Here is a 108,173-nt window from a genome sequence, read left to right as displayed (position 1 = left end):
CCGTGGTGGGCCGCGCCGCCGTCGTCGTTGGTCCTGTCTGTCGACGCAGCCGAGGCGGGAACATCCGCAGAAGCGAGGAATGCGGCGGTAACGAACCGATTGGCAGTAACGAACGGCGCGGGCGGGCCGCGGCGCGATAGATTTGCAGACATGACTGAAGCCACCTCCGCCACCGCTGCCGGCCGCGGCACCATCCTGGTTCTCAACGGACCCAATTTGAACCTGCTTGGCACCCGCGAGCCCGAGAAATACGGGACGGCGACGCTGGCCGACGTCGAACAGCTCGCCAAAGATGCCGGTGCCGCGCACGGCCTGGACGTCGAGTGCTTCCAGTCCAACCATGAAGGCGCCCTCGTGGACGCCATCCACGCCGCCCGCGGGAAGGCGGTGGGAATCGTGCTCAACGCCGGCGCCTACACGCACACGTCCGTGGCCATCCGGGACGCCATTTCCGCTGTTGCCCTGCCGACGGTCGAGGTGCACATCACCAATGTTCACGCCCGCGAGCCTTTCCGGCACCATTCCTACCTTTCGGACATCAGCAAGGCCGTGATCGCCGGCGCCGGGATTCTGGGCTACCGCTTCGCGGTGGAATACCTCGCCGGGCTGCACGCGGCCGGGGACTGAGCATGTCCCCCGCGGAACCCGCGGCGGCGGAAGCATCCGGGGAACCGTCCGCAGTTCCGGACCCGGCCACGGGCACTGCCTCGGACCCGGCCACGGGCACTGCTTCGGACACAGCACCGGGCGCGGCTACGGCTACAGACACAGCGCAGTGGTACCGGCACTTCGGCACGGTCGACGCCCCCGGTTCCTCCCCCTGCTATGCCGCGTGGTCCGTGGGGATCGCCGGGGACGCCGAGGTGATTCGGCGGATTGATCAGTGGCCGCACAACAAGCGCCAGCCGCTGCTGATACTCGCCGCGGCCCGGTTCCTCGGCGCGCAGATCAGCCCTTACCGCGGTTTCCGGAGGTTCCTGGACCATCACTGGGACGCGGTCGCGGAAATCGTGCTGTCCCGGTCCACGCAGACGAACGAGGCCGGACGCTGCGCCACCCTGCTGCCCTCACTCGCGCAGATATCCGCGGCAGAGGGCCGGCCGCTGGCCCTCATCGAGGTGGGCGCCTCGGCGGGGCTGGCACTGTTCCCTGACCGCTACGGTTACGAGTTTGTCGACACCGGGGCGGGGGCACCGGATGAGTCGGCGGCGGACCCGGCGGCGGAAGCAAGGACGACGCGGCTGGTTCCGGATGGCGCCCAGCCTGGCACGTTTCCGGCCCTGCGCTGCGTCACCTCGGGCCCGGTGCCGCTGCCGGCGGAAATTCCCCGGGTGGCTTGGCGTGCCGGGATCGACATCAACCCTCTGGACGTGCGCGACCCCGGACGACGTCGCCTGGCTCGAAGCCCTCGTCTGGCCGGAGCAGGAGTTCCGGCTTGAACGGCTGCGCCAGGCGATCGCCATTGCCAGGGAACGGCCGCCGCTGCTGGTGGCCGGCGACCTCAATGAACAGCTTGTGGAACTCGCCGGCCGCGCCCCGGCCGACGCCGCGCTGGTGGTATTCCACAGCGCCGTCATGGCGTACCTGGATGCCGGCGGCCGCTCCCGGTTCCGGCGCACCATGGCGGATCTAGCCGCGGAGCGGGGCCGCCACTGGCTCTCGAACGAAGGGCACACCGTCGTTGTGCAGGCAGACGGGTCCAGTGTGGTCCCGGAAATGGATGACGCCCGGCTCCGCGGCCGGTTCCTGCTGCTGCAGGACGGCCAGCCGGCAGCCATCACGGGCCCGCACGGGCAGAACCTGGAGTGGCTCTAGCCTGCGTGCGGCTCGAGCCTGACTGTGGCTAGGGCCTGCGTGGCAGTCCGGTTATTTCTTGATGCACTGTCCGGACGAAACGGCACTGCCCAGACCCGGCGCCTGAGCCGCCACGAGGCTCAGGTCATTCATGGTGATCGCAAATCCGAGCGAGGACTCGGTTGTGGCCTTGGCAAAAACCACCCCCGCCACCTGCCCGTCCATGGTCAGGAGCGGACCCCCGGAGTTGCCCGGCTGCACGTCGCCGGCCAGCCGGTAGACGTCCTCGGGCGACGCATTCTTACCGTAGATGTCCGGGACCAACACGGTGGCGATGTCCTGCACGGTGGCCGGTTTGGACTGGAAAGGCCCGCCGTGCGGATAGCCGGCAAAGGCCGCGGCGCTGCCGGACGGCAGGTCGGCGGCCAGCGCCAGGGGTTCCGAGCGCAGACCGTCAACGGCCACGACGGCGAGGTCGTGCTGGGAATCAAAGTACACGACGCGCCCAGGCAGTGCGCGGCCACCGGGCGTTTCCACCACCGGTTCGTCGACCCCGGCGACCACATGGGCGTTGGTCACCACGCGCCCGGGGGCGACCACGAAGCCTGTTCCGGTCTGGTTTTGACCGCACTGGTAGGCGGTTCCGGCGATCTTGAGCACGGACGCGGCGGCCTTGTTCAGCGCCGGAGTGTCCGTGCTGGTGTCCGGAACGGCAACGGTCTGGCTCTGGCCGAAGCCGTCCAGCAGGGTGGGGATTCCCTCGCCGATCACGGCGGAACGCAGCTGCGCCATTGATGCCTTGACCGGCATCGGCGTCACACCGTCGATGAACCTGATGACTTTGGATTCCGCGAGCTGCTGGGACACGAACGGCACACCCAGGGCCCCGATGCTGAACGCCAGCATCGACATCACAAGGGCGGACACCACCACGTTCACGCCGCCGCCCACGAGGCGGTCCGCCGCCCGCAGGGGGCTGAACGGGACCACGCTGCGGATTCGCCGCCCGATCATGGTACCGAGGCCGTTGCCTACGATCATCAGAAGGACCGCCGTGGCAACGATCGCCGTCAGGCGCCAGCCGCTGTCCTCCACTAGGCCGCTGACGATGGGCACGGAGACGAAGGCGGCGACGGCGCCTGCCGCGAATCCCGCGATGCCTCCGAGCGTCACAAGGAAGCCGTTGCGAAGACCGTGGATCAGGTAGGACAAGAGCGCCACAACCAACACCAGGTCCAAAATGGTCAAGCCAAACACCGGGGCTCCTCACAGACAGTTCAGCGACGATTCTACCGGTGTAAGCTGAACGTTTGCCGACCGGCCGCCAGCCTGCACAGGGATCTGCGCGGGCTTCCCGAGCCGTTCGCTTTCGGCCCCTTCGGGCGTTTCCGTGCCAACTACGTCACAGAAGCTCCAAAATTCTGAAAGAATGGCTGAAGCGCCCCAGCCGACACAGCTAATCAGGAGATTTCATGGATATCGAGGTATTGCGCCGCGCACCCCTTTTCGCCACGCTCGACGACGAGGCGTTCCGTCTGCTGACGGACGAACTTACCGAGGTGGACCTTTCACGCGGTGCCTCGGTATTCCGGGAAGGCGACCAGGGTGACCAGCTTTACTTCATCGTCTCCGGCAAGGTGAAGCTCGGCCGCACGTCGCCGGACGGTCGCGAATCACTGCTGGCCATCCTCGGCCCGGGCGAACTTTTCGGCGAAATGGCGCTGTTCGACCCCAGCCCGCGCACGGCCACGGCAACTGCCGTTTCCGAGACGCGTCTCGCCGGCCTGAAGAACGAGAGCCTCAACGCGCTGCTGCGCACCCGCCCCGAGGTCTCGGCCCAGCTGCTGCAGGCCTTGGCACGCCGCCTGCGCCGCACCAACGATTCCCTTTCCGACCTCGTCTTCTCCGACGTGCCGGGCCGTGTGGCCAAGGCGCTGCTGGATTTGGCCGACCGCTTCGGCCGCCCGGCAACCGACGGCGTCCTGGTCGCCCACGAACTGACGCAGGAGGAGCTCGCCCAGCTGGTCGGCGCCTCCCGTGAAACGGTCAACAAGGCCCTCGCGGAATTCGTGCAGCGCGGCTGGCTGCGCCTGGAAGCGCGCGCCGTCGTCATCCTTGACATGCAGCGCCTGCGCCAGCGTTCCCGCTAGGGACCCCCGCAGCAAACACGAAGGCCGGCCCCGGAAACGGGACCGGCCTTCCGCCGTTAAACTTCTGCCGCTAATTCTCGGAGGAGGTCCCCGGCTGGTTGTCCGCCGGACATGTCCCGGGCCGGCTCGCAGCACGAAGGGACATGTCCAGTGCTCAGGAGCAGGGCGGGGCATGTCCCCGGGCTCGCACCGGGCATCAAGGGACATGTCCAGCCCCGGCTGCGAGGACTGGACATAACGCCACTATGTCCACCGGACAGGCCGACCGGAGGACATGTCCCGGGCCGGCACGCAACACGAAGGAACATGTCCAGCGCTCAGGAGCAGTGCGGGACATGCCCCGGGCCGGCACGCAGCACGAAGGGACATGTCCAGTCCTCAGGAGCAGTGCGGGGCATGTCCGGGGAACCGCCCGGGCTCCCCGCCCAAGCCAAGCCCTAACAGGCCGCCCGCAGGAAGTCGGGTGGCGTCGGCGCTCTCCGGGCCTAGCGTTCGCGCTGCGGTTCGCCGGCGATCGTTTTGGCTGCTTCGACTTCGAGCATGAGACGGCCCTCTTCCTCGACCAGCTTCGGCTGGTAGACGTGGGCCTTGCGCTTGTAGCTGAGGTAGGCAATGCAGCCGTTGGCCTTGGCCATCTTCTCAAGCATGATCTCCGAGCCAGGAACCAGGAGTTCGCCCAAGGTCCGGCCGACGGTGTTCTCCTGCCCCACCTCGTCACCCAGCACGGTGCTGTCCCGCTCGCTCACGACTTTCCGGACGCACACCCAGCGGCCCCAGACGCCCTTGCTGGCCAGCAGCGAGGGCTGCTGGTTCACGGGCACCGTCGCGGCGAAATACCGGGTGTTGAACCGGCGGTGCGCGAAGTCGGGGCTCAGCCAGTTCACCAAGGGTTTGAGCAGGTCAGTGCGCAGCGAGAGCCCGCGCTTGGCAAGCAGGTCTGTGAAGGATTTCTCCTGCTCGGCCACGGCTTCGCGGGCGCGCATCCAGTCGGCTCTGGAGGTCAGTTCCACCGTGGTGGACAGGTCGGGGCCGGCCAGCAGGATGCCGGTCTCCTCAAACAGTTCACGGATGGCACCGACAACGTGTCGGCGCGCCAGCCCGACGTCGGACGTCCCCATCTGCTCGGCCCAGTGCTGGGGTGAGGGGCCCAGCCAGCCGACGGCGTCGTCGTCGGTGGCTTCCAGCGATCCGCCAGGGAAGGCGAGGACACCGAGCGGGGAGGACCCCGTCCGGTAGCCGAGCCAGGTCTCCAGGCCCGTGGGCGAATCCCGCAAGAGGATCACCGAGGAGGCCAAACGGGGCGCGCGGGGCGTCCGCTCACCGTGTTCAATCCAGCTGCGGGCTGCTCCCTCAAGATCCGGGGGCAGGACGAACAGGCGGCGTTCTAACTGAGGCAACGAAGTAACCGGTCTACTAGGCGAATTCAGCGATCAGTTCGACTTCGACAGGCGAGTCGAGCGGCAGAACGGATACGCCGACGGCGGAACGCGCGTGCTGGCCGGCGTCGCCGAGGACCTGGCCCAGCAGCTCCGAGGCGCCGTTGATGACACCGGGCTGGCCGGTGAAAGAAGGGTCGGAGGATACAAATCCGACAACCTTGACGATCCGCGTGATGCGGTCGAGGTCGCCGATCACACTCTTGACGGCGGCCAGGGCGTTAACGGCGCAGACGGCAGCGTAGGCCTTCGCGTCCTCCGGGGACACCGTGGACTCGTCGGAGGCGCCCGCCGAACCGGTGGAAACCTTTCCGGTGGCCTCGAGCTTGCCGTTGATGAACGGCAGTTGCCCGGAGGTGTAGACGTGGTTGCCGGAAATCACGGCCGGAACATACGCCGCGACCGGAGCCGCGACGTCGGGGAGCGTCAGGCCCAGCTCCGCGAGGCGCTGTTCGACGGCGGACGACGCGCCCGCGCCGGCCGTGGGGCTCGCTGCCCCGGCCGTGTTTTCGGAGATGTTTTCCGCGCCCGCCGGCGTGGCCGGAACGGCTTCTGAGGGGGTGCTCATGGCTACTGCTTCTCCCGCTTCAGGTAGGCAACCAGGCCGTTTCCATCGGGTCCCGGAACAACCTGGACGAGCTCCCAGCCGTCGTCACCCCACTGGTCCAGGATCTGCTTTGTGGCGTGAATAATGAGCGGAATCGTGGCGTACTCCCATTTGGTCATGACATAAAGCCTAGTCGTTGCCGGTAAAGTGGAAAACATGGCGACTGGCAAGAACCCTTTATTCGACACGGCCACCACCCTCGGAAAGATCTTTCTTTTCCTGGGCGTGAGCGCTATTTGCGGCGTCCTGGTGGCGGGCCTCCTGGTCCCCGCGGCAGCCGTCTCGGGCAGCGCGGCGAGCGGTTCGATCCAGTTTTTTGACACGCTCCCCGCTGAGCTGAAGGTCGATCCGCCGAGCCAGTCGACCACGATCCTGGCGTCCGACGGCAGCCCGATCGCGAACCTCTACGCGGAAAACCGCACCCGTGTTTCGCTGGACCAGATGTCACCGCACATCAAGGACGCGATCATCGCCATCGAGGACAGCCGCTTCTACGAGCACGGCGGGGTGGACACCACCGGCATCCTGCGCGCCCTCGTGAGCACCGCCCGCGGCAACAAGCAGGGCGCGTCCACGATCACGCAGCAGTACGTCAACAACGTCATCAACTCCTCGCTCGAGGCCGAAGGCAAGGGCGACGAGGTCCTGCTCAACGGCGTCAACAAGGGCGTCGGGGACAAGCTCCGTGAAATGAAGCTGGCCATCGCGCTGGAGAAGAAGTTCACCAAGGAGCAGATCCTCGAGGGCTACCTGAACATCGTGTTCTTCAACCGCGACGCCTACGGCATCGAAGCCGCGTCCAAGTTCTTCTTCAGCAGCACGGCCAAGGACCTGACCCTGCCCCAGGCGGCCCTGCTGGCCGGCGTCGTGAACAGCCCCTCCTACTACGACCCGATCACCAATCCGGAGAATGCCAAGGTCCGTCGCGACCTCGTGCTCCACGCGATGCTGACGCAGGGCAAGATCAAGCAGGCCGACTACGATGCCGCGGTGGCGACGCCGGTGCAGACCAAGGTCACCCAGCCCCGCCAGGGCTGTGCGTATTCGCAGACGGCGCCGTACTTCTGCGACTACGTGCTCCACCTGCTCCTGAACAATCCGGCGTACGGGGCCGACGCTGCCGAGCGTGAGCGGAAGATCTTCCGCGGCGGCCTGACCATCAAGACCACGCTGGATCCGAAGGCCCAGGCCGTGGCCCAGGCCCAGGTGGACGGGTCGGCCGGCGCGAACCCGGACAAGTGGGGGGCCTCGCTGGTGTCCGTGCAGCCGGGCTCGGGCAAGATCGTCTCCATGGCCCAGAACACCGTCTGGTTCCCGGCCGACGGCAAGTTCGACGCGGAACAGAACTTCAACGTGGACGTGCAGGACGCCAAGGGCAATGACCTCAACGGCCTCGGCGGCTTCCAGCCCGGCTCCACAATGAAGCCGTTCACCTTCGCGGAGTGGCTCAATGAGGGCAAGTCGATGAGCACCCAGCTCAACGGCGCCGTGCGGCGATATCCACAGAATTTCCCTTGGAAGAACACCTGCCCGGCACCGACCACCGGCTGGTATGACGCGTCCAACGGAAGCTACGACCTACAGAACGCCGACGAGACCCACTACAAGTACATGTCCGTCCTTGACGGCCTGGCGAACTCCATCAACACCATCACGTTCGCCTCCGCCGCGCAGGTCGACCTCTGCGGGATCCAGAAGGTCGTGGACGCAGTGGGCATCCACGGCGGGCTGCCGAGCGGGGACAACCCCAACCCCCCGGTGCCGATGACCACCCTCGGCAACCTCATCGGGTCCACCCAGACGGCGCCGCTGACCATGGCCAGCGCATTCGCCACCTTCGCCAACAACGGCAAGTATTGTGAACCAATGGCCATCGAGTCGGTAACAGACGCGACCGGCGCCCAGCTGCCGGCCCAATCACCGAACTGCAGGGACGCGATCAAGCCCGAGGTGGCCCACGGCGTCGCGTACGCTATGCAGGAAGTGCTCAACCGCGGCTCGGGCTCGCTCATTGTGCCCCGGATTTCGACCCGGACCACTTTCCCCATTGCGGCGAAGACGGGCACCAACGACAACAACAGCTCTACCTGGGTGGCGGGCTACACCAGCGGCCTCGCGACGGCCACGTGGTTTGGCGATCCCCTGGGCGACCAGAAGCGTGCCGGGCAGAATGTCACGATCAACGGCAACTTCTACAAGGGCATCGACGGTTACATGATCGCCGGGCCGCAGTTCTCGAACTACATGGCCCAGGTGGCACCGGCCTACGGCACCGATCCGTTCCCGGCCCCGCCGTCGGACATGCTGTACTCCCCGGCCCCGGTCCCGGACCCGGTAACGGTGCCGCGGCCCTTCATTCCGACCGGCAAAAGCACCGAACCGGCCACGCAACCGTCCGCCGACCCGACACCGGCACCCACGAAGTCTTCCGGCAAGAAGTAGCCGATGACTCTGGGCAATGATCTGGCGAGCCGCGTTCGAAGCATCGGACGCGGCTTTGCCGTGACCGCCGCGATCGGGACGGCGGCGGGGGCGGCCGCTACCGGCTACGGGCTATGGGAGAAGAACCAGTTCGTAATCAGGGAGGAAACCCTCCCCATCCTGCCGGCCGGGTTCGGCCCGTTCCGGATACTGCACCTGTCCGATATCCACTTCGTTCCGGGCCAGCACCGGAAGGCGCAGTGGCTTTCCTCCCTGGCGCAGTTGCAGCCGGACCTCGTGGTGAACACGGGCGACAACCTCAGCCATGCCAAGGGCGTGGACCCCCTCGTAGCGGCTCTGCGACCCCTGCTGGAATTTCCCGGCGTGTTCGTCCCCGGCTCGAACGACTACTTCGGCCCGAGCCTGAAGAACCCGGCGTCATATTTGCTCGGGCCCTCGGGCGAGCGCAAGCACCCGGAAAGGCTCGACTGGCCCCGGCTGCGTTCCGAGTTCGGCATGTCCGGCTGGGTGGACCTGACCAACCGCTGCCAGTCGCTCGTGCTCAAGGGCATGCGCTTCGACTTCTCCGGCGTCGACGATCCGCACCTGCGCCTCGAACGGTACGCTGGCTGGCCACGCGGGACCAAGGGCAGGGACGCCGACCCGCACCTGCGCATCGCCGTCGCGCACGCACCCTACCAGCGCGTCCTCGACCACTTCACCGAAGCCGGCGCCCACCTCCTCCTGGCCGGCCATACCCACGGCGGCCAGATCTGCGTCCCGGGCTACGGGGCCCTGGTCACCAACTGCGACCTGCCCACCTGGCGGGCCCGGGGGCTGCACACCTGGGAGAGCAACGGGAGGACGACGCCGGTGAACGTCTCGGGCGGCATCGGCACTTCCCGCTTCGCCCCTGTCCGCATTGCCTGCCGGCCCGAAGCCGTTCTGCTGACGCTGACCTCCCGCGCCTAGGCCTGGCCGCGGCCAGTCCTGCCCGCCCTCCGGCCTGACCGGTGGACATGCCCTCCCCTCGCGCCCGAGCCCACGGGACATGCCCTCCCCTGGTCGCGGGCACTGGGCATAGGCCCACAATGCCCACCCGCCGCGGCCACCACTGGACATGTACCACCGGGCCCGGCACCAACACTGGACATGTCCCACCGGGCCCGGCACCACCACTGGACATGTCCCGCGGCCACCCGCCGCCCGCACCTATTGCGGATCGCAATGACTGGGCGAGATGCTGGGAGCGCTGAACAACGTGTGAATCCCGTCACCCGATGGCCTAGGGTAGTTGCTACAGGAAACTACATTCAACGGTGCGATCTATGCACGGGCGTCTTAAGAAGCAGGCATGGCCAAGCAGAGCTCATTCTTCACCTCCATCAGCCGTCTCTACCCGCACGTCAGGCCAATCCTGCCCCGGCTGGTCATGGGCCTGCTCTGCGCACTGCTGGCCAGCGTCATGGCACTGGCCATCCCGCAGGTGCTGCGAGTGCTGGTCAACGAGTCCCTGACCCCCGGCGGCAGCGCCGAGGCCGTCTGGACCGCCTCGCTCCTCATCCTGGTCCTGGGCATCGCCGAGGCGGGCCTCGTGGCCCTGCGCCGGCAGTTCGTCATCAATCCCGCCACCACCGTCGAGACCCGGATGCGGGTCTCGCTCTACGGGCATCTGCAGGACCTCACGGTTTCCTTCCATGACCGCTGGGGCTCCGGTCAGCTGCTGTCCCGGGCCATGACGGACCTGAACTTCCTGCGCCGCTGGATGGCCTTCGGCGCCATCATGCTGGTGGTCACGACGCTCACCGTGGTGATCGGCGTCGCGGTGATGTTTGCCATGAGCTGGCAGCTGGCCCTGATCTTCCTGGCCGCCGCCGTGCCGATCATGATCTACGGATTCCGCTTCCGCACCCGGTTCAGCAAGGTGGCCCGGCGAAGCCAGGACCAGGCCGGGGACCTCGCCACCACGGTCGAGGAATCCGTGCACGGCATCCGCGTCCTGAAGGCCTTCGGCCGCAGCCGGGAGGCGCTGGAGAACTTCAACGAACAGGCCGAGGAACTCCGGCAGACCGAGATCGCCAAGGCCAAGCACCTGGCCACGTTCAGCCTGGTGGTGACGCTCCTGCCCGAACTCGCGCTCGGGGCCGGCCTCGTCGTCGGCATCCTGCTGGCCTCCACGGACCAGCTCTCCATCGGGTCCCTCGTGGCCTTCTTCGCCACCGCCGCCGTGGTTGCCGCGCCGGTCGAGTTCTGCGGCATGCTGCTGGCGATGGCTCTGACCGCGAAGTCCACGGTGGACCGGCACTTCGAGGTCATGGACGCGCAGAACACGATCACCAGCCCGGACCAGCCCCGCCGCCCGGCCGGCCTCAAGGGTGCCCTCAGCTTCCGCAATGCCTCGTTCGCGTTCGAGGACGCCCCGGACAAGCCGATCCTCAAGGACATCACCCTGGACATCCGCCCCGGCGAAACCATGGCCCTCGTGGGCATCACGGGCGGCGGCAAGAGCGCCCTGCTCCAGCTGGTCCCCCGCCTCTATGACGTCACCGGCGGTGCCATCACCATCGACGGGGTGGACCTGCGCGAGTTCGCGGTGGAGGACCTGCGCACCGTGGTTTCCGTGGCGTTTGAGGACACCACGCTGTTCTCCAGCTCCGTCCGGGACAACGTCCTGCTCGGCGCGCCCGACGCCGGATCGGCGGAGGGCCGCGACGCGGCCCTGGAGGAAGCCCTCGACGTCGCCCAGGCCCACTTCGCCTATTCCCTGCCTGACGGGGTGGATACCCTGATCGGCGAGGAGGGCCTCAGCCTTTCCGGCGGCCAGCGCCAGCGCATCGCCCTGGCCCGGGCCATCGCCGCGAAACCGGCCGTGCTGGTCCTGGACGACCCGCTCTCGGCGCTGGATGTGAACACCGAGGTCCTCGTCGAGGCCCGGCTGCGCAAGGTCCTCGCGGACACCACAACGCTGATCGTGGCCCACCGGCCTTCCACGGTGGCGCTGGCCGACCGGGTGGCCCTGCTCGAGGACGGCCGGATCGCCGCCGTCGGAACCCATGCGGAACTGCTCGCCAGGAACAGCCATTACCGCTACGTGATCGCCAGCCTGGACCCGGAACCGCGGGACCTGGATTCAGAATTGTCCGCCCTCGAGGACCAGTCCGAGGAGATTTCCCGATGAGCAGCGCAACGTTCGGCACCGCCAATGAGGACAACGCGCACCTCAGCAGGAACGAAAGCAAGGCCGTCCGGCGGCGCTCCCTGACCCTCCTGGGCTCCCTGATCCGCCCCGTCCGGGCCCGGTTCTGGCTGACGATCGGCGCCGTCGTCCTGTCCCAGGCCGCCCGCGTGGCCGGGCCGGCGCTGATCGCCTTCGGCATCGACCACGCCCTGCCCGCCGTGCGCGCCGGCGACAACCTTCCCCTCGTGCTGACCGGGGCCGCCTACCTTGCCGCGGCCGCCGTGGCGGCCGGCCTGACCGCCCTGTACGTGACCTCCACGGCGCGGCTCAGCCAGGCGATGCTGCTGGACCTCCGCGTCCGGGTTTTCCGGCACACGCAGCGGCTGAGCCTGGAATTCCACGAGAAATACACCTCGGGGCGCATCATCGCCCGACAAACCTCGGACCTGGAGGCCCTGCGCGAACTCCTGGATTCCGGCGTGAGCTCGCTGGCCTCGGGAATGCTGTTCATGGCGTTTACCGCCGTGACGGTGTTCGCCCTGGACTGGCGCAGCGGCGTGCTGGTGCTGGCCGCCGGCGTGCCGATGTATTTCCTGGCCCGCTGGTACCAGAAGCACTCCCAGATCGCCTTCCGCGAATCCCGGGTGGTCTCGGCCCGGCTGATCGTGCACTTCGTGGAGACCATGACCGGAATCCGCGCCGTGAAGGCCTTCCGGAAGGAACGCGAGAATGCCGCGGGCTACTCCGAACTGTCGGAGGACTACCGGCGCGCGACCGTCCGCTCCATCAACCTCAACGGCATCTTCCAGCCGGGGCTGGTGCTGATCGGGAATGTGTGCGTGGCCCTCGTGCTGCTCACCGGCGGCTTCCGGGTCCTCAGCGGCGACCTGGAGGTCGGCGTGCTCCTGGCCCTGATCCTGTCCGCCAAGCGCTTCTTCCAGCCGGTGGACCAGATGGCCATGTTTTACAACTCCTTCCAAAGCGCCCAGGCCGCCCTGGAAAAGGTCTCGGGCCTGCTCGAGGAGGTCCCCACCGTGCGGCCGCCGAAAACACCCGCGGCCCTGCACGACGCGCGGGGCAGCATCGATTTCAACGGCGTCGAATTCCGCTACGGCGACGGCCCGGTGGTCATCCCGCAACTGGACCTGCACATCCCCGCCGGGCAGACGGTCGCGCTGGTCGGGCAGACCGGCGCCGGCAAATCCACCCTCGCGAAGCTGATTGCCCGCTTCTACGACGTCTCCGCCGGGTCCCTGACCCTCGACGGCGTGGACCTGCGCCAGCTCAGCACCGAGGACCTGCGCCGGAACGTCGTCATGGTCACCCAGGAGGCCTTCCTGTTCAGCGGCTCCGTGGCGGACAACATCGCCCTGGGCCGGCCCGAAGCCTCGCGAGCGGAGATCGAAGACGCGGCCCGGGCAGTGGGGGCGCACGCCTTCATCATGGAACTGCCGGACGGCTACGACACCGACGTCAACAAGCGCGGCGGCCGCGTCTCCGCCGGGCAGCGCCAGCTAATCAGCTTCGCCCGCGCGTTCCTGGCCCGCCCGGCCGTGCTGATCCTGGACGAGGCAACTTCCTCGCTGGACATCCCGTCGGAGCGCATGGTCCAGCAGGGCCTCGCGGGGCTTCTGCGCGGGACGCGGGAGGGCGGCACCCGGGAGGCCGGCCAGCGGCAGTCCGGTGGACAGACGGGCGGCCGACAGCCCGTTGCAGACCCGGCCCCCCGCCGGGACCCGGTCCCCGGCGCCGGGCGGACAGCGCTGATCATTGCCCACCGGCTCTCCACCGTGGAGACGGCAGACCGGGTGCTGGTGGTCCACGACGGACGCGTCGTGGAGGACGGCACCCCGGAGCAGCTGATCGGCGACGGCGGCGCCTTCGCCCGGCTCCACGGCGCCTGGAAAGACTCGCTGGTCTGAACAGCGCCTGCCGAGACCGGGCGGCGTCCGGGCCGGAACGACGGCGGGACACGTCCCTGCCGACGCCCGATTTCACATCCGGGGCCATGATCGGATACTCTTGTGAAGTTGCTTTTGAAGCAACGGATCGGGATGTGGCGCAGCTTGGTAGCGCGCGTCGTTCGGGACGACGAGGTCGCAGGTTCAAATCCTGTCATCCCGACCAAACACAAAGAGGGCCCTCCACACGGAGGGTCCTCTTTTGTATGTCCGACTGTAGGTCCGGCTGTAGGTTCGGCGCGATTTCATGACCCCGGCACCGGACATCGGCCCGGCCCAGCGCCCTGCCCCCGCCTCCGGACACAACGCAGCCCCGGGAGGGAATCTCCCGGGGCTGTGCCGGATATCCGTGCCACAGGCAGCCGGCCGCTGCTGCGCCGGGCCTGTCACATCGGGCTTGTTACATCGGGTCGGGCCAGTTGCCGACATTCAGCGAGTGGGTCATGGGGTCGGGCCAGTTGCCCACCGCCTGGGCGGTGCGCATGGGGTCGGGCCAGTTGCCGACTGCGGCAACGTCTGAGACATCGGTAAGTGAAGCAGCGGACAGCACGGCCGGAGCCGCGGCGGAGAATGCCAGTGCGCCCGCCAAAACGGCGCCGGCTGCAATCTTCTTCAACATAAGTTTCCTCAATATGGGTTGGGGTTCCTTAACCAAGTCAGCACTACCCTTGTTGACACACATTGTAAAATGGTTTCTACAGAGACTGTCAAGCATTTAGTACAAAGAATGTCCGGAATTAGGAGGTATCCGTGGGGAACGGATTTGGGGAGAAGCTCCGCGCGGAACGGCTCGAACGGGGCCTGACGCAGGCGGAGTTGGGCCGTGACCTGTACTCCCCCAGCTACATTTCTCTGCTGGAAACCGGACGCCGCGAGCCGACCGCCGATGTCATCGAGGAGCTTGCCCGCCGGCTTGAACTGGCCCCCAAGGCGCTCGAGGCCTGGAGCCAGCCGGTGTCCGTCAGCGACGCCGAATACGTGCTCGCGGGACTATATGCCCGGCAGGCCTGGGACCTCCGGGACTACCCCGTGGCCGCCACCCACGCCGCCGCCGCCGCCAAGATCGCCCTGGAGGCCAAGAACACCAGCGCGTGGTGGAACATGACCTATATGCAGGCCGAGTGCCTGATCAAGCAGGGACTCTGGCAGGAGTGCAAGGACGTGGTCCAGAATCTCCTGGAGCACCCGATGGCCGCGGAGTCGGCCGGGCTCGGCGTCCGGGCCCAGCAGATGCTCGCCGCAGCCTCGCAGGGCCAGGGGCAGCTGACCGCCGCCGTCGAGCATGCGCAGGAAGCGGTGCGGCTCTGCGCACAGCTGCCCAAGGGCTCCACCATGATCATCGGAGCCCTCCGCGCCCTGATTGGTGCCCTGGCCGAGAGCGGCCGGCTCGATGAGGCGTGGGAGTACTGCCAGGCCATGAACGACCAGATGGACGACCACTCGATGTCCCAGCTCGCCGGCGAGGTGGCCTGGGTGATCGGCAACGTGGCCTTTATGCGCCACGACTACCCCGAGGGGATCAAGTACCACGAGCGGGCCGGCCGGCTGCTCTCCCCGGCCAACGACATCGACCTGTGGGCCCGGTTCAACAAGGCCTCCGCCGCCGTCCGCCTGTCCTCGGGAATCGTCGAACCCGAGACGCTCTCATCGATCGAGCGCGCCGAACTGGCCCTGTCGATTGTCGGCGGCAACAAGACCGACCAGCTGGAGGTCGCCTTCATCCGGGCGCGCTGGCTCTACCTCACGGGCGACATCGTGGCCGCCGTCCAGAAGCTGCGCGAGATCCATGCCGAGCGGGAGGCTCTGGCCCGGCACACGGCCGGCGAGGTCTCCCTGCTGCTGGGGAAGGCGCTCAAGGCTGCCGGGGAGGCCGCGGAGGCGCTGGTGTACCTCGAGGAAGCCCAGAAGGAGTTCAGCGCGGCGGGCGCCTCGGACCGGGTCCAGCAGGCGCTGGACGCCGTGCTCGAGATCAAGCTCGCCCAGCGCCGGGCCGAGGCCGCTTCCGCGGAAGCCTAGCCCCGGCCTTGCCAGGCGAACGTCCGGGCTAGGCGAACGGCCCGGCTAGGCGAACGGCCCGGCTAGGCGAACGTCCGGCTAGGCGAACGTCCGGCCGGTGAGCTTCTCGTAGGCCTCCACGTAGCGGCTGCGGGTGCGCGCTACGACGTCGGCCGGAAGGACGGGCGGAGGCGTGTCCGAGGCCTTGTCCCAGCCCGACTCCGGCGAGGTCAGCCAGTCGCGCACATACTGCTTGTCATAGGACGGCTGCGCCTGCCCGGGCTGGTACGTGGCCGCATCCCAAAACCGTGAGGAATCCGGGGTCAGCACTTCGTCGCCCAGGGTGATGACACCGGTCGCCGTGTCGAGGCCGAACTCCACCTTGGTGTCCGCCAGGATGATGCCGCGTCCGCGCGCGATTTCCTCGGCCTTGGTATAGATCTTCAGGGTCAGCCTGCTCAGATCCGCCGCGACGTCCGCACCCACGAGGCCCACGACGGCGTCATAAGTGATGTTCTCGTCGTGCTCGCCCACCTCGGCCTTGGCCGACGGCGTGAAGATCGCCTCCTGCAGCCGTGACCCGTCAACCAGGCCGGCTGGCAGCGGGATGCTGCACACTGTGCCCGACGCGCGGTACTCCGCGAGCCCGGTGCCGGTGAGGTAGCCGCGGGCGATGCATTCGACCGGGAACATGTCCAGCTTTTTGCAGATCATTGCCCGGCCCTCGACGGCGGCGGGGACACCGTCGTCGGCCGTGGAGGCGAGGACGTGGTGGGCGACGTCGAGCTGGTCGAACCACCACAGGCTCAGCTGGGTCAGGATGCGGCCCTTGTCCGGGATCTCGCTGGCCAGGACGTGGTCGAACGCACTGATCCGGTCGCTGGCCACCACCAGGACACAGTCCTGGCCGAAGCGTTCCGCGACGGCCGGATCCGCGGGGACGTAGAGGTCGCGGACCTTGCCGGAGTAGACGTGCCGCCAGCCGGGCAGGTCCTGCGTGGCGGTGTCGAGCCCGCCCTTGGGCACGGTCTCAGGCACGGTCTCAGGCACGGTCTCAGGCAGGGTCTCAGGCATGGTCTCGGGCTGGGTGCCGGGCGTCGGCGCTGCGGATTCGGTCACGTTTATGCCTTCGCTTTCGACGCGGCCGCGGTTCCCGGCCCGGCGACCCGGATCTGGCCGCGGGCGGCCTTGCCGCCGATGTCGGTGCGGAACTGGCTGCCGTCCAGCTGGACGAGCTCGACGCCGTCGTACGCCCGCTCCCGGGCCTCCACGAGGTCCGTGCCCAGCGCCACCACAGCCAGGACGCGGCCGCCGGCGGAGACGACCTTGCCTTCGCCATCGAGCTTGGTACCGGCATGGATCACGTGGACGCCGTCCAGGGCGTCGACCTTCTTCAGGCCCCGGATTCGGTCGCCCGTCCGCGGAGTGTCGGGGTAATTTTCGGCGGCCACGACGACGGCGACGGCCGTGTCCTTGGACCAGCGCAGCGGCTGCACCTTGTCCAGCTCTCCCTTGGCCGCTGCCATGAGCAGCCCGCCGAGGGGCGTCTTAAGCCGGGCGAGGACGGCCTGGGTTTCGGGATCGCCGAACCGGACGTTGAATTCGATGACCCGCGTGCCGCGCGAGGTCAGGGCGAGGCCGACGAAGAGGACGCCGACAAACGAGGTACCGCGGTGCGCCATCTGGTTGACCGTGGGCTGGGCGACGCGGTCGATCACTTCCTGCACGAGGCCTTCGGGGGCCCATTCCAGCGGTGTGTACGCGCCCATGCCGCCGGTGTTGGGGCCCTCGTCGTTGTCGAAGATGCGTTTGAAGTCCTGCGCCGGGGACAGGGCCACGGTGTTGGTGCCGTCGCAAAGGACGAACACGGAGACCTCGGGTCCGTCCAGGAACTCCTCGATCACCACGGTGCCGCCCGCGTCGAAACAGGTCTGGGCATGCGCGAGGGCCTCGTCGCGGTTGGAGGTGACCACGACGCCCTTGCCGGCCGCGAGCCCGTCGTCCTTGACGACGTACGGGGCGCCGAAGGTATCGAGGGCGTCGGCGGCTTCCCCGGCGTTGGAGGCTACGCGGGCCATTGCGGTGGGCACGCCGGCCTCGGCCATGACTTCCTTGGCGAAGGCCTTGGACGCTTCCAGCTGGGCCGCGGCCTTGCTGGGGCCGAAGACCGGGACGCCGGCGGCGCGGACGGCGTCGGACACGCCGGCGGCGAGGGGCGCCTCCGGACCGACCACCACCAGGTCAACGGTGAGCTTGACGGCCAGCGCGGCGACGGCGTCGGGATCGTTCGCGTCGATCGCATATGTGGGGACCAGCGCGCTGATGCCGGCGTTGCCCGGGGCCGCGTGGACCTCGGAAACGTTCGGGTCTGCAAGCAAGGATCGGACAATGGCGTGTTCGCGGCCGCCGGGGCCGATGACAAGTACCTTCACAGTCTCCAAGGGTACGTGGTGCACCCCGCAGGCTCCTAAGCTGTGTCGGCCGCTGGACATGCTCAATTTTCGCCGCGGCGCCTCGCGGGGCGCCGGGCAATCCGCAGCTCAGCGCTCCCGGCGCAGGGCGGCAATCCTGAGTCCGGCAGCCCGGGCACCGGGCAATCCTGAGCTCAGCAGCGCCGGGGACCGGGGCCAACCCGCGGGACATGCCCACGCCCGGCCGCGGCCAGTGGGCACAATGCCATCATGCCCATGCCCGGGTCCCAGGACTGGACATGTCCCGTGGTGCCGAAAATCAGGCCCACGCCCGGGTCCCAAGACTGGACATGTCCCGGGGACCGCGGGACATGTCCACGCCAGGGTCCGGCAGGAGGGCATGCCCACTCGCCGGAGCCAGGCCCGGCGCCGGACAATCCGCGGAGCGGGCGGCTACGAATGGCATGTATGAACAAACCCAGCATGAAGCCCAGCAAACGGTCCCGCGGCGCCACAGCCCTGGCCGCGGTGGCCGGAGTGGCTGCGGCCGCCGTCGTCCTGTCCGTCGCGGAACTGATCGGGGCGTTCTTCACCACACGGGCGACACCCCTGATTGCGCTGGGATCGACGTTCATCGACTTCACGCCGCTGTGGATGAAGAACTTCGCCGTTGAAACGTTCGGCACCAACGACAAGGCCGCATTGTTCGTCGGCATGGCGGTCACGATCCTGCTTTTGGCGTGCGTGCTCGGCATCGTGGCATACCGTAAGTGGGCCCTGGGTGTGGCCGGGGTGGTGCTGATGGGCGCCGTGATCGTCGGCAGCGTGGTGACGCGGGCCAGCGTCAAGCCGATCGATGCCATTCCCTCCCTGATCGGCACCGTCGCCGGGCTGGTTGTGCTGCGGCTCCTGATCACCCGGCTCTGGCGGATGCAGGAATGGCCGGACCGGGCCGCCGATCTCGCCGCGAAGGAACCCGAGCGCCCGGCGACCACGCGGCGCGGGTTCTTCGCCGCCGCCGGCATCACCGCGGCCGCCTCGGCTGTTGCCGCCACCGGCGGACGCCTGCTGAGCGCGGCCCGCAGCAACGTGGCCGCGGCCCGCGAGTCGCTGCAGCTGCCCGCGCCCGCCAAGGCCGCCGCCGCGGTCCCGGCCGGAGTCCAGTCCAAGGCGCCCGGCGTCACGCCGTGGCTGACCCCGAACAAGGACTTCTACCGGATCGACACGGCGCTGAGTGTGCCGGAGATCAACGTCCAGGACTGGGAGCTGCGCATCCACGGCCTTGTGGAACAGGAGGTCCGGCTCACTTTCCAGGATCTGCTCGACGCCCAGCTCATCGAATCCCATGTGTCCCTGACCTGTGTGTCCAACCCGGTCGGTGGCAACCTGGCCGGCAACGCCAAATGGCTGGGCATGCCCATCCGCGACGCCCTGAAGCTGGCCCGCCCCACACAGGGCGCGGACATGGTGCTCTCCACCTCGGCTGACGGCTTCAGCGCCTCCACGCCCCTGGAGGTCCTCCAGGACGACCGCGACGCGATGCTGGCGATCGGCATGAACGGCGAGGCGCTCCCGCTCGAGCACGGCTACCCGGTGCGGATGGTGGTTCCCGGCCTGTACGGCTTCGTCTCCGCGACCAAGTGGGTGGTGGACCTGGAGGTGACCCGGTTCGCGGACAGCAAGGCGTACTGGACCCAGCGCGGCTGGTCCGAACGCGGCCCGATCAAGACCATGGCGCGGGTCGAGGTGCCCAAGTCCTTCGCCAAGGTCCCCGCCGGCAAGATCGCCATCGGCGGCACCGCGTGGGCCCAGACCCGCGGGATCACCAAGGTCGAGGTGCAGATCGACAGCGAGCCCTGGACCGAGGCGGTACTCTCCGACGAGGCCTCCCTCATCACGTGGCGGCAGTGGTCCCTGGACTGGGATGCCACGCCGGGCCCGCACTACATCAAGGTGCGCGCCACGGACGGCAAGGGCGAGGTCCAGACGGACAAGCGGGCGGATCCGGTCCCGGACGGCGCCTCCGGCTGGCAGTCGGTGATGGTGACCGTGGAATAACCGGGGTATCAGCACCGGGCACCATAGACTTGCAGCATGGCTTTGAACCCGCATGCAACCTTCACAGTCGACTCCGCCGTCGAACTGGCAGTCATCGAACGCAGCGGCTTCGTGGAGTCCCGCCACATCGGCTCGGCCGTGGTGCTGGCCGCGGACGGGACGGTAGTGATCGAGCTCGGCGATGTGAACGCCCCGATCTTTGCCCGGTCCACGCTCAAACCGTTGCAGGCCCTGGCCTCGATGCAGTCCGGCGTGCCCCTGCGCGGCGCCCAGGTGGCCATCGCGTGCGGCAGCCACGTCGGATCCCTGGACCACATGGACGTGGTCGAAGGCATGCTCAAGGCGGCCGGGGCCAAGGAAGACCAGCTGCAGTGCCCGGCCGACTGGCCCCAGGATGAGACCGCCCGGAACTGGCTCGTGCAGACCGAACGGGGCAAGTCCCGGCTGGCCTTCAACTGTTCGGGCAAGCACGCCGCGTTCCTTTGGGCGTGCACGGAGAACGGCTGGGACAAGAACAGCTACCTCGAACCCAACCACCCGCTGCAGCAGCGCATCCGCTCCGTGATCGAGGAGTACTGCGGCGAACGCATCACCCACTTGGGCATCGACGGCTGCGGCGCGCCGGTTGCCGCCGTCTCCCTGATCGGCCTGGCCCGGGCCTACTCGAAGCTGGCCAAGGCCCCGGGCGACAAGAACTCGAACGCGCGGGCAGCCACCATTGCCACGTCCATGCTGGACTACCCGTGGGCCGTCCAGGGGCGCGGGCAGGCCAACACGATCGTCATGGACGAACTCGGCATCCTGGCCAAGATTGGCGCCGAGGGCGTCCTGGTCATGGCCACCCGCCAGGGCGTCTCGGTTGCCATCAAGATGCTCGACGGCAACATCCGGGCCACCACGCTGGTCGGGCTGACGCTCCTCGCAGCCTCAGGCGCCGTCGAAATCCCTGAAGTGTCCAGCGTCCTGGACAAAGTGGTGGACCCGGTACTGGGCGGGGGACGCCCGGTGGGCAAGATCCGGCTCGGGCGGGCCGTCGCGGCTCTACTTGACTGACCCGACTGACCGGCACCGCCCGCCAGCGGGGCGCCCCACGGCGGGACAGTCTGAACTTCCGAACGCGCGTCCGGGAGGGAAGGTCGTCACTCCGTGTAGGCCTGGAGTTCGGCGAGTCCGACGTTTTTGGTGGTGCCGGTGACGGTGGTGACTGTCATGCGCAGGCTGGTCGTGGCGCGGGCCGGGAAGGAGACGGTGATCGCTTTGCCCGCGTTGTCCAGGGCTGGCACCGGGACGGTGGTGCCGTCGGAGAAGGTCAGGGTGCCGCCGGTGATCTGGTCACCGGGATTGGGTCGGTCGTAGAGCACGACCCGGTTCAGGGTGACGGCGGTCCGGAAGGCGAGGTGGAGATAGCTTCCAGCCCTACCGCCGACCGTGGCCCATTCCCGGGTCGGGGCCGTGGGGTAGCCGGCGGTGACGCCGTCAACGGCTTTCGGGGCGGTCTGGCCCGACGTCGCGTTCTGGGTGCTGGCTGTGACTGTGGCGTAGGCCGCGACGTTGGTGCTGGTGTAGGCCTGGAGTTCGGCGAGTCCGACGTTTCTGGTGGTGCCGCTGACGGTGGTAACGGTCAGCCGCAGGCTGGTGGTGGGGCGGGCGGGGAAGCTAACGGCGGTTGCCTTGCCCGCGTTGTCCAGGGCTGGCACCGGGACGGTCGTGCCGTCGGAGAAGGTCAGAGTGCCGCCGGTGATCTGGTCACCGGGGTTGGGCCGGTCGTAGAGCACGACCTTGCTGAGGTTCACGGCGGAGGGGAAGGCGAAGTGGAGATAGCTTCCAGCCCTGCCACCGACCGTGGCCCATTCCCGGGTTGGGGCCGTGGGATAGCCGGCGGCGACGCCGTCGTTGGCCTTCATGGCGGTCTGGCCGCTGGTGGCGTTCTGGGAACTGGCGGTGACCGTCGCCGGTGCCGCGACGTTGGTGCCGGTGACGGTGGTGCCGGCCTCGGTGACGGCCGTGGCGGCGGCGTTGGTGCCGCTCGCCGGCGGTGAGGTAGGCACAGGAACGGTGTATGACCGGGAGAATCGGGCGCCCATCGCCCAGGTAGAACAAACTTCGGCCGTATTGCACGTCCTGTAGTCGTATTGGGCGTAGGTCAGGAAGGCGTTGGTCTTGGTCGTCAGATCGGGTTCGAACACGTTGGACGGACGTTGGGTGATGCCGTATCCCTGGTAGCCGGTGATCGTGTGAGTCAGTTTGTACTGCTGCTGTGCGGCCAGCACCAGGTAGGCGACGGTGTGGTGGTCGCTGTGGTCGCCGTCTCCGTAGCTGCCGGCGAAGTCCAGCGTGGCGATCTGGTCCGGCTGGTAACTGTTCATCAACGCCAGCAAGGTGCCTTGAAGCGTCGAGAGAGTGTAAGAGGAGGAGGCGTCCACCGTGGTCATGGTGCTGATTACACCGCCGTACAATTTCTGGAGGCTCTGGTATCCGCTATTTGATGCACCTGCCCCAGTTGGGAATCCGTCAGGCAACCGCATGAATGCCAGCGAAATGTTCGTCGCACCGTCGAGCGTCGCCACCGGAATCGGGTGGCCGTCAATTCCGGCATCCGTCGTCGTCCAGGTGTTGGCGACGCCGGCGAGCTCGGCGTAGGCAGCCTTTACTCCACTCTCTCGCGATGTCCAATAGGCGGCGTTTTGATTTGCATCGCCGGCGGTGACGTAGACGGTGCGCACGCACAGTCCTCCACGGATCATGGAGATGAGCGCGAGGCTCTGGAACAGCAGGTCGTCGTCCTGGTGGGCGACGATGTTCATTGCAGTTCCGGCCGGGCACCCGGGGGCCGCGGAGGCGCGGGGGGCGGTCGCCATGCAGCCCGCAAGCGCAACGACTACCGCGGACGCAAGCACGGCGAAGGACCATCTACGAAACCGGGGAAAAAACATCTGGCTCATCCTTTGGTCATTTTGACGGCTGCTCCTGGTGACCGCCCGCCGGCTCGTGAAGGAGACCTAACTGTCGAGGATCGTGAGCCCGCGGCACGTCACACCACGAAATCGGCTACCCGATCGGGACGGCGCAGCACACCACTTCTTGAAGCGGCTGTTTGCCTTCTCGGTCACGACCACCGGCAAGGGTTCCTGGAGGGGAACCCGCAAAGTAAAACTACATCCGTTTTACTTAATATTCAAGCTACATGGTTTTCGATGTATCCCTGGTGCGGGCGGCGGCCGCCGGGACCGCCGAGCTCTCGCTGAAAAGGGTTGGGAGTAAGGTGGATCCCGATGCGGCCGGACAAGGGCTTGCCGCTGACGGTTTTGATCGGCTGGGAGGCAAGTTAGTGGTGGTTCCGCGACGTCGCATCGCCCTCGATGAGGGCCGCGCAGCCCTCACCGCGTGGCAGGCAGCCAACGCTCCTATGCCGGACGCCGCGCATCCCGCCAGCCGCACAGCTGCCGGCACTCCAGTCCCCCGCAACACGGTTGCGATGGCCGTGCGCTACTCTCTGGAGGAGGTCACCGCCCGGGCACCCGGAAATTCTGTGGAGGTGCGCGTCCCGCCGTTCGGGGTCACGCAGTGTGTGGAGGGCCCGCGCCATACCCGCGGCACTCCCCCGAACGTCATTGAGTGCGACGCCGCCACGTGGCTGGCGATGGTCAGCGGGCAGTTGAGCTGGGCGGACGCCGTCGCCGCCGGCCGGGTAGCCGCCTCCGGGCTGCGCGCCGACCTGTCCGGATTGCTTCCGCTCTAAGCGGGCTGCGCCTGGCTACCCGCGCCCGATGAACGGCATGCCCGCGGCCGTGACCACGAGGGAACCCACGTTGGCCGACGCCGGCATCCCGGCCATCAGCAGCACGGCCCGGGCGGCGTCCTGCACCGCAAATGTCGGCTCGGCCCGCAGGCTGCCGTCCGCCTGAGTTGCCCCGGAGCCGACGCCGATCTCCTCCATGAGATCCGTGGCCGCATTGCCGATGTCGATTTGTCCGCAGGTGATGCCGAACCCGCGACCGTCCAGGTCAATGCTCTTGGTCAGCCCCGTGATCGCGTGCTTAGTCACCGTATAGGCCACCGTCCGCGGCCGGGGCGAATGCGCCGCGATCGAACCGTTGTTGATAATTCTTCCGCCCTGGGGCGACTGCGCCTTCATGGCCCGGACGGCGGCAGCGGCGCAGAGGAGGGACCCTGTGAGGTTCACGGCGAGGGTCGCGTCCCAGTCCTCCACGGTGATCTCGTCCACCGATGCGGCGGGGCCAAACACGCCGGCGTTGTTGAAGAGCACGTCCACGCGTTCCCACTGCCCCAGCGCGGCGGCGAAAAGCCGTTCGACGTCGGCGGGGACGGTGACATCGCACGGGACCGCGAGTGCCTGGCGGTGGCCGGCCGCGGTCTCGCGGAGCGTTTCTTCCCGCCGCCCCGCCAGGACCACCCGGTATCCCTCGGCCAGCATGAGCCTGGCCACTGCGCGGCCGATGCCGGAACCGGCTCCGGTGACGACGGCGACCCTTCCGGGGGTGTGGTGCTGGCTCATGAGGTCCTCCTCGAAGGTTAGGCGCTGCCCGGCCAGCGTACCGCCGAGACGGCACTTCACGGCAGTGTTTCGCGCCCGGACTGCCGCGAACTGTGTTGTCGGCGGCGGCGGGAGAGCGGCTGAAGGCGCTTCAGCCCGGCTGCGGGGCGGACGGCCGAGCGGCGGCCGCCTAGCGGGAGTCGTCCCCGCGGTCCCGGGCCTGCCGGCCCGTGCGGTAGCCGGACCAGAACGCCAGCAGGAGCAACCCGATGCTGATCAGCGCGACCCCTGCCCAGATCCACGGGCCCATGATCATGAGCCCCTGCAGCACGACGGGCCCCGTGGCCAGCGGAGCATACGCGACCCAGCCAAAGTCCTCCTGCGTCACCGGCCGGGCAAGAAGGGCCAGCCCGGCGAGCAGCATGGCCGCGGCAGTGAGCGGCACCGCCACACGGCCCAGCAGATTCTTCCGGGCACGGCCGGAGTTCCGATTCCCCCGCTGCTCCATGGCCATACTGTAACCGTTCGGCGCGGCGAACCGGCTGGAAAAACGGCCTACTCGATGATCAGGTCAGGTACGGGCCTGCGCCCTCTTGCCCGCCAGCGAGCCCCCCAGGGTGGAGTTTGAGCGCCCGGCACCGCCGCGCCGCCCCCTGATCACCCGGGCGGACGATCCGGGCACGGCGGCCCGGCCATCGGCGCTGCGGTCCCTGATCAGGCCGGTTCCGGCGATTTCCCTTGCCTGGGCGACGCCGGCAACGGCGGCTTTCTTGGTGGGAAACGTCACTGAGACTGCCATCAGTTGCCCTGCCCCGTCCATCATGCGAATGCGGTAGCCGCCTTCGGGCGCGTCCACGAGCTCAAAATATCCCGCCATTTGCAACACTCCTATGTTCCCTCGTATCCCCCGCCGGGATATTAGTAAGTGTACTTATTTTACGGTGCGGGGAAAGTGCTGAAGGTCCCGCCCTTCGTCCGCCGGCGGTCGCGGCGGCGGGGCCGCGGGGGCGGGGCGGGGCGGGGCCGCGGGTCACGGAAGCGGGGTGTCGCTGCGGCGGACGCCGTCTTCATGCAGTTCCAGCGCGCTCATGACGAGGGCGAAGTGGCTGAAGGCCTGCGGCGTGTTGCCCAGCTGCCGGCCGGTGTCGACGCCCCACTCCTCGCTGAGGAGCCCGACGTCGTTGCGCAGCGCCAGCAGGCGCTCGAACAGCTCCCGGGCCTCGTGGCGCCGGCCAGCCCCGATCAGGGCCTCGACGAGCCAGAAGGAGCATGCCAGGAACACCCCCTCCTCGCCGGGCAGCCCGTCATCGCTCTGTGCCGGCAGGTAGCGGCGCAGGAAGCCGTCGTGCGTCAACTCGCGCTGGACCGCGTCGATGGTGCCGATGATGCGCGGATCATCCGGCGGGAGGAACCCCACCCGGGGCAGCAGCAGGAGGCTTGCATCCAGCTCCGGCCGCCCGTAGGACTGCACGAACGTGTTGCGGTCGGCGTCGAACCCGTTGGCCATGACTTCGGCGTGGATGGCGTCACGCAGCTCCTCCCAACGGTCCGCCGGGCCGGTCAGGCCGAAGTCGCGGACGCCTTTGACCATGCGGTCCGCCGCCACCCAGGCCATCACCTTGGAGTGCGTGAAATGGCGTTGCGGGCCGCGCATTTCCCACAGCCCGTTGTCCGGCTGGCGCCAGGCCGTCTCCAGGTGTTCCATGAGGGCCACCTGGACGTCCCAGGCGTCGTCGGTGTGTTTGAGCAGGGAGTTCCGGGTCAGGGACAGGCAATCGAGGACCTCGCCCCAGACGTCGAGCTGCAGCTGGCCGGCCGCACCGTTACCGGTCCGCACCGGAGCGGAGTTTTCGTAGCCCTTCAGCCACGGCAGTTCGAGCTCCGGCATCCGGCGTTCGCCGTGGAGCCCGTACATGATCTGCAGATCCGCCGGGTCCCCGGCGATGGCGCGGAGCAGCCAGTCGCGCCACGCGCCGGCCTCCTCCGTGTAGCCCGCGGCCAGCAGCGCCTGCAGCGTGAGCGTGGCGTCGCGGAGCCAGCAGAAGCGGTAGTCCCAGTTCCGGGTGCCGCCGATCTCCTCCGGCAGCGACGTCGTGACGGCGGCCACGATCCCGCCGGTGGGGGCAAACGTCAGGGCCTTGAGCGTGATCAGCGAGCGCTGGACGGCGTCGCGGTAGCGTCCGGTGACCGTGCACTTCGCCGACCAGCGAAGCCAGAACTCCTCGGTGGAGGCCAGGACCGTTTCCGGGTTCACCGACCGCGGCCGGCGGAGGTGGCTGGGGCTCCAGGTCAGCACGAAGGGCACACGCTCCCCGGCCTTGACCGTGAAGTCGCTGACGGTATGCATCCGCTCACCGCGCAGCGGCGCCTCGGTCACCAGATAGGCGGCATCGGGTCCGGCGACGGCGTGGATCCCGAGCTCGTCGTGGCGGACCCACGGCACAATATGGCCGTAGTCGAACCGGAGCGCCAGTTCGCCGCGCATCCGCACCGTGCCGCGGACACCGACCACGATCCGCACGATATCCGCCACCTCGTCGCGGGGCGGCATGAAGTCAATGATCCTGACCTTGCCCTCGGGCAAATCCCACTCGGTTTCCAGGATCAGCGTGCCCTTCCGGTAGCGGCGGCGCGTGCATTCCCCGCCGCCCGCCGGTGCCAGGAGCCACCGGCCGGCCGCGGGGGAATCGAGGAGGGCGCTGAAACAGGCCGGCGAGTCGAAGCGCGGCAGGCACAGCCAGTCGATGGAGCCTTCGGTGCTGATCAGGGCAGCGGTGTGCAGATCGCCGACCATTGCATAATCCTCGATGCGTACCATGACACTTACAGTGCCACACCGCCGCCCCCGGCACGGCGGAGGGCGCACGGCGGAGGGCACACCGGGTCGGCGCACCGGGCCGGCCGGAAGGACGAGGATTCATCGTCGGGCGGAAGGGGAAGGGGCATGACAGGGCACGTGGCCGCTGTGCGGATCGGCACATCCGGCTGGAGCTATGACCACTGGGACGGAGTCCTCTATCCGCCGGGCCTGCCGGCCCGGGACAGGCTGGCATATTACGCGGCCCGCTTCGACACCGTGGAATTGAACGCCAGCTTCTACCGCTGGCCGAAAGAGGACTCGTTCGCCAGCTGGCGCCGCCGCCTGCCCGACGGTTTCGCCCTCTCCGTCAAGGCGCCCCGCGGCCTGACGCATGCCAAGAAGCTTTACGCCCCCGAGGTCTGGGCGGACCGGATCACCCGGTGCTGGCACGAACTCGGCGACAAGCGGGCCGTGCTGCTCGTCCAGCTGCCCCCGGGTTTGGCGCGCGACGACGCCCGGCTGGACTACTTCCTGTCGGCTCTGCCCGGCTGGATCCGCGTCTGCGTGGAGTTCCGCCACCCCAGCTGGGACGACGACGCCGTATACGACCTGCTGGAACGTCACGGCGCGGCCTACTGCATCATGAGCGGCGCCGGGCTCCCGTGCGTCCTGCGCGCCACCGCGGCGTTCGTCTATATCCGGCTGCACGGCCCCGACCACGACGTCCTGTACGGCGGGTCCTATTCCGATGACGACCTGCGCTGGTGGGCGGACCGGATCCGCGAGTGGCAGGCCGGCGGCAAAGACGTCTACGCGTATTTCAACAACGACGGCGGCGGCAACGCCGTCCGCAACGCCGCCAAACTGCGCGGGCTGCTAGGTGAGCCGCCACGCTGGTAATCCGGCGTGGCGGGGGGCCCGGGTCCGGGGACCCCGCCGGCACGGCCGGAGCCCGGCACTGTGGGAGAGTGGAGGCATGGAATTGGCCTCGCAACCAGCGCAGCAGCTGCCCGTGTCCGGCAACAGGGCCTTCCGGCTCGCCCACTGGGTGTCGGACACCGTCAACGGGTTCCGGCTCAAGACGGCCCGGCGCTGGAAGTTCAGCCCGCAGACAGTCGCCTATCAGGGCTACGGCTCGACCGAGTGGGTCAGGGTACTGGGCCGCGTGGTCCTCACCAGCCGGCCGGTGCCCGGCGGCAAGGCGGAGCGGCTGGCCCTGAACGGCAACCAGAACTTCCGCGGCTGGCGGGCGTTCACGAGTGTCCCGGTCCAGTTCACCGAGGTGGAGATCCAGATCGGCGGCGTCACCACCCGCGTGCATGCGGACCGCGGCGGCCTGGTGGACACCCTGGTTCACGTGGCGTTGACCCCGGGCTGGCATACGGCCGTGCTGCGCGCCGAGGGAACGGAACCGGTCGAGGCCAGGATTTTCGTGATCTCGCCGGACACCAGGCTCGGCATCGTCTCGGATATTGACGACACCATCATGGTCACCGCCCTCCCCCGGCCCTTCCTGGCGCTGTGGAACACCTTCGTCCTGAACGAACGGGCCCGGATGGCGACACCCGGCATGGCCGTCCTGCTGGATCGGCTCAAGGTGGAGCACCCGGAGGCGCCGGTGATCTACCTGTCGACGGGGCCGTGGAACGCAGCTCCCACCCTGGCCCGTTTCATTGCCCGGAACCTCTACCCCTCCGGCGCGCTGCTGCTCACGGACTGGGGGCTGACGCACGACCGCTGGTTCCGCAGCGGCCAGGAACACAAACGGCGGAACCTTGAGCTGCTGGCCCAGGAGTTCCCGAACATGCGCTGGCTGCTGTTCGGCGACAACGGCCAGCACGATGAAGAGATTTACTCCGGCTTCGCGCAGAAGCACCCGGACCAGGTGGCCGCGATCGGCATCCGGCAGCTCTCGGCCAGCGAGGCCGTCTTCGCCGGCGGCCACTCCGACACCGGGGACCACTCGGAGTCCTCCGTCCCGTGGTTCTATTCGCCCGACGGCGCCGGGCTCGCCAAGGGCCTGCAGGACCTGGATCTGCTCTAGGTTGTCCCGGTTTGAGGGGCGTCAGCCCGCCGGGTGTGGCTCTCCGACGTCGTCGGTTTCGTCCTGCCCGCCGGCGCCGCCGGGCTGCGCGGCGCTGCCGGGCTCTCCGGCGGACGCCGCGCTTCGGGCCGCAATGACCTCCTGGAGCCAGTAGTAGGAGGCCTTCGGCGTGCGGACCTGGGTATCGAAATCGACGTGCACCAGACCGAACGGCTGTTTGTAGCCGGCGGACCACTCGAAGTTGTCCATGAAGGACCACACATAGTAGCCCCGAAGGTCGATGGCCTCGGCGGCGCCGCCGGGACGTGTCGCTTCCAGGGCCGTGCCGATGTGGTCTGCGAGGTAACGCAGGCGCCGTTCGTCCGGGATTATCCGGCGGTCCGTCCCGGCAGGCTGGACCACGACGTCCTCGAAACTGGCTCCGCCTTCGGTGATGAAGACCGGGGGCAGATCCGGGTAGCGCTCAGCCATCTCGGCCAGGGCGACGGACATGTATTCGGGCTTGACCGGCCAGCCGTAGGCCGTGGTCTCGGTGTCCGGGAACGGTGCGATGTGGAAGGGCGCACCGGGTGTCCCGCTGAGGTCGTCCCCCATGGCCTCCGCCATGCCGGGCGGCACGGCCCCCTCACCCGGACCCGCCCCGACAAGGGTGGGCATGTAGTAGTTCAGGCCATAGAAATCCAGGGGCTGGGAAATCAGCTCCATGTCTTCGCTGGACGGGCTGAAGGACGACGAAAAGAAGGTGGCGGCCCGGATGACATCCGGGTATCTGCCGAGCAGCACCGGATCGGCGTAGAGCCGGTTTTGCGCCACATCCATGAGTCCGGCACTGACCTTGTCCAGCGGGTTCGCGGTGGCCGGGACCATCGGTGAGTGGACGTTGGTGATGCCGATGTCGCCCGGCACCTTGGCGGCACGCAGCGCCTGGAGCGCCAGGCCGTGGCCCAGCAGCTGGTGGTGCACGCTGGGGAGGGCCTTGAGCATGAGGGCCTCTCCGGGCGCGTGCATGCCCAGGGCGTAGCCGTTGGTGGTGACTGTGGCGGGCTCGTTGACAGTCACCCAGCGCCTCACGCGGTCCCCGAAAGCAGCCGCGGCGATGGCGGCGAAGTCCCCCAGCCGGTAGGCCGTGTCACGGTTCATCCAGCCGCCCGCTTCGTCCAGGGGCAATGGGGTGTCCCAGTGATAGAGCGTTGCCATGGGGGAAATGCCGTTGGCGAGCAGCAGGTCGATCAGCCGGTCGTAGAAGTCCAGCCCGGCAGGGTTCGCGGGTCCGCTCCCGCCGGGCTGGATCCTGGACCAGGACAGCGAAAACCGGTACGAGTCGATCCCCAACTCCTTCATCAGAGCCACGTCCTCGGGCATCCGGTGGTAGTGGTCGCAGGAAACGGCCGGGCTCTGGTCCTCCACGATCGACCCCGGCTTCGCGGCGAAGACATCCCATCCGGAAGGGCCGCGGCCATCTTCATCGAGTGCACCCTCGATCTGGAAGGCGGAGGTCGCCACACCCAGGGTGAAGCCGGGAGGAAGAAGGAAAGCCAGACCCTTGGCGGAAGCGTTCATCGACGGGGACCTCTATGTAGTTTCGGTGGTTGGTTGACTGATCTTAGGCTCCCCCGGGGGTGAGCGCCACGACCCTGGCCGTTTGACGGACGCGATGCCAACGGCCACTGTTGATCGGTGCACGTGAAAATTGAACAAGGCGTCAACCGCCGGCCGCCGTCGGCGCCGCCCAGCCCCGGCCGGCAGGCGGCAGCCCTCCTTTGCTTCCTGGCGGTTTCCCATGGGGTGTCCTTCGTAGCGTCGCTGGTCATTATCGGCAACGCCGACGGCTGGTACGCGGCGGCAGAGAAAGCTCCTTGGACTCCGCCGGGCTGGGCCTTCGGAGCGGTCTGGACGGCGCTCTACACGACCATGGCTGTGGCGGCGTGGCTCGTCTGGCGCCGGGGAACAGGACTTCGCTCCGGGCGCGGCCGGGGGGCCATGACCGTCTACGCCATCCTGCTGCTCGTCAACCTCGCCTGGGCGCCCCTGTTCTTCGGCATGTACCCCATGGCCGGCGGGGCCGCGCTCTGGCTGGCCCTGCTGCTCATCGCCGTCCATGCCGTGGCTGCCGCCGTCACGGTGGTCCGGTTCGGCCTGATCAGCCGGGCGGCGGGCCTGCTCATGCTGCCGTACCTCTCCTGGATCGTGTTCTCGCTGAGCCTGAACGCCTATGCCGCCGCCAGCAATTGATCCCAAGTGTTTCCCCGTCACGGCCCGGGTTCCCAGCGGACGGGGAGCACGCGCACAAGGGGATCCCGACGCCGGATGATGCGCACCGGGATGTCGCGGCTGCCTTGGCCTTCATGGTCGTTCCGGTGCTGGAAGGTGTCGTCCTCGACGGCGGGACGCCAGCCGCCGGCGTCGTACTCCGCCCGGCTCCTGGCGTCCCGCAGCACGGCGAAAGCGTGCAGAATGGCGCTGACATCGGCCGGGTCGAGGCCTGCCTGGCCGACGTCGGGATGGTGCCGGCGCATCAGCGCCCGGAAGGCGCGGCCAATCTCCTGCCGGCCCGCCTCCGGCGAGACGTGCAATAGCGCATAGTAGCCTCGGGGATCAGTGTTCCTGCCGGGCATGATCGGCCTCCGTTGCATGCAGCCGGTGCCGGAGCGACGCTGCGGGCGCCGCGCCGGCCCGGGGCTACTTCCCGATCTCCTGCATCTTGTCCTGCGAACGGGTGACTTCAATCTTCCGCGGCTTGGCCGCCTCCGCCACCGGGATGCGGAGCGTCAGGACGCCGTCGGCGTAGTTCGCCTTGACGTTCTCCGTGTCCAGGGTGTCGCCGAGGATCAGCTGGCGGCTGAACACTCCACGGGGACGCTCCGAGACCGTCAGTTCAACGTCGGGCCGCGCCGGGTCGCGCCGTTCCGCCCGGACCGTCAGGACGTTGCGCTCAATGTCGAGCCCGATCGAGTCGGCATTGACCCCCGGAAGATCGAACGCGACGACGAAGACGCCGTCTTCCTGCCACGCGTCCATGGGCATGGGCGCTGGGCGCGCCACGGTCCCAAACACCTGCTGCGCGAGCCGGTCGAAGTCACGGAACGGGTCCGTCCGAATCAACATCATTTCCCACTCCTTCAGCGAGCCTTGATCTGCATTCCTTCCACAACCCACCATAATTTTCCTGTGGTATCGGGTATAGATTTTTTATAGCACCGGTGAAACACTGATGCAAGGTAATTTTCGGAACGGGAGGAAGACCATGGCGGACCGGGGCGCGAATTCAGGCCTGTACGCCATCTCGGTAGTGGCGCAGCTGGTGGGCACGGGGCAACAGAATATCCGGCTCTACGAGCGCCGGGGGCTCCTCGCGCCGGACCGCACTGCGGGTGGCACCCGGCAATACAGCGACGCAGACCTTGTGGTGCTGCGGCGGATCGGCCAACTCCTGGCGGAGGGGCTCAACCTGGCCGGCGTGGCCAAGGTGATGGAACTCGAGGCCGCCAACGCCCGGCTGCGGGCCGAACTCAAGCGGGCGCGCAGCCGCTGACGGTGCTCAGTCCTGGCTGGTGTCGGCGGTGGAGAGCGTCCCGGTGACCTGTTCGCCCGGAATCCGCGCCGTCCGCCAGGTGTCCAGCGCAATGACGCCGCCCAGGATCACGAGCGAGATCGAGAAGGCGCCCAGGGCATCGGTCATCCAGTGGTAGCCGAGGTAGAGGCGGCTGACGGCGGCGAAGAAGATGCCGATCCCCGCCACAATGAAGGCGATGACAGCGGACATGGGGTTCTTCCGGCGCGAAAAGACCAGATACGTGGTCACCAGCAGGAAGTCGCACGCGCCAAGGACGTGGCCGGACGGAAACGAGAACGTGGAGTCGGCGCCGAAGAGCATGAGGTCGATCGGAGGCCGGTGGCGTTCGACGATGTGGCCGATGACCTGCGCCAGAATGACGCCGGTCAGCATGGCGCCGGCCAGGAGCATCGGCCGCCAGGCGTGCTTGGCGAGCAGGCCCCAGGCCACCGTCACGATCAGGACGATGATTGGCAGGCCGATGGGGCCGAAGATGATCGCCAGGATGATCATGATGATGGTGGTGGGTTCCGCGCGCAGGGTCAGGAGCCAGGTCCGCACGGGCTCATCCGCCGCCGAGATGCCGCCGTGCTGCAGGACTCCGGCGAGGATTACCACGAACAGCACGGCGCCCGCGATCATCAGGACGACGGCGGTCCGGTAGAGATTCCGGCGCGCCGTCACGCTCATGAAGCGCTCCTCCACGACGAACTTTTCGTGGAAGGTCCGCCACCGTCCCTGGGGTTTGCCTGCTTGAGCCTGTGCCATGTCGCTGTGCCGCCTTTGCGCCGTGTTGTGGATGGTCCCCGTTGAAGATTATCCCTGTTATTCACCGGGCGGCGGGCACATCGGCCGCCCGGGCTTCCCGCGGCAGGGTCCCGGTCCGGCGGCCGGTTGCGTAAACCGCCGGCCGGACAGGGCAGGGCCTTGCTGTGAGCCGCTTCACAGTGTAGCCTCCAACACAACTTGTGATGCTTATAAAGCAACTCTTAGGAATCAATGATGAGCTGGATGGAGAACAACATGGTCGAGGAAAAGCCTGACGGCGCCGGCGCAGGGCGGAACCGCGGCAAGGTCACCGACGTGGAGACCTACGGCATTGAGCGGATCCCCGAAAAGGACCGCAATGCCAGCGCCTTTGACTTGTTCAGGGTTTCGTTCGGCGGGGCCAACACCTTTGCCACCGCCTTCCTGGGCGCATTTCCGATCCTGTTCGGCCTGTCGTTCTGGCAGGGGCTCGCCGCGACGGTGACGGGCCTGGTTGTCGGCGCCCTACTTCTGGCGCCCATGGCCGTCTTCGGCCCCACGAACGGAACCAACAACGCGGTGTCCTCCTCCGCCCACCTGGGCGTGCACGGCCGGGTGGTCGGATCATTCCTGTCACTGCTGACCGCGCTGGCATTTTTCTCCATCTCGGTCTGGAGCTCCGGCGATGCCCTGGTCGGCGGGCTGAACCGGCTGGTTGGCCTGCCGCAGGACATGGGATCGTTCGCCGTCGCCTACGGCCTCTTCGGTGGACTCGTTCTGGTGGTCTGCGTCTACGGGTTCAAGTTCATGCTGCTCGTGAACAAGATTGCCGTCACCGCGGCCACCCTGCTGTTCGTCGTCGGCTTCATCGCCTTCGCGGGCGACCTCAACCTGAACTTCGAGGGCGCCTTCGGAACCGGATTCGACGGCGTCGGCGTCGCAGGGTTCATCCCGGCGTTCATCGGCGCGGCCCTGATCGTCATGTCCAACCCCATCTCCTTCGGCGCGTTCCTGGGCGACTGGGCGCGCTACATCCCCACCGGCACCCCGAAGCGCAATGTCATGGGCGCGGCGCTGCTGGCCCAGCTGGCCACCCTTATTCCGTTCGTCTTTGGCCTGGCCACGGCTTCCATCATCGCCACCAAGGCGCCGGAATTCATGGACCCGGCGGCGCCGAACTACGTCGGCGGCCTGCTGGCAGTCTCCCCCGCCTGGTACTTCATCCCGCTCTGCGCCATCGCCCTGATCGGCGGCATGTCCACCGGGGCGTCCTCGCTGTACGGGACCGGCCTTGACTTCAGCAGCGTCTTCCCGAGGTTCAACCGGGTCCAGGCCACCCTGTTCATCGGGGTCCTGGCGATCGCCTTCATCTTCGCCGGCCGCTTCGCCTTCAACCTCGTCCAGAGCATTTCCACGTTCGCCACCCTGATCGTGACCTGCACCGCGCCCTGGATGGTGGTGATGATCATCGGTTTCATCACCCGCCGCGGCTGGTACGACGCCGATGCCCTCCAGGTGTTCAACCGGCGCCAGACCGGCGGACGGTATTGGTTCAACCACGGCTGGAACCTGCGCGGCATGGCGGCCTGGCTGGTCAGCGCCGCCGCCGGGTTGAGCATGGTGAACATGCCCGGCCAGTTCCAGGGGCCCCTGGGCAACCTGGCCGGCGGTGTGGACATCAGTCTGCCGGCATCGCTGGGGCTTGCAGCCGTCCTCTACCTCGGGCTGCTGTGGATCTTCCCGGAGCCGCGCGGAGTGTTCCCGGCCGCCGGGCCGCGCTGGATCCCCTCGAAGGACACCCCGGTGCCGCCAGTCATCGATGCGGCTGGAAACACGGTCGCTGCCGGAACACCGGAGGCAGCCGCGCCGGACTTGCACGGCGACTTCGACACGGAACTGGTGGGCCAGCGGTGACGTGGTTCGATCTCAGCGTCCCGCTGCGCACGGGAATGCCTGTCTATCCCGGCGACCCGGAGGTCCGGATCGCATCGGCACTGACCGTGGAGGCCGACGGCGCCAACGTGCTCTCGCTCGGGCTGGGCTCCCATTCGGGTACCCACGCCGACGCACCCCTGCATGTGGGCGACGGCTGGGCAGCTTTGGACGAATTGCCGCTGTCCCTTTTCGGCGGCGTCGCCGAAATCGTGGACGTCCGGGACGTGGCCCGCGGCGGCGCCATCACCGCCGCGCACTTGGCGGGAATCGCCCCGGCGGGCTCGGCCGGGGAGCCTGGGAAACCCGGATATCCGGGCAGTCCAGAGAAGATCCTCCTGCTGCACACCGGCTGCGCTGCGGCGTGGGGAACGGAGGAGTACCTCAAGCACCCGTGGCTGGAGGCTGCGGCGGCGCAACTGATCGTGGACCGCGGCTACCGCGCCGTAGGCCTGGATGCCCTCAGCGTGGATCCCACCTCCCCCGGCGCCACGCACGGCGACCAGCAGGGCAACCAGGACGGCGGCCCGGCCGGCGGCGGCTTTCCCGCCCACGCCATCCTGGCGGGAAACGGCTGCATCATCGTGGAAAACCTCACCGGGCTGGAGCAGGTCCAGCGGGCCACTGACGCAGGATCCGGCGTCGAGCTCTTCCTCTTTCCCCTCAATATCCCCGGGGCCGACGGCGCTCCGATCCGGGCCGTGGGCCGGCCGCTGCCGGCGGCGCTGCAGCCGGCAGCGCCCCGCGCCCTCAGCCGCGAAGAGGTCCAGGAGGCAGCCGACCGCCTGGTCGCCGCCTTCGCCGCCACGGACACCGAGGCCTACTTTGCGGCCTTCAGCCCGCAGGCGACCTTCATCTTCCATCCGGAAGCCCAGCGCCTTGGGTCCCGCGGCGCCTACCGCACCCTTTGGGACAGCTGGCTCGCCGGTGGTTGGCGTGTGCTCGAATGCCGGAGCAGGGAGCAGGATATCCAGCTCCTCGGGGCTACCGCGGTGTTTTCACACCGCGTGGCCACGACGGTCCGGGTTGACCGCAACGGTGGCCGCGATACGAGCGATGAACGGGAGACCATCATCTTCTCCCGCGCCCCCGACGGCGGCATTGTTTGCGTCCACGAGCATCTTTCGGCCTGCCCGCAGTGATGCCGGGTGATTAGACTCACTGGGACCACCCGGGCCTGGGTGGATCTGCAGGTCAGCCGCCCGGGCCGCAATGTGCGGGCATTTGGCGTCCGCACGGGCCACGCGCACACGCGGCGTGGTGATTTGACGGGCCAATAAATATGACGTTACTGTTCCTGAATCCATTGGGGCCGACTAGAAGTACTCCAAGAAAGACAGAGCGATGACCACCATTACCGAGCCCATTGAGATCCAGGTCGACAACCGGCGCGTGCTCGACGACCGACTCAACGACGCCGTCCGCGGGCTGCAGCAGCTCGCCATGACAACCGGGACGCACGGCATTTTGCTCACGCGGCACAAGCCGGGCCACTACACCGCGGCCCTCTCCGACCAGGTTCCCTTCGGCATGACCCGGGAACAGGTTCACTAAGCAACCAGCACACCGGACGCTGAGAACCGGACTCAAAAGAGCCAGGTCCCGGGCGGCTGAGCATCGACTCGCCGCCCGGGACCTTTTTGGTGCTTAATGCACTGCCACCCGTCAGTGCCAGTTACCCGTCGTGGACGGTTTGCCGGTCGTGGTCGGGTTACCAGTCATGAACGGTTCCATCCACGAGGCGGTTGTAGGGCAGGTAGGCCTGCTGGTAGGGGAACGCGGCGGCGGCTTCCTCGTTGAATTCGACGCCGATGCCGGGCTTGTCGCCCGGGTGCAGGTAGCCGTCGACGAAGGTCATGGATTGTTCGAAGACCTCGTTGGTCTTGTCCGAGTGCTGCATGTATTCCTGGATGCCGTAGTTGTGGATCGCCAGGCCCACGTGCAGCTGCGCGGCGAACCCGACCGGGGAGATGTCGGTGGGGCCGTGGAAGCCGGACTTGATCTGGTACTGCGCGGCGTAGTCCATCACCTTCTTCAGCGGGCTGATCCCGCCGAAGTGGGTGGAGGCTGCCCTCACGTAGTCGATCAGCTGTTCCTTGATCAGGGCCTGGTAGTCGTAGACGGTGTTGAAGATTTCCCCGATCGCCAGCGGGGTGGTGGTGTGCGCCCGGACCAGGCGGAGGGCTTCCTGGTTTTCGGCCGGGGTGCAGTCCTCGAGCCAGAACAGGTCGTAGGGTTCGAGCGCCTTGCCCAGCTTCGCGGCCTGGATCGGGGTCATCCGGTGGTGCCCGTCGTGCAGCAGCGGGAGGTCCGGGCCGAACTCGTTGCGCACCGCCTCGAACACGGTGGGCAGGTGGCGGAGGTAGGCGCGGGTGTCCCAGTCCTCTTCCTGCGGGAACGCGCCGCGCCCGGCCGGTTCGTAGTCATAGCGCTCCCCGGAGGCCTGGGCCTGCGCCGCGACGCCGTAGACGGCCTTGATCCCGGGCACCGCGGTCTGGATCCGGATCGACTTGTAGCCGAGCTCCAGGTGCTCACGGACCGAATCGAACAGGGACGGCAGGTCCGCGCCGGAGGCGTGCCCGTAGGCGCGCAGCCCGTTCCGGGACGCCCCGCCCAGGAGCTGGTAGACCGGCATTCCGGCGAGCTTGCCCTTGATGTCCCACAGCGCCATGTCCACGGCGGCGATCGCGGCCATCGTGACCGGGCCACGGCGCCAGTACGAGGACCGGTACAGGAACTGCCAGGTGTCCTCGATCCGGTGCGGGTCCTTGCCGATCAGCAGCTGCGCGACGTGCTCCTTCAAATAGGCGGCCACGGCGAGCTCGCGCCCGTTCAGGGTCGCGTCCCCGATCCCGGTCACGCCGTCCTCGGTGGTGATCCGCAGGGTCACGAAGTTCCGGGAGGGGCTGGTGACGAACACTTCAGCGGCAATGATTTTCACAACAGGTCCTTTTCTGCTCTAACGGGGGGTGTCTTAGTTGCCCGGCGCCAGCGGCCCGGCGCCGGCCGGAACGGTGGGGGCGCCGTCGGCGGTCCCGGACGGCCGGACGACGGCCGAAGAACCGTCGCCGCGAGGCGGCGGGCTTAAAACGGGGGCTTAGCGCTGGGTGGTTCCGCCCGGCGTCCCGAGCAGTGCCAGCTCCGCACGGCCGGGCAGGCCTTCCCAGTCCCCCGCGGTGCTGACGGCAAAGGCTCCCGCCAGGGCGCCGCGCTGCAGGCGGCCGGCGACGTCGGCGCCGTCGAGCAGGGCGGACAGGTAGCCGGCGGTGAAGGCATCCCCGGCGCCCACGGTATCGATGCTGGTCACAGGCACGGCGGGCACTTCCCATCGCCCGTCGGCGGTGTGGACACCGGCGCCGGCGGCGCCGCGCTTGACCACGACTTCACGGACGCCGCGCTCCAGCAGTTCGGCGGCCATGGCTGTTTCGGCGCCATCTGCATCTGTATCGGCATCGCCGGGGTGCGGTGATCCCTCCGGGCCAGCACCCACCGGGGCCGCGACCAGCCCGAGCTCATCGTCGGAGGCGATCACGATGCTGGCGTGCCGGGCAAGCGGCGTGAGCGCGGCGCTGGCCTCCTCCCGGGTCCAGAGCTTGCTGCGGTAATTGACGTCGAGAGAGACCTCCATGCCCTCGGCGGCGGCGCGCTCGGCCGCATACTCCACGGCCTTGCGGGCGTCGGGGCTGAGGGCGGCGGTGATGCCGGTCAGATGCAGGATCCGTGCCCCGGCCGCCAGGGCACGGTCCAGGTCCTCCCGGCCGAGGGTGGACCCGGCGGATCCGGCACGGTAGTAGAAGGCCCGGGTGACATCCGCGGTGCGCTGTTCAAGGAACATCACCCCGGTATTCCTTGCCGCGTCAATCCGGTGCCGCAGCCCGATCCCCTCGGCGCGCAGCTGCCGCAAAATGTACTCCCCGTGCGGGTCGGCGCCGACAACCCCGGCCCAGGTAACGCTGTGCCCGAGCCGGGCGACCCCGACGGCCACGTTCGATTCGGCCCCGGCCACGTGCATGCCGAGGCTGCCGCCGGCGGACAGCGGGCCGGTGGACCGCAGCGAGACCATGGACTCGCCAAACGTCAGCAGTTCGACTCTCTCTTCGGCCAAAGCCGGGCCGACGGCGGCCATCACCGGAGGCTCTCCGCGCGCGGGCGGCCGAACCCGGCGGCCAGGGTCACGAAACCGCGGGCCCGCTCCCGCATCGGGGCGAGGTCGCCGCCGGAGCCGGCATCGCCGAAGAGCGGTCCACCGAGCCCCACGGCAATGGCACCGGCTTCCCAGTAGCCCTCGGCTTCATCCAGCCCGACGCCGCCGACGGCGATGAACGGGATCCCGGGGAACGGGTCGCGGAGCGCCTTGAGGTAGCCCGGACCGCCGATGGAAGCGGGGAAGAGCTTGACAGCCGTGGCGCCGCGGTTCATGGCTTCGTGGGCCTCGCTGGGTGTCAGCGCACCGGCGAGCACAGGCAGTGCCAGCCGGGCCGACTCGGCAATCGACTCTGCCAGCGACGGGGTCACCATGAACTGGCCGCCCGCCTCGGCGACGCGGGCAACGTCCTGGGCCGTCAGCACCGTTCCGGCACCGACGAAGCAGCCCGCGGGGGCGGCCGCGCGGACTTCCCGGATGGCTTCAAGGGCCCGGGGCGTGGTGAGCGCTATTTCGACATACCGGAAGCCCTCCTCCATCGCCGCGAGGGCTGCCTTCGCGGCGGCCGCGCCGTCCGTGCCGCGCACAATGGCCACCAGCCGGCTTTCCTGGATCCCGGCCAGCAGCAGTTCGGGCGTCAGGGTGTTCTCCATGTCAGGCTTCTCCTTCGAGGCAAATACGTCGGGGCAAATACGTCGGGGCAAATACGCCGGGGCAACAGGTCCGGTCCCAGCGTTCCGGCGTTCACCACTCGGCGAAGGCGCCGTCGGGGTGCCGCCAGACGGGACCGCGCCAGGCATGCCCGCGCTTGTCCGCGGCCCGGACCACGGCCTCGTCGATCTCGATGCCCAGGCCCGGGCCGATGAGCCGTTCGATGTGTCCGTCCACGAACTTCAGCGGGGACTTGTCCACGACGTAGTCCAGGACTTCGGCGCCCTGGTTGTAGTGGATGCCGATGCTTTGCTCCTGGATCAGGAAGTTGGGCGTCGCGAAGCCCACCTGCAGGCAGGCGGCGAGCGCCAGCGGGCCCAGCGGGCAGTGCGGGGCGAGCTGGACCTCGTAGATTTCGGCGAGCGAGGCGATTTTGCGGACCTCGGTGATGCCGCCGGCGTGGGAGAGGTCCGGCTGGGCCACGGCGATGCCGGCCTGCAGCGCGGGCAGGAATTCCTGCCGGCTGTAGAGCCGCTCACCGGTGGAGACCGGCGTCGCCGTGGAGGACGTGAACTCGCGCAGCAGGTGCGTGTTTTCCGGGACCACCGGCTCTTCGAGGAAGAACGGCCGGTACGGTTCCAGCAGCGGCGCCACCCGGCGGGCGTTGGCGAGGCTGAAGCGGCCGTGGAAGTCCACGGCGACGTCGCGGTGGTCGCCGAGGACCTCGCGGGCGGCGGCGACGCGGCGGACGACGCCGTCGAGCTCGGCCACGGAGGCGATGGGGCTCATCCGGCCGCTGGCGTTCATCTTGACCGCCGTCAGGCCGACCTCCAGCTGCGCGCTGATCTGGTCCGCCACCTCATTGGGCTCATCCCCGCCCACCCAGCCGTACATCCGGATCCGGTCCCGGACATGGCCGCCGAGAAGCTGGTGCACGGGCGTGTTGAAGTGCTTGCCCGCGATGTCCCAGAGCGCCTGGTCCAGGCCGGACACGGCGCTGGCCAGGATCGGCCCGCCGCGGTAGAAGGACCCCTTCGTCATGACCTGCCAGTGGTCCTCGATCCGCAGCGCATCGTTGCCGATGAGCAGTTCCGAGAGCTGGTCGACGGCGGTGCGTACGGTTTCGCTGCGGCCTTCGCAGCTCGCCTCGCCCCAGCCGACGATCCCGCTCTCGGTCTCGACCCGGACGAAGAGCCAGCGCGGTGCGACGAGGAACGTTTCAATCCTGCTGATGAGTGTCATCTGTTGCCTAGCCCTTGGTCGCGCCGGCGGTCATGCCGGAGACGATGTACTTCTGCGTGAAGAGCGCAATGATCATGATCGGAATGGTGACCACGGTGGCGGCCGCCATGAGTCCGCCCCAGTCGATGCTCGCGTAGGAGACGAAGTCGAAGATCGCGACCGGCAGGGTCTTGGTCTTGGAGCCGGAGAGCACCAGGGCGAACATGAAGTTGTTCCACGAGAAGATGAAGGACAGGATGCCGGCGGTGGCCATGCCGGCGACGGAGAGCGGCAGGGTGATGCGGCGGAAGGCGCCGATCGGGGTGAGGCCGTCCACTTGGGCCGACTCCTCCAGCTCCAGCGGCAGGGAATCGAAGTAGCTCATCATGATGTACACGATCAGCGGCAGCGCGACGAACATGTGGCTGAGGATCAACACCTCGAAGCCGCCCACCATCTTCAGGTTGGAGAAGACGTAGTACCAAGGCACCAGCAGGGAGACGCCGGGGATGACGCGGGCCATCAGGACCACAAGGGCCGAGCGGTGCATCGTGAACCGGCTCATGGCGTAGGCGGCGGGCACGCCCAGGACCAGCGACAGGGCAGTGGAGACGAAGGCCACCCAGAAGCTGTTGAAGATGAAGACGAAGTAGTTGTTCCGCTGCAGCACATTGGCGTAGTTCTCGAACGTGGGGGTGAACAGGAACGACTTGCCGGTGTCGTAGATGTCCACGTTGGTCTTGAGGGATGCCAGCAGCATCCAGAACAGCGGGGCGATCAGGAACAGCACCACGGCCACCAGTGCCGCCACGCGGAACACCTTGTACGCGCGGGTGCCCAGCGGCTTCCGGGGGCGCGGCGCGATCTTGGCCGGCACGGCGGCGACCGTTTGGGGTTCGGTGTTTTCGGACACTACGGTCATTTGCTTACCGCTTTCTTGCGCATGGTCAGCAGCCACATGGAGCCGATGATGATCATGAAGAACAGGATCAGCACCGCGGAGGAGAGCCCGTACTGGTTGTAGTCGAAGCTCAGCCCGTAGGCGTAGACGTTGAGCGTTTCCACTTCGTGGAAGGACCCGCCGCCCTTGCCCTTGGTGGCGTAGAGGATGTCGAAGGTCTTCAGGGCGTCGATGCCCCGGAGCAGGATGGCGACGATCACGGTCGGCATCATGAGGGGCAGCGTGATGAAGAAAAACCGCTGGAAGGCGTTGGCGCCGTCCATCCGGGCCGCCTCGTCGGGTTCCTCGGAGAGCGAGGTCAGTCCGGCCAGGAGGATCAGGACCACCATGGGGGTCCACTGCCAGACGTCCATGAAGATGGTGGTGCCGAGCGCCGTGTCCTGGCCGGAGAGCCAGGGCTGGGCGGGAATCCCGACCATGCCGAGCAGCTGGTTGACGAAGCCGATGTTGGGATCGAAGATCAGCCGCCACATCATGCCGACGGCCACGGGGGTGGCGACGAGCGGGAGCAGGATGGCCACGCGGACCCATTTTTCGCCGCGGAACGGGCGCCACAGCAGCAGCGCAATGCACATGCCGAGGACCACTTCGCAGACAAGGGCAACGCCGGTGAAGCTCAGCGTGCGGCCGACGGCGGGCCAGAAGCGTTCGACGTCGGAGAGGACCGTGAGGTAGTTCTGCACGCCGACAAACTCGGAGGCCGCCCGGACGGAGCCCTGCGAATCGGTCAGGCTCAGGTACAGGGTCCAGCCGAGGGGGAAGACGATCAGGACGCCGACGAAGATCATGGCGGGGGCGGCGAAGAGCCATTTGCGGTGCCGGTTGGCCCAGCCGGAGAAGTTCTCGCGTGCACCGGGGGTGCGGGCGCCCTTTCGGCCGGACGGCGGCTGGGTCTGGGCGCTGCGGGGAGTGGTCAATACAGACATGGTTCACCTAAGGAGTTGGGGGTGAAGTGAAAAGCTGGCCGCGGCGGGACGGCATCGGACCGCCGTCCCGCCGGGCTGTTTGGTGCTCAGGCGCAGTGCTCAGGCGCGAAGCCTGGCAGGGGCGCCTGGGGCGTTACTTCTTTTCGCTGTCCAGGAACTTCTGGAAGGCGTCGTGCGCCGTGTCGGCTGCGGCGGACGAGTCAGAGCCGGTGATGGTGGCGACGATCGGGCCGCCCACGATTTCGCGGGCCTTGCCTACGGTGACAACCTGGGGACGGTCGTGCCCGACGCCGTTCTTGGCGCTGGCGGAGATGGCCTCGGCGAGGTCCTTCGGGTAGGTGGAGGTGCCGGCCTGGTCAGCCCAGACCGACGCGCGGGGTCCGGGGACTCCGGCCTTCTGTGCGTCGAGGGTGCGTTCCTTGCTGGTGGCCCACTGGATGAACTTCCAGGCGTTGTCCTGGTTGCTGGATGCCTGGTTGATGGCGAGGCCCCAGGACGGGATGTTGTACGGCTTGGAGCCGGCGGGGCCGGCGGGCAGTGCGGCGAAACCGACGGTGTCGGCAACCTTGGACTTGGCCGGGTCGGTGGCGTTCTTGTAGAGCGAGTCGGCCTCCGTGTAGAAGGCGGCCTTGCCCTGGGTGAAGATCGCCATTGCCTCGGGCCAGCTCATGTCGGTGCTGACGTTGGCGGGGCCGTAGTTCTTGATCAGGCCGCCGTAGAACGCGTAGGCCTTCTTCGCGGCGTCGGAGTTGACGGCCGACTTGCCGCTGGCGTCGGTGAAGTCGCCGCCGAAGCTGTACAGGAAGCTGGAGAACTGGGTGACGGCGGCGGACTTGCCGGTGCGGGCCACGAAGCCGGCCGTGCCCGGGGAGGCAGCCTTGATGGCCTTGGCCGCGGCCTCGAGCTCGTCCATGGTCTTGGGAACCTCCAGGCCGGCGGCCTTCAGCAGGTCCTTGCGGTAGTAGAGGACTTCGCGTTCGGTGATGATCGGCACGCCGACCACCTTGCCGTCAGCGGTGGTGGCCTTGACCGGGCCCTCCTGGTAGTCCTTCCAGTCCCACGCGGCGTCCGAGGAGACCTTGGACGTCAGGTCCGCAAGGTAGCCGTTCTTCGCGAACGCCTTTCCTTCCTGGAGCGGGCGGTACATCATGACGTCGATCTCGTCGCTGCCGGCGTTGAGCTTGACGTTGTACTGGTCCGAGAGCTGGTCTTCGCCCAGCTGGGTCAGTTCGACCTTGAGTCCGCTGGACTTCTCGAATTCCGGAATGGCTGCCTTGATGCCCTCGGTCCAGACGTGGTTGGCGAGGGTGACCCGGACGGTGCCGGAGGTCTTGGCGTCGGCGCTGCCGCTGGCCCCGCCGCAGGCAGTCAGGCCCAGGGACAGGACGGCGGCGACGGCCGCGTACTTCGCAATTGAACGTCGCTTCATTACGACTTCCTTTGGTTTTCAGGGCTGGGCGTCTCTGTCCAGCCGGCTGCAAATGCATCTTTACATCTGCTCTGGAAGTGATCTTAGGTAAATAAAGCAGATTTATACAAGACCTTGTGGGCCGCCAGTATGATTTATTTATGAAAACTCCAAAGGCGGAGCCAACAGCAGACCTGCATGCCGTGCTGCTCCAGAACCTGGGGCTTGCCATCGCCGAAGGGACGCTGGCACCGCACTCGATCCTGCGCCTGGACGAGATCGAGGCCCGGCACAACGTCTCCCGGTCCGTGGTGCGGGAAGCCACCCGCGTGCTGTCCTCCAAGGGGATGCTGGAGTCGCGGCGGCGGCTGGGGACGGTGGTGCAGCCGGAGGAATCGTGGAACGCGTACGACCCGCAGGTAATCCGCTGGCGGCTGGCCTCGTCAAAGCGGCTGGAGCAGCTGCAGGCCCTGAACGAGCTCCGCGGGGCAATCGAACCGGCGGCCGCCCGGCTCGCTGCCGGGAGGGCTTCCTGGGATGCCGGCAGCGACCTCGTCTCGCTGGCCGCACGGCTGTGGGCATCCGGCCAGCGCGGAGACCGGGACGAGTTCCTCCGCCTCGACATCGAATTCCACGCGTCGGTACTCCGGGCCTCCGGCAACGCCATGTTCGCCCAGCTGCATAACCTGGTGACGGAGGTGCTGACCGGGCGCACCCAGCACGGACTCATGCCGCACTTGCCACACCACGAGGCCCTGCAGCTGCACGTCGATGTGGCCAGCGCTATTCAGCGCGGCGAGGCGGACGCCGCGCACGCCGCCATGAGCAGGATCGTGGAGCAGTCCACGGAGGAAATGGGCGACATCTGGTCCAGCTATCATGCCGGCGGCCCCGCCTCCCCCGAAGGGCAGCGCTTCCCCGAATGACAACGCGGGGACACTTCCCATCCCCACCCCCCGGACCGGCGCTAAGGGGCCCCGCGTTGCCTTGTCAGCCCGTTGCCTGGTTAGCGGCCGCCCTCGAGCTTCCGGCTGCGCTGTTCCTGGGCCATCGGCCCGTACGGATAGACGCCGACGCGCGGCCGGCTGGCCTCGGTCAGCCGCTCCGTCTCCTCCGCGGTGAGCCGCAGATCCGCGGCCGCGAGATTGTCCGCCAGCTGCGCGGTGGTACGGGCGCCCAGGATCACCGAGGTGACCGCCGGCCGGTCCGCCAGCCAGGCCAGCGCCACTTGGGAAGGGCTCACGCCGTGGCGCCCGGCGGTCTGCTCCACCTCGGCAATCACGTCCCAGGTGCGCGGATCGGCGTTGCGGGCCTCCCAGGCTTCCATCCCCCGCTTCGGGTTTTCGCCCAGACGGGTGGCCCCGGCCGGCGGCTGGTCGCGCTTGTACTTGCCGGACAGCCACCCGCCGCCCAGCGGCGACCATGGCAGCAGCCCGATCCCGGCGTCGAGTGCGGCCGGCACAATTTCCGACTCGATCTCACGGACCAGCAGGCTGTACTGCGGCTGCAGCGTCACCGGGGCACTCCAGCCATGGGCCTTCGCCACCTGGACGGCCTTGGTCAACTGCCAGCCCAGGAAGTTGGAGAAGCCGTAGTAGGCGATTTTGCCGCTGGTGACGGCGTCGTGCAGGAACCGGAGGGTCTCCTCGAGGGGCGTGACAGGATCCCACGCGTGCAGCTGGTAGAGATCAATCTGTTCTACGCCGAGCCGGCGCAGCGAGTCATCGAGTGCCCGGACCAGGTGCCGGCGGGAGGTTCCGACGTCGTTGGGGGCCTGGCCCATCGGGAAGCGGCCCTTCGTGGCCACCACCGCCCGGTCCCGGACCTCGGCCCGGTCCGCCAGCCACCGGCCGATGATTTCCTCCGACACCCCCGAGCTGTAGACGTCGGCGGTGTCGATGAAGTTGCCGCCCGCCGCGAAGTAGTCATCCAGGATCGCGCGGGATTGCTCCTCGGTGGCCTCGGCGCCAAAAGTCATGGTGCCCAGCGCATAGTTGGAGACGACGGCGCCGCTGTTGCCCAGGGTGCGGTATTGCATGGAGCTCCTCAAGTTGGGGTCAGTCTTCCGTGGGGGTGGTGCGCAGCGGGTGGTAGTTCCGCCAGGTGTGCTTCGGCGCGTAGCCCAGCAGCCGCCTGGCCTTGTCGATCGAGAGCATGGTCTCGTGCTCGGCCAGGTCCTTGACCACTTTGACGTTCGGGAACACCTCGGCGGCGAGGCTGGCGCTGGAGCGGCTCATCACCGTGTCCTCGTTGGCGATGATGAACGCCTCGAACCCGGTCTGGCCGTGCTCCAGGGCTCGCGCCACGGCCTGGGCGCCGTCCCGGCCGTCAATGTAGCCCCAGAGATTCCATTTACGCGCCCGCGCGTCGTGGTCGAAGGAGGGGAATTCCTCATAGTCCTCCGGGTCCATCACATTGGAGAACCGCAGGCCGGTGATGCTCAGGTCCGGGTCCCAGCGGGTCAGCTGGATGGCCATCTGCTCCTCAAGGTGTTTGACCAGGGAGTACGTGCTTTCCGGCCGGGCAGGGTACTCCTCGTCCACCGGGATGTAGGGAGGGTCGACGTCGAAAGGCAGCCCCAGCACCGTCTCACTGGACGCGTAGACGATTTTCTTGATCCCGGCCCGGCGGGCAGCCTGGAACACGTTGTACGTGGACTGCATGTTGTTCTCGAAGGTGGCGGCATCAGGGGCGTGGCCCGGTGCAGGAATCGCGGCCAGGTGCACCACAGCGTCAAAGCCGGCATGGCGGTCCTCCAGGCCGAGGAACACATCCACCACCTGGCCGTAGTTGCGCAGGTCCACCTCCGTGAACCCCGGGCCGCGCACGCCGGTGCGGTCCAGGTTGGTCACCTCGTGCCCGTCATCGCTGAGCCGCCGCACGACGTTTCGGCCCAGCTTTCCGCTTCCTCCGGTAACAGCAACTCTCATCAGGAACTCCTCGGGTGGCAGGCTCGGCTGGACGTCATGGTCCGGCCAATGGGCCGGCACCTGCTCCGGTGCCGGCAATCACCGTTCCACCCTAAGCGGAGGCGGCCGCGGTGCCCAGCCCCGCGTGACTTTCGGCCCTAGGCAGTCCCGGGGGCAGGGGCAAGGCTGGGGACCATGAACGGTGATCAGCGCATTGTCGTGGGTGTGGACGGTTCGGAGTTTTCGACGACGGCGCTCCGCCTCGCCGGGCGCATGTCCACCGCTCTGAACATCCCGTTGGACGTCATCACGTGCCTGGGAACTTCCGATTTCTTCCTGGCCTCCCACCTGCCCGAGGACAGAACGCCCACCCTCGATGAGCTGGAGGAGACCGCCGAACGCCTCGTGGACCAGTCACTGGAGCGGGCCTTCGGCGAATCGCGTCCGGAAGGACTTACCCGCTCGGTCAAGTTCGGGGCGCCCGCCAAGGTCCTCGTCGAGGAAAGCCAGCACGCCGAAATGCTCGTGGTGGGCCGGCGCGGCAAGGGCGGCTTCCTCCATCAGGTCATGGGCTCGGTGAGCGCGGCCGTCGCGGCCCACTCCCACTGCCCGGTGGTGGTGGTCGGGCCGGAATCGGACGACGCCAGGGGCCGGACCAGCGCATGAGGTCCCTCGCGTGAGCGGTCAGCACGTCCCCGGCCGGTTGCGCGGACCGCTCGCGGCGCTGGCTGCGGCATCGGCGGGCGCAGCCTACGTCCTGGCTGTCCGGCCGCGGCTCCTGCGCTGGGGGGCCACCACCCAGGAGGCCGCCGGCCCGCTCGCCGGGGACGAGATCGTGCCCGCCCCGCGCATGCAAAGCACCCGCGCGATCACCATTGCGGCCCCGGTGGCAGAGGTCTGGCCGTGGCTTGTCCAGATGGGCGCCGGGCGCGGCGGCTTCTACTCCTACGACTGGCTCGAACGCGGCGCGGGTCTGGGCATCCGGAGTGCGGACCGGATTCTCCCGGAGCTGCAGCGCCTGAAAGTTGGCGACGTCGTTCCGCTGTCCCCCGACGGCGGGATTCCGGTCCGGCTCATCCGGTCCGGGGCGGCGCTGGGGCTGGGCGGAACCATCGATCTGCGCACGGGGAGGATGTCGCCGGCAGGGGTCCGTCCCACCGGGCGCCGGCTGGACATCGGCTGGACGTTCGTGTTGCGACCTGCCGGGCCCCAGGCCACCAGGCTTTTGTCCCGCACCCGGTACGACTTTTCGCCCCTGGCGGAGGGTCTGGCCCTGCGTGCACTGCTGGAACCGGTGCAGTTCCTGATGGAACGGCGGATGCTCCTGGGGATCCGGTCCAGGGCAGAGGGCCGCCGGAGCTAGGGTCCGCGGAATTCGTGGTCCCGGCCCTCCCCGGCTGTGGTCACCTCAGACGCCCGCGGCCCCTCAGACGCCCGCGCCCCGCGCGCCGGCACCGTTCGGGGGCAGCAGGTAGTCGATAAACCAGTCCCGCGCCAGGATGGCCGCCGCCGCGAGCGTGCCCGGTTCTTCAAACAAGTGCGTTGCCCCCTGCACGACGGCGAGCTGGCTGGGACCGCGCATCATCGCCTTCGCCCGGCGGTTCAGTTCCAGGACCTCGTGGTCCAGGCTCCCCACAATCAGGAGCGTGGGCGCCTTGACGGCGGACAACCGCGGGCCGGCGAGGTCGGGGCGGCCACCACGGGACACGACAGCCGCGATCCGCGCCGACGGCTCCGACGCCGCCCACAGTGCAGCCCCGGCTCCCGTGCTCGCACCGAAGTACCCCACAGCGCAGGAGGCCGTGTCCGCCCGGGTGGACAGCCAGTCCGTGGCCGAGGACAGCCTGCGGGCCAGGAGTTCGATGTCAAAGACGTTGGCGCGGTGGCGCTCCTCCGCCGGCGTCAGCAGGTCCAGCAGCAGCGTGCCGAGACCGGCCTGCTGCAGGACACCGGCCACGTACCGGTTCCGGGGGCTGTGGCGGCCGCTGCCGCTGCCGTGGGCGAACAGCACCACGGCGCTGGCCGGCACCGGAAGGTGCAGCTGGGCCTGGAGCCGCACCCCGCGGGACGGGATTTCCACTTCCTCGTTGACGTCGGCGGCAGTGTCGGCGCGGGTCGCGGTCGAGGTCCAGAAGGGCGGCGGTGCGGCCTCGACGCGTTTGGCCGCAAGATCGAGCAGGCGCAGCACCTCGTCGTCGTCAGTCGGCGAGAAGTCCCGGTAGTGGTATCCGACGGCGGTGAACTGGCGCGGCGTCGCCAGGCAGACCACTTCGTCCGGTTCCGTCAGGTCGGCGAGGGTTTCGGCTGGGGCAACCGGAACCGCCAGGATCACGCGGGCCGCACCCTGTTTACGGGCGACCCGGCAGGCCACCCGGGCAGTGGAGCCGGTGGCGATCCCGTCGTCGACGATCACCGCGATGCGTCCGGTCAGGTCGTGCCGGGTCCGGCCCTTCCGGAACAGGACCACCCGGTTTTCCAGCACGCCCCGTTCGCGTTCTTCAACAGACTGGAGTTCCGCACCGCTGACCCGCGCATGGGCCAGGACCTCCTCGTCCAGGACTTTGGCGCCGCCTTCACCGATTGCCCCCATAGCGAGCTCGGGCTGGTAGGGAAGCCCAAGCTTCCGCACCACAATCACATCCAGGGGAGCATCCAGGGCGGCGGCGACTTCGAAGGCCACGGGCACGCCGCCTCGCGGCAGGCCCAACACCACAATGTCCTGGCCACGCAATTCCGCCAGACGCCTGCCGAGCTGCCTGCCGGCGTCGACCCTGTCTTCAAAGATGCTCATGGGCTATGGCTTTCAAGTCGAAGCGTGGGCCATCGGCCATCAGTCGTGTGCTGCTGAAACTGGTGCGCTCCTACGGGTTCCCCAAACCCGAACAGGACCAGGTGGCCGCTGCCTCCAACTATCCGCCCGCGCCCGAAACCCTGTGAGGGCCTTTATGCCCGAGTTTGCGTCGACGGCGCCAGCCCGGGCCCCGGTGGACGAGCAGCGGCCTGGCCGCCGGGATGCTGAAACGGGCGGCCCGGCGGGCAATGCGGTGGGTCTCGCCGCGGTGCCGGAGCACCGCCGGTCCGCGTGAAACAGGCTGCTGGGCGGCCCGGGCGTAGAACCAGACTTTCGCCACTTCCACCAGCACCAAATACACCACTGCCATCCCGAGCAAGGCGAGGAAGAACGGCACGGGCAGCGGATCGAAGCCCAGCACGCCGGCCAGGGGCGAGAACGGCAGGTACACCCCGAGGGCCACCACGCCCAGGGAGGCACCGACCAGGCCCAGCGACGGCCTGCTCCGGAAGAAGGGCACGCGCCGGGTCCGGATGACGAAGATGATCAGCGTCTGCGTCACGATGGACTCGATGAACCAGCCGGCCCGGAATTCGCCCGGAACCGCGTCGAAGACGAAAAGCATGAGGGCGAAAGTCGCGAAGTCGAAGATGGAGCTGATGGGGCCAAACAGGAACATGAAACGCCGGATGAAGCCGATGTCCCAGTGCGATGGGGCCACCAGCTGTTCCTTGTCCACCCGGTCGCCCGGAATGGCCAGCTGGCCGGCATCGTAGAGCAGGTTGTTGAGCAGAATCTGGCCCGGCAGCATGGGCAGGAAACTCAACACCACGGAGGCCGTTGCCGCGCTGAACATGTTGCCGAAGTTACTGGACGTGCCCATGAGAACGTATTTGATGGTGTTGGCGAAGATCCGCCGGCCTTCCATGACACCCTCGGCCAACACCCCCAGGTCCTTGTCGAGCAGCACGACGTCGGCGGCGTCCTTGGCGACGTCGGTGGCGCTGTCGACCGAAATGCCGATGTCCGCGGCATGCAGTGCAAGGGCGTCGTTGACGCCGTCGCCCATGAACCCGACGGCGCCGCCACTTAGCCGCAGCAGCCGGATGATCCGAGCCTTCTGCTCCGGCGACACGCGGGCGAAGATGCTCGCCTCCCGTGCGGCGGCGGCCAGCTCCGGATCGGACATGGCCTCGACGGCAGCGCCGCTGAGCGTCCCGCCGGAGAGCACGCCGAGTTCGTCACAGACCTTTTCGGCGACCCTGGCGTTGTCGCCGGTGGCGATCTTGACCGTAATGCCGAGCGCCTCGAGCTGGTCAAGGGAGGCCCGTGCATTGGCTTTGGGGCGGTCGAGGAAGATGAGGAACCCGGCAAGGACCAGATCCTTCTCCTCGGGCGGCGTCAGGTCCTCCAGGCCGCCTGCAGGTCGCGTTCCGACAGCCACCACCCGGGACCCGGCGTCGAACTGCTTGTCCAGCATCGCCTGCACGTCCGCCGGCGTGCCCACGCAGAGCGCCAGGACATCTTCCGGCGAGCCTTTTGTGATGATGCGGGCAGGTCCGTTCGCTTCGCGCACCAGCACGCTGGTCCGGCGGCGCTGGTGGTCGAAGTCTATGACGTCCAGGCGTTCGTAGAGCTCCGGCCGGAAGCCCGCCGCGTCGGGTGATTCCCAGAGGGCGGCATCCAAGGGGTTCAGGCCGACCGTAGAGAGCCTCGCCTCGGCGTATTCGGCCTCTGTCGCCAACAATCCGAGCGTGAGCAGCTCAGCGGGCTCGATGCCCGCGCCGACGGGCAGCGCGGCGGTGAAACTGATCCGGCCCTCGGTCAGCGTCCCGGTCTTGTCCGTGACCAGGATGTCCATGTCGCCCAGGTCCTCGATGCAGACCAGGCGCTTCACCAGGACCTTGCGCCGGGCCAGTTGCCGGGTGCCCGTGGCCAGGCTGGTGCTGACCACCGCGGGCAGCAGCTGCGGAGTGATGCCGACCGCGATCGCCAGGGAGAACAGCAGGGATTCGATCACGGGCCGGTGCAGCATCAGGTTTGCGACGAAGATGAGCGAGCTCAGTCCGATGGCCACCTGCAGCAGCAGGAAGGAGAACCGTTTGAGGCCCAGCTGGAACTCGGTCTGCGGCTGCCGTTCGCCCAGGCCCAGTGCAATCCGGCCGAATTCCGCCCGGCCCCCGGTGGCGACCACCACTGCCGTGCAGCTGCCGGACTGGAGCACGGTCCCCATGAAGAGGCAGCTGGTCAGGTCCGCCAGCGGGGCATCCTGCGGCACTGGCGCAGGATCCTTGGCGACCGGCAGCGATTCCCCGGTCAGGATGCTTTCGTCACACAGGAGGTCCTTGGCCGTCAGCACCCGCATGTCCGCCGGAATGATCGCGCCGATCCCCAGGTGGACGACGTCGCCAGGCACCAGCGCGGTGACGTCGATTTCGCCCGGACTTCCGTCGCGGACGACGACGGCGCGGTGCGTGACGCGGGAATGCAAGGCCTCCGCAGCGCGTTCGGCCCGGTATTCGTTGCTGAACCCCAGCCCGACGCTGACCAGCAGGATCACGCCGATGACGATCGCGTTCGTGGCGTCCCCGAGAAACAGTGAAAGCCCGGCGGTGATGAGCAGGAGGAGCAGGATGGGGCTGGCCAGCTGCCGGCCCAGCACCGACCACCCGCTCGCCATGTGGGTCCGCACGGCGTTCGGCCCGATTTCCGTCAGGCGCCTGCCCGCTTCGGCACCCGTCAGTCCGTTCCCGCCCGAGCCCAGCTCGTCCAACACGGCGGCAACGGGCCGGCCCGCGGCGCGGGCGATCGCCAGCGGGGCGGAGGGTGAGTCCTTGACGTCCAGGTCTGGCATGGGGAATCCGTTCGCGACATTTCGCCTAAGGCACAGCTTATGCCCGGACGAACGGTTCAGGAGCCGTCGGGTCCGGAGCCCGTGTGGAACCTGCGTTTCGCGGATGTATATACTCTCCCGGTACGGTTTTGCAGCGAGCCGTTGGATTGTTCTTCGATCCGGCCGCTGCCGTATCCGCCCCTTGCCGCGGTGGGAAGCACAGCCGGGTCGTCTTGACCTGAGTGAAACGGCACAACAGACAAGTGGTCAGCGAGTCAACCGCAAATTCAATAAACCAGCAGCTGCATGAACTGGTGCTCAGCAGCTCCGACGTCGAGGACTTCCTCTGGGAGCTGGCCCGTGTATCCGCGCGCAGCCTGTCCGAGCCCGGGGATGAGATCCTGTGCGGCATCACGCTCCTTCGGGAAAAGAAGGCGGCCACCGTCGCGAGCAGCAGCCCCGCCGCGCAGGCCATGGACGAAATCCAGTACACCTTCGGTGACGGCCCTTGCATGACGGCTTCCCGGGAACAGGAAACCGTCCACGTTGAGGACCTTGAACTCGATGGCCGTTGGCCGCAGTACGCCGCGGCGGTGCGGGGGCACGGCTTCCGGTCGATCCTGGCGCTGCCGTTCCTCCTGGAAGGCGAGACCCGGGCCGCCCTGAACCTCTATTCGCACCGTCCTTGCCGGTTCGATGACCGCGCCACGGAGCTGGCCCGTGACTTCGTCCACCAGACCTCCATGGCCCTGCGCCTTGCCGTCCGGTTCGCGCACAGCAGCGATACAGCCGCCAACCTCAAGGCCACCCTGGAGACGCGGACCGTGATCGACGTCGCCGTCGGCATCATCATGGCGCAGAACCGCTGCAGTCAGGACGAGGCGTTCGAGCTCCTGAAGTCGGCCTCCAGCGCCCGGAACATCAAACTCCACGCCGTCGCGGCCGGGGTGGTCGATTCACTCGGGCAGGGCCCCACCCGGACCCACTTCGACGTCTAACCCTGCCCCGGTCAGGCAGTGCGGTCAGGCCGGGCTTCCGGGCAGCGGCTCGCCCGCCGCCGCGCCAAGGCCCGTGAACGCCAGAATGCCGTCCCGCACCTCGAGGGCCCGGTTGTGCTGGACGACGTGCCCGGTTCCCTGCACCTCCAGCAGCCGCCCGCGGCTGGCGAGCCCGGCCAGCCGGCGGCACCAGCCTGCATCCGCGATGGGGTCGTTGGCGCCGCGCACCACGAGGACCGGTGCGCTGACGCCGGCGATCTTCTGTTCCATCGGGTACTCCATCATGACCTGCAGGGTCTTGAAGTACCAGGAAGGGCCGCAACGCAGGTAGTCGGTAAAAACCAAGGCATTCGAGGAGGGGCTCTCGTAGAACAGGCAGTCACGGCCCAGCGCCAGGGCCATCTGTGCCACGGATCCGTGCCTGGGGTCCACCACGGGACCCATCAGCACCACATTCGAGATCTGTTCCGGCTGCTGAAGGGCCGCCTCCAGGGCCATCTGTGTTCCCATTGAGTGCCCCACCAGCACTATTTCCGCGACGCCAAGCTGCTCCATGGCGCCGAGGATGTAACGGGCGTGGTCGGCAATGGACAGCTGGTACGCAGGCTTGGGTGTGGCACCGAATCCCGGCAGGTCGATGGAGTAGGTCTCCATCGACCCGGCCAGGAGCCGGTGCAGCCGGCGCAGGTAGCGGTGTGACGCGCCGATTCCGTGGATGAGCACGACGGCGGGCGCGGACCCGCCGGCCATTTCGCGCGAGGCGAAGATGAGGCCGGCATGGCCCGCGGCTGAAATCTCCAGGCGAACCGGACCTGTCATGCTGTGAACGACCGCGGCGGGGAGCACGGGTACAGGAGGGACCACGTGGCAACTGCCGGGGTCATGAAGGGCTCGTTTCGTCGCCGGGTGGTCAGCCCAGTCTAGTAAGCCTGCTGGCCTGGGCCCCGACGCCGTGCGGGGCGGGCGGCCCTTTCAGGATGAGCCCGCGGATCAGTTGTCCCGCTTGTCCCGCTCCTCGAACTCCTCATCGAGGTCAAAGTGCCGGAATTCCGTCTCCGGATTCGGCTCCCCCTCCACCACGTACTCATAATCCAGTTGGCGCTCGACTTGGCTGTCGAGGACCTGAAGGTCCTTGTCCGGCAACTTGCTGAGATCTTCCGGGAAGTCATCTTCCGGGCTGAGGTGCAGCTTCTCGGTCATTGCATGGCTCCCTTGGCCAGGGGATGGACTCGTGCTTGCACTGTCCTGGCTGCATTCAGGATAGCCCTTACTGCCGGCGCGGCCGAGGGCCCGTCCTAGGCGGGCTCGGAGCCGACGTTCACCAGCCAGTCCACGCCAAACCTGTCCTTGCACATGCCGAAGATGTCGCCCCAAGGTGCCTTCTCCAGCGGCATGGCGATTGTGCCGCCATCGGCCAGCTTGTCGAAGTAGCCGCGGAGCTCAGCTTCGTTGGATCCGCTCAGGGACACGGAAAAGTTGTTGCCCGGGGTGAAGTCCATGCTGTTGGGCGTGTCCGCGCCCATCAGCACCATGCCGGCGTCCGTCCTGAGCTGGGCATGCATGATTTTCTCCTGCTCCGCCGGGTCTTCGCTGGCGTGGTATTCGGCGAAGGTACTCATGGTCAGTTCCCCGCCGAACACCGACTGGTAGAAGGTCATGGCGTCTTTCGCGTTGTCGCGGAAGCCGAGGTAGGGATTGAGCGTAGTCATGTCCGAAACTCCTTGCTGTTGGGGCGCCGGCCGGGCGGCAACGACGACGGTGCACGGTCCGCCCCCCCCCCGCTGCGGCGGGAGTACGGCTACGGCGTCTGGCCTGCGTGCTCGCCTTCGGCGATTTCCTCAAGGAGTTTGGCGTTGAAGGCCGGAAGGTCACGCGGGCTGCGGCTGGTCACCAGGCCCTGGTCCACCACGACCTCCTCGTCAGTCCAGATCGCGCCGGCATTCCTCAGGTCCGTCTGCAGCGTGTGGTACGAGGTCAGGTTCCTGCCGCTGACCACGCCGGCGTCAATGAGCAGCCACGGGCCGTGGCAGATGGCGGCGACGGGCTTGTGCTGCTCGAAGAAGGCACGCGTGAACGCCTGGGCCTCCTTGTCGACTCTGAGGTGATCGGCGTTGACCACGCCGCCAGGGATGACCAGGGCGTGGAAATCGGCGGCATCGGCCCGCCCCACGGCGAGGTCGACGGCGAACCGCTGCCCCTTGTCGGTGCCGTCGTAACCCTGCAGCTCTCCGCTCTTCGGCGAGACCAGGGTTGGCACACCGCCGGCTTCCTTGACGGCATCCCACGGGCTGGTCAGCTCCACTTGCTCCACACCGTCCGTCAGCAGGAACGCGACCTTCTTGCCGGAAAGATTGTGCTCTGACATATGTCCTCCTCGTGCCGGGCGCGGGCCGGGCAACATTCGTTCAGTGCCGGCGCCAGCGCAGTGTCCCACTTGGTTTGCAGACTTAACTCTAGAAAACCACCAAGTCGTAAGCAAGCTGATGATGCATTGCAGGGACCCCGCCGGCACAGGACGGGAAGCTGAGAGAATAGGCCAATGGAAGTCGCTTTCGGGCTGCTGGCCCTCGTAGCCATCATCTGTGCCTGCAGCGCACTGGGCCAAAGGATCAACCTCTCCGTCCCCCTGCTGCTGGTGCTGGTCGGCGTGGTGTGCTCGTTCCTGCCGTTCGTACCGACCATCGAGCTGAACCCCGAAATCGTTCTGGTCGGGCTGTTGCCGCCGTTGCTCTATGCGGCGGCGCTGCAGACCTCGCTGTTCGATTTCCGTTCCAACCGCCGCTCCATCGGCCTGTTGTCGGTGGGCTACGTCATTTTCGGCACCGTCAGCATCGGGCTGGCGGTCGCCTGGCTGTTTCCCGAGATCCCGCTGGCGGCCGCCATGGCCCTGGGCGCCGTCGTCGCGCCCCCGGACGCCGTGGCTGCGACGGCGATTGCGCGAAAGGTGGGCATGCCCCGCCGGGTTGTCACCATCCTGGAGGGCGAATCGCTGGTCAACGACGCCACGGCGCTGGTCTGCCTGCGTGCTGCCATCGCCGCGATCGCCGGGGCTGTCTCCGCCGCGGAGATTGCCGGCGGCTTCGTCCTGGCCGCCGGCGGGGGCGTGGCGGTGGGCGTTGCCGCGGCCTTCGTACTCACCGCGCTCCGCAAGCGGATCCGCAACGTGGCCATCAACACTTCCACCTCCCTGATCGCCCCGCTTGTGGCCTATCTCCCGGCGGAAGCGATCCACGCCTCCGGCGTCCTGGCCGTCGTCGTCACCGGGCTGATCATGGGGACCAAGGCGCCGTCCATGCCAAACGGGGCGGCACGGCTGAGCCAGCGCAGCAATTGGCACACGGTCCAGTTCCTGCTGGAGAACTCCGTTTTCCTGCTGATCGGGCTGCAGGTCCGGACCATCATTGAGGGCGTCCGGGATGACTCGCTGGGGCCGGAACGGATTTGGTTCGGCTGTGCCGCCGTGCTGCTGGCCGTGCTGGTCCTGCGCCCGGTTTGGGTCTTCCCCGCAACGTACCTGCCGCGGCTCATTCCCGCGGTCCGGCGCAAGGATCCCGCGCCGCCCTGGCAATTTCCGGCGATCGTCTCCTGGGCCGGCATGCGCGGCGTGGTGACGCTTGCCGCCGTCCTGGTCCTGCCAGCGGAGCTGGAGCACCGGTCGGTCCTGATCCTGATGGCCCTCGTGGTGGTGGCCGGCACGCTGACCCTGCAGGGTTTCACGCTCCCGGCCCTGGTCCGGCTGCTGCACGTGAAGGGACCGGACCAGCGCGAGGACGCGCTCAACGAGGCGTCGCTGATGCAGATGGCTACGGCGGCGGGCGTGCAGCGGCTCCAGGAACTGCGTTCGGACGCCGATCCCCCCGAAGTCGTGGCGATGCTGAAACGGCGCACCCAGGAGCGCGGGCTGGCCGCATGGGAGCGGCTGGGCCGGCCGTCCGCCGAAGCCGCCACCCCCAGCCAGCGGTACGCCCAACTCCGGCTGGCGATGCTGGACGCGGAGCGCACCAAGGTCCTCGAGCTTCGGCGCGGCGGCGGATACGCGCACGAGGTCCTGGTCAACGTCCTTGACCGCCTCGACGTCGAAGAGTCCATGCTGGACGCCGCACTGGAGGAACCGGACGCGGACGGCGGCAGCGGCGGCGAGGGAATCGCCCGGCCCCGCGGCGTTTGTCCGCACCTGGAGTCCGCCCCGGATCTCACCGTCCCGTCTGGTCCCTCCTGTGAGGCGTGCGAACGGGAGGGGACGACGACGGTGCATCTGCGGATGTGCCTGCAGTGCGGCAACGTGGCCTGCTGCGATTCCTCGCCGGGAACCCACGCGTACAAACACTTCCAGCTCAGCGGCCACCCCGTCATGCGCAGCGTCGAGCCGGGCGAGGACTGGCGCTGGTGCTACCCGGACGAACTCCTTGGCTAGGCCGCAGACGCCAGACAGCGCCGTCCGGCGCCGGGCCCGGGCGCCCCTGTTCACCGCACCATCCCCTCCGTAGGCTGGAAGGGGACCTGCTGGAAGTGGACCCTGCGAAGAGAAGGCGGCCCGCCGCCGTCGGACGAAAGAGGACACCATGGACAACCAAGACATCCTGGAGCGCATCAAGGCCCTGGTGGAGGAGGAACACGGCCTCCGCGAAGGCTCAACCCAGTCTGGCGGGACCGGAGGCCCGGACGTCCTCCGGCTGCAGCAGGTGGAAGAACAACTGGATCAGTGCTGGGACCTGCTCCGCCAGCGGCGCGCGAAAAAAGACTATGGCGAGAACCCCGACGAGGCGGAAGTGCGGCCGGTCAGCGAGGTCGAAGGCTACCAAAGCTAGCCCCCGGCCCTGACAGGCAGGCAGGCAGGCAGTCCATGCTGATCGCGCTGCTGGGAGACGTCATGCTGGGCCGGCTGGTGAACCGGCACCTGGCAGCGGCCAGGCCTGCCTACCCGTGGGGCGACACACTGGCGGTCCTGGAGCAGGCCGATGTCCGCGTCGCCAACCTCGAGTGTGTCCTGGCGGCCGGCGGCGAGCCCGAGCCCGGCAAGATCTTCCATTTCCGCTCGGACCCGAAGAATGTGGCCAGCCTCCTCGCGGCCGGGATCGACGTCGTCTCGCTCGCCAACAACCACGTCCTGGATTTCGGCCAGGACGCGTTCGGGGAGATGCTGCCGGCGCTGGACGGCTGCGGCATCCTCCATGCCGGGGCCGGCCCCGACCTGGAGACCGCCCGCCGCCCGGCCGTGTGGCGCGKGGGCGCCGKCGCCGTCGGATTCATTGCCTTCACAGACAACGAGCCCGGCTGGGAGGCGGGCACCGCGGCTCCCGGGGTCTACTATGTCCCGGTGGACGACGTTTCCGTTCATGACGTTCCCGTGACCGACGATCCCGTGACAGGCGGCGGCGGCCGGCGCCGGGCACGGCGGGACGGACTCTTGGAACTGGTCGCCAGGACCAAGGCCCGCGTCCAGGTCCTCATCGTGTCAGCCCATTGGGGCGGCAACTGGGGCTACGACGTCCCGGCCGGGCACCAGGACCTTGCCCGGGACCTCATCGAGGCCGGGGCCGACGTCGTGTTCGGCCACTCGCCGCACATATTTCGCGGCGTCGGCATCCACCGGAACCGTCCCATCATCTTCAGCGCCGGGGACTTCATTGACGACTACGCTATGGACCCGGTCGAGCGCAATGACCAGTCTTTCGTGTTCATGCTCGACACCGACGCCGGCGCACCCCGAACGCTTCGGCTGCATCCGACCATCATCGCCGGATTCCAGGTGCGCCTGGCCCGCGGATCGGCACCCGGCATTGCCGCCCGGATGCAGCGGCTGAGCGGTCAGCTGGGCACGCGCGGCCACTGGAACGCCTCCGGCCGCTGCCTTGAGATTCCGCTGGACAGGCCGGCGTTTTAAATCACAGGTTCTGGAATGCAGACCAAGGTTGGTCAAAGGTCCCCCTGTTACCGTTCCGTCAGGCCGTGTCATCCCGCAGGCCGGATTTGGAAGGGGACAGCATCATGGGCGAACACGCCATGACGCCTCGGCAAGCACGGATGGCACCGTTATACTGGCCGCGATGGATCGTGCTCATCATGGTTGTGGGGATGGTGGCGGTCTTGGCCCCAATTATCGTCATCTCCGGATCAGCCACCGCAACGGCGCCTGCCAAGGGGAACTACGTGCCGCAGACGCGCACGTACTTCATCGGCGCGGATGAGGTCGACTGGAACTACGCGCCGACCGGCAGTGACCAGATCACGGGTAAGTCGTTCGACGAAACCGCCGCCGTCTTCACTCAGCAGGGACCGCAACGCATCGGCAGCACCTACATCAAGTCCCTGTACCGGGAGTACACCAATTCCTCCTTCCGGACGCTCAAGCCAAGGACCGCTGCCGACGGGCATCTAGGCATGCTGGGGCCGGTCATCCGCGCCGTCGTCGGAGACACCATCAAGGTGGTCTTCAAAAACAACCTGGACCGCCCCGTCTCCGTGCATACCCACGGCGTCTTCTATGACAAGGGCAGTGAAGGTGCCCCGTACAACGACGGGACCAGCCCGGCAGATCATCGGGACGACGCTGTCGCCCCGGGGATCGTCTACACCTATAGCTACAAAGTTCCGGACCGTGCCGGCCCCGGCCCGATGGACGGCAGTTCCGTAATGTGGATGTACCACTCGCACACGGATGAAGTTGGCGATGACTACGCCGGCCTGGTTGGTCCCATGGTCATAACGAAGGCCAGCGCCGCGCGCACGGACGGCACCCCGTTGGATGTGGACCGCGAATTTTTCGTGCAGTTCAAGGTCAGCGACGAGAACGCCAGCCCATACCTGCAACGCAACATCACCAGGTTCGCCGGGGACCCGGCTTCGGTGGACCCGGGCAATGAAGAGTTCGAGGAGAGCAACTTGATGCACTCCGTCAATGGCTACGTCTTCGGCAACCTGCCACTGGACGCCATGACCATGAAAAAGGGCGAACGGGTCCGCTGGTACCTTATGGGCATGGGCACTGAGGTGGACCTGCACACCCCTCACTGGCATGGCAACACCGTGACGGCTTTGGGAATGCGCACCGATGTAGTGAGCTTGCTCCCGGCGACCATGGTGACGGCCGACATGGTCCCTGACGACCCCGGCACGTGGCTGTTCCACTGCCACGTCAACGATCACATCAGCGCCGGAATGCTGGTCCGCTACCGGATAACCAACGCAACGGCCCCCCGCAACGGCAACAGCGTCCACTCCGGCCACACGTCGTAACCGGAAATTCGTCGCGCCGGTGGCCCGCGGAGCGCCGGCAGTGGATCAGCGACGCGCCGTCCGCCGCCCCGGCCCTCCGGCGCCGCAGAACGGCATGCGTCCGGCGGCCACATGAGGTCCCGTTTACATTCCTGAAACATGCCGGTCACGCGAACTTCACGCCGTCGCGATTCCCGTAACGTGCCCGCAACTTTTCGCCTCACTCCCGGAAACATGGCTCCGCGAGGATTAAATCCGGATCGGGGGGCCGGCGGCGACGTGTCCCGGTACGGAAGACTGACGAGAAGGGACCCGCCGGTGGAGCTCACTGCTGGAAGCGTCTGGATGATTGTGTCGGCAGCGATGGTTCTGCTGATGACCCCGGCCCTGGGCCTGTTTTACGGCGGGATGACCCGGGCCAAGGCCTCGCTCAACATGATGATGATGAGCTTCGTCGCGGTGGGGATCGTCGGCGTGGTGTGGGTCCTCTGGGGCTACTCGATGAGCACCGGGCAAGGCGTCCTCGGCGTGGTCGGAAACCCGTTCGCCAGCTTCGGCCTGAGCGGCCTCATTGGTTCGCCGGACCTGATCAAGGCCGGCTACAGCGCCACTTTTGCCATCCTCACCGTGGCCCTCATCAGCGGCGCCATCGCGGACCGCGCGAAGTTCACCTCCTGGGCCCTCTTCGTCCCCATCTGGATCACCCTCGTGTACTGCCCCCTGGCCTTCATGGTCTGGGGCGGAGGCCTCATGAGTGCCGGCGGCGCCGTAAGTGCCGTCTTCGGCCAGGTCATCGATTTCGCCGGCGGCACCGTAGTGGAAATCGCGTCCGGAACCGCGGCGCTGGTCCTGGTCCTGATCCTGGGCAACCGGCACGGCTTCGGCAAGGACCCCGGTCACCGCCCCCACAACATCCCCTTCATCATGCTCGGCGCGGGCATCCTGTGGTTCGGCTGGTTCGGCTTCAACGCCGGCGCCGCCACCACCGTGGAGCAGGCCGGCCTGATCTGGGTGAACACCCTCGCCGCCCCTGCCGCAGCCATGATCAGCTGGCTGGTGACCGAGAAGGTCCGCCATGGCCACCACACCTCCTTGGGCGCGGCGTCCGGCGCCGTCGCCGGCCTCGTGGCGATCACGCCGTCGTGCGCCAACATCAGCCCGCTCGCCGCGCTGGGCCTTGGCTTCGTGGCCGGTGCGGCCTGTGCCGTGTTCGTGGACCTGAAGTTCACGTTTGGCTTCGATGACTCGCTCGACGTCGTCGGCGTCCACCTCGGCGGCGGCCTGATCGGCACGCTCGCCCTCGGTTTCATTGCGCTCCCGGTGGACGGTGCCGGCGGCGGGCTGTTCTACGGTGGCGGGCTCCACCAGGTCATCGCACAGACCGTGGCCGTCCTCATCACGGTGGCCGTGTCCGGCCTCGGGACCGCGGTGATCGGACTCGCCATCCACAAGACGCTGGGTTTCCGGGTCAGCCGCGAGGACGAACTCGCCGGAGTCGACCGGTCCGAACACGCCGAGACCGCGTATGCCTTTGCCGAGCTCGGTTTCAGCCGGTTCAACCCGTTCGGCCACCACACCGGCGCGGCCTACACCGGCGCGGCCCACGCCGCGACGTCGGCCCACGCGGCTGGCCGGGCACAGGAAAACGCCTCCGCACGCGCAAAGGAAGACAGCCTCGTCTGAGCCGGCCGCCGGGGCCGGCTGAAGTTTTTCCAAAGGGCCCGGGTGTAAGACGCGGTCGGAGGCTTAAGATATGGGCGGGGGGCACTCGAATTAGCGAACTCGCTTAATGGGAGGCCACGATGTTCAGCCAAGCCAGCCGCAAGGCATCAAAACCGAAGCTAACATCGGTGGCGCGGACCCCGCGCAGACACCGGCGCAGGTCCCTTCCCAGACCGGACACATTTTGGTTCGGGCGCGGGCTGGCCTCACTGGCGGCCTTTGCCCTGGCGGCTGGCGGCGGCCTGGTGGCGGCAGCCCCTTCGAACGCCGTCAATCCGGCACAAAACTACATCGTGGTGCTCAAGGACGGCGTCGTGGACGCCGGAGCGGCGGCAGCCGCCCAGCAAAGCGCCTACGGATTCACGGCATCGAAGGTCTACCGCAACGCTGTGAACGGCTACTCTGCCAACCTGACGGCGGCCCAGGCGCAACGCGTCCAGGCCGACCCCAACGTCGACTTCGTCACGGCGGGCCGGACCTTCCAGCAACCGCGGGATCTTGGAACCGCGGCCACCCAGGAGACGCCGTTTTGGCGCAAGCGGATCGCCGGAACCAGCTCAGACGTCCGGAAGGCCCTCGACCGGGGGCCAAGCCGGATCAACGTCAACGTCGCCGTGATCGACAGCGGCATCGATGCGACCCACCCGGACCTGAACGTCAAGGGCGGCGTTGACTGCCAGTCCGGCTCCCCCGTCGATGTGACCCCCGTTGACGTCCTGGGGCACGGAACTTTCGTCGCTGGCGTGATCGGCGCCCGGAACAACCGCCTGGGCGTCATCGGGACCGCCCCGGGCACTCCGCTGTGGTCTGTCCGTGTGGTTGACGACGCCGGCCTGATCTCCGAGGAAAGCCTGATCTGCGCGATTGACTGGGTGACCTCGACGCGCAAGGACGATGACGACAGCAACGACATCGCCGTGGCCAACATCAGCATCGCCGGCGGCGCCGCGGACACTCCCAACTGCGGCAAGGGCACGGACCCAATGCACTACGCCATCTGCCGCTCGGTCCGGGCCGGTGTCACCTATGCCGTCGCGGCCGGCAACGCCGGTGAGGACTTCGCCAACACAGTGCCGGCCACGTACGACCAAGTACTGACCGCCACCGCCATGGGCGATTTCGACGGAAAGTCCGGCGGGGATGCCGCCCCGATCTGCGGCCCCGACGACTTTTCGAAGTACGGGCAAAAGGATGACCAGCCGGCATTCTTCTCCAACTTCGCCACCACGAGTGACGACAAGGCCCACACGGTCGCCGGCCCCGGCGTGTGCATGCTCTCCACCTGGCCCGGCGGCTACAACGTAAGCAACGGCACCAGCTTCGCCAGCCCGGCCGTGGCAGGGTCCGTGGCCCTCTGCATCAGCCAGAAGGCCTGCACGGGTTCAGCCGAAGATGTCATGGAGCAGTACCTGGACCTGACAAAGTCGTACTCGAAGCGGCACCACGACTACGGCTTCGGCGGCGATCCCATCCACCCGATCGGAGGACAGTACTACGGATACCTGACCCAGACGGTGAGCTTCTGACGCTACGGCAGTGAGGAATCCGGCGGCGCAAGTCGCCGCGCAAGCGGCCCTCGGCGAGTCTCAGCCGAGGGTCCAGCCGGGTTTCAGCCCAGCAGCGGGTTTCAGCCCAGCAGCCGGCGTTCATAGGCGAAGGCCACCAGCTGGAGCCGGGTCCCGAGGCCCAGCTTGCCCAGCACGCTCCTGAGGTGTGTCTTGACCGTCGCCTCGGATACGAACAGGCTTCCGGCGATCTCACCGTTGGCCAGCCCCTTGGCCGCGAGCAGGAAGACGTCCCGTTCCCGGGCAGACAGCACCTCCAGCGCGGACAGGTCCGGTCCCCCGGCCGGCACGGTCCGGGCGGCATGCTGGAACAAATCCTGCACTGATCCCGGAGCAATCACGGAGTACCCGGAGTACACGGTCCGGATCGCGGCGAGCAGGAACTCCGGTTCGGCGCTCTTGAGCAGGTAGCCGCTGGCCCCGGCGTGCACGGCGTCAACCACCGCTTGGTCCCGGTTGAACGTGGTCAGGGCGATGATCTTCGGCGCGCCGGTGCCTGCGGCCTCCGCCTGCCGCACGATCCGCCGTGTGGCACCGACGCCGTCAAGGACCGGCATGCGCAGGTCCATGAGCATCACGTCGGGGCACCGTTCGACGGCGAATGCCGCCGCCTGCGCGCCGTCGCCGGCTTCCCAGGCCATCGCCATGTCGGGCTGGCTCTCCACCAGCATCCGGATTCCCGCCCGGAACAGGGCCTGGTCATCGACAATCGCCACGGTAATGGCCGCCCTGGCGTCAGCCACGGTCGCCGGCTTCGGCCAGCGGCATTCCCGGGCGCGCTGCAGGGCTTCCCGCAGGAACCAGGTCCGGCTCCGCGCTGGCGGCGGCAGCGTCGGCGTCGGCCGTCCTTGTGCCGTAGGGGATAAAGACGGTCACCCGGTACTGCTCGCCATCCGGGCCGGACGTCATCCAGCCTCCGGCGAGGTGGGCGCGTTCCCGCATCCCGGCGAGGCCGCGGCCCACCCGCGTTTCGGCGGCGGGGTCCGGGCTGTCCCTGCCTGTGGTCTCCGGGATCCCGGAGGCCGCATGCAGGGTCAGCCCCGGGCCGCTCCAGTCCAGGTGCAGCCGCACCGCGGAGCCGCGGCCGCCGTGTTTCAGGGCGTTGGTCAGGCATTCCTGGATAATCCGGAATACGGCGAGCTGCTGCCCGGCGGAGAGCTCGGCGGGCGCGCCGGACTCGCTTTGTTCGATCTTGAGGCTGCCCTGCATGCGCGCCACGAGGGGCCCGACGTCGCTGAGCCGGGGCTGGGGCGTGACCATGCCGTCGTCGTGCACCCCCTCGATGACGCGCTGCGCGTCCACCAGGGCGCTCCGGGCCGACGTCGCGATGTTCTCCAGGGCGTTAAGCACGGCCCTCGGCTGGTCCTTGCTCAGGTAGCGGGTGCCATCCGCCTGCGCCGCGATCACGGCCAGTGAGTGGGCCAGGACGTCGTGCAGGTCCCGGCCGATCCGGGTCCGTTCCTGCTCCACGATCAGGTCCACCTCGGCTTCCCTGAGGCTGGTCTGGGCGATGGTCCTGGCCTGGAAGAGGCTGCCGCGTTCCTGGTACATCGCCAGCAGAAGTCCGACGGCGGCGCAGGCTGCCGCGATCACCAGCAGCAGCGAAAAGAGTTGCCAGCCGTAGGCTCGAAACGTCCACCGGTCGCCCATGTACAGTGGCGGGAACCAGCCGACGCCGTTGCCGTAGCGCCAGGACAGCATCAGGAAGGTCATGGCGGCGGCGAACACCACGTTGGCGGCCGCCGCAATGAAGCGTGTCCTTCGCCGGGCCGTCCATTGGATGAAGGCCAGGGACACGAACGCCCCGAGGTAGATAGCCCAGTGGTTGGCGTGCATCGCGGGAATGGCGTACCCGAGTTGGCCCGCGAGCAGCCCTGCCGTGAATCCGAGCGACGCGTAGGGCTTCCAGGCGGCGCAGGCAATCGCTGCCGTCATGAGGATCAGCGGCCACGTCCCCTCCCAGGTGTGGAGGCCCGGGCCCATCCGCCCGGCCTCGGCCACGCACCACAGCGTGAAGAAGAGAACGGCCGCCGCAGGGGCGCCCCAATGCCGCAAAACTTTCAGTAGTGGTTCCATGCTGTCACCCTATCCACGGCGGCTGTCACAGGCAGGTCACATCCGGCCGCGCTCCACCTTGGGGCCAGAAGATTCATCTTTCGAGCCAGCCCTCCGTCGACAGCGGGCGTAGTATGGCGGCCATGACCAAGGCAGCGGTTGAGGTCACAGCTCCCGCCGAAGCGGTGCCGTACTCCGTGCTGGACAGCGTGTTCTTCGTGGTGGGCGGAGTTGCGGCTGTGTGGCTGACCGCGCTGCTCGTGCAGTTGAGCTTCGAATGGGGCTGGGCGCAGGTCTGGTTCCTCTTCATCTTCTGGGCCCTGCTCGCCTATCTGGTGCTTCCCCGTCTGCACCGGATCCTGACCCGGCTCTACGTTCCGGACTACTTCATCGGCCGGGCGCGCACCAGCGACGGGCTGCTGGGTGATCCCGTGAACATAGCCCTGCTGGGATCGGAACCGCAGATCCATGGCGTGATGCGGTCCGCGGGCTGGACAAGGGCCGATGACGTGACCCTGGCCAGCAGCCGGCGGATCGTCTCCTCCACCCTCCTGCGCCGCAGCTATCTTCAGGCCCCGGTCAGTCCGCTGTTCCTGTTCGGCCGCCAGCAGGATTTTGCCTACCAGCAGGAAGTCGACGGCACCCCGGGCAAACGGCACCACGTCCGCTTCTGGCGGTGCCCGCCCGGCTGGCTGCTGCCGGGCGGGCTGGCCGTCGACTGGTTGGCGGCCGGCACGTATGACCGCAGCGTCGGGCTGTCCCTGTTTACCCTGCAGATCACCCACAAGATCGATGAGAACACCGACGCCGAACGCGACCATGTGGTCGGCGCCATTACCGGGGCCGATCCCGCGGCCGGGCTCAGGGTGATCCGTGATTTTTCCACCGGCTATCACGCGCGCAACGGCGGGGGTGACACCATCAGCACCGACGGCAATCTCCCGATCGTCGATCTCCGGCAGACCGTCGCGGAGCCGACCGCTGCGGGCTTGCTTGCGTCCGTCTCTGCCCCGGGCGAGGGCCGCACCAGGCGTCCTTCGACCACGATTGTTGGGGCGGTCTTCGTTGGTGCCCGCGCGGCGGCGGCCGCGCTGCTGGCCCTGTCCCTGGTGCTCTTCAAGGACGCGCACGTCGGCTCACTCGTGCAGCCCGTAGCCGGCCCGGCGGTCACGGAGGCCCAGGCGGAATTGGCCGTCAGCGCCGCAACGGTGGTTGTCCTGCTCTTCGCCGTGGCCGAGATCCTGCTGGCGTGGTTCGTGTTCCTCGGCCGAAACTGGGCCCGGACGGTGGCCATGGCGCTGAGCACGGCCGCCATCTGCTTCCAGGCCGTCGATGTTTTCTACGGCGGCCCGGACATCACCCTGAAGTCCAATCTCCCCGGCCTGACCCTGGACATCCTGTTGCTTCTGGCGCTCTCCAGCAAGCGGTCCCGCGACTATGCCCTGCGTCCCCGCAAGGAAGTCAAACGGGATTCCAGCCGTCCCGGCGGCCGGACGCCCTGAATCCCCAGGATCCAGGGGCCCTTGACAGCCCTCTCGCTGCGGGAGCTAGATGTTCAAATAGCCAGCAATCCACCGCAGGAGCAGCTAAGGAGCGGACATGAGCGACGACTCACAGGCGCCCGAGCGTCACCACAGCGAGACCCCCGCCGAAGGTGATGCAACGGCTGAACCCTTCGACGACCGCGCCCATTCCCAGGACGCAGCAGAAGGCCCGGACACCGACGACGAACCGGGCCCCACGGCCTAGCCTCGCTACGCGCTAGCCTCCCTACGCGCGAGCCTCTCTACGCGCGAATTCGCCGGAACGCTGCGGGCTCGCCGGAACTTTCCGGCGAGCGGGGAAGCTTCCGGCGACTTGAACTCGCCTGCCGCGGCCGGTGTCCTGACGGTCCCCGGCGCACACAGTCCTTAACCGGCGAAATATCTTCGCCTGCCAAGGTGTTGCTCCGGCATGACAACAATCGGAATCATCGGTGCAGGACACATTGGCGGCCAGATCGCGCGCAAGGCCGTGGAGCTCGGCTACGACGTCGTGATCAGCAACTCGCGTGGACCGGAAACCCTGGCGGACCTCGTCGCGGAACTGGGGCCCCGGGCCCGGGCCGCAACGCCGGCCGAGGCGGCCGCAGCCGGCGACTTCGCCGTCGTCACCGTGCCGCTCAGGAGCATCCCGGACGTCCCCGTGGAACCGCTGGCCGGCAAGATCGTTCTCGACACCAACAACTACTACTGGGAACGCGACGGGCATATCCCGGCCGTGGATGCCGGCGAGGCCACCACGTCCGGCCTGCTGCAGGAGCACCTTCCCCAGTCCAAGGTGGCCAAGGCCTTCAACCACATCATGTTCTCCCAGATCACCACGGACGGGACGCCGGCCGGCACCCCGAACCGCCGTGCCCTGGCCACGGCGAGCGACTTCCCGGAAGCGGCCGAGCTGGTGACCAGGCTCTACGACGAATTCGGCTTCGACACCGTCAACATGGGCCCGCTCGCCGAAAGCTGGCGCACGGAACGGGACCGCCCGGCCTACGTGATCCGGCAGAACGCGGCCGAGCTCACAGAGAACCTGGCCAAGGCACCGCGCACCATCTGACCCGTCCTGGCCCGGGCGCGCGAATTCGCCGGAAGCCCGCGAGGTCGCCGGACTTTTCCGGCGGGCTCGCAGCCTTCCGGCGAATTCGGCCAGGGGCTAGGCGCTTGGCAAGCAGGCCGGCGTCGGCGGCGGCCGGGTCGAGGGTGGGCAGGATGGCGCCGGACTTCATCTGAGGAACCACGCCGTGGGACACGACGCCCAGGACGGTGTCCGGGACCGCGAGGATCACGACGTCGGCGTCCTTGATCGCGTCCTCGGTGGTGCTGATTTCCCGGACTTGGGCGCGGACGCGGCCCTGGCCTGCCGGCGAGTTTTCGCGTAGTAGATGGCATCGGCCCTGGCTGAGCACCGCGGGATCTTCCTTGCCCTGGAATCACGCGATGAGGCCGCCGTGACGGCGGCCATGCGCTTCCACATGGACACGGCCTCCCGGCGTCTCCTGGCCGGATTCGACGCGGACCAGGGCTCCGCCGGAGGCTAAAATGGACTAACGCCTTCGCCTCGACGCGCGAATTCGCCGGAAGCCTGCGAAGTCGCCGGACCTTTCCGGCGCTCTCGCAGGCTTCCGGCGAATCCGGGCGGGAGCGCGCGGCGCCACCGCAGGACCCGGGGAAATCCTGAACGGGGACGACTCCCGGATGGTCATTCCCCTATGCTGTAGGGGATCCATCTGGGGAGATGGGTCGCATGCAACGAGGGGGACAAGTTGCGTTCAGACTTTGGCGGCCGGGACTATCCGGCTGGGGACGACTCACGCTTCTATGAAGGCGCCCCACGGGGCGGCGTCCGCCGCTCCGCCAGCGGGCGAATTCCACAGTGGGCAGTCGACGAGGCCCTGGGCAAGCTCGAGGACCCTGCCCCGTGGCGCGAAGTCCCCGGCGCTGGCGGCAAAACTCCGAAAATTGTCCGGCCCCGCCGGAAGCGGCCACGGCGCGCACGTCACTGGGGCAAATCCGGCACCTTTGTTGCCATTGCCCTAATCGTGGGGTTGAACTTCCTCCCTCCGCTGTTCGAGCGGTTTGTAATGGCCCCTGTGCGCCCCTACCTGCCCGGCGCCACCGCGCCGCCGCCCGGGGTTGACGCCGCAAATTCCCCGCTGGGAAGGCCGCCGGTCAGCAGCGGCTCGCATGCTTATGCACTGCATCCGGCCCCGGACGGAGTTCAGGGCTTCACTGCCTACGACCCCTGCCGGCCGGTCCACTACGTCGTCCGGCCGGACAACGCGCCGCCCGGCGCAGAACGGTTGATCAGCGAGGCCGTGGATGAGGTCTCGGCTGCCACCGGGCTGCACTTCGCGGCCGATGGCGTCACCTCCGAGGCACCCACCGAGCAGCGCAAAACCTATCAGCCGGACCGCTACGGCCGGAGGTGGGCCCCCGTGCTGATCGCGTGGTCTTCTCCGGAGGAAGTCCCGCAGCTTGCAGGAAACGTTGCCGGGCGTGGCGGGAGCACAGCCGTGAGTGTCTCCGGACGCCCCGCCGTCCTGGTGTCGGGCCAGGTGGCTTTGGACGCTCCCGATCTCGCCAGGATCATGCTGCGGCCGGACGGTCCCGCCTATGTCCGTGCCGTCATCCTGCATGAGCTCGGGCACGTTGTAGGACTGGACCACGTCGACGATCCGACTCAGCTGATGCACGCCGAAAACAGTGGGCTGACCGGGTTCGCCGCCGGCGACCTCGCCGGACTGGCTTTGCTGGGCTCCGGCCCCTGCGTCCCGGAACTCTGACGGACGGGACGACGACGGCGGCTGAACCTCCCGCCGTCGGGGTCCGCCAGCCGCGTCACCGGTCGCGGGCCGGCGCGTCCTTCCCGAACCAGGCCCTGACCAGGAGCCACACGGACCACGCCAGAACAAGGACAATGCCGGCCAGTGTGGGAACGGAGTTTGCCGGGGAGAAGCCTTCGGCCCCGATGATCCAGCCCTGCGCGAGGTAGGCGAGCCCGGACAGCGCCATGAGATAGCCGATTACCCGGGAGATGCGGCGCGCCCCGACAACCACGGCACCGGTCAGGACCAGGGCCACGCCCAGCACGACGCTCTGATAACTGCGCATGCCCCACTCCAGCCAACGGATACCCTCGGCCGTCGCAAACCGCGCAGCTTTCTCCGGTTCCGGAGCCGCAACCCAGGCGTCCACTGCGTGCTTGAGGGCAACGCCGTCGACGGCTTGGAGCGCGGCGTAAAGTGCCAGCGCGGCGACCGCAGCGACAGCGCCGAAGCGGGCCGTCCAGGCCAGGGCCCCGTCCGGTGCTTCCAGGACCACCAGCAGGACCAGCAGCCCGGAGATGATAAGCGCCATGCCGGCGAACTGGCCGAGGTGGACCGCCGTCCAAATACCGCTGCGGGCGTACTCCGCGAACGTCGCCGGGTGGTCGTTTGCGCTGGCCGTGTCGGCATGGAGCAACCCGGCGACCACGGACATTACGAAGCCGGCAAACGCCAGGGTGGCGGCGAGGCGAAGCGGTGCACGGGCTGATGACGGGCGCCCAGACCCGGCCCAAGCCGCCGGCCGCGGATTATGATCTGTGCCGTATTTTTTCATGGCATCGCCCGTTTCGTGCCGACGCGCGGGTGCGCGAAGTGCGCGCCTAAGCGCAGGCTACGCCGATTGCGTCCGCGGAGCCACGGACCTTTGACCGGCATGTCGCGGCCGCACGTGCGACCCGGCGGGACCGCCCGCTAATCCGGGCCCGCTGCACCCATTAGGACTGCGCTCGTCCATGGCCCAACCGCGCAGCGAAGCGCGCCACCGCGTCTTCCGGAGTTGGCGCGGGACCGAAGAGTTCTGCCTGGCGGCTCGTCTTGGCCACGTAGCGGCCGGTATCGAACCAGGCCGCCATGGCTCCCATGTCTTTCATGAGCGGGGCTGACTTTCCCGAAACCTTGCCTACAGCTCGGAGCAGTCCGGCGGGAATGGACACGACCCTGATTTTCTTGTTCGCCAGCCGCGACACCAGACCAGCGCCTTCCTGCATGCTGATCGGCCGGCTCCAGCCCAGATCGATGCGCTCCCCGGCGACGATGTCCGCGTCAACGGCTTCCGCGAGATAAGTCGCGACGTCGCTGACCAGAACGAATGTCAAAGGCACGCTTTTAGAGCCAAGCCAGACGATGCGGCCCTTCTCGAACGGGTCACCGCCCATCTGGGCGATCTGATCGAAAAATGCTCCGGGACGCAGGGCCACGAACGGGACGCCGAGTTCTTCAAGTTTGTCCTCGGCGAGCTTCTTGTGCCAGAAATGCGGCACATTCGGTGTCTGGTCGCTCGTGAGGATGCTCGTTAGCACGAAGCGCGGCACCCCGGCTTTGCTGGCGGCGATGGCGAGATTGGCGTTGCCACGCGTATCGATCTCGTGGGCGTTCTTATTCTTCCCGGTGTACCCGGCCGCCGTCGTGATCACAGCGGCGGCGCCGGTCATCGCGGCGACGAGCGAATCGAGGTCGAGCATGTCGCCGCGGGCTATCTCGACGCCTTTGGCCTCGAGTTTGCCCGCGTCCGAGCTCGGGCGGACAAGCGCCCGCACCTTCTTGCCCCGGTCAAGAAGCTGGTCGACGACCTGCCCACCGAGCGATCCCGTTGCACCGACAACCAGCACGGGTTCCTGTTCAGACATTGTTATCTCCTAAATGTTTTCTCTGCGGCAGCTGCGAAGGGCGGGCACCCGGGTAACCCGGGTAATGAGCCCAAGGAGTTCGACGGCGCCCGTAGCCTGTGAGCGTTTAGTTCGGCGGCGCCTGGCCCGCCCCGCTCCACAGCCGCCGCCACCAGGACCGCTTCGGCTCCGGATCCGGAGGGGCGACGGCGGCCACGGCAGCCCGGCGGCCCCGCCAGCGGTCCAGTTCGACGTCGACGTCCCGCGTCTTGGTGATCACGGGCGGCCCGCCCTGGAGCTGCCGCCGGGCATCGATGACCCGGGCATTGAAGTCCTCCACAATCTCGCGGACCTGCTTTTCGCTGAACTGGGCATCGAGCCGCGCGTCGAGCTCGGCGTCCTCGGTGCGGAGCAGGATCGCCTTCGGGCCCAGGCCGGAGATGTTCTCCCGCTGGATCAGGCCCTTGACCCACCAGTCGGGGTCGTACGCCTCGCCCAGCCCGGGAATCGGTTTGCCGGCGTACTTGAGGTTGTCGAACTTGCCCTGCGCCATGGCGTCCCGGACCAGGTACTCGGCCTTGGCGGCGTCGTCGATCTTGGCGCGCTTTTGCCGGAGTTCCTCCTCGGCGGCGTTGAGCTCGTCGTTCTCCTGCGCGGTGCTGCCGGAGGCCCGCACGGACCGGAGTTCCGCGGCACGCTCCACCCGGCGCCGGAACGCGCTGTTGGAACCACTGACTCCGCTGCTCATCAGTCACCACCGTCCTGTCCTGTCGGAATCGCGGATCTGCCTTCCAGTATGAGGAACAGCCGGGCGGCGGCAAAAGGTCCGCGCGGCGGCGAACCGCGGCCGTTGCACCCCGCTCCCTCGCCGAGACGGGATCCTTACACTCCCGTAACCCGGTGTTAACCCACCCGTGCGAAGCTGGGGACTTCGGATAAAACTAAGCATCCTTCCCATCTTTTTCTGCACAGCAGATCCCGAGGAGTTGCAGCCGTGAACAGCCAAAACCAGAGCGCGTCCGGAAGCCCCCTACAAACCAGCCGCGAGGAAGCGCCAGAGGACCAGAGCAGCACGCACGTCACGCATGTCCGCGAAGACGTGGCCATGGCGGGCCGGTGCGCCAACGTCCACCTGCCCACCGGGCGCACGTGCACGTTGCCCAAGCGCCACCCCGGCTCGTGCAATTTCGTCGGACCCGAGGACGCGGAACACGTTGCAAAGCAATAGATCAAAGCAGTAGGACGAAGCGCACTCCCTACGCAGTTTTGCGCAAGGATTCCGGCGGATCCGGTCCCGGGTGCCACGCCGCGGCTACGCTGATCGGACATTGAGCACCGGATCTAGCTGAGGGAGATCACGTGCCTCGTGAGAATCTGCGTGAAGATCTGCGGCAGCGCACCGAGAACGCATCGGCTCAAAGACTGCCGACTGGAAAATCATCCGCTGCGCCGCGGCCCGTACCACTGGACGCCACAGCCCTGACCCGGGCCGGCATTGCCGGCTGGGCCGCCCGGCTCGGACCTCCCGGAGCGGAAGCACCCCGGTCCCGGAGGCTGGCCCATATCGGCGGTATCGCGGCCATCGCCGCCCTGGTCCTCTACCTGACGTGGCGTGTCCTGTTCACGATGCCGTCGGGGGAATGGAACCTGGCCATCGCCTGGATCCTGGTCACCTTCGAGGCCTTGCCGCTGGCCGGCCTCATCCTGAAGGCGTGGTCAGTGTGGAACATCGACAGCCATCCGCCGGCGCCCGTGACGGAGGCCCCGAACGGCATGCGGGTGGCGGTGCTGATCCCCACGTACAACGAGCCCATCGAGGTTCTGACGCCCACGGTCGCGGCGGCCTGCGAGCTGGCCCCGGCGCATGAGACGTGGGTCCTCGACGACGGCGATCGGCCTTGGGTCGAAGAAATGTGCGTCGCCTACGGCGCCCGCTACGTCCGACGGGCCGTCCACGACCACGCCAAGGCAGGCAACATGAACCACGCCCTGTCCCTGATGGCCTCGGAGAAGGCCGCCGGCGGCCCGGGCATCGACATCATCGCCGTCCTGGACTGCGACCACGTCCCGCTGCCCACGTTCCTCACCGCCACCCTGGGCTGGTTCGAAGACCCCGAGATCGCCCTGATCCAGGGTCCGCAGTCGTTCTACAACGGCGGCGCGTTCGACGACGACGGCATCACGGGTGAGCAGGGCACCTTCTTCAATGTCCTCATGGCGTCCCGCAACGTACCCGGCGCCGGACCCTTCTGGTGCGGGTCGACGTCGTTGTTGCGCCTGAGCGCCCTGGAGGAGGTGGGCGGCGTGGCGACCGAGACCATCACCGAGGACATGCACACCACGCTCAAACTCATCCGGCGCGGCTGGCGGACCGTCTACCACCACCAGACGCTCGCCGTCGGGCTCGCGCCGGCGACGCCGGACCAGTACCTGCTGCAGCGCCGGCGCTGGGGCATGGGTGCCATGCAGATCCTCGTCCACGAGAAGCTGTGGGCGGCGAAGGGGTGGCTGTCGTGGCGGAATTACCACGAGTACCTCAACGGCACGCTGTGGTGGCTGGAGGGCATCGCCACGCTGGTGGCCTTCCTGATTCCGGTGGTGATCATGCTGTCCGGGGCGCAGACCTCCACCGCCGGGCCGCTGCTTTTCACCGGGGTCTTCCTGGTCATGTTCACCGTGCGCCTGTGGGGGTCCAAGCAGCTGATGCGCAACGAAATCCACTGGCCCACGGCCTTCGCCCTGCGGATTTTCCGCGTCCCGGTCGGCCTGGCGTGCCTCTGGTGGCTCATGTCCCGGAACATCCTGGAGTTCCAGGTGACGCCCAAGGGTGCCGCCGACCTCCGGCTCCGGGGCCGGACCCCGCGCATCCTGATCGTGATGGTTGTCCTCATCGCCGCGGTGATTCTTTACGCAGCCRCCGGGCTGGCCGGGCTCGTGCCCTGGCGCACGACGCCCGGTTCCACGGTGGCGTCCGGTGCCTGGCTGGTGCTCGCCGGCGCGGTCCTGGTGCTCGGAACGCGCAGAATCCGGGCCGCCGAATTCGCCACATCCCGCCGCAACGCCTACCGGATGGAGGTGTCCGCGCCGGTAGAGTCCGAGGGCACCAGCGGAGAGCTGCTGGACATTTCGGTCGGCGGAGCCGCAGTCCGCTTCCCGCACGGCACGCTGCCGGCTTCGGGGTCAGTCATGCTCCGGTTGCCGGAGGCCGCGCCGGTCCGGCTGGAGGTCATCCGCACCACCGGGCAACCCGACGGCACCGAGATCGCGTCCCTGCGGGCGGCCGACGACGACTGGGCAACCTACCGTGCGCTCTCGTTGTGGATCTTCCACACGCCCGCAGGGGCGCTCCCCGATTTCCCGCCCGGCGTCCCGGCCGCGGCGTCGCTGCGGGGGCGCTGAGGGCTGGAGGCCGGCGTTCCCGCCCGCTCACTCCCCCTCGAGGCAGAGGATGAACCCGGGAAACACGTGCCGGCCGGGGCGTCCGCCCACCTCGTCAATGGCCCGGCGGATTTGCCGGAGCTGCTCGACGGTCATCTGCAGCGGTGGTTCGTCGGGCTGGTAGGTGGTGAAGATCGGATAGTCGACGCCGGGCTGCCGCGACATTTCGATGTGGCAGCCCAGGACATGGGTGACGGGGTGGGTGGCGCAAAAGCCGATCAAACGGTCGATGGTGCTCACGAACGCTGGCCAGTCCTGGATGTAGAGCCGGCCGGGATAGACCGTGTCTCCGGTGAGCAGTAACCCGGTGTGGGCATCGTAGAACGTCACGGCCGCGTTGTGGTGCCCCGGGCTGGGCCAGCATGCCAAGACGCGCCCGCCGAGGTCCACCTGCGCGGACTGAACGGCGCCGCCGCGGTCGCCGGCGTCCGGGTCACTGGCGTCAGTGAATCCGAAGAATTCCCAGGCATTGTCCCGGGCCGCGTCCACCAGAACGGTGTCGGGACGGGCCGCGAACTGGGCATCGCCTGCGACATGATCGCCATGCGGGTGGGTGTGGAGGACAAGGAGGCCGTAGCCGTCGCGGGGATGGGCGGCAAGCCAGGTCTCCATAAGGCCGTCGACAACACGTCGCAGCGGGAAGAAGTCCGCGGATGCGGTCGCGCCGGTATCGATGAGGACGGCCCTGGCGTTGCCGAACAGCAGGAACATGAACGGCGCCTCGTAGTTGACCGCCATGTTCTGGCGCAGGATGAAGGTGTGCCCGTCGTAGGCGTGGACCTGGATGTCCGGGTCCGTGTTGTGCTTCGGCGACTCCGAGCCGTGGATCCAGGCCACCTCCAGGTCTCCCGACCGGGCGCCACCTGCCGTGAAGTCGGTCAGGTTCGGGGGCGTCTCCATGCGTTCTCCTAGGGGCGTCAGCGCCAGTGGCGGCGGGTGCGGCGGACGTCGGTTCCGCAAAGACGCACCAACACTCCATGATGACCGGTCCCCGTCCGGTCCTCAAACCCCGTCGATTGCTCCGTAGATGCCCTTCTGACAAGTGTTTACGGCACTTACGGAGCAATCGATGGGGCCCCGCAGCTCTGCAGACATCGCCTTGGTCCGCAGACCTAAAACGGGCCGCTTAATTTAGGAGCTTTTCCATACTTTCGGCGCTGCCTGCTGGATAGGCTGAGGTGTCCGGACAAAGCCGCCCGGGAAGGGTGCCAATGTCAGAAAGAAGCCCATGGCCGCAGCTACAGTGGACGACATCCTCGCGGATCTTCCGCTGGGTTTCGCCAGCCTGATGCTTCGGCCTTCCCGCACGGATGCTTCGATCGAACGCTTTCTGATCGTCGACGCCGACGACGAGACCGCCGACGGCGCGACTGCGTTCGTCCTGCTGATCGGCGTTCGCGGACGCTCCGCGTTGCCCGCAGTGCGGCGCCTCTTGAAAAGCCCGCCCCTGATCCTGGCCGTCAAGGGCAGCCCCGACGAACTGGCGGAAGCCGAAGAGCTGCTCCGCGCCGCCGGAACCGGCCTGCTTCTGGTGGACCCGGCGGCAGACTGGGACCGCTTGCTGTCCATCGCCAAGGACCGGATCCAGCCGCCCAGCTACCAGCGCGAAGTGCTGACCCTGCTCGAAGAAGACCTCTTCGCCATCGCCCAGACCACGGCCCGCCTGACCTCCAGCCACGTGGTGATCGAGGACGCCGCCAACAAGGTCCTGGCCTACTCCACGGTCACCAACGCCATTGACGAACTGCGCAAGGCCTCGATTCTGGCCCGGCGCGGCCCGCGCAAATACGAACTCCTGCTCAAGGACCTCGGCGCCTACCGCGAGCTGCACCGGACGCGCCTGCCGGTCCGGGTTCCCGCCCGGCCCCAGGACGGCCTGCGGGAGCGCGTCGCCATCAGCCTGTTCGCCGGTGACCGCATCATGGGCTACATCTGGCTCCAGGAAACCGGCGGGGGCTTCGGCGACGACGTCGACTATGTGCTCACCGGCTCGGCCGCGCGGGCCTCCGCCGAACTGATCCGGTACCGCAACCAGCAATCCGTGCACATGCGCGAGGACCGGATCGTGCGCCTCCTTTCGGGTCCCGCGGAGGCTGCGGCGAGCGCGCACAGCGAGAAAATCCCAGCGGACCGCCCTGCGGCCCTGATCCTGATTGGCCTCTCCGCTTCCGAAGCCCAGGAGAACGACGCCGCACTCAAACACGGCGAGCTGGCCAACCTCGCTTCAATCCATGCAGCCGCCTACAAGCCCTCAGCCATCGTGGGACAGTTTCACGGCGACACCGCCGTGATCCTTCCTGGGCTGCAGTCCGCCAACGCCGGGGCCGGTCTGCGGAGTCTGGCCGAGGCAATCGTCAAGGACGCCAACAAGCACCTCGGCATCAGCCCCTTTGCCGCCGTCGGCCCCGCTGTTCCCGATCTGCTATCAATCCATTCCGTGACCGGAATATGCGAAGCGCTGCTGGGCTGCATGCGCCGCTCCGGCGAAGTTTCGGTTGCCACGGTGGACGATTTCGAAGCCGAGATCCTCTTCCACGACGCAGTGGAGAACTTTACGACGGCGGCCTTCCGGCACCGCAGCCTCTGGGCCCTGCTCCGCGACGACGCGGAACTGGCCGTAACCCTGCGTGCCTTCTTCGACGCGTCACTCGACGTGGCCGAGTGCGCGAAGCGGATGCAGCTGCATAAGAACACCGTCTACTACCGGATCGGCAAGGTCAGCCGGGTCACCGGCCTGGACTTCGGCAATCCCCGCCATGCACTGGTCGCGCTGCTGCATGTTCAGGAGTGGTCCGGCACGCAGAAGGAGCACGTGGGCAAGAAATGATGACAACACTTGATTCGCCGCCGCTTGCCTTATTACTGGATGACATTGTCCGCGGCCACCGGCCCCGGACGGAAGCGGGGTCAGTCCCCGCAAACATTCCCCACCTGCAGTCCCCGCCGTTCGACCGTTTCGGCATCGCGGTTGCCACAACGTCCGGGGAGCTATTCAGTTCCGGCGACGCCGATCTTCCGTTCTCGATCCAGAGCATCTCCAAGGTCTTCACCCTGGCGATGGCGCTCGGCGCCGATAACTCCGGCTCGTTGTGGTCCAGGGTCCTTCGCGAGCCTTCAGGGACGTCCTTCAACTCTTTGGTCCAGCTTGAAGTCGAGCACGGGATCCCGCGGAACCCGTTCATCAACTCGGGCGCTCTGGTGGTCACCGACCATCTGATGGAAAGAACTCCCGACGCCGCCGCCCAGGTCCTGCGTTTCCTCACCGGCCAGGTGGGACAACAGAATGGAAGACAGAGCCCCTTCATCGACGAAATGGCCGCAAAGAGTGAACTCTCCGCCAGCAGCCGCAACCTCGCCCTCGCCCACTTCCTGAAGGAATTCGGCAACCTGCGGCGGCCCGCACAGGCAGTGGTCGAGAACTACGTCCGGCAGTGCTCAATCATGATGACCTGCGTGGAGGTGGCCAAGGCGGGTCTATTCCTCGCGCAGGATGGTCGCGGCGCACAAGGCGCGGTGATCTCCAGGAGCGAGGCTAAGCGCATCGGCTCCATCATGCTGACCTGCGGCATGTATGACGCAGCCGGCGAGTTCGCCTACCGCGTGGGACTTCCCGGGAAAAGCGGTGTAGGCGGCGGCATCCTGGCAATTGTCCCCGGCCAGTGCGCCATCTGCGTCTGGAGCCCGCGGCTGGATTCCAAAGGAAATTCCCTGGCAGGCACGGCGGCTCTCGCTGACCTGTCCGACCGGACCGGGTGGTCGATTTTCTGATCTGACGTACGGCTGTCCCCACAATCTCCCTCCAGAACCCCATTTAGATCTCTGACAGATCGAAAGGAACACCCATGCCCAACAACCCCAATGACGAGGTTGGCTTGTACCAGGCCGATGGCGGCCACGCCCACGCTTCGGATGCCCTGATCCACGCGGAGGACTCGGGCTATCACAAGAGCCTGAAGCCCCGGCAGATCCAGATGATCGCGATCGGCGGGGCCATCGGGACCGGCCTGTTCCTGGGTGCCGGCGGCAGGCTCAACGCGGCAGGCCCGTCACTGGTCATCGCCTACGCAGTCTGCGGCTTCTTCGCGTTCCTGATCCTGCGCGCCCTGGGTGAACTGGTGCTGCACCGGCCCTCGTCAGGATCGTTCGTGTCCTACGCCCGCGAATTCTACGGAGAGAAAGCCGCGTTCATCTCCGGCTGGTTCTATTGGATCAACTGGGCCACCACCACCATCGTGGACATCACCGCCGCGGCCCTCTACATGAACTTCTTCGGCAAATACATCCCTTGGATGGGGGCCGTACCGCAGTGGGCGTGGGCGCTGATCGCCCTCGTCGTGGTCCTTTGCCTCAACCTCGTCTCCGTCAAGGTTTTCGGCGAGCTCGAGTTCTGGTTCGCCCTGATCAAGGTCGCGGCCCTGGTCGCGTTCCTGTTGGTCGGCACCTACTTCGTCATGTTCGGCACGCCCGTGGAAGGACAGGAAGTCGGAATCAGCCTCATCACCGACAATGGCGGCCTCTTCCCCAACGGCCTGCTGCCCATGATCATCCTTATGCAGGGCGTGCTGTTCGCCTACGCCTCGATCGAACTGATCGGTACTGCCGCCGGCGAAACCGAAAACCCCGAAAGAATCATGCCCAAGGCCATCAACTCCGTGGTCTTCCGGATCGCCGTCTTCTACGTCGGCTCGGTCATTCTGCTCGCCCTGCTGCTGCCCTACACCTCGTATGAAAAAGGCGTCAGCCCGTTTGTGACGTTCTTCGGATCCATCGGTATCCAGGGCGTGGACGTCATCATGAACCTCGTGGTCCTCACGGCCGCCCTGTCCTCGCTGAACGCCGGTCTATACTCCACCGGCCGCATCCTGCGTTCCATGTCAGTGGCCGGATCGGCCCCGAAGTTCGCCCAGCGGATGAACAAGGCCGGTGTCCCCTACGGCGGCATCGCCATCACCGCCGGAGTCTCCCTCCTCGGGGTCCCGCTGAACTACCTGGTCCCCGGCCAGGCTTTCGAGATCGTCCTGAACGTCGCCGCCGTAGGCATCGTCGTCACGTGGGCCACGATCGTGCTCTGCCAGATCCAGCTCAAACGGTGGGCAGACAAAGGCTGGCTTGAGCGCCCCACTTTCCGGATGTTCGGCGCCCCCTACACCGGGTACCTCTCCCTGGTATTCCTGCTCGGCGTGCTCGTCATGGTCTTCATCGACTCCCCGCTCACACTGCTGGTGACCCTGGTGGCCTGCGCGCTGATGGTAGGCGGCTGGTACGCCTGCCGGAAGCAGATCCACGACATCGCCGAAATCCGCGACGGCTTCACGGGCGCCGCGCCCGTGCTGGCCAACCGGACCCCAATTCGCTAATCGAACATCCCAGTGCCGTCCAATCCCACAACCCGGCACCCAACGCGAAAGCCTTCATGAAGCCACGAAACCCGCTGAGTCCCGGCCGAACCAGCACTCTGCAGGAACTCGACCCGCCAGCCGCAAACAAAGGCAAGCCGCCGGCGTCGAACGACAGTTGCGAGGACGGTTGCTTCTTCTGCACCGGACCGGAAACAGACTAGCCACCGTTCCGCTGGATTCAGTGGACATGCCATGCCCGCCAACCCAACCCAACCCAAGAAGACAAGTAGTGATGAAAACCGAGTCTGCATCCACAATGACCGCAACCGAAACGCACCCAGTTGAAGGCGACACCATCAAACCCCTGCAGACGGCCCCAGCGGCCATCAAGGACAACTTCAACGGCGCCAGCACCCTCAAGTCCGCCGGCCATGTGATTGTTGATTCGCTCGTGGCGCACGGGGTGGAACGCACTTTTGTTGTCCCGGGGGAAAGCTTCCTGGACGTCCTCGACGGGCTGCACGGCTCGGAGATCGAGACCGTGGTCTGCCGGCACGAGGGCGGCGCCGCCTACATGGCCGAGGCCGACGGCAAGATGAACCAGCGCCCCGGCGTCGCCATGGTCACCCGCGGCCCCGGGGCAGCGAACGCCCACGTGGGCCTGCACACCGCGTGGCAGGACTCCACCCCGATGCTGCTCTTCGTCGGACTGATTCCGTTCGCGCACCGGGACCGCGAGGCGTTCCAGGAGTTCGACATCAAGGCGTGGTTCGACACCGGCGCCAAACGCGTGATGGTCCTCGACCACCCCGAGCGGGCCTCCGAAATTGTCGCGGAGGCAATGTTCGCGGCCATGAGCGGCCGTCCCGGGCCCGTGGTGGTGGGCCTGCCGGAGGACATCATCCGGGTCCCCATTGATCCGGCCCTGCATCCGGCCATCCCGGTGGCCGCGGGCGGCATGAGCAGCACCGATGCCGGTGCGCTGGCTGAGGCTCTGGCGCAGTCGAAGAAGCCGCTCTTTGTCACCGGCGGGAACGACTGGACCCAGGAAGCGGCCTCGGAACTAACCCGATGGCTCGAAAAGCACCACATCCCGGCCGCGGCGGAGTGGCGGACACAGGGGACCGTAACCTTTGACTCGCCCAGCTACGTGGGGCCGATCGGCTACGGCCGGCCCCGCCCCACCTATGACCTCCTGGAGGAAACCGACCTGCTCGTTTTCGTCGGGACGGTCCCGGGGGACGTGATCACGGACGGTTTCGTCTGCCGGCAGGACTGGAACAAGAACAACTTCCTCGTCTCCATCGATCCCTCGCTGCGCGGCCGCTCCGGTCCGGTCTCCCGCCAAATCCTGGCCAAGCCGGATGCCTTCGTCCGGGATCTGGTCAACATCGACCTGCCCGTCAAAGAGGAATGGAAGGCGTGGACGGCCCGGATGCGCGCCGAGCAGCAGTCCTTCGCCAGCCTGCCGCCGTCGACACCCGGCGGCGGTCCCGCGAAGATGGACACCCTGATGGCGAACCTTGTGCCGCTGCTGCCGCAGGACGCCATGGTGACCTTCGGGGCAGGCGAGCACACCAACTGGGCGCACCGGTACTTCCCCACCCGGCGCTACGCCTCGATGATCAGCGCCCGGAACGGTTCCATGGGGTACTCGGTGCCCTCGGCCATCGCCGCCTCACTGGCCAGCCCGGAGCGCCGGGTGGTCACCATCGCGGGCGACGGAGAATTCCTCATGAACGGCCAGGAGCTCGCCACGGCCGCCCAGTACGGAGCCACGCCGCTGATCATCGTGATGGACAACCAGGAGTACGGCACCATCCGCACCCACCAGGAACGCCACTACCCGTCCCGGGTGTCGGGCACGCAGCTGAAGAACCCCGACTTCGGCATGATGGCCCGGGCGTTCGGCGGTTTCGGCATCACCGTCACCCAGGACCGGGATGTGCCGGCCGCCCTCGAGGCCGCACTGGCCGCCATCGACCGGGACGGTGTGTTCGCCCTGGTCCACCTCGTCGTCGAACAGCGGGTCAAGGCCTACTAAATCCACCCTAACTAACCTGGTTGCGCTATCAGTCCTGGTCCTCATTCGGCGCGTCCATAACCGCCGAGACTGATAGCGCAACGGGTGGTTGGAGGGGTGCCTCGAGGCTACTCCCCTGTTTCGCCGTCCACGGCCTCGCGGAGAAGGTCGGCGTGGCCGTTGTGCCGGGCATACTCCTCGATCATGTGGCACAGGATCCAGCGCAGGCTCGGTGCCGAACCGTCGGGCCACGGGCGACGGGCCAATTGGTCCAGGCCACCGGCGGCCAGGGCCTCCGTGACGCTGGCCCGGGACCGGTCCACGGCGTCCTGCCACAGGGTGCGCAGCTGGTCCGGGGTGTCCCCGGCGGCGGAATGCCACTCCCAGTCCGGGTCGGCCTTCCAATCCACGGCGGCAAACGGGGCCTCCCGGTCCCGGGCGTGCAGGGAACGGGAGAACCATTCGCTCTCTACGTAGGCCATGTGCTTCAGGAGCCCGCCCAGTGTCATCGACGAGGCAGCTGTGGTAACCACAAAGCCGGCCGCGTCCAGCCCGGCGCATTTCCACGCCAGGGTGGCCCGCTGGTAGTCCAGGAAACCCAGGAGGGTCGCGGTTTCGTCGGAGGCGAGGGGAGGCTCGGGGCGGCCCTGTTCGTCCACAATTGTCATGCGCGTGAGTCTAGCCGCCCGGCCTCCACGTCGCCGGAAACCGTCCGCTTCGCCGGAAGAGTACGGCGAGCCGGCACGCTTCCGGCGACTTCGACGACGACGGCGGCGGCAGGTTCGGGTTCGACGACGGCCGGGACGGGGACGACGACGGCGGTGGGCATGCGCACGGTCCGCCTGGCGCGCCGGTGGATGACGTACTCGGCCACCGCAAGGTTGATCACCCAGGCTGCCCCCAGGAGCACCGCCCGGGTCGGCTCGTCGGGCGGGCCCACCAGCAGCATCCACGGCAGCCCCGTCAGCGCCTGCGTTCCCGCGGCGACGCCGATCGCGTAGCCGCGGGTCATCCATGCGCCGTGCCGCACAAAATTCCGGCGCACAACCGCCACGACGCCCAGGACAATGCTCGCCGCCATGGCCGAGCCGAAGACCAGCCGCAGCACGAAAAGTGCGGGCCCGTCGCCGGGCGGCAGCGGATAGAAGACGGCCATCCACAGACCGGACAGGGCGGCCAGCAGGCCCGCCGGCGCAAGGATGCGGCCGGCGATGCGGTGCCAGCCCCGGCGTCCCCGCAGCGCGGGGAGGAACTGGAACGCACCGAGCAGGCTGTAGGTGGTGACGCTGAGGATGTGCGTCACCACAGGCACGGGCGAGGCGAAAAACCGGGCGTTCTGGGCGGTGACGGCTGCACCGCCGGTCAGTTCCGTCAGCCGCGCCGCGCCGGCGATCACCGGAATGAGGCTGAGAAGGATCAACCCGGCGGGCACTGGCCACTGGGGGCGGCGGCGGACACGGGGGACGGGGGCGCTGCTGGCGTGTGTTGTCACGGCGTGGTCCTTGGCTGGGATGGCTGGCGGCGGCGGTACATGAATCGCGCGGTGTACGGCGTACACCTGATGCGGCCACGTTAGGTGTACGGCGTACACTTGTCAATGGGGAACCGTTAGGGAAGGGTGGCCGGATGACCCAGCAAGCGGAGCGCACGCGCCGGATCCCGTTGAGCCGGGACCGTGTCCTGGCTGCCGCCGTCGTGCTGGCCGATCAGGTGGGGATCGAGGCGCTGAGCATGCGCCGGCTGGCGCAGGAACTCGGCGTCGTGCCGATGGCGTTGTACAAGCACGTGGCCAACAAGGAGGAACTCCTTGACGGCATGGTGGACGCCCTTGTCAGCGAGATCGATCCTCCCGTCCGCAATGCCGGCTGGAAGGACACAGTGCGCCTGAGGGTGCTCTCGGCGCGGGGGGCGCTGCTGCGGCATCCGTGGGCCCGGCAAGTGCTGGAATCACGCACGAATAAAACGCCAGCGGTCCTCGGTTACATGGACTCGTTCATCGGCATGTTCCTGGCTGGAGGCTTCTCCGTGGACCTGACCCATCACGTCATGCACGCCCTCGGCAGCCGCATGTGGGGGTTTACCCAGGAGCTGTTCAATGACTCCGCCGGCGGGGACGCCGCAGGGCTGGACACCCTTCCGCCGGAAGCGCAGGCGGCCATGTTCCAGGAGATGGCCGAGCGGTATCCGAACATCCTGAAGGTCGCCACCGCCTCCGCGCACCAGGACTCCGTGGTGGGCCAGGGGTGCGATGACCAGTTCGAGTTCGAGTTCGCCCTGAACCTGCTCCTGGACGGCTTCGAGCGGCTGCACCGGCAGCACTGGAGCTCCACTCCGGCACAGACCACTCCGGCGCAGACCTCCACGCCGGCAACGCCCTGACCGGCCCCTACTCCTCCAAGAACCGCAGCAGGTACGGAAGAGTGGTCCGCATGGCCCGCAGGTCACCCCCGCTCGCGGCCAGCTCGCCCAAATAATCGCCGTGGCTACCCGGCACGATCATCAGGCGCGCCCCGGGAATGACCCGTGACATCCGCACGGCATGGTCAGCGCTGACGACGTCGCGGTCGGCGCTCAGCACCAGGGTGCGGGCCGTGATGCGGCGCAGGTCCTCGTCCGGCCAGCCGGGGAAGCTCAGGATCCGCTGGCGGTCCAGTTCGAACATCCGCTCGAGGTGTCCGGGCTCCGGGTTCAGCCGGCGGTCCGCGTCCTGGTACACCTCCGGCATGTCATCGAGGGTTGCCTTTTCCATCCCCTCCCAGAATTCATCGCCCACAGCGTCGCGGCTGGCGAAGGTGGAGGCGGCAATCAGGCACCGCACCATGGACGGATGCCTCATGGCCAGCGCGAGCGCGGTGTGGCCCCCGGCGCTGAACCCGAGCACATCCACGGAGTCCACGTTGAGCTCATCGAGAACGGCCTTGATGTCCTCTGCCGATCCTTCGGCGGTGAGCGGCCGGGCGGTAGCCGCGGTCCGGCCGTGGCCTTCCTCTTCGACGGCGATCACCTGCAGGCTCTCGGCCAGCAGCGCGGGGATGAGGCCGGCGAAGTTGGTCTCGATGCTCGAGCCTCCGCCGGGAATCAGCAACAGCGGGGGCTCGCCGGCCCGCGGGTGACCATGGACCTCGTAGTACATGCGGAGGTCGCCGTTCGCCGCGTAACCGTGGGTGAATGTCACACGGCATGTTACCGCCGCTAATACCGGGCTGAACAGGGCCTTGCGGACGACGGCGGGAGATTCCCGCCGTCGTCGTGTTGCGTTGCAGGTCAGGCGTTGACGGACTCGGCGATGATCGCGTCGACCTGGCCCAGCGCCTCCCTCATGCCTTCTTCCATGCCCATGGCGACGATCTTCTCCATCTGCTCCTCCGCCTCGAACGTGGACAGGATGGTCATTCGGGTGCGGTCGCCGATTGGCTCCAGCGTCACAACTCCGTGGATCGTGCCCATGTCGGCCACGGGGTCGCCGTTGTCGTCCGCGAAGCCATCATCAAACTCCAGCCGGTGCGGGGCGTTGATGGTCACGAACCGCCACCAGCCGCGGGCCTTCTCCCCCTCTGGTCCCGTCATGTAGTAGCTGGCCTCGCCGCCCGGGACGAACTCATGCTTCTCGAAGGTGGCCGGCCACGTGGGCGGCCCCCACCAGCGCTCGAGCTGGCGCGGGTCTTCCCAGATTTGCCAGACGCGCCCAACTCCGGCATCGAACTCGGCGACCACGGTGAGGCTCAGCGCCTCAAGATTCTTGACTGAACTGACAACCGTCATGACGAACTCTCCTATCCTTCAGTTTCCTTCAGCTTGGCCTTGCGATTTCTTGGTTGATCTGGCGCCTGCCTGTGTCTCGCCAGGTTCCGGGGCGGCCGATTCGGCAAGCAGGTCCGCAATCCGGTCGGCGCGCTGGCGCCAAATGACCTCGTAGTCGTCCAGCAGGCGGCGGGCCCGCTGCAGGCCGTCATGGTTGGCCCGCACGATCTGCTCCCTTCCCCGCTTCTCCTTCGAGACAAGGGAAGCGCGTTCCAGCACCGCCACATGCTTCTGGACGGCTGCAAAACTCATGGCGTAGAGGGCAGCGAGCCCGGAGACCGAGTACTGGCCCACTGTCACCCGGCGCACGATGTCCCTGCGGGTCGCGTCGGCGAACGCCTGGAAAAGGCGGTCGAGTTCGTCGTCGTTGAGCTGGGTTCGGAGCTGATCTACAACCATTTGGTTGTAGGATAGTCCGACCGCTCGGGGGTGTCAATGGGTCGGGAAACGACCCGGGCGGCCCCGGCGCTGGGCGGCAAGGGGCCGGTGTGCGGAGCGTGTGCCGAGCGTAGAGTGAGCCCATGAAGCGTGTGGTGATCGACCGCTTCGGCGGCCCCGAAGTCCTGCAGGTGGTGGAGGTCGACGATCCACGGCCCGGTCCGGGCGAAGTCCGCGTCAGGGTCCTGGCTTCGGGGGTGTCCTTCACCGATGCCCAGCTGCGCGCCGGCACCTACCTCGGCGGACCGAAGCCGCCGTTCACGCCCGGCTACGAGCTCGTCGGCATCGTTGATGAGCTCGGGCCCGGTTGCTCGCGGGTGCGGGTCGGGGATCGCATCGGCGCGCTGACGGTGTGGGGCGCCAACGCCGAGCGCGTCTGTGTGCCGGAGGCATACGCGGTGGATGTGCCTGAGGCCCTCGATCCGGCCGAGGTCGTGAGCCTCGTCTTCCCCTACATGACCGCCTACCAGCTGCTGCACCGGACGGCCCAGGCGAAGCCCGGGGAGAGCGTCCTGGTTCACGGCGCGGCAGGCAGGGTGGGCGCCGCCATCCTCGAGCTCGGAGCACTGGCCCGCCTCCGCCTCTACGGGACCGCCGCCGGCCGGGACCGCGCCGCAGTGGAGCGGCTGGGCGCGGTGGCGATCGACTATCAGAACGAGGATTTCCTGGCCCGAGTGCGCGGGCTCACCGGCGACGGCGTAGACATTGCCCTCGACGGGATCGGTGGGCCGTTGACTCTGCGCTCCTTCCGGGCGCTGCGGCCCGGCGGCCGGCTCGTTGTGTTTGGCCGCTACGCCACCATCGCGCGGGGCCGCAAGAACTGGCCGGGCGTGATCGCCTGGTACGCGGCAACGGGGAGCGTCGCCCTCTGGGGCTGGCTGTCACCCCGCCGAAAGGTGCTGTCCTACCGGATCCAGAAGCTGCGCATCCACCACCAGGACTGGTTCAGGGCAGACTTCTTCGCGCTGCTCGAGTTGCTTCGCCGCGGCGAGATTCACCCGGTGGTGGCCGAGCGCCTGCCGCTTTCGGACGTTCGTCGCGCCCATGAGCTGCTGGGGAGCACCGCGGCGAAAGGGAAGATCGTGCTCGTACCCTGATCCGGCATGGTCGCCGCCGCCGCACTACGCGTAATGCCCCGCCGGGTTCGCGGGAAGCCTACGAGGTCGCCGCAAGGTTCCGGCGACCTCGCACGCCTCCGGCGATTTCGCGCGGGCGCGCCACGAGGGAGGATAGTTTTAGGGCATGACGGCAAGCTACAGGTACGACGTCGAGATTCTGCACCTCCTTGTCTCGCCGGCGCACGCCTACTTCGGCCGCGCCCGCGATGGTGCGGCGCAGGTCCCCACGGCGGATGCGGACCACGTGGAACTGGTGGCCGGCAAGGGCATCATCGGCGACCGGTTCTTCGGCAAGGCCGCGCACATGGACGCCGCCGTCACCCTCCTCTCGATCGAGGCCCTCGAGGCGATGGCCGAGGAGCTGGCAGCCGGCCCCTTTGACCCGCTCCTGACCCGACGCAATGTGGTCCTCCGGGGCGCCCACCTCGCTCCCCTGCTCGGCGAAGAGTTCGCGCTCGAATCGAAGGGCAACATGGTCCGGCTCCGGGCCGGACGGCCAGCACACCCCTGCGCGTGGATGGACCGGATGCTTGCACCCGGCGCGCACGCCGCCATGCGCGGCCGGGGAGGCGTGCGAAGCCAGCCGCTTTCGACCGGCCTCCTGAGCCGCGGCCCGGCCGTGCTGGTCAGCCCCGTCCCGCTCGACCCCGGGCAGGCCGGCGTCCCCACGCTGCTGCGCCCCTCCCGGCTGCCGTAGCGCGGCGGAGACGCGGGAGGCGCGGAGACACGAGCGGCGCGGACGACGGCGGGCGTTGCGTGATCCGGCGAGCGGCGATCATGCTCTTTGCCGCGGATGTGGAACAAATGCGCATCCGAATCGTCCGCAGGAAATAGGCTCGGACTCATCGATCAGGCGGCCGCACGGCAACCGTCAAGTGCAAAAACCGGTGAAGGAGCCAGGGTGGACACCCGAAAGCTGAAGTATTTTCTGGCTGTTGTTGACCACGACGGGTTCAGCCGTGCCGCGGAGCACCTGCTCATCGCCCAGCCATCGCTCTCGCAGACCATCGCCGCCCTCGAGAAGGAGCTGGGCGTGCCGCTCTTCCACCGGATCGGGCGGCGGGCGGTGCTCACCGAGGCGGGCAAGGAGCTGATCGGGCCGGCCCGGCTGGTGATGCGCAACCTCGATGCGGCGCAGTCCGCGGTGCAGTCGGTGCGCGGGCTGCGCAGCGGACGGCTGGACATCGTCACGATGCCCTCCCCCGGGATCGAGCCCCTGTCCTCGATGATCGCCGCCTTCACCCGGGCGCATCCCTTGGTCAGGCTCAATGTCAGCGCCGCCTTCACCCCGGAGGACGTCATCGAGTCTGTCCGAAGCGGCAGCACGGAGATCGGGATGGCAGGCTCCCCCACGCCCATCAAGGTTCCCGGCGTTGAGGTGCTGGAGCTCGATCGCCAGCCGCTGATCCTTCTCGTCAATCCCCAGTCCGATACGTTTGGCGCCGCAACAACGATCCAGCGCGAGGAGCTGGCCGGCCACCGCCTGGTCGCGAGCCAGCGCGGTTCGCTGATGCGCTGGCTTGTGGACGATGCACTGGCGCGGGGGATCGACGCCGAAATCGTCGTCGAGGTCGCCCACCGGACCTCGATCCTGCCCTTGGTCCTGGCCGGGGTCGGCCACGCCGTGATGCCGTCGTCGTGGGCGCCCCTGGCCCACAAATCGGGGCTGCGGACGCTGCTGATCGAACCCGTGTCCTACCTGGATGTTGCCGTTCTCAGCCGGGGGGACGACCTGACCCCCGCGGCCCGGTCCTTCCTGGCGGTGGCGCGGCTGCACGCGGCCCCGCAACCGCCAGGACGGACAGACACGCCTCCCCCGGCGCATCATCAATAGGCTGAACCTATCTAGCGGATCGGATCTTGGTCTTGGACGGCATGTGGTGCCGGCCCGTCTACTTGAAGAGGAAGGCAGTGTGACGCTGCTAACACACTCAACGAGGAGGTAGGCACATGAGCGCCACCCAGACATTCAGCATCGCTTCAATCCCCGCCGACGGGGTCGGCATAGAGGTCGTCTCCGCCGGACGCCGGGTCCTGGACGCCCTGGCGCAGAATTCCGGCGGCAAGTTCGCCTTCGAATGGACCGAGTTCCCATGGGGCTGCGAGTACTACGCCAAGACCGGCCAGATGATGGACCCCGACGGATTGGACACCCTCAAGGACTTCGACGCCATCTACTTCGGCGCTGTCGGCTGGGAAAACGTCCCGGACCACATCAGCCTCTGGGGCCTGCGCCTGAATATCACGCAGAACTTTGACCAGTGGGCCAACATCCGTCCGGTGAAGTTCCTCCCGGGCGTCCAGTCCCCGCTGCGCAAGGCCGACACCACCGAACTCGACTGGATTGTGGTCCGCGAAAACAGCGAAGGCGAGTACGCCGGCCTCGGCGGGCGCAACCTCAGCGGCCGCGGCCCGGGCAACGAGGTCGCCCTGCAGACCGCGCTGTTCACCGAGAAGGGCTGCGAGCGCATCATGCGCTTTGCGTTCGATCTCGCCCGGACCCGCACGGTGAAGAAGGTCTCCTCCGTCACCAAGTCCAACGCCCAGCAGTACGGCATGGTCCTCTGGGACGAAACCTTCCAGCGTGTTGCCCTGGACTACCCCGATGTCGCCACCGAGAGCGTCCTGGTCGACGCGATGAGCGCCAAGTTCATCCTGCACCCGGAAGACCTCTCCGTCGTCGTCGCCTCCAACCTGAACGCTGACATCCTCTCCGACCTCGGCTCAGCCCTGGCCGGCAGCCTCGGCCTGGCGGCCAGCGCAAACCTGAACCCGGAGCGCCGCTTCCCGTCCATGTTCGAACCGGTGCACGGCTCGGCCCCGGACATCGCGGGCAAGGGCATCAGCAACCCGATCGGCGCGATCGCCAGCGCAGCCCTGATGCTGGGCCACTTCGGCCTGCACGAGGAAGCCCGCCGCGTCGAGGCCGCCATCGAAGAGGCAACCGGCGCCGGCCACCTGACCCGCGACGTCGGCGGCGACGCCACCACCGCGGACGTCACCGCCGCCATCATCGAGGCCCTGGCCCGCACCCTGGCGGCCGTCTAGCCCTGCGGCGCACTAATACGGACAACGGCACTGAAACGGACGACGCCGGCCGCGCGGCCGCCGTCGAACGCTACACACCGCACGGGGCGGCTGCGCCCAACTGGCTCCCGCCCCGTGCAAACCCCCACACTTAAAGCATCTCCAGAGACATTCCACAATGAGGTAGGAATCATGGGACACATCACCACCGCGGGCACGGACATCCCGGCCCCCAAGAAACGCTGGTACAGGCAGCTGTACTTCTGGGTATTGACCGGCATCGTCCTCGGCATTCTGGTGGGCTGGCTGGCCCCGGCCGCGGGCATTGCCATGGAACCGATCGGCACCACCTTCGTCAACGCCATGAGAATGCTGATCGGCCCGATCGTGTTCCTGACCATCGTCGGCGGCATCGCCAGCGTCGCGGATCTGAAGAAGGTCGGCATGACCGGGCTGAAGGCCCTGACGTATTTCCAGATCGGCACGATCTTTGCCCTGCTCTTTGGCCTGGTCGCCATCAACATCTTCCGCCTCGGCGACGGTGTCAACGCAGACGCCAGCGCGATCAAGACGACGGACTCCGCGGCCAAACTCATCGACGCCGGCGCCCACCAGGAATGGTGGCAATTCCTGACCCACGTCATCCCCACCAGCGTCGTCGCGCCCTTCGTGGAAGGCGACATCCTCCAGATCATCTTCATCGCCGTGATCTTCGGCGTCGCGCTGAACGCCGTGGGCAAGGTCGGAGCGCCCGTCCTGGACGGTGTCCAGCGCCTCACCGGGGTCATGTTCAAAATCCTGGGCTTCATCATGAAGGCCGCCCCGCTGGGCGCTTTCGGCGCGATGGCCTTCGCCGTCGGCAAGTACGGCGTCTCCTCCCTCTCCAGCATGGGCGGGCTGATCGCTCTCTTCTACGCCACCTCGATCCTCTTCGTCGTCGTGATCCTCGGCTCCGTCATGGCCTTCCTGAAGCTGAACATCTTCAAGATGATCCGCCACCTCAAAGAGGAGTACCTGCTCATTCTGGGCACCTCCACTGCCGAACCGGCCCTCCCGGGCCTGATGCGCAAGCTCGAGCACGCCGGCGTGAAGAAGGAAACGGTCGGGCTCGTGGTCCCCACGGGCTACAGCTTCAACCTCGACGGCGCCGCCATCTACCTTTCGCTGGCCGCCGTCTACATCGCCCAGGCAACCAACACGAACCTGACCATCGGCCAGCAACTGGGCCTCATCGCGGTCATGCTGCTCACCTCCAAGGGCGCGGCAGGCGTCGCCGGCGGCGGCTTCATCGCCCTGACCGCCACCCTGGCCACGCTCGGCACCATCCCTGCCGCGGGCATCATGCTCATCTTCGGCATCGACAAGTTCATGTCCGAGTGCCGGGCCCTGGTGAACTTCACCGGCAACGCCGTCGCCACCTTGTTCATCGCCTGGTGGGACCACACGCTGGACGCGGACCGCGTCCGCCGCGTCTTCAACGGCGAAACTGTTGAGCCCCTGCCCAGCGAGGATCCGATCCTCCCGGACGGCTACGGCGACATCGACGATGACCTGATCGAATACGGCCACCACACGCACCCGGACAACAACCCGCAGCGCACAGAACCCGCCGACGCCGATTCGACGGCCGAGGACAACCGCCGCCCCGCCTACTCGGAAACCATCTGACATGTCCAACACCACCGCCCCGAAAACCGTGCGGACCCTGATCGCACCGGACAAGTTCAAAGGCAGCCTCACGGCCGGCGAGGTGGCCGATGCCCTGGCCGCAGGGCTCCGCGCCGGAGCCGGCTCCACCGGCCGGGCCGGAGCGGTCCACTGCGAGCTGCTTCCGCTGGCCGACGGCGGGGACGGCAGTGTGGACGCCGCCGTCGCCGCGGGCTTCACCCGGCACCGCCACACTGTCACCGGGCCCACCGGCCAGCCCGTCCCGGCCGGCATCGCGTTCGACGGCACCACCGCCGTCGTCGAGGTCGCCAACACCTGCGGCCTGGCGCTCCTGCCGGCGGGCCAGCTGGAACCCTTGGCGGCCTCCAGCCGGGGCTTTGGGGAAGCGGTCCTGTTCGCCCTCAGTCTCAACCCGGCCAGGATCGTCCTGGCGCTGGGCGGAAGTGCCAGCACCGACGGCGGCATGGGAATGCTCACCGCCCTGGGCTACGGCTTCCACGACGCCCGCGGCCGGCAGCTCCACGGCAGCGGAAAGTCCCTGGCGCAGATCCACACCATCCGCCGGACCAGGTTCCCCGAACTGGACGGCACGGAACTCGTGGTCGCCAGCGACGTCCACAATCCCCTGCTCGGACCCGACGGCGCGCCGGCGGTCTTCGGACCCCAAAAGGGCGCCGGACCGCAGGACATTGCGGCACTCGAGCACGGGCTGGCGCACCTCGTCGCCGCGTTGACGGACGCCGGGTTTGAGGACGCCGAGGCACTGGCGCAGCGTGAGGGCGCCGGAAGCGCCGGCGGGATCGGCTTCGCCTGCCTGCTGCTGGGTGCCAGGCAGGTCTCCGGCGCCGACTACTTCCTGGACCTGCTCGATTTCAACAATCGCAGGGACAGCTGCGATGTCGTCATCACCGGCGAGGGCAGCATCGACGACCAGACCCTCGCCGGCAAACTTCCGGCCGCCGTCGCCCGGAGGTCCGGAACCCGCCCGATCATCGCGGTGGCCGGCCGTTCCCTCCTCCCCCGGGAAAGATGGTCCGAACTGGCGCTCACCCGGGTCTACACCCTGGCCGAGTACACCGACCAGGACTCCTCCAAAGATCCCGGACTTTCGGCCGCCCTGCTGCAGAGGATCGGGAAGGACATCGCGGCAAGCCTGCTGTAGGCGCCCTTCCGCCGACGAGGGGAACGCCCGCCGGGGGACACCCGGGCGGGCGTTCTTGTCGCGTTCCGTTGATGTCCGCTTGTTGTCCGCCCACTGGCGGGCCGCTGTCAGCAGTAGCGCAACCTGGCCCTGCGGCCTACTGCCTAATCGCTCCCTGGCTCTTCCCGCTCCGCGATTCCCCTCACGCTCTTCACCAGGCTGTCCCACATGCCCTTGGAGTGGTCGGCGTCCTCGGCACTGGCGTTGTTGTCCTGGGCGAGCGTCAGTTGCGTGGCACCGGTCTGGTCCTCGAGCGTCCAGGTCAGCGTGTGGTAGTTCTCCGGCGCATCCGCCTGGCCGCTCAACGGGCTGAAGTGCGTGACAACAAGCCGCCGTCCGGGTTCAAACTCGAGGATGCTGCCCCTGTCCTCGTACTCCTTGCCGTCCCAGGTGCCCCGCCACAGGATGGGTCCGCCTACCGTCCAGTCGGTCACGAGTTCGGTACCGAACATGAACTCCTTGGCTGCATCGGGATCGGTGATGACGGACCATACGCGGCTCGCGGGCGCCTCGATGGTGATGGTCGAGGTCGCCACATACATTCCAGGCATAGCCTTCCTTTCCTCGCGGAGTCGCTCGGCGCCGGCAGCGCCCGGCACCGAGACTACTCCGCCGGGCGGAACGTGCGGAAGCTCCCTAGGCCGGGTAGATCGCGATGGCGGCGGCCTTGATGACGAAGTAGACGCTCATTCCGGGGACGAGGCCGAGGTCGGCTGACGCGGCCGGGGTGATGTCGGCGGAGAGTCGACCGGCACGGACACGGATCTGATCGCCGTGGGGCTCCAGGTCCGTGATGATCACTTGGAATGAGTTTCGCGGGCTGCCGTGCTCTTCGGTGAGGAACACCGATACCGCCGAGGGCGGAAAGACCGCTACTCCGTCCTGCCCGGGCTCGACGGACTCGTCCTGGTGGCCCGCGACGACCATGCCCTGGGCCGTGGTCACCCCGGCGTTGCTGACGGTGCCGGCCACAAGGTTCAGCCCGGCCAGCCCGGCGGCGAACCGGCTGCGGGGTTTTTCCAGGACTTCGCGGGTGGGGCCCTGTTCGGTGATCCGGCCGCCCTCGAGGACGATCACCCGGTCGGCCAGCATGAGGGCGTCGAGGATGTCGTGGGTGATGATGATCGCCCGGCGGCCGGCGAGGACGCGCTTGAGGAGCCGGCGGAGCAGCGGGGCGGCATGGATGTCGAGCGCGGCCATGGGCTCGTCGAGGAGCAGCAGGTCGGGGTCGGCGGCGAGGGCGCGGGCCACGGCCACCCGCTGGGCCTGTCCGCCGGAGAGCTGTCCGGGGCGCCGCGAGGCGAGGGAGCCGGCGTCGACCTCGCTGAGCCAGTGCATTGCCGTTTCGCGGGCCGCTGCGCTGGAGGCGCCGGCGCTGCGTGGCCCGAACGCGACGTTGTCCAGTGCACTGAGGTGCGGAAACAGGAGGGCTTCCTGGGCCAGCAGCGCCGTGCCCCGGGTGTGCGGGGCGCGCCAGATGTTGGTGTCCGCGCTCAGGTCGAACAGGACTTTTTCGCCGATCGTCGCCTTGCCGGCATCGGGGCGCAGCAGGCCGGAGATGATCGAGAGGAGCGTCGATTTACCGGCCCCGTTGGGCCCGAGGATGGCGATTGTCTCGGCCGGTCCGAGGCTGAGGGAGACCTCGAAACTCCGTGCGGCAAGGGTTGCGTCCAGCTGAAAGGTCACCGGAGTGCTCCTTCCGGTGCAACGCCAAGGCGAGGGCGCCGGTAGGAGAGCCCGACGACGGCCACCGCCACGGCGACCAGCAGGAGGGAGAGCGCGACGGCGGCGTCGGCGTCGGTTTCGCGTTGCAGATAGATCTCCAGCGGCAGGGTGCGGGTGACGCCCTGCAGGCTGCCGGCGAAGGTCAGGGTGGCACCGAATTCGCCCAGGCTGCGGGCGAAGGACAGAACGGCGCCGGAGGCCAGGCCGGGGAGCACCAGCGGGATGGTCACCCGGCGCAGCACCGTGCCCGGGCGCGCGCCGAGGGTCGCGGCGACCGCCTCGTACTTGTTGCCGGCGGTGCGCAGGGCGCCTTCGAGGCTGACCACCAGGAACGGCAGGGCAACGTACGTCTGGGCGAGGACGACGGCGGTGGTGGAGAAGGCGATCTGGATTCCGGCCAGTTCCAGGCTTTTGCCCAGGAGTCCCTGGCGGCCGAAGGTGTAGAGCAGGGCGATGCCTCCCACCACGGGAGGCAGGACCAGCGGCAGCAGGACGAAGGCCCGGAGCAGGCGCTGGCCCGGGAACGGGCTCCGCGCCAGGATGAGTGCGAGCGGCACGCCGAGGACGATGCAGGAGGCGGTGCTCGCCGCGGAGGTTCGCAGGCTCAGGCCGAGCGCGGTGAGTGAGGATTCGGAAGTGATCAGCGGGATGAACTCGGACCAGTTGACCCTGGCGACCATTGCCACCAGCGGAAGCAGGACGAAGAGTGCCCCTGCTGCCGCGATGGCGTAAATCCATGCCGGGATGCCTGTGTACCCGGTGCCGCTGCGCCTGTGCATGCCGTTTACGGGGTGCCGAATCCGGCGTCGCTCAGGACCGTCTTGCCCGCGCTGCCGGTGACCGCGGCGATGAAGGCAGCGGCGAGCTCCTTGTTCTTGCTCGTGCCGACCGTGGCGATCGGGTAGGTGTTTACGGCCTGGTCCGACTCGGCGAAGGGGATGCCTTTGACCTTATCTCCGGCGTTCCTGACGTCCGTGACATAGACCAGCCCGGCGTCGGCCTCACCCGAGGTGACCTTGCCCAGGACATCCGTGACGGACGATTCCTCGCTGACCGGCGCCAGGGTGGTGCCGGTGGCTTTTTCGACAGTCTCGGCCGCGGCGCCGCAGGGAACCTGCGGTGCGCAGACCACCACCTTCACGCCCGGTCTGGCGAGGTCGGCGAAGGAGCTGATCGATGCCGGGTTGGACGGCGGAACCGCGATCTCCAGGACGTTCGTGGCGAAGTTGGCCGGGGCGCCGTCGATCAGTTCCGCATCGTTCAGCTTGGTCATGTTCTTGGTGTCGGCGGAGGCAAAGACGTCGGCCGGGGCGCCCTGGGTGATCTGCGTGACCAGGTCCGAGGAGCCGGCAAAGTTCAAAGTGATTTTGGTGCCGGGGCTCTTGGCCTCGAAGTCGCGGGCCAGCTTGGTGAAGGTCGATTTCAGCGAGGCCGCGGCGTAAACGGTGATCGCTCCGGACAGCGTGGGGGTCTCACTGGCCCCGGCGCTGGAGTTGGAGCCGGTTCCGGCTGCCCCGGGCGTGCCGGCGGCACAGCCGGCCAGGCCCGCGGCCAGGGCGCCGGCCGCCAGCAGTGCGGTGACGCGCTTGCGGGCAGTCCTCATATGATGCTCTTTCCGTGGGGCGTTTCGATGATGACGGTGGTGGCTTTGACCACGGCGGTCGCCACGGAGCCAAGCTCCAGGCCCAGTTCCCGGACCGCTTCGCTGCTCATCAGGGACACGACGCGGAAGGGCCCGCACTGCAGCTCAACCTGTGCCATGACTTTGTCAGCGGTGATGCCCGTGACCAGGCCGACGAACCGGTTGCGGGCGGAGCGGCCCACCTTGGTGGGGTCATCGGGAAGCTGTGCCTGGTCGCGGGCCAGGTGGGCAAGCTCGAGGCCGTCCACGGCCAGCCGGCCGGAGTCATCCTTGACCGGGGTCAGGACCCCATTCTCGGTCCAGCGCCGGACGGTGTCGTCACTGACCCCGAGAAACCGTGCTGCTTCGGAGATGCGGAATTTCGGCATGACTCCATAATCACCTATTTGCGGCAATTATGGGCATTCCTATCCGCAAATCAGTAGGAATCCTCGTTTGGGGTCATCCGAGGCGCAGCCGGGTCCGCCCCCCGATCCTCGAACTCAAGCCGCATTTCGGGCCGGCCGGTGGCGCCGTCGTCGGGCGCCGCCCGCTGGGTGGCCACCAGGAGCGACGGCGGGTCGATTTTCCCGCCGCCCGGGACGATAATCGGAGGTGACCGGACAGCTTCTGCCGAGAGGAGCCGGCCGTGGCACCCACCACCCTGCTGGCAGGATTCAGATCTGCGATCGCCGCCCTCACGCTGGGGGTGCTGCTGTTGACCGGAACCGGCTGCTCCTCCGACAACCCCGCGGAAACCACGAAGATCACGCCGGCGACCAACGGGATCAACACAGTGATCGGTCCAATGAAGCTGGCGGACATGCTCATCCTCTCCCACGGAGCGGACCAGCCGGGACGGATTATGGGCACCGTATTCAACACGTCCGCCAAGGACGCGGTTGTCACCATCTCCGGCGCTTCCGGATCGACGGTATCGATTCCGGTCAAGGCTAACGGCGAAACGTCTTTGGCCCAACCTCCGGCCATGATGCTGGACCCCACCACGGGATCCCCCGGGTCCCTGGTCACGGTCCGGGTGAGCGAGGACTCCACAGGTAAGTCGGCCGAGCTGCAGCTTCCGGTCCTCGACTCCACGCTCCCCGAATACCAGTCGTACATGCCCGCGACGCCCGGATCCGGGACTGCCTCCGGCACCCCATCACCCACGCAAACCGGGAACACCACCGCCCCATCCGGGACCGGGTCCCCCACCTCCAGCCCCTCCCCCAGTCCTTAGCCCGGTCCCAAGCGCCAGCCAACAATGGATCTGGCCCCAGGGGCAACGCCGGCGGCGCAGGAGCAGGACGGGGCTTAGGCAGGCAGGGCCGGTGAACGCCGACCTGCCTGGCGGCCTCTGGCTCTGGCTAGGAGAAGCGTCCCGGCCGGAAGGTGGCCAGCATCGGGTGCTTCGTGCCGGTCATGATCTCGCCCGCGAGAAGTTCTCCTGCGATGAGGCCGAGCGTGGCCCCCGAGTGTGTGAAGGCCACGAAGCAGCCGGGCACCTGGCCGAGTTCACCGAGGACCGGTTCGCCGTCGCCCGGGATGGGCTTGTAGCCGATCTTCCAGGAGGCCGGTTTGAGGTCGGGGTTGCCGGCGATGAGCTTGGATGCTTCATCGGCGAGTTCCTGGACCACGTCATCGGGGATGCTGAAGGAGCCGTCGGCGTGTTCGGTGATGTGCCCTTCATACCAGTCGTGGTCCAGGGCAAGGGTGTTTCCGGGGTTGGGCCGGACGGCGGCCCTGGGGGTGTTCAGCACGGCCTTCAGCTCGTGCTCTAGGGGTTTGGTCAGCACCAGCATGGAGACCGGGGATCCGTTGGGGATCTCGACGCCGAGGGGCGCGACGACGGCGGGAGTTGCGGCACCGCACGCCACGAGAACAGCGTCTGCCTCGTAGGTTTCGCCTGCGGCCGTCTCGACGCCGGTGGCCCGGCCGCCGTCGACCGTCACGGACACCTTGCCGGCGTTGAGTACGAGTTCACCGCCCAAGGCGTGGAACTCCTCCATCAGGAAGTCCACCAGATCGGGCAGGCTGACCCAGCCCTCACCGGGATTGAAGATGGCGTTCTCCGGAACTTCGACCGGATCGATGCCGGGGGTGGCTGAAGAAACTCGTTCGGGCGTCAGAAGCTTCGAGTCATAGCCGATGGATTTCTCGTAGCGGTGGCGGGCTTCCGTGGCGGCTTCCTGGCCGGCGGGATTCCACATGAGGCCACCGCCGAACTGCAGCCATTCCCGGCCGGGGTCCGCGGCGAAGAGCGTGCGGTAGCGGTCCACGCCGGCGACCCGGAGCTGGTGGTACGGCGTGGACCGTTCTCCGGCGGAGTTCAGCCAGGAGAGCGAGCGGCCGGTGGCCTCGCTGGCCAGGCCGTGTTCGGTCAGGAGGATGACGGAGGCGCCGTCGCGGAGCAGGTGGACGGCGGTGGAGACGCCGAGGATGCCGCCGCCGATGATGGCGATGCGCTTGGTTGAGGGCGTGGAGGACATGGGTCTGCCTTTCCTTAAGTAGAGGTGTCTGGGGTACCCGCCAGGGGCACTGGGAGCGGGTGTGCGGACTATACGGAGGCGCGGATATTTTCGATGACCCTCAGGACGTCGAGTGACTCTTCCGGGTCGACCGGAAGTGGGCCCTTGCCACGAAGGGCAGTCGCGAGCTGTGCATAGAACAGCGGATAGGCGCCGGGTTCAGATGCGACTGGGCGCAGGTCTCCATCGACACCCAAGGTCCCCCAATGGGTTTGGGGTTCGACGCCGTAGCCCGGGTCCGTGGGTGTCGTTCCGGCCGCGAGGGCCGGTTCCTGGCCGTCCAAGCCCCACTTCGTGTAGCCGGACTCGGAGCCCAGGACGTGGAAGCGCGGGCCGACCTGCGGCGCCATCCCGTTCATCCACAACCGTGAGCGGACCCCGGATTCGTGGAGCAGGGACACGAAGGCCTCGGTGTCGGCGCCGCCCGGATCCGGGCCGTGGTTCGCCGTTTCGCCGTAGCTTTCGGTTGCCGGGCCAAAGAGCTGGAGGGCCTGGTCGATCAGGTGGGCACCGAGGTCGTTGAGGATGCCGCCGCCCTCGGACACGGCGGCGGTGTCCCGCCAGTTTCCGAAGCCCTCCGGCCGCCACCATTCAAAGCGCGATTCGAAGCTGCGCACCTCCCCCAGCGCTCCTTCCCCGACAAGCTTCCGCAGCGTCAGGAAGTCCGCGTCCCAGCGTCGGTTCTGAAATACCGTGAGCTGCACGCCGGCGTCGGCCGCCCGGGAGATGAGCTTCTGCCCCTGGTCCGATGTGGTGACGAACGGCTTGTCCACCACCACGTGGAGGCCATGGGCGATGGCCGTTGCGGTGAGGTCGAAGTGGGTCAGCGGTGGCGTTCCGAGGACCACCAGATCGAGGTCACCGGACAGCGCAAACAGATCCTCCGGCGTCGGGACGATCCGGGTATCCGGGTAGAGCCTTGCAGCCTCCGTGGCGCGGTCCGGATCCGCCGTGACGATAACGTCCAGCGAGTAGTTGGCATCCGCCGCGATCAGCGGTGCGTGGAAGACTTTGCCCGAGATGCCAAACCCGACGACGGCTGCGCGGATGGGTGCCGCGGCGGTGTTTCCCTTCAGGGTCTCCATCAAAGCACTTCCGAGAGGAATCGCTGGAGGCGTTCGCTTTGCGGGTTGTCGAAGAGGTCGGCGGGCGTGCCTGACTCGACGACCTCGCCTTCGTCCATGAAGACGACCTGGTCGGCGACTTTGCGGGCAAAGCCCATCTCATGCGTGACCACCAGCATGGTCATGCCTCGGCGGCCCAGGCCTGCCATGAGGTTCAGCACGCCCTTGACCAGTTCCGGGTCCAGGGCGCTGGTGGCCTCGTCGAAGAGCATGACTTCCGGTTCCATGGCCACGGCCCGGGCAATCGCGACGCGCTGCTGCTGTCCGCCGGAGAGGTCACGGGGGCGGTGGTCGGCGCGTTCGGCAAGACCGACCTCGGCGAGGCGGCGCCGGGCGCGTTCCCTGGCTTCGGCCTTGGGCATGCCCTTGACACTCCAGAGGGCCAGCGCCACGTTCTCGAGGGCGGTGTGGTCCGGGAAGAGGTTGAAGTGCTGGAACACCATGCCGATGCGGCTGCGCAGGAGGTCCGGTTTGACCTGCAGGGCGCTCTCGCCGGCCAGGAGCACGTCCCCACTCTTGGGTTCGTGAAGCCGGTTGACGCCGCGCAGGAGGGTGGATTTGCCGGAGCCGGAAGGCCCGATGATACAGGTGGTGGTGCCCGGGGCGACGTTGAGGCTGACATTGCGGAGCACCTCGACATCGCCGTAGGCCATGGTCAGGTTCTTCAGTTCCAGGCTGGAGCCATGGAACGTCTCGATGTCCGGAACTGATTCTTTGGCATTGCTGGTGCTGCTTGCGGTGTTGCTGGCGAGGCTCATGTGTTGCTCCCGGTGGTCAGCGGTGAAGCCGCGGCGAGTTCTTTGACTTCCTTGAGACCGCTGCTGGGTGCGGCGGGGCGGCGTCGGCCGGTGCGGAAGCGGTTATCGAAGTAATTGACCAGATGGGTCAAGGGAACCGTGATCAGCAGGTAGAAGATGCCGGCCATGACCAGGGGCGAGAGGTTGCCTGAAAGCACGGCGGCGTCCTGGCCCACGCGGAAGAGCTCGCGTTCCGTGACCAGCAGGCCCAGGAAATAGACCAGCGAGGAGTCCTTGACGATGGCGATGAACTGGTTCACCAGCGCCGGCAGGACCCGGCGGACGCCTTGCGGAACCACCACCAGGGCCATGGACTTCGCGTAGCTCATGCCCAGCGCGCGGCATGCCTCACCCTGGCCTTTGTCCACGCTCTGGATACCGGCGCGGAAGATCTCACCGATGTAGGCGCTGGCGATCAGGCTCAGGGCGATGATCCCCAGGGGGTAGGGCGAGGGGCCGAAGATCGATTGGCTGAAGCGGGCGAAGCCCTGGCCGATCAACAGGATGGTCAGGATGGCGGGGAGTCCGCGGAAGAGGTCCGTGTAGATCCGGGCCGGAACCCGAAGCCACCGCGAGGGAGATATCCCCATGACGGCGACGACCATGCCGAGGGCAACGCCGATAATGGTCGCCGCCACGGAGATGATGAGGGTATTGAGGAGACCGACTCCCAGAAGCTGGGGCAGGACCTCGGCCATTGCGCCGAAGTCGAAGAAGGTGCGGGTGATGGTGCTTAACCAGTCCATGGTTGCTCTCAGACGTAGGTAGCTTGTGGAACCCGGGCGGGCCGCGCAGTGCGGCCCGCCCGGTCAGGTGGCAGCCGGGCAATGTGCCGGACGTGCCGATGGTTCGGGGCCTATTGCTTGCCGGCCGCTTACTTGCTGGGCCGTTTACTTGCTCGGCGCAGGCGTTGCAGTCTGCTCGGCTTTCGGCAGGTACTGCTCGGGCATCGGGGAGCCCGGGAACCACTTCTGGTAGAGCTTCTTCCAGGTGCCGTCCTCCATGGCTGCGGCAAGGCCCTTGTTGAGAGCGTCCTTGAAAGCGCTCTTGCCCTTGGCCACGGCGAAGCCGGCGGGAGCGTCAAAGGACGGGATGTCCGCGGCGCTGATCAGCCCGTACTGCGTTTCATAGGCCTTGGCGGCCTCGTAGTCCAGGAAGTGTGCATCGACGGATCCACTGTTGACGGCGGCGATCGCGGTGTTGTTGTCCGGGAAGCGCACCAGGCTCGCGGAAGTGAAGTTCTTGACCGCGTAGGCCTCCTGCAGCGTTCCCTGCACGACGCCGAGACGCTTTCCGGCGAGACCGTCGGCGCCGGTGATGCCCGAGGTCTTAGTGGTGATGACGGTCAGGTAGCCGGCCAGGTAGCCATCGGAGAAGTCGACGGTTTGCTTGCGCTTGTCAGTGATGCCGATCGCCGCAACGCCGGCGTCGAACTGGCCGTTGGAGACAGCGGCGAGCAGCCCGGAGAAGTCCTGTCCGGTGAAGACGACCTTGTCGACTCCGGCGCGGTGGGCGACGTCTTTGAAGAGCTCGACGTCGAAGCCGGTGAAGTTGCCCTGGGCGTCGGCAAAGGTATAGGGCTTCGAATCACCCAGGCTGGCAACACGGATGGTGCCGGCCTCAATCAGGCCGTAGGGGTTGTCCGCCGGCGAGGACGAGGCGGATGAGCTGCCTCCGCAGCCGGAGAGTGCCAGGACCGCGGCCACAGCAGCGGCGATGAGCGCCCCGGGGCGCATTGTGTTTCCTGTGTTCACAGCGTTTCCAATCGTGGGGGTGAGCAGCGGGGCAGGCAGGCAGTGGGCCCCGTGGAGTGGGACTTTGTCGATGGAAGTCTTGCTGAGTCCGGTCTCAGTCCCTAGGATTGAGACCGGACTCACATCGATTGCTAGAAATGTAATCGAAGCCACATCAGGCGTCAAGGGTCCGCTACGAAAGGCCGTAATGAATAGTGATGCTTCCCGGCGCCGCGATGTCACTGTCGCCGACGTCGCCAAAGCAGCCCAGGTTTCCAAGGCCCAGGCCGCCCGCGCCCTGGGCAACTACGGGGCCGTGAGCGACGACGTGCGCGAGCGGGTGCTGGCTGCCGCCGAGGAACTGGAGTACCGGCCCAACGAGCTCGCCCGCAGCATGAACACCGGGAAATCGCACACCATCGGGGTGGTGGTCGGCGACATCGAAAACCCCCATTTCGGCCTGGCCACGCGGGGCATTACGGACACCGCCAAGCGGAGTGGATTCAATGTCATCCTGATCAATACGGACGAGGATACCGAGGCGGAAATCGACGCCGTGAGGGTGCTCCTCGACAAGCGCGTTGACGGCCTGATCGTGGCACCCGCGTCTTCCGTGGCAACGCAACATTTACGGCGCGTTCACGAATCCGGTCGTCCGCTGGTCCTTTTGGACCGCAAGGCGCCAGGGCTCGACGTCGACACCGTGGCGGTGGACATGGAGGACATCTCCCATGAATCCACCAGCTATTTGCTCAAGTCCGGCCACCGGAGGATCGCCTTCGTCTCCACGCTGAAATCAGCCGGGCCGTACCACGACGGCTTGCAGCTGGACTCGTCCCAGATCTCGGACCGGCGGGACGGAATGAAACGCGCATTCGAGGAGGCGGGGCTGGACCTGCCCGTCGATCTGATCCGCCTCAACGCCGGCGACGACGAGTCCATCAAGAAGATCACCCGCGAGCTGCTGCAGCGCCCGGACCCGGCGACGGCGATCATCGCCTCCGACGGCCTGATCGGCCTCAGCGTGGTGGAGGCGATCCACGAGCTCGGCCTCTCCATTCCGAATGATGTCTCCTTCCTCATGTATGACGACTTCGCCTGGACGCGCCTGACCACGCCCCCGCTCACGGTTATCGCCCAGCCTGTCTACGAAATGGGCGTAGCGGCCGCGTCAGCCCTGATCCGGCAGATCGAAGGCCGCAAGGCGCCGGCGGCCGCACCGACATTCACGGCCGCACTGATCCGCCGCGGCTCGGTCGCGGCCCCGCCGGGGCAGGAGCAGGACAGGGCTTAGTTCTCTGGCGCGGTCCCTGGCCGGCGGATTAACTGAACTGCAGGGAACGTTTAGTGCAATCGGCGGAGGGAGTGTGATCCCTGTGGGCGGACCCATACGGCTGCTGGAATCGGGCCGCCCTCACGCGGTGCCCACGGAAACGGGCGCCGATCCGTCATGGAGCTGACGGTCATTGTCCTCATCACCGCCCTCCTGTTCGCGTGGGCGCTGGTGTCGGCGCGGCTGCAGCAGGCGGACCTGACCGCTCCCATCGTGTTCACCGCTGTCGGCGCAGCCCTGGCCTGGTCCGGGCTGGTCAATGCCGCCTCGGCGCCCGCGCTGATCACCCCGGTTGTCGAGGTCACCCTGGTGTGGGTTCTCTTCTCCGACGCCGCCCGCCTGCCGCTGCAGGAATTGCGCCGGGACGTGGGCCGCTACGTGCGGCTGCTGGGAGTCGGCCTGCCGCTGACGATTGTGTTCGGGTGGGCCCTGGCCGCCTGGTTCTTTCCCCAGTTCGGGTTCTGGCTGGCCCTCCTCGTCGGCGCCGCACTTGCCCCTACCGACGCCGCACTCGGAATACCCGTGGTGACGAATCCGGCGGTGCCGTCGCGGATCCGCCAGCTGATCACGGTCGAAAGCGGCCTCAACGACGGCATCGCCACCCCGGTCGTCATGCTCGCCATCGCCGGCGCGGCCGCCGCAGCAGGTCTGGAGAGCGCCGAAGGCCCAGGCAGCGCGGCCGTCGAGCTTCTCATCGGCGCCGGCGTCGGCGCAGCGGCCGGCGCCGCGGGAGGGTGGCTGCTGCAACTGGCCCGCCGGCGCGGGACCGCAACCGAGGACTTCGCCGGCATCGGCGTCCTGGCCCTGAGCCTGCTCGCCTACAGCGCCGCACTCGCAGTGGGCGGCAACGGCTTCGTTGCCGCGTTTTGCGCCGGGCTGGCGTTCGGCACCTGCGCCGGGGAACGGGCGCCGGCCGAACTGGCCTTCGTCGAGCAGATGAGCGGCCTGGTGTCCCTGCTCGTGTGGCTGGCCTTCGGAGCCATCACCGTGCCGATCATGCTGGCGAGCTCCGTCCCCCTGACCGTCGCCTACGCCGTGCTCAGCCTCACGGTGGTGCGGATGCTGCCGGTGGCGCTGGCCTCGATTGGCGCCGGCCTCGATCGGAAAACCGTCCTGTTCGTGGGCTGGTTCGGCCCGCGCGGCCTGGCTTCCCTCGTATTCGCGCTGCTGGCGCTGGAAGCCCTCGGATCAGTGTCCGATCAGGCCGTGGCCGTCATCACCGCCACTGTGCTGCTCAGCGTGCTGGCCCACGGCTTCAGCGCCGCGCCATTGGCTGCCCGCTACGGACGGGCCGCTGCCGCTGCCGGTCCGGAACCCGGCGGCCCGGTGCCGGTCACTCCCGCCCCCGCCCGGGGGCTGAGCCGCATGCACATCCACCCTCCGCATTTTCGGCCGAAGCGTTCCCGTCCCTAGACCGCACTGAACCGTCCGCGCTGGGCTCGAGTGCCGTCGTCGCCGTTCACGTTCCGCCACAGCGGCTGTGATGAGTCTCACGCGCAAATTTCGCCATCTGGCTTGAGCCTCCCGCGCGGCGCTGTGCACTATGGAAAGGCAAGGCAGGGACTGCGACGTTCCTGCTGGTGCAGCCTGACGAATTTCTGCGACGTTCCGCGTCCGCAGTAAACGCCGGGCACCCATCTTGGTGGACGCAATGAGGCCAAACCGGTGAGCTCGCAAAGCTGCCCACGGTCTCAGGCGTTCCTGGTTTGGCCCCTACGGCGGCTCCGCATCGGTGCGGCAGCCGGACATCCGGATTCATGAAATGGAAGCACTGAACAATGACGTTTGAAACTGCCAACTCTGTAACCCACAAGCTCTGGGACCGCTCCACCATGCACCACGAGCTGGACGCGCTGGTCCACGAGCTCTCCGAGCGCCACAACACCGCCAAGAGCAACATCGCGGTCCACGCCAGCGGCCCGAACACCTTCACCCTCAGCCTGAACCACGGCGCCTAAAGCCCGGGTTCCAGCAGCAGGCCAAACGACGACGGCGGGGGCCACCTCCCGCCGTCGTCGTTTGTCCTTAAAGCCCGCGCATCAACCGGCGCCCACGGCCCCGCGCAGGAACCGCGCAGGAACCGCCCGGG

General features: G+C 67.7%; 104 protein-coding genes and 1 tRNA gene. 53 read left to right on the top strand and 52 right to left on the bottom strand.

Annotation, left to right across the window (positions count from 1 at the left end; genetic code table 11):
• The first annotated feature begins 150 nt into the window (after positions 1-150).
• From aroQ to AC1DZV_RS16100, 3 genes are read left to right on the top strand one after another with little or no spacing between them, the layout of a single operon-like run.
• On the top strand, positions 151-627 hold the full coding sequence (aroQ, locus tag AC1DZV_RS16110) for a type II 3-dehydroquinate dehydratase (protein WP_028277671.1): 477 nt from the start codon (positions 151-153) through the stop codon (positions 625-627).
• Between the two features lie 2 nt (positions 628-629).
• Positions 630-1,439, top strand: coding sequence for a DUF2332 family protein (locus AC1DZV_RS16105; protein ID WP_476954096.1), 810 nt, complete (start codon positions 630-632; stop codon positions 1,437-1,439).
• Positions 1,342-1,815, top strand: coding sequence for a DUF2332 family protein (locus AC1DZV_RS16100; RefSeq protein WP_476954095.1), 474 nt, complete (start codon positions 1,342-1,344; stop codon positions 1,813-1,815). The genes AC1DZV_RS16105 and AC1DZV_RS16100 overlap by 98 nt, the downstream gene beginning before the upstream one ends.
• 51 nt (positions 1,816-1,866) lie before the next feature.
• On the opposite strand, the gene AC1DZV_RS16095 is transcribed toward AC1DZV_RS16100, so the two are convergent.
• Positions 1,867-3,051, bottom strand: coding sequence for a MarP family serine protease (locus tag AC1DZV_RS16095; protein ID WP_476954094.1), 1,185 nt, complete (start codon positions 3,049-3,051; stop codon positions 1,867-1,869).
• Positions 3,052-3,266: 215 nt separating this feature from the next.
• Between AC1DZV_RS16095 and AC1DZV_RS16090 the strand changes: the two genes are divergently transcribed.
• Positions 3,267-3,944 (top strand): Crp/Fnr family transcriptional regulator, encoded by a 678-nt coding sequence (locus AC1DZV_RS16090; protein WP_011693220.1) that lies wholly within the window; start codon positions 3,267-3,269, stop codon positions 3,942-3,944.
• A 485-nt stretch (positions 3,945-4,429) separates the two neighbouring features.
• On the opposite strand, the gene AC1DZV_RS16085 is transcribed toward AC1DZV_RS16090, so the two are convergent.
• The 3 genes from AC1DZV_RS16085 to AC1DZV_RS16075 are packed head-to-tail and all read right to left on the bottom strand — an operon-like array spanning position 4,430 to position 6,106.
• Positions 4,430-5,341, bottom strand: coding sequence for an NUDIX hydrolase (locus tag AC1DZV_RS16085; protein WP_476951698.1), 912 nt, complete (start codon positions 5,339-5,341; stop codon positions 4,430-4,432).
• 16 nt (positions 5,342-5,357) lie between these two features.
• Positions 5,358-5,948 carry a RidA family protein gene (locus AC1DZV_RS16080; protein ID WP_243181726.1) on the bottom strand — a complete coding sequence of 197 codons (591 nt, stop codon included), beginning with the start codon at positions 5,946-5,948 and terminating at the stop codon, positions 5,358-5,360.
• Between the two features lie 2 nt (positions 5,949-5,950).
• Positions 5,951-6,106, bottom strand: coding sequence for a DUF4177 domain-containing protein (locus tag AC1DZV_RS16075; RefSeq protein ID WP_003797879.1), 156 nt, complete (start codon positions 6,104-6,106; stop codon positions 5,951-5,953).
• Between the two features lie 37 nt (positions 6,107-6,143).
• On the opposite strand from AC1DZV_RS16075, the gene AC1DZV_RS16070 reads away from it, so the two are divergent.
• The 5 genes from AC1DZV_RS16070 (at position 6,144) to AC1DZV_RS16050 (ending at position 13,713) form a co-directional block, all read left to right on the top strand.
• Positions 6,144-8,429, top strand: coding sequence for a transglycosylase domain-containing protein (locus AC1DZV_RS16070; protein WP_476954093.1), 2,286 nt, complete (start codon positions 6,144-6,146; stop codon positions 8,427-8,429).
• 3 nt (positions 8,430-8,432) lie between these two features.
• Complete coding sequence (locus AC1DZV_RS16065; protein ID WP_476951700.1) at positions 8,433-9,380, top strand: metallophosphoesterase; 948 nt, start codon at positions 8,433-8,435, stop codon at positions 9,378-9,380.
• 382 nt (positions 9,381-9,762) lie between these two features.
• Positions 9,763-11,586 carry an ABC transporter ATP-binding protein gene (locus AC1DZV_RS16060; protein WP_476951701.1) on the top strand — a complete coding sequence of 608 codons (1,824 nt, stop codon included), beginning with the start codon at positions 9,763-9,765 and terminating at the stop codon, positions 11,584-11,586.
• Positions 11,583-13,508, top strand: a complete 1,926-nt coding sequence (locus AC1DZV_RS16055; RefSeq protein WP_476954092.1) for an ABC transporter ATP-binding protein — start codon at positions 11,583-11,585, stop codon at positions 13,506-13,508. Before AC1DZV_RS16060 ends, AC1DZV_RS16055 begins: the two co-directional genes overlap by 4 nt.
• 128 nt (positions 13,509-13,636) lie before the next feature.
• Positions 13,637-13,713: transfer RNA gene (locus AC1DZV_RS16050), tRNA-Pro, on the top strand.
• Positions 13,714-13,947: 234 nt separating this feature from the next.
• Here AC1DZV_RS16050 and AC1DZV_RS16045 read toward each other — a convergent pair.
• On the bottom strand, positions 13,948-14,166 hold the full coding sequence (locus tag AC1DZV_RS16045) for a hypothetical protein (protein WP_018776166.1): 219 nt from the start codon (positions 14,164-14,166) through the stop codon (positions 13,948-13,950).
• A gap of 131 nt (positions 14,167-14,297) precedes the next feature.
• Between AC1DZV_RS16045 and AC1DZV_RS16040 the strand changes: the two genes are divergently transcribed.
• Complete coding sequence (locus AC1DZV_RS16040) at positions 14,298-15,563, top strand: helix-turn-helix domain-containing protein (protein ID WP_459385576.1); 1,266 nt, start codon at positions 14,298-14,300, stop codon at positions 15,561-15,563.
• Positions 15,564-15,641: 78 nt separating this feature from the next.
• Here the strand turns inward: AC1DZV_RS16040 and AC1DZV_RS16035 are convergent, their stop codons facing one another.
• Complete coding sequence (locus tag AC1DZV_RS16035) at positions 15,642-16,616, bottom strand: phosphoribosylaminoimidazolesuccinocarboxamide synthase (protein ID WP_476954097.1); 975 nt, start codon at positions 16,614-16,616, stop codon at positions 15,642-15,644.
• Positions 16,617-16,663: 47 nt separating this feature from the next.
• A complete protein-coding gene (gene purD / locus AC1DZV_RS16030; RefSeq protein WP_476954091.1) occupies positions 16,664-17,974 on the bottom strand; it encodes a phosphoribosylamine--glycine ligase in 1,311 nt (436 codons plus the stop codon).
• Between the two features lie 462 nt (positions 17,975-18,436).
• Between purD and AC1DZV_RS16025 the strand changes: the two genes are divergently transcribed.
• On the top strand, positions 18,437-20,011 hold the full coding sequence (locus AC1DZV_RS16025; RefSeq protein ID WP_476954090.1) for a molybdopterin-dependent oxidoreductase: 1,575 nt from the start codon (positions 18,437-18,439) through the stop codon (positions 20,009-20,011).
• 36 nt (positions 20,012-20,047) lie between these two features.
• Complete coding sequence (locus tag AC1DZV_RS16020) at positions 20,048-21,064, top strand: asparaginase (protein WP_079555582.1); 1,017 nt, start codon at positions 20,048-20,050, stop codon at positions 21,062-21,064.
• Positions 21,065-21,150: 86 nt separating this feature from the next.
• On the opposite strand, the gene AC1DZV_RS16015 is transcribed toward AC1DZV_RS16020, so the two are convergent.
• Complete coding sequence (locus AC1DZV_RS16015) at positions 21,151-22,815, bottom strand: PIG-L family deacetylase (protein ID WP_476954089.1); 1,665 nt, start codon at positions 22,813-22,815, stop codon at positions 21,151-21,153.
• A 524-nt stretch (positions 22,816-23,339) separates the two neighbouring features.
• Here AC1DZV_RS16015 and AC1DZV_RS16010 point away from each other — a divergent pair.
• A complete protein-coding gene (locus AC1DZV_RS16010) occupies positions 23,340-23,750 on the top strand; it encodes a sterol carrier family protein (protein WP_476951789.1) in 411 nt (136 codons plus the stop codon).
• Between the two features lie 15 nt (positions 23,751-23,765).
• Here AC1DZV_RS16010 and AC1DZV_RS16005 read toward each other — a convergent pair whose 3' ends face one another.
• The 4 genes from AC1DZV_RS16005 to AC1DZV_RS15990 all read right to left on the bottom strand — a co-directional run bounded on the left by AC1DZV_RS16005 (position 23,766) and on the right by AC1DZV_RS15990 (position 27,324).
• Entirely contained in the window at positions 23,766-24,527 is a 762-nt protein-coding gene (locus AC1DZV_RS16005) for an SDR family oxidoreductase (protein ID WP_476954088.1), read from the bottom strand.
• Positions 24,528-24,696: 169 nt separating this feature from the next.
• Positions 24,697-25,014 (bottom strand): hypothetical protein, encoded by a 318-nt coding sequence (locus tag AC1DZV_RS16000; RefSeq protein ID WP_476954087.1) that lies wholly within the window; start codon positions 25,012-25,014, stop codon positions 24,697-24,699.
• A 63-nt stretch (positions 25,015-25,077) separates the two neighbouring features.
• Complete coding sequence (locus AC1DZV_RS15995; protein WP_223913587.1) at positions 25,078-25,383, bottom strand: hypothetical protein; 306 nt, start codon at positions 25,381-25,383, stop codon at positions 25,078-25,080.
• 153 nt (positions 25,384-25,536) lie between these two features.
• On the bottom strand, positions 25,537-27,324 hold the full coding sequence (locus AC1DZV_RS15990; protein WP_476951708.1) for a glycoside hydrolase family 15 protein: 1,788 nt from the start codon (positions 27,322-27,324) through the stop codon (positions 25,537-25,539).
• Between the two features lie 126 nt (positions 27,325-27,450).
• Here AC1DZV_RS15990 and AC1DZV_RS15985 point away from each other — a divergent pair, with 126 nt between their 5' ends.
• Positions 27,451-28,206 carry a DUF72 domain-containing protein gene (locus AC1DZV_RS15985; protein ID WP_476954086.1) on the top strand — a complete coding sequence of 252 codons (756 nt, stop codon included), beginning with the start codon at positions 27,451-27,453 and terminating at the stop codon, positions 28,204-28,206.
• 76 nt (positions 28,207-28,282) lie between these two features.
• Complete coding sequence (locus AC1DZV_RS15980) at positions 28,283-29,350, top strand: App1 family protein (protein ID WP_230010202.1); 1,068 nt, start codon at positions 28,283-28,285, stop codon at positions 29,348-29,350.
• A 21-nt stretch (positions 29,351-29,371) separates the two neighbouring features.
• Here AC1DZV_RS15980 and AC1DZV_RS15975 read toward each other — a convergent pair whose 3' ends face one another.
• Entirely contained in the window at positions 29,372-30,910 is a 1,539-nt protein-coding gene (locus AC1DZV_RS15975) for a GH1 family beta-glucosidase (RefSeq protein ID WP_476954085.1), read from the bottom strand.
• 123 nt (positions 30,911-31,033) lie between these two features.
• On the opposite strand from AC1DZV_RS15975, the gene AC1DZV_RS15970 reads away from it, so the two are divergent.
• Entirely contained in the window at positions 31,034-31,582 is a 549-nt protein-coding gene (locus tag AC1DZV_RS15970) for a TspO/MBR family protein (RefSeq protein ID WP_476951711.1), read from the top strand.
• A gap of 17 nt (positions 31,583-31,599) precedes the next feature.
• On the opposite strand, the gene AC1DZV_RS15965 is transcribed toward AC1DZV_RS15970, so the two are convergent.
• A complete protein-coding gene (locus AC1DZV_RS15965; protein WP_476954084.1) occupies positions 31,600-31,965 on the bottom strand; it encodes a J domain-containing protein in 366 nt (121 codons plus the stop codon).
• Positions 31,966-32,029: 64 nt separating this feature from the next.
• On the bottom strand, positions 32,030-32,458 hold the full coding sequence (locus tag AC1DZV_RS15960; protein ID WP_476951714.1) for an Hsp20/alpha crystallin family protein: 429 nt from the start codon (positions 32,456-32,458) through the stop codon (positions 32,030-32,032).
• A gap of 136 nt (positions 32,459-32,594) precedes the next feature.
• Between AC1DZV_RS15960 and AC1DZV_RS15955 the strand changes: the two genes are divergently transcribed.
• Positions 32,595-32,882, top strand: coding sequence for a MerR family transcriptional regulator (locus tag AC1DZV_RS15955; RefSeq protein WP_028276131.1), 288 nt, complete (start codon positions 32,595-32,597; stop codon positions 32,880-32,882).
• A 6-nt stretch (positions 32,883-32,888) separates the two neighbouring features.
• On the opposite strand, the gene AC1DZV_RS15950 is transcribed toward AC1DZV_RS15955, so the two are convergent.
• Positions 32,889-33,671 (bottom strand): phosphatase PAP2 family protein, encoded by a 783-nt coding sequence (locus tag AC1DZV_RS15950; RefSeq protein ID WP_243181713.1) that lies wholly within the window; start codon positions 33,669-33,671, stop codon positions 32,889-32,891.
• A gap of 243 nt (positions 33,672-33,914) precedes the next feature.
• Here AC1DZV_RS15950 and AC1DZV_RS15945 point away from each other — a divergent pair, with 243 nt between their 5' ends.
• The 3 genes from AC1DZV_RS15945 (at position 33,915) to AC1DZV_RS15935 (ending at position 37,136) form a co-directional block, all read left to right on the top strand.
• Positions 33,915-35,564, top strand: a complete 1,650-nt coding sequence (locus AC1DZV_RS15945; protein ID WP_476954083.1) for a purine-cytosine permease family protein — start codon at positions 33,915-33,917, stop codon at positions 35,562-35,564.
• On the top strand, positions 35,561-36,724 hold the full coding sequence (locus AC1DZV_RS15940; protein WP_476954082.1) for a cyclase family protein: 1,164 nt from the start codon (positions 35,561-35,563) through the stop codon (positions 36,722-36,724). The genes AC1DZV_RS15945 and AC1DZV_RS15940 overlap by 4 nt, the downstream gene beginning before the upstream one ends.
• A 202-nt stretch (positions 36,725-36,926) precedes the next feature.
• Complete coding sequence (locus AC1DZV_RS15935; RefSeq protein ID WP_028276129.1) at positions 36,927-37,136, top strand: hypothetical protein; 210 nt, start codon at positions 36,927-36,929, stop codon at positions 37,134-37,136.
• Positions 37,137-37,293: 157 nt separating this feature from the next.
• Here AC1DZV_RS15935 and manD read toward each other — a convergent pair whose 3' ends face one another.
• The 7 genes from manD to AC1DZV_RS15900 form a co-directional block, all read right to left on the bottom strand.
• Complete coding sequence (manD, locus tag AC1DZV_RS15930) at positions 37,294-38,523, bottom strand: D-mannonate dehydratase ManD (protein WP_028276128.1); 1,230 nt, start codon at positions 38,521-38,523, stop codon at positions 37,294-37,296.
• 156 nt (positions 38,524-38,679) lie between these two features.
• Positions 38,680-39,708: a sugar kinase gene (locus tag AC1DZV_RS15925; protein WP_476954081.1), complete on the bottom strand. Its 1,029-nt coding sequence runs from the start codon at positions 39,706-39,708 to the stop codon at positions 38,680-38,682.
• Positions 39,708-40,379: a bifunctional 4-hydroxy-2-oxoglutarate aldolase/2-dehydro-3-deoxy-phosphogluconate aldolase gene (locus tag AC1DZV_RS15920; protein ID WP_028276126.1), complete on the bottom strand. Its 672-nt coding sequence runs from the start codon at positions 40,377-40,379 to the stop codon at positions 39,708-39,710. The genes AC1DZV_RS15925 and AC1DZV_RS15920 overlap by 1 nt, the downstream gene beginning before the upstream one ends.
• 91 nt (positions 40,380-40,470) lie before the next feature.
• The gene (gene dgoD, locus AC1DZV_RS15915; protein WP_476954080.1) at positions 40,471-41,619 is read right to left on the bottom strand and encodes a galactonate dehydratase; all 1,149 of its coding nucleotides are present in this window, start codon (positions 41,617-41,619) and stop codon (positions 40,471-40,473) included.
• Between the two features lie 7 nt (positions 41,620-41,626).
• The gene (locus AC1DZV_RS15910) at positions 41,627-42,520 is read right to left on the bottom strand and encodes a carbohydrate ABC transporter permease (RefSeq protein ID WP_243181708.1); all 894 of its coding nucleotides are present in this window, start codon (positions 42,518-42,520) and stop codon (positions 41,627-41,629) included.
• Positions 42,517-43,485, bottom strand: a complete 969-nt coding sequence (locus AC1DZV_RS15905) for a carbohydrate ABC transporter permease (RefSeq protein WP_459385587.1) — start codon at positions 43,483-43,485, stop codon at positions 42,517-42,519. The genes AC1DZV_RS15910 and AC1DZV_RS15905 overlap by 4 nt, the downstream gene beginning before the upstream one ends.
• Positions 43,486-43,618: 133 nt before the next feature.
• Positions 43,619-44,914, bottom strand: coding sequence for an ABC transporter substrate-binding protein (locus AC1DZV_RS15900; protein ID WP_476954079.1), 1,296 nt, complete (start codon positions 44,912-44,914; stop codon positions 43,619-43,621).
• A 140-nt stretch (positions 44,915-45,054) separates the two neighbouring features.
• Between AC1DZV_RS15900 and AC1DZV_RS15895 the strand changes: the two genes are divergently transcribed.
• Positions 45,055-45,819 (top strand): FadR/GntR family transcriptional regulator, encoded by a 765-nt coding sequence (locus AC1DZV_RS15895; protein WP_243181705.1) that lies wholly within the window; start codon positions 45,055-45,057, stop codon positions 45,817-45,819.
• Positions 45,820-45,899: 80 nt separating this feature from the next.
• On the opposite strand, the gene AC1DZV_RS15890 is transcribed toward AC1DZV_RS15895, so the two are convergent.
• Both AC1DZV_RS15890 and AC1DZV_RS15885 read right to left on the bottom strand, forming a co-directional pair.
• The gene (locus AC1DZV_RS15890; protein ID WP_476954078.1) at positions 45,900-46,931 is read right to left on the bottom strand and encodes an aldo/keto reductase; all 1,032 of its coding nucleotides are present in this window, start codon (positions 46,929-46,931) and stop codon (positions 45,900-45,902) included.
• A gap of 19 nt (positions 46,932-46,950) precedes the next feature.
• Positions 46,951-47,823, bottom strand: a complete 873-nt coding sequence (locus tag AC1DZV_RS15885) for an NAD-dependent epimerase/dehydratase family protein (RefSeq protein WP_476954077.1) — start codon at positions 47,821-47,823, stop codon at positions 46,951-46,953.
• Positions 47,824-47,997: 174 nt separating this feature from the next.
• Between AC1DZV_RS15885 and AC1DZV_RS15880 the strand changes: the two genes are divergently transcribed.
• Positions 47,998-48,468: a universal stress protein gene (locus tag AC1DZV_RS15880; protein WP_476951724.1), complete on the top strand. Its 471-nt coding sequence runs from the start codon at positions 47,998-48,000 to the stop codon at positions 48,466-48,468.
• A 10-nt stretch (positions 48,469-48,478) separates the two neighbouring features.
• Positions 48,479-49,165, top strand: a complete 687-nt coding sequence (locus tag AC1DZV_RS15875) for an SRPBCC family protein (protein WP_476951725.1) — start codon at positions 48,479-48,481, stop codon at positions 49,163-49,165.
• 63 nt (positions 49,166-49,228) lie between these two features.
• On the opposite strand, the gene AC1DZV_RS15870 is transcribed toward AC1DZV_RS15875, so the two are convergent.
• On the bottom strand, positions 49,229-50,593 hold the full coding sequence (locus AC1DZV_RS15870) for a phosphoribosyltransferase family protein (RefSeq protein WP_476954076.1): 1,365 nt from the start codon (positions 50,591-50,593) through the stop codon (positions 49,229-49,231).
• Between the two features lie 118 nt (positions 50,594-50,711).
• Positions 50,712-53,447: a magnesium-translocating P-type ATPase gene (gene mgtA / locus AC1DZV_RS15865; RefSeq protein ID WP_476951727.1), complete on the bottom strand. Its 2,736-nt coding sequence runs from the start codon at positions 53,445-53,447 to the stop codon at positions 50,712-50,714.
• A 242-nt stretch (positions 53,448-53,689) separates the two neighbouring features.
• Here mgtA and AC1DZV_RS15860 point away from each other — a divergent pair, with 242 nt between their 5' ends.
• Positions 53,690-54,424 (top strand): GAF and ANTAR domain-containing protein, encoded by a 735-nt coding sequence (locus AC1DZV_RS15860; protein ID WP_476951728.1) that lies wholly within the window; start codon positions 53,690-53,692, stop codon positions 54,422-54,424.
• 24 nt (positions 54,425-54,448) lie between these two features.
• Here the strand turns inward: AC1DZV_RS15860 and AC1DZV_RS15855 are convergent, their stop codons facing one another.
• From AC1DZV_RS15855 to AC1DZV_RS15840, 4 genes are all read right to left on the bottom strand, one after another.
• Positions 54,449-55,243, bottom strand: a complete 795-nt coding sequence (locus tag AC1DZV_RS15855; RefSeq protein WP_476954075.1) for an alpha/beta fold hydrolase — start codon at positions 55,241-55,243, stop codon at positions 54,449-54,451.
• A 171-nt stretch (positions 55,244-55,414) separates the two neighbouring features.
• Positions 55,415-55,624, bottom strand: a complete 210-nt coding sequence (locus AC1DZV_RS15850) for a hypothetical protein (RefSeq protein ID WP_476951730.1) — start codon at positions 55,622-55,624, stop codon at positions 55,415-55,417.
• 95 nt (positions 55,625-55,719) lie between these two features.
• On the bottom strand, positions 55,720-56,133 hold the full coding sequence (locus tag AC1DZV_RS15845; protein ID WP_476951731.1) for a VOC family protein: 414 nt from the start codon (positions 56,131-56,133) through the stop codon (positions 55,720-55,722).
• An 89-nt stretch (positions 56,134-56,222) separates the two neighbouring features.
• The gene (locus AC1DZV_RS15840; protein WP_476954074.1) at positions 56,223-56,789 is read right to left on the bottom strand and encodes a type 1 glutamine amidotransferase domain-containing protein; all 567 of its coding nucleotides are present in this window, start codon (positions 56,787-56,789) and stop codon (positions 56,223-56,225) included.
• A 174-nt stretch (positions 56,790-56,963) separates the two neighbouring features.
• Between AC1DZV_RS15840 and AC1DZV_RS15835 the strand changes: the two genes are divergently transcribed.
• From AC1DZV_RS15835 to AC1DZV_RS15810, 6 genes are all read left to right on the top strand, one after another.
• Positions 56,964-58,838 (top strand): Na+/H+ antiporter, encoded by a 1,875-nt coding sequence (locus AC1DZV_RS15835; protein ID WP_476951733.1) that lies wholly within the window; start codon positions 56,964-56,966, stop codon positions 58,836-58,838.
• Positions 58,839-58,986: 148 nt separating this feature from the next.
• Positions 58,987-59,232, top strand: a complete 246-nt coding sequence (locus AC1DZV_RS15830) for a DUF2630 family protein (protein WP_476951734.1) — start codon at positions 58,987-58,989, stop codon at positions 59,230-59,232.
• 35 nt (positions 59,233-59,267) lie between these two features.
• On the top strand, positions 59,268-60,308 hold the full coding sequence (locus AC1DZV_RS15825; protein WP_476954073.1) for a CapA family protein: 1,041 nt from the start codon (positions 59,268-59,270) through the stop codon (positions 60,306-60,308).
• 203 nt (positions 60,309-60,511) lie between these two features.
• Positions 60,512-61,660, top strand: a complete 1,149-nt coding sequence (locus AC1DZV_RS15820) for a multicopper oxidase domain-containing protein (RefSeq protein ID WP_476951736.1) — start codon at positions 60,512-60,514, stop codon at positions 61,658-61,660.
• A 297-nt stretch (positions 61,661-61,957) separates the two neighbouring features.
• Complete coding sequence (locus AC1DZV_RS15815; protein ID WP_476954072.1) at positions 61,958-63,322, top strand: ammonium transporter; 1,365 nt, start codon at positions 61,958-61,960, stop codon at positions 63,320-63,322.
• A gap of 284 nt (positions 63,323-63,606) precedes the next feature.
• On the top strand, positions 63,607-64,887 hold the full coding sequence (locus AC1DZV_RS15810; protein WP_476951738.1) for a S8 family peptidase: 1,281 nt from the start codon (positions 63,607-63,609) through the stop codon (positions 64,885-64,887).
• A gap of 101 nt (positions 64,888-64,988) precedes the next feature.
• On the opposite strand, the gene AC1DZV_RS15805 is transcribed toward AC1DZV_RS15810, so the two are convergent.
• Together AC1DZV_RS15805 and AC1DZV_RS15800 are read right to left on the bottom strand one after the other, a co-directional pair.
• On the bottom strand, positions 64,989-65,669 hold the full coding sequence (locus AC1DZV_RS15805; RefSeq protein ID WP_476954071.1) for a response regulator: 681 nt from the start codon (positions 65,667-65,669) through the stop codon (positions 64,989-64,991).
• A complete protein-coding gene (locus AC1DZV_RS15800; protein ID WP_476951740.1) occupies positions 65,662-67,002 on the bottom strand; it encodes a sensor histidine kinase in 1,341 nt (446 codons plus the stop codon). Before AC1DZV_RS15800 ends, AC1DZV_RS15805 begins: the two co-directional genes overlap by 8 nt.
• A gap of 122 nt (positions 67,003-67,124) precedes the next feature.
• Here AC1DZV_RS15800 and AC1DZV_RS15795 point away from each other — a divergent pair, with 122 nt between their 5' ends.
• The 6 genes from AC1DZV_RS15795 to AC1DZV_RS15770 all read left to right on the top strand — a co-directional run bounded on the left by AC1DZV_RS15795 (position 67,125) and on the right by AC1DZV_RS15770 (position 71,302).
• On the top strand, positions 67,125-68,483 hold the full coding sequence (locus AC1DZV_RS15795; protein ID WP_476954070.1) for an LssY C-terminal domain-containing protein: 1,359 nt from the start codon (positions 67,125-67,127) through the stop codon (positions 68,481-68,483).
• 97 nt (positions 68,484-68,580) lie between these two features.
• The gene (locus AC1DZV_RS15790; protein WP_164468554.1) at positions 68,581-68,730 is read left to right on the top strand and encodes a hypothetical protein; all 150 of its coding nucleotides are present in this window, start codon (positions 68,581-68,583) and stop codon (positions 68,728-68,730) included.
• A 204-nt stretch (positions 68,731-68,934) separates the two neighbouring features.
• Positions 68,935-69,576, top strand: coding sequence for an NADPH-dependent F420 reductase (locus tag AC1DZV_RS15785; protein WP_476954069.1), 642 nt, complete (start codon positions 68,935-68,937; stop codon positions 69,574-69,576).
• A 184-nt stretch (positions 69,577-69,760) separates the two neighbouring features.
• Positions 69,761-69,898: a hypothetical protein gene (locus AC1DZV_RS15780; RefSeq protein WP_476952449.1), complete on the top strand. Its 138-nt coding sequence runs from the start codon at positions 69,761-69,763 to the stop codon at positions 69,896-69,898.
• A 3-nt stretch (positions 69,899-69,901) separates the two neighbouring features.
• On the top strand, positions 69,902-70,057 hold the full coding sequence (locus AC1DZV_RS15775; protein WP_476951744.1) for a hypothetical protein: 156 nt from the start codon (positions 69,902-69,904) through the stop codon (positions 70,055-70,057).
• Positions 70,058-70,282: 225 nt separating this feature from the next.
• Positions 70,283-71,302 carry a zinc metalloprotease gene (locus AC1DZV_RS15770; RefSeq protein WP_476954068.1) on the top strand — a complete coding sequence of 340 codons (1,020 nt, stop codon included), beginning with the start codon at positions 70,283-70,285 and terminating at the stop codon, positions 71,300-71,302.
• Between the two features lie 55 nt (positions 71,303-71,357).
• Here the strand turns inward: AC1DZV_RS15770 and AC1DZV_RS15765 are convergent, their stop codons facing one another.
• The 3 genes from AC1DZV_RS15765 to AC1DZV_RS15755 form a co-directional block, all read right to left on the bottom strand.
• The gene (locus tag AC1DZV_RS15765; protein ID WP_476954067.1) at positions 71,358-72,119 is read right to left on the bottom strand and encodes a DUF4386 family protein; all 762 of its coding nucleotides are present in this window, start codon (positions 72,117-72,119) and stop codon (positions 71,358-71,360) included.
• Between the two features lie 160 nt (positions 72,120-72,279).
• Entirely contained in the window at positions 72,280-73,191 is a 912-nt protein-coding gene (locus AC1DZV_RS15760) for an SDR family oxidoreductase (protein WP_476951747.1), read from the bottom strand.
• A gap of 106 nt (positions 73,192-73,297) precedes the next feature.
• Positions 73,298-73,918, bottom strand: coding sequence for a DnaJ family domain-containing protein (locus AC1DZV_RS15755; protein WP_476951748.1), 621 nt, complete (start codon positions 73,916-73,918; stop codon positions 73,298-73,300).
• Positions 73,919-74,164: 246 nt separating this feature from the next.
• On the opposite strand from AC1DZV_RS15755, the gene AC1DZV_RS15750 reads away from it, so the two are divergent.
• A complete protein-coding gene (locus AC1DZV_RS15750; protein WP_028276090.1) occupies positions 74,165-74,398 on the top strand; it encodes a hypothetical protein in 234 nt (77 codons plus the stop codon).
• 131 nt (positions 74,399-74,529) lie between these two features.
• Positions 74,530-76,569, top strand: a complete 2,040-nt coding sequence (locus AC1DZV_RS15745) for a glycosyltransferase family 2 protein (protein WP_476954066.1) — start codon at positions 74,530-74,532, stop codon at positions 76,567-76,569.
• A gap of 27 nt (positions 76,570-76,596) precedes the next feature.
• Here the strand turns inward: AC1DZV_RS15745 and AC1DZV_RS15740 are convergent, their stop codons facing one another.
• The gene (locus AC1DZV_RS15740; protein WP_476954065.1) at positions 76,597-77,508 is read right to left on the bottom strand and encodes an MBL fold metallo-hydrolase; all 912 of its coding nucleotides are present in this window, start codon (positions 77,506-77,508) and stop codon (positions 76,597-76,599) included.
• 328 nt (positions 77,509-77,836) lie between these two features.
• Between AC1DZV_RS15740 and AC1DZV_RS15735 the strand changes: the two genes are divergently transcribed.
• From AC1DZV_RS15735 to AC1DZV_RS15720, 4 genes are all read left to right on the top strand, one after another.
• Positions 77,837-79,435 (top strand): PucR family transcriptional regulator, encoded by a 1,599-nt coding sequence (locus AC1DZV_RS15735; RefSeq protein ID WP_476954064.1) that lies wholly within the window; start codon positions 77,837-77,839, stop codon positions 79,433-79,435.
• Positions 79,432-80,376 carry a glutaminase gene (locus AC1DZV_RS15730; RefSeq protein ID WP_476954063.1) on the top strand — a complete coding sequence of 315 codons (945 nt, stop codon included), beginning with the start codon at positions 79,432-79,434 and terminating at the stop codon, positions 80,374-80,376. The genes AC1DZV_RS15735 and AC1DZV_RS15730 overlap by 4 nt, the downstream gene beginning before the upstream one ends.
• A 74-nt stretch (positions 80,377-80,450) precedes the next feature.
• Positions 80,451-81,965, top strand: coding sequence for an amino acid permease (locus AC1DZV_RS15725; protein ID WP_476954062.1), 1,515 nt, complete (start codon positions 80,451-80,453; stop codon positions 81,963-81,965).
• Positions 81,966-82,263: 298 nt separating this feature from the next.
• The gene (locus tag AC1DZV_RS15720; RefSeq protein WP_476954061.1) at positions 82,264-83,991 is read left to right on the top strand and encodes a thiamine pyrophosphate-dependent enzyme; all 1,728 of its coding nucleotides are present in this window, start codon (positions 82,264-82,266) and stop codon (positions 83,989-83,991) included.
• Positions 83,992-84,098: 107 nt separating this feature from the next.
• On the opposite strand, the gene AC1DZV_RS15715 is transcribed toward AC1DZV_RS15720, so the two are convergent.
• Positions 84,099-84,638, bottom strand: a complete 540-nt coding sequence (locus AC1DZV_RS15715; protein WP_476954060.1) for a DinB family protein — start codon at positions 84,636-84,638, stop codon at positions 84,099-84,101.
• On the bottom strand, positions 84,635-85,462 hold the full coding sequence (locus AC1DZV_RS15710; RefSeq protein WP_476954059.1) for a DUF2306 domain-containing protein: 828 nt from the start codon (positions 85,460-85,462) through the stop codon (positions 84,635-84,637). The genes AC1DZV_RS15715 and AC1DZV_RS15710 overlap by 4 nt, the downstream gene beginning before the upstream one ends.
• 134 nt (positions 85,463-85,596) lie before the next feature.
• Here AC1DZV_RS15710 and AC1DZV_RS15705 point away from each other — a divergent pair, with 134 nt between their 5' ends.
• Complete coding sequence (locus AC1DZV_RS15705) at positions 85,597-86,349, top strand: TetR/AcrR family transcriptional regulator (protein WP_476951757.1); 753 nt, start codon at positions 85,597-85,599, stop codon at positions 86,347-86,349.
• 7 nt (positions 86,350-86,356) lie between these two features.
• Here the strand turns inward: AC1DZV_RS15705 and AC1DZV_RS15700 are convergent, their stop codons facing one another.
• The 3 genes from AC1DZV_RS15700 to AC1DZV_RS15690 all read right to left on the bottom strand — a co-directional run bounded on the left by AC1DZV_RS15700 (position 86,357) and on the right by AC1DZV_RS15690 (position 88,170).
• Positions 86,357-87,145, bottom strand: coding sequence for an alpha/beta fold hydrolase (locus AC1DZV_RS15700; protein ID WP_476954058.1), 789 nt, complete (start codon positions 87,143-87,145; stop codon positions 86,357-86,359).
• Between the two features lie 89 nt (positions 87,146-87,234).
• Positions 87,235-87,732: an SRPBCC family protein gene (locus tag AC1DZV_RS15695; protein ID WP_230009669.1), complete on the bottom strand. Its 498-nt coding sequence runs from the start codon at positions 87,730-87,732 to the stop codon at positions 87,235-87,237.
• Positions 87,733-87,750: 18 nt separating this feature from the next.
• Positions 87,751-88,170, bottom strand: a complete 420-nt coding sequence (locus tag AC1DZV_RS15690; protein WP_476951759.1) for an ArsR/SmtB family transcription factor — start codon at positions 88,168-88,170, stop codon at positions 87,751-87,753.
• A 122-nt stretch (positions 88,171-88,292) separates the two neighbouring features.
• Between AC1DZV_RS15690 and AC1DZV_RS15685 the strand changes: the two genes are divergently transcribed.
• The 6 genes from AC1DZV_RS15685 (at position 88,293) to AC1DZV_RS15660 (ending at position 95,184) form a co-directional block, all read left to right on the top strand.
• Complete coding sequence (locus tag AC1DZV_RS15685) at positions 88,293-89,306, top strand: medium chain dehydrogenase/reductase family protein (RefSeq protein WP_476954057.1); 1,014 nt, start codon at positions 88,293-88,295, stop codon at positions 89,304-89,306.
• Positions 89,307-89,451: 145 nt separating this feature from the next.
• A complete protein-coding gene (locus AC1DZV_RS15680; protein ID WP_476954056.1) occupies positions 89,452-90,024 on the top strand; it encodes an MOSC domain-containing protein in 573 nt (190 codons plus the stop codon).
• Positions 90,025-90,228: 204 nt separating this feature from the next.
• The gene (locus AC1DZV_RS15675; protein WP_476954055.1) at positions 90,229-91,161 is read left to right on the top strand and encodes a LysR family transcriptional regulator; all 933 of its coding nucleotides are present in this window, start codon (positions 90,229-90,231) and stop codon (positions 91,159-91,161) included.
• A 116-nt stretch (positions 91,162-91,277) separates the two neighbouring features.
• Positions 91,278-92,375, top strand: coding sequence for a tartrate dehydrogenase (locus AC1DZV_RS15670; protein ID WP_476954054.1), 1,098 nt, complete (start codon positions 91,278-91,280; stop codon positions 92,373-92,375).
• Positions 92,376-92,546: 171 nt separating this feature from the next.
• Complete coding sequence (gene dctA, locus AC1DZV_RS15665; protein ID WP_476954053.1) at positions 92,547-94,022, top strand: C4-dicarboxylate transporter DctA; 1,476 nt, start codon at positions 92,547-92,549, stop codon at positions 94,020-94,022.
• Between the two features lies 1 nt (position 94,023).
• Positions 94,024-95,184, top strand: a complete 1,161-nt coding sequence (locus AC1DZV_RS15660) for a glycerate kinase (RefSeq protein WP_476954052.1) — start codon at positions 94,024-94,026, stop codon at positions 95,182-95,184.
• Positions 95,185-95,327: 143 nt separating this feature from the next.
• Here the strand turns inward: AC1DZV_RS15660 and AC1DZV_RS15655 are convergent, their stop codons facing one another.
• The 5 genes from AC1DZV_RS15655 to AC1DZV_RS15635 all read right to left on the bottom strand — a co-directional run bounded on the left by AC1DZV_RS15655 (position 95,328) and on the right by AC1DZV_RS15635 (position 98,958).
• Positions 95,328-95,774 (bottom strand): SRPBCC domain-containing protein, encoded by a 447-nt coding sequence (locus AC1DZV_RS15655; protein ID WP_476954051.1) that lies wholly within the window; start codon positions 95,772-95,774, stop codon positions 95,328-95,330.
• 85 nt (positions 95,775-95,859) lie between these two features.
• Entirely contained in the window at positions 95,860-96,909 is a 1,050-nt protein-coding gene (locus tag AC1DZV_RS15650; RefSeq protein ID WP_476954050.1) for a sulfate/molybdate ABC transporter ATP-binding protein, read from the bottom strand.
• Positions 96,906-97,727 carry an ABC transporter permease gene (locus AC1DZV_RS15645; RefSeq protein ID WP_028275168.1) on the bottom strand — a complete coding sequence of 274 codons (822 nt, stop codon included), beginning with the start codon at positions 97,725-97,727 and terminating at the stop codon, positions 96,906-96,908. Before AC1DZV_RS15645 ends, AC1DZV_RS15650 begins: the two co-directional genes overlap by 4 nt.
• A 5-nt stretch (positions 97,728-97,732) precedes the next feature.
• On the bottom strand, positions 97,733-98,551 hold the full coding sequence (modA, locus tag AC1DZV_RS15640; protein ID WP_476954049.1) for a molybdate ABC transporter substrate-binding protein: 819 nt from the start codon (positions 98,549-98,551) through the stop codon (positions 97,733-97,735).
• Entirely contained in the window at positions 98,548-98,958 is a 411-nt protein-coding gene (locus AC1DZV_RS15635; protein WP_476951769.1) for a TOBE domain-containing protein, read from the bottom strand. Before AC1DZV_RS15635 ends, modA begins: the two co-directional genes overlap by 4 nt.
• A 260-nt stretch (positions 98,959-99,218) precedes the next feature.
• On the opposite strand from AC1DZV_RS15635, the gene AC1DZV_RS15630 reads away from it, so the two are divergent.
• A complete protein-coding gene (locus AC1DZV_RS15630) occupies positions 99,219-99,809 on the top strand; it encodes a hypothetical protein (RefSeq protein ID WP_476951770.1) in 591 nt (196 codons plus the stop codon).
• Between the two features lie 127 nt (positions 99,810-99,936).
• On the opposite strand, the gene AC1DZV_RS15625 is transcribed toward AC1DZV_RS15630, so the two are convergent.
• The 5 genes from AC1DZV_RS15625 to AC1DZV_RS15605 all read right to left on the bottom strand — a co-directional run bounded on the left by AC1DZV_RS15625 (position 99,937) and on the right by AC1DZV_RS15605 (position 104,754).
• A complete protein-coding gene (locus AC1DZV_RS15625) occupies positions 99,937-101,058 on the bottom strand; it encodes an NAD(P)/FAD-dependent oxidoreductase (protein ID WP_476954048.1) in 1,122 nt (373 codons plus the stop codon).
• A gap of 68 nt (positions 101,059-101,126) precedes the next feature.
• A complete protein-coding gene (locus AC1DZV_RS15620) occupies positions 101,127-102,182 on the bottom strand; it encodes a Gfo/Idh/MocA family protein (RefSeq protein ID WP_476954047.1) in 1,056 nt (351 codons plus the stop codon).
• The gene (locus tag AC1DZV_RS15615; protein WP_476954046.1) at positions 102,182-102,979 is read right to left on the bottom strand and encodes an amino acid ABC transporter ATP-binding protein; all 798 of its coding nucleotides are present in this window, start codon (positions 102,977-102,979) and stop codon (positions 102,182-102,184) included. Before AC1DZV_RS15615 ends, AC1DZV_RS15620 begins: the two co-directional genes overlap by 1 nt.
• Positions 102,976-103,764, bottom strand: coding sequence for an amino acid ABC transporter permease (locus AC1DZV_RS15610; protein WP_018775513.1), 789 nt, complete (start codon positions 103,762-103,764; stop codon positions 102,976-102,978). The genes AC1DZV_RS15615 and AC1DZV_RS15610 overlap by 4 nt, the downstream gene beginning before the upstream one ends.
• A gap of 144 nt (positions 103,765-103,908) precedes the next feature.
• A complete protein-coding gene (locus AC1DZV_RS15605) occupies positions 103,909-104,754 on the bottom strand; it encodes an ABC transporter substrate-binding protein (RefSeq protein ID WP_476951790.1) in 846 nt (281 codons plus the stop codon).
• A gap of 205 nt (positions 104,755-104,959) precedes the next feature.
• Here AC1DZV_RS15605 and AC1DZV_RS15600 point away from each other — a divergent pair, with 205 nt between their 5' ends.
• From AC1DZV_RS15600 to AC1DZV_RS15590, 3 genes are all read left to right on the top strand, one after another.
• Positions 104,960-106,045 (top strand): LacI family DNA-binding transcriptional regulator, encoded by a 1,086-nt coding sequence (locus AC1DZV_RS15600; RefSeq protein ID WP_476954045.1) that lies wholly within the window; start codon positions 104,960-104,962, stop codon positions 106,043-106,045.
• Between the two features lie 156 nt (positions 106,046-106,201).
• Positions 106,202-107,497: a cation:proton antiporter domain-containing protein gene (locus tag AC1DZV_RS15595; protein ID WP_476951776.1), complete on the top strand. Its 1,296-nt coding sequence runs from the start codon at positions 106,202-106,204 to the stop codon at positions 107,495-107,497.
• A gap of 365 nt (positions 107,498-107,862) precedes the next feature.
• A complete protein-coding gene (locus tag AC1DZV_RS15590; RefSeq protein WP_018775517.1) occupies positions 107,863-108,042 on the top strand; it encodes a hypothetical protein in 180 nt (59 codons plus the stop codon).
• Positions 108,043-108,173: the final 131 nt, after the last annotated feature.

The organism is Arthrobacter sp. P1_D12 (assembly GCF_056406175.1).
This window is presented reverse-complemented; position numbering and strand designations above follow the sequence as displayed.

Coding starts and splice junctions, on each gene's coding strand:
- aroQ (WP_028277671.1), top strand. CDS start 151: ATGACTGAAGCCACCTCCGCCACCGCTGCCGGCCGCGGCACCATCCTG.
- AC1DZV_RS16105 (WP_476954096.1), top strand. CDS start 630: ATGTCCCCCGCGGAACCCGCGGCGGCGGAAGCATCCGGGGAACCGTCC.
- AC1DZV_RS16090 (WP_011693220.1), top strand. CDS start 3,267: ATGGATATCGAGGTATTGCGCCGCGCACCCCTTTTCGCCACGCTCGAC.
- AC1DZV_RS16080 (WP_243181726.1), bottom strand. CDS start 5,948: ATGAGCACCCCCTCAGAAGCCGTTCCGGCCACGCCGGCGGGCGCGGAA.
- AC1DZV_RS16075 (WP_003797879.1), bottom strand. CDS start 6,106: ATGACCAAATGGGAGTACGCCACGATTCCGCTCATTATTCACGCCACA.
- AC1DZV_RS16070 (WP_476954093.1), top strand. CDS start 6,144: ATGGCGACTGGCAAGAACCCTTTATTCGACACGGCCACCACCCTCGGA.
- AC1DZV_RS16065 (WP_476951700.1), top strand. CDS start 8,433: ATGACTCTGGGCAATGATCTGGCGAGCCGCGTTCGAAGCATCGGACGC.
- AC1DZV_RS16060 (WP_476951701.1), top strand. CDS start 9,763: ATGGCCAAGCAGAGCTCATTCTTCACCTCCATCAGCCGTCTCTACCCG.
- AC1DZV_RS16055 (WP_476954092.1), top strand. CDS start 11,583: ATGAGCAGCGCAACGTTCGGCACCGCCAATGAGGACAACGCGCACCTC.
- AC1DZV_RS16045 (WP_018776166.1), bottom strand. CDS start 14,166: ATGTTGAAGAAGATTGCAGCCGGCGCCGTTTTGGCGGGCGCACTGGCA.
- AC1DZV_RS16035 (WP_476954097.1), bottom strand. CDS start 16,616: ATGCCTGAGACCCTGCCTGAGACCGTGCCTGAGACCGTGCCTGAGACC.
- AC1DZV_RS16025 (WP_476954090.1), top strand. CDS start 18,437: ATGAAGCCCAGCAAACGGTCCCGCGGCGCCACAGCCCTGGCCGCGGTG.
- AC1DZV_RS16020 (WP_079555582.1), top strand. CDS start 20,048: ATGGCTTTGAACCCGCATGCAACCTTCACAGTCGACTCCGCCGTCGAA.
- AC1DZV_RS16015 (WP_476954089.1), bottom strand. CDS start 22,815: ATGAACATCGTCGCCCACCAGGACGACGACCTGCTGTTCCAGAGCCTC.
- AC1DZV_RS16005 (WP_476954088.1), bottom strand. CDS start 24,527: ATGAGCCAGCACCACACCCCCGGAAGGGTCGCCGTCGTCACCGGAGCC.
- AC1DZV_RS16000 (WP_476954087.1), bottom strand. CDS start 25,014: ATGGAGCAGCGGGGGAATCGGAACTCCGGCCGTGCCCGGAAGAATCTG.
- AC1DZV_RS15995 (WP_223913587.1), bottom strand. CDS start 25,383: ATGGCGGGATATTTTGAGCTCGTGGACGCGCCCGAAGGCGGCTACCGC.
- AC1DZV_RS15990 (WP_476951708.1), bottom strand. CDS start 27,324: ATGGTACGCATCGAGGATTATGCAATGGTCGGCGATCTGCACACCGCT.
- AC1DZV_RS15985 (WP_476954086.1), top strand. CDS start 27,451: ATGACAGGGCACGTGGCCGCTGTGCGGATCGGCACATCCGGCTGGAGC.
- AC1DZV_RS15980 (WP_230010202.1), top strand. CDS start 28,283: ATGGAATTGGCCTCGCAACCAGCGCAGCAGCTGCCCGTGTCCGGCAAC.
- AC1DZV_RS15975 (WP_476954085.1), bottom strand. CDS start 30,910: ATGAACGCTTCCGCCAAGGGTCTGGCTTTCCTTCTTCCTCCCGGCTTC.
- AC1DZV_RS15965 (WP_476954084.1), bottom strand. CDS start 31,965: ATGCCCGGCAGGAACACTGATCCCCGAGGCTACTATGCGCTATTGCAC.
- AC1DZV_RS15960 (WP_476951714.1), bottom strand. CDS start 32,458: ATGATGTTGATTCGGACGGACCCGTTCCGTGACTTCGACCGGCTCGCG.
- AC1DZV_RS15955 (WP_028276131.1), top strand. CDS start 32,595: ATGGCGGACCGGGGCGCGAATTCAGGCCTGTACGCCATCTCGGTAGTG.
- AC1DZV_RS15950 (WP_243181713.1), bottom strand. CDS start 33,671: ATGGCACAGGCTCAAGCAGGCAAACCCCAGGGACGGTGGCGGACCTTC.
- AC1DZV_RS15945 (WP_476954083.1), top strand. CDS start 33,915: ATGGAGAACAACATGGTCGAGGAAAAGCCTGACGGCGCCGGCGCAGGG.
- AC1DZV_RS15935 (WP_028276129.1), top strand. CDS start 36,927: ATGACCACCATTACCGAGCCCATTGAGATCCAGGTCGACAACCGGCGC.
- AC1DZV_RS15925 (WP_476954081.1), bottom strand. CDS start 39,708: ATGGCCGCCGTCGGCCCGGCTTTGGCCGAAGAGAGAGTCGAACTGCTG.
- AC1DZV_RS15920 (WP_028276126.1), bottom strand. CDS start 40,379: ATGGAGAACACCCTGACGCCCGAACTGCTGCTGGCCGGGATCCAGGAA.
- dgoD (WP_476954080.1), bottom strand. CDS start 41,619: ATGACACTCATCAGCAGGATTGAAACGTTCCTCGTCGCACCGCGCTGG.
- AC1DZV_RS15910 (WP_243181708.1), bottom strand. CDS start 42,520: ATGACCGTAGTGTCCGAAAACACCGAACCCCAAACGGTCGCCGCCGTG.
- AC1DZV_RS15905 (WP_459385587.1), bottom strand. CDS start 43,485: ATGTCTGTATTGACCACTCCCCGCAGCGCCCAGACCCAGCCGCCGTCC.
- AC1DZV_RS15900 (WP_476954079.1), bottom strand. CDS start 44,914: ATGAAGCGACGTTCAATTGCGAAGTACGCGGCCGTCGCCGCCGTCCTG.
- AC1DZV_RS15895 (WP_243181705.1), top strand. CDS start 45,055: ATGAAAACTCCAAAGGCGGAGCCAACAGCAGACCTGCATGCCGTGCTG.
- AC1DZV_RS15890 (WP_476954078.1), bottom strand. CDS start 46,931: ATGCAATACCGCACCCTGGGCAACAGCGGCGCCGTCGTCTCCAACTAT.
- AC1DZV_RS15885 (WP_476954077.1), bottom strand. CDS start 47,823: ATGAGAGTTGCTGTTACCGGAGGAAGCGGAAAGCTGGGCCGAAACGTC.
- AC1DZV_RS15880 (WP_476951724.1), top strand. CDS start 47,998: ATGAACGGTGATCAGCGCATTGTCGTGGGTGTGGACGGTTCGGAGTTT.
- AC1DZV_RS15870 (WP_476954076.1), bottom strand. CDS start 50,593: ATGAGCATCTTTGAAGACAGGGTCGACGCCGGCAGGCAGCTCGGCAGG.
- mgtA (WP_476951727.1), bottom strand. CDS start 53,447: ATGCCAGACCTGGACGTCAAGGACTCACCCTCCGCCCCGCTGGCGATC.
- AC1DZV_RS15855 (WP_476954075.1), bottom strand. CDS start 55,243: ATGACAGGTCCGGTTCGCCTGGAGATTTCAGCCGCGGGCCATGCCGGC.
- AC1DZV_RS15850 (WP_476951730.1), bottom strand. CDS start 55,624: ATGACCGAGAAGCTGCACCTCAGCCCGGAAGATGACTTCCCGGAAGAT.
- AC1DZV_RS15845 (WP_476951731.1), bottom strand. CDS start 56,133: ATGACTACGCTCAATCCCTACCTCGGCTTCCGCGACAACGCGAAAGAC.
- AC1DZV_RS15840 (WP_476954074.1), bottom strand. CDS start 56,789: ATGTCAGAGCACAATCTTTCCGGCAAGAAGGTCGCGTTCCTGCTGACG.
- AC1DZV_RS15835 (WP_476951733.1), top strand. CDS start 56,964: ATGGAAGTCGCTTTCGGGCTGCTGGCCCTCGTAGCCATCATCTGTGCC.
- AC1DZV_RS15830 (WP_476951734.1), top strand. CDS start 58,987: ATGGACAACCAAGACATCCTGGAGCGCATCAAGGCCCTGGTGGAGGAG.
- AC1DZV_RS15800 (WP_476951740.1), bottom strand. CDS start 67,002: ATGGAACCACTACTGAAAGTTTTGCGGCATTGGGGCGCCCCTGCGGCG.
- AC1DZV_RS15795 (WP_476954070.1), top strand. CDS start 67,125: ATGACCAAGGCAGCGGTTGAGGTCACAGCTCCCGCCGAAGCGGTGCCG.
- AC1DZV_RS15790 (WP_164468554.1), top strand. CDS start 68,581: ATGAGCGACGACTCACAGGCGCCCGAGCGTCACCACAGCGAGACCCCC.
- AC1DZV_RS15785 (WP_476954069.1), top strand. CDS start 68,935: ATGACAACAATCGGAATCATCGGTGCAGGACACATTGGCGGCCAGATC.
- AC1DZV_RS15775 (WP_476951744.1), top strand. CDS start 69,902: ATGGCATCGGCCCTGGCTGAGCACCGCGGGATCTTCCTTGCCCTGGAA.
- AC1DZV_RS15765 (WP_476954067.1), bottom strand. CDS start 72,119: ATGAAAAAATACGGCACAGATCATAATCCGCGGCCGGCGGCTTGGGCC.
- AC1DZV_RS15760 (WP_476951747.1), bottom strand. CDS start 73,191: ATGTCTGAACAGGAACCCGTGCTGGTTGTCGGTGCAACGGGATCGCTC.
- AC1DZV_RS15755 (WP_476951748.1), bottom strand. CDS start 73,918: ATGAGCAGCGGAGTCAGTGGTTCCAACAGCGCGTTCCGGCGCCGGGTG.
- AC1DZV_RS15740 (WP_476954065.1), bottom strand. CDS start 77,508: ATGGAGACGCCCCCGAACCTGACCGACTTCACGGCAGGTGGCGCCCGG.
- AC1DZV_RS15735 (WP_476954064.1), top strand. CDS start 77,837: ATGGCCGCAGCTACAGTGGACGACATCCTCGCGGATCTTCCGCTGGGT.
- AC1DZV_RS15730 (WP_476954063.1), top strand. CDS start 79,432: ATGATGACAACACTTGATTCGCCGCCGCTTGCCTTATTACTGGATGAC.
- AC1DZV_RS15725 (WP_476954062.1), top strand. CDS start 80,451: ATGCCCAACAACCCCAATGACGAGGTTGGCTTGTACCAGGCCGATGGC.
- AC1DZV_RS15720 (WP_476954061.1), top strand. CDS start 82,264: ATGACCGCAACCGAAACGCACCCAGTTGAAGGCGACACCATCAAACCC.
- AC1DZV_RS15715 (WP_476954060.1), bottom strand. CDS start 84,638: ATGACAATTGTGGACGAACAGGGCCGCCCCGAGCCTCCCCTCGCCTCC.
- AC1DZV_RS15705 (WP_476951757.1), top strand. CDS start 85,597: ATGACCCAGCAAGCGGAGCGCACGCGCCGGATCCCGTTGAGCCGGGAC.
- AC1DZV_RS15695 (WP_230009669.1), bottom strand. CDS start 87,732: ATGACGGTTGTCAGTTCAGTCAAGAATCTTGAGGCGCTGAGCCTCACC.
- AC1DZV_RS15690 (WP_476951759.1), bottom strand. CDS start 88,170: ATGGTTGTAGATCAGCTCCGAACCCAGCTCAACGACGACGAACTCGAC.
- AC1DZV_RS15685 (WP_476954057.1), top strand. CDS start 88,293: ATGAAGCGTGTGGTGATCGACCGCTTCGGCGGCCCCGAAGTCCTGCAG.
- AC1DZV_RS15680 (WP_476954056.1), top strand. CDS start 89,452: ATGACGGCAAGCTACAGGTACGACGTCGAGATTCTGCACCTCCTTGTC.
- AC1DZV_RS15670 (WP_476954054.1), top strand. CDS start 91,278: ATGAGCGCCACCCAGACATTCAGCATCGCTTCAATCCCCGCCGACGGG.
- dctA (WP_476954053.1), top strand. CDS start 92,547: ATGGGACACATCACCACCGCGGGCACGGACATCCCGGCCCCCAAGAAA.
- AC1DZV_RS15660 (WP_476954052.1), top strand. CDS start 94,024: ATGTCCAACACCACCGCCCCGAAAACCGTGCGGACCCTGATCGCACCG.
- AC1DZV_RS15655 (WP_476954051.1), bottom strand. CDS start 95,774: ATGCCTGGAATGTATGTGGCGACCTCGACCATCACCATCGAGGCGCCC.
- AC1DZV_RS15645 (WP_028275168.1), bottom strand. CDS start 97,727: ATGCACAGGCGCAGCGGCACCGGGTACACAGGCATCCCGGCATGGATT.
- modA (WP_476954049.1), bottom strand. CDS start 98,551: ATGAGGACTGCCCGCAAGCGCGTCACCGCACTGCTGGCGGCCGGCGCC.
- AC1DZV_RS15635 (WP_476951769.1), bottom strand. CDS start 98,958: ATGCCGAAATTCCGCATCTCCGAAGCAGCACGGTTTCTCGGGGTCAGT.
- AC1DZV_RS15625 (WP_476954048.1), bottom strand. CDS start 101,058: ATGTCCTCCACGCCCTCAACCAAGCGCATCGCCATCATCGGCGGCGGC.
- AC1DZV_RS15620 (WP_476954047.1), bottom strand. CDS start 102,182: ATGGAGACCCTGAAGGGAAACACCGCCGCGGCACCCATCCGCGCAGCC.
- AC1DZV_RS15615 (WP_476954046.1), bottom strand. CDS start 102,979: ATGAGCCTCGCCAGCAACACCGCAAGCAGCACCAGCAATGCCAAAGAA.
- AC1DZV_RS15610 (WP_018775513.1), bottom strand. CDS start 103,764: ATGGACTGGTTAAGCACCATCACCCGCACCTTCTTCGACTTCGGCGCA.
- AC1DZV_RS15605 (WP_476951790.1), bottom strand. CDS start 104,754: ATGCGCCCCGGGGCGCTCATCGCCGCTGCTGTGGCCGCGGTCCTGGCA.
- AC1DZV_RS15600 (WP_476954045.1), top strand. CDS start 104,960: ATGAATAGTGATGCTTCCCGGCGCCGCGATGTCACTGTCGCCGACGTC.
- AC1DZV_RS15595 (WP_476951776.1), top strand. CDS start 106,202: ATGGAGCTGACGGTCATTGTCCTCATCACCGCCCTCCTGTTCGCGTGG.
- AC1DZV_RS15590 (WP_018775517.1), top strand. CDS start 107,863: ATGACGTTTGAAACTGCCAACTCTGTAACCCACAAGCTCTGGGACCGC.